Annotated in this window: 94 protein-coding genes and 1 pseudogene (1 of these 95 cut by a window edge); 43 read left to right on the forward strand and 52 right to left on the reverse strand. The window is 64.1% G+C overall.

What is annotated here, in order from left to right; all coding sequences use genetic code 11:
- From AC0L3J_RS08540 to AC0L3J_RS08555, 4 genes and pseudogenes are all read left to right on the forward strand, one after another.
- On the forward strand, positions 1 to 414 hold the final stretch of the coding sequence (locus tag AC0L3J_RS08540) for a hypothetical protein (protein WP_473346780.1). The gene continues 879 nt to the left of window position 1, outside the view; the window shows 414 of its 1293 coding nt (coding positions 880–1293); its start codon lies off the left edge, out of view; it ends in the stop codon at positions 412 to 414.
- A 121-nt stretch (positions 415 to 535) separates the two neighbouring features.
- Positions 536 to 1092, forward strand: a pseudogene (locus AC0L3J_RS08545) (P-loop NTPase family protein).
- Positions 1093 to 1143: 51 nt separating this feature from the next.
- On the forward strand, positions 1144 to 2106 hold the full coding sequence (locus tag AC0L3J_RS08550; protein ID WP_456765202.1) for an amidohydrolase family protein: 963 nt from the start codon (positions 1144 to 1146) through the stop codon (positions 2104 to 2106).
- Positions 2107 to 2306: 200 nt separating this feature from the next.
- On the forward strand, positions 2307 to 2933 hold the full coding sequence (locus AC0L3J_RS08555; protein ID WP_456765203.1) for a LysE family translocator: 627 nt from the start codon (positions 2307 to 2309) through the stop codon (positions 2931 to 2933).
- A gap of 9 nt (positions 2934 to 2942) precedes the next feature.
- Here the strand turns inward: AC0L3J_RS08555 and AC0L3J_RS08560 are convergent, their stop codons facing one another.
- The 3 genes from AC0L3J_RS08560 to AC0L3J_RS08570 all read right to left on the reverse strand — a co-directional run bounded on the left by AC0L3J_RS08560 (position 2943) and on the right by AC0L3J_RS08570 (position 8898).
- Complete coding sequence (locus AC0L3J_RS08560; protein WP_456765204.1) at positions 2943 to 6059, reverse strand: efflux RND transporter permease subunit; 3117 nt, start codon at positions 6057 to 6059, stop codon at positions 2943 to 2945.
- Positions 6060 to 6095: 36 nt separating this feature from the next.
- Positions 6096 to 7340 carry an efflux RND transporter periplasmic adaptor subunit gene (locus AC0L3J_RS08565; protein WP_247467430.1) on the reverse strand — a complete coding sequence of 415 codons (1245 nt, stop codon included), beginning with the start codon at positions 7338 to 7340 and terminating at the stop codon, positions 6096 to 6098.
- 145 nt (positions 7341 to 7485) lie between these two features.
- Entirely contained in the window at positions 7486 to 8898 is a 1413-nt protein-coding gene (locus AC0L3J_RS08570) for a CoA transferase (RefSeq protein WP_456765205.1), read from the reverse strand.
- A gap of 54 nt (positions 8899 to 8952) precedes the next feature.
- On the opposite strand from AC0L3J_RS08570, the gene AC0L3J_RS08575 reads away from it, so the two are divergent.
- Positions 8953 to 9240, forward strand: a complete 288-nt coding sequence (locus AC0L3J_RS08575; RefSeq protein WP_007593600.1) for a hypothetical protein — start codon at positions 8953 to 8955, stop codon at positions 9238 to 9240.
- 175 nt (positions 9241 to 9415) lie between these two features.
- Entirely contained in the window at positions 9416 to 10186 is a 771-nt protein-coding gene (locus AC0L3J_RS08580; protein ID WP_456765206.1) for an SDR family NAD(P)-dependent oxidoreductase, read from the forward strand.
- Between the two features lie 114 nt (positions 10187 to 10300).
- Here the strand turns inward: AC0L3J_RS08580 and AC0L3J_RS08585 are convergent, their stop codons facing one another.
- Genes AC0L3J_RS08585 through AC0L3J_RS08595 form a run of 3 tightly spaced genes read right to left on the reverse strand, consistent with a single transcriptional unit; the run spans position 10301 to position 15943 of the window.
- Positions 10301 to 13669, reverse strand: a complete 3369-nt coding sequence (locus AC0L3J_RS08585; RefSeq protein WP_456765207.1) for an error-prone DNA polymerase — start codon at positions 13667 to 13669, stop codon at positions 10301 to 10303.
- Positions 13666 to 15258 carry a Y-family DNA polymerase gene (locus AC0L3J_RS08590; RefSeq protein WP_456765208.1) on the reverse strand — a complete coding sequence of 531 codons (1593 nt, stop codon included), beginning with the start codon at positions 15256 to 15258 and terminating at the stop codon, positions 13666 to 13668. The genes AC0L3J_RS08585 and AC0L3J_RS08590 overlap by 4 nt, the downstream gene beginning before the upstream one ends.
- On the reverse strand, positions 15155 to 15943 hold the full coding sequence (locus AC0L3J_RS08595) for an ImuA family protein (RefSeq protein ID WP_456765209.1): 789 nt from the start codon (positions 15941 to 15943) through the stop codon (positions 15155 to 15157). The genes AC0L3J_RS08590 and AC0L3J_RS08595 overlap by 104 nt, the downstream gene beginning before the upstream one ends.
- A 160-nt stretch (positions 15944 to 16103) precedes the next feature.
- Here AC0L3J_RS08595 and AC0L3J_RS08600 point away from each other — a divergent pair, with 160 nt between their 5' ends.
- The 3 genes from AC0L3J_RS08600 (at position 16104) to AC0L3J_RS08610 (ending at position 20508) form a co-directional block, all read left to right on the forward strand.
- Positions 16104 to 17339, forward strand: a complete 1236-nt coding sequence (locus AC0L3J_RS08600; RefSeq protein WP_456765210.1) for a putative DNA modification/repair radical SAM protein — start codon at positions 16104 to 16106, stop codon at positions 17337 to 17339.
- Entirely contained in the window at positions 17339 to 18781 is a 1443-nt protein-coding gene (locus AC0L3J_RS08605) for a UdgX family uracil-DNA binding protein (RefSeq protein WP_456765211.1), read from the forward strand. Before AC0L3J_RS08600 ends, AC0L3J_RS08605 begins: the two co-directional genes overlap by 1 nt.
- A gap of 98 nt (positions 18782 to 18879) precedes the next feature.
- A complete protein-coding gene (locus AC0L3J_RS08610; RefSeq protein ID WP_456765212.1) occupies positions 18880 to 20508 on the forward strand; it encodes an inorganic phosphate transporter in 1629 nt (542 codons plus the stop codon).
- Between the two features lie 87 nt (positions 20509 to 20595).
- Here AC0L3J_RS08610 and AC0L3J_RS08615 read toward each other — a convergent pair whose 3' ends face one another.
- The gene (locus AC0L3J_RS08615) at positions 20596 to 21768 is read right to left on the reverse strand and encodes a M20 aminoacylase family protein (protein WP_456765213.1); all 1173 of its coding nucleotides are present in this window, start codon (positions 21766 to 21768) and stop codon (positions 20596 to 20598) included.
- Between the two features lie 201 nt (positions 21769 to 21969).
- Here AC0L3J_RS08615 and AC0L3J_RS08620 point away from each other — a divergent pair, with 201 nt between their 5' ends.
- The 7 genes from AC0L3J_RS08620 to AC0L3J_RS08650 all read left to right on the forward strand — a co-directional run bounded on the left by AC0L3J_RS08620 (position 21970) and on the right by AC0L3J_RS08650 (position 27206).
- Positions 21970 to 23589, forward strand: coding sequence for a GMC family oxidoreductase (locus tag AC0L3J_RS08620; protein ID WP_456765214.1), 1620 nt, complete (start codon positions 21970 to 21972; stop codon positions 23587 to 23589).
- A gap of 186 nt (positions 23590 to 23775) precedes the next feature.
- Positions 23776 to 24720, forward strand: coding sequence for a metallophosphoesterase family protein (locus AC0L3J_RS08625; RefSeq protein WP_027569020.1), 945 nt, complete (start codon positions 23776 to 23778; stop codon positions 24718 to 24720).
- A gap of 23 nt (positions 24721 to 24743) precedes the next feature.
- Complete coding sequence (locus AC0L3J_RS08630; protein ID WP_456765215.1) at positions 24744 to 25079, forward strand: cupredoxin domain-containing protein; 336 nt, start codon at positions 24744 to 24746, stop codon at positions 25077 to 25079.
- Positions 25080 to 25236: 157 nt separating this feature from the next.
- Positions 25237 to 25785: a sigma-70 family RNA polymerase sigma factor gene (locus AC0L3J_RS08635; protein ID WP_247288712.1), complete on the forward strand. Its 549-nt coding sequence runs from the start codon at positions 25237 to 25239 to the stop codon at positions 25783 to 25785.
- Complete coding sequence (locus tag AC0L3J_RS08640; RefSeq protein WP_456765216.1) at positions 25782 to 26549, forward strand: anti-sigma factor family protein; 768 nt, start codon at positions 25782 to 25784, stop codon at positions 26547 to 26549. The genes AC0L3J_RS08635 and AC0L3J_RS08640 overlap by 4 nt, the downstream gene beginning before the upstream one ends.
- A 58-nt stretch (positions 26550 to 26607) precedes the next feature.
- Positions 26608 to 26889 (forward strand): type II toxin-antitoxin system RelE/ParE family toxin, encoded by a 282-nt coding sequence (locus AC0L3J_RS08645; RefSeq protein WP_456765217.1) that lies wholly within the window; start codon positions 26608 to 26610, stop codon positions 26887 to 26889.
- An 11-nt stretch (positions 26890 to 26900) separates the two neighbouring features.
- Positions 26901 to 27206 carry a HigA family addiction module antitoxin gene (locus AC0L3J_RS08650; protein ID WP_456765218.1) on the forward strand — a complete coding sequence of 102 codons (306 nt, stop codon included), beginning with the start codon at positions 26901 to 26903 and terminating at the stop codon, positions 27204 to 27206.
- A 9-nt stretch (positions 27207 to 27215) separates the two neighbouring features.
- On the opposite strand, the gene hpnO is transcribed toward AC0L3J_RS08650, so the two are convergent.
- Complete coding sequence (gene hpnO / locus AC0L3J_RS08655) at positions 27216 to 28607, reverse strand: aminobacteriohopanetriol synthase HpnO (protein ID WP_026233264.1); 1392 nt, start codon at positions 28605 to 28607, stop codon at positions 27216 to 27218.
- Positions 28608 to 28748: 141 nt separating this feature from the next.
- Here hpnO and AC0L3J_RS08660 point away from each other — a divergent pair, with 141 nt between their 5' ends.
- Complete coding sequence (locus AC0L3J_RS08660) at positions 28749 to 29381, forward strand: DUF2147 domain-containing protein (RefSeq protein WP_247426047.1); 633 nt, start codon at positions 28749 to 28751, stop codon at positions 29379 to 29381.
- Here AC0L3J_RS08660 and hpnN read toward each other — a convergent pair.
- Entirely contained in the window at positions 29349 to 31937 is a 2589-nt protein-coding gene (gene hpnN, locus AC0L3J_RS08665) for a hopanoid transporter HpnN (RefSeq protein ID WP_456765219.1), read from the reverse strand. The genes AC0L3J_RS08660 and hpnN overlap by 33 nt on opposite strands.
- A gap of 463 nt (positions 31938 to 32400) precedes the next feature.
- Between hpnN and ispH the strand changes: the two genes are divergently transcribed.
- Together ispH and hpnH are read left to right on the forward strand one after the other, a co-directional pair.
- Positions 32401 to 33327, forward strand: a complete 927-nt coding sequence (gene ispH, locus AC0L3J_RS08670; protein WP_027516858.1) for a 4-hydroxy-3-methylbut-2-enyl diphosphate reductase — start codon at positions 32401 to 32403, stop codon at positions 33325 to 33327.
- 35 nt (positions 33328 to 33362) lie between these two features.
- Positions 33363 to 34523 (forward strand): adenosyl-hopene transferase HpnH, encoded by a 1161-nt coding sequence (gene hpnH, locus AC0L3J_RS08675; protein ID WP_027569013.1) that lies wholly within the window; start codon positions 33363 to 33365, stop codon positions 34521 to 34523.
- Between the two features lie 169 nt (positions 34524 to 34692).
- On the opposite strand, the gene AC0L3J_RS08680 is transcribed toward hpnH, so the two are convergent.
- The 6 genes from AC0L3J_RS08680 to AC0L3J_RS08705 form a co-directional block, all read right to left on the reverse strand.
- Positions 34693 to 35442: a phosphorylase gene (locus tag AC0L3J_RS08680; RefSeq protein ID WP_247359916.1), complete on the reverse strand. Its 750-nt coding sequence runs from the start codon at positions 35440 to 35442 to the stop codon at positions 34693 to 34695.
- The gene (gene shc / locus AC0L3J_RS08685) at positions 35439 to 37406 is read right to left on the reverse strand and encodes a squalene--hopene cyclase (RefSeq protein WP_456765220.1); all 1968 of its coding nucleotides are present in this window, start codon (positions 37404 to 37406) and stop codon (positions 35439 to 35441) included. Before shc ends, AC0L3J_RS08680 begins: the two co-directional genes overlap by 4 nt.
- A 76-nt stretch (positions 37407 to 37482) precedes the next feature.
- Entirely contained in the window at positions 37483 to 38736 is a 1254-nt protein-coding gene (hpnE, locus tag AC0L3J_RS08690) for a hydroxysqualene dehydroxylase HpnE (RefSeq protein WP_456765221.1), read from the reverse strand.
- Positions 38736 to 39575 carry a presqualene diphosphate synthase HpnD gene (gene hpnD / locus AC0L3J_RS08695; RefSeq protein WP_456765222.1) on the reverse strand — a complete coding sequence of 280 codons (840 nt, stop codon included), beginning with the start codon at positions 39573 to 39575 and terminating at the stop codon, positions 38736 to 38738. The genes hpnE and hpnD overlap by 1 nt, the downstream gene beginning before the upstream one ends.
- Complete coding sequence (hpnC, locus tag AC0L3J_RS08700) at positions 39565 to 40449, reverse strand: squalene synthase HpnC (RefSeq protein ID WP_456765223.1); 885 nt, start codon at positions 40447 to 40449, stop codon at positions 39565 to 39567. Before hpnC ends, hpnD begins: the two co-directional genes overlap by 11 nt.
- 192 nt (positions 40450 to 40641) lie before the next feature.
- Positions 40642 to 40875: a hypothetical protein gene (locus AC0L3J_RS08705; RefSeq protein ID WP_007593627.1), complete on the reverse strand. Its 234-nt coding sequence runs from the start codon at positions 40873 to 40875 to the stop codon at positions 40642 to 40644.
- A gap of 462 nt (positions 40876 to 41337) precedes the next feature.
- Between AC0L3J_RS08705 and AC0L3J_RS08710 the strand changes: the two genes are divergently transcribed.
- Positions 41338 to 41835, forward strand: a complete 498-nt coding sequence (locus tag AC0L3J_RS08710; RefSeq protein WP_027516853.1) for a hypothetical protein — start codon at positions 41338 to 41340, stop codon at positions 41833 to 41835.
- Positions 41836 to 41957: 122 nt separating this feature from the next.
- On the opposite strand, the gene AC0L3J_RS08715 is transcribed toward AC0L3J_RS08710, so the two are convergent.
- The 4 genes from AC0L3J_RS08715 to AC0L3J_RS08730 all read right to left on the reverse strand — a co-directional run bounded on the left by AC0L3J_RS08715 (position 41958) and on the right by AC0L3J_RS08730 (position 48443).
- Positions 41958 to 44324 carry an efflux RND transporter permease subunit gene (locus tag AC0L3J_RS08715; protein ID WP_456765224.1) on the reverse strand — a complete coding sequence of 789 codons (2367 nt, stop codon included), beginning with the start codon at positions 44322 to 44324 and terminating at the stop codon, positions 41958 to 41960.
- Between the two features lie 206 nt (positions 44325 to 44530).
- The gene (eutC, locus tag AC0L3J_RS08720; RefSeq protein ID WP_456765225.1) at positions 44531 to 45316 is read right to left on the reverse strand and encodes an ethanolamine ammonia-lyase subunit EutC; all 786 of its coding nucleotides are present in this window, start codon (positions 45314 to 45316) and stop codon (positions 44531 to 44533) included.
- Between the two features lie 6 nt (positions 45317 to 45322).
- Positions 45323 to 46909, reverse strand: a complete 1587-nt coding sequence (locus AC0L3J_RS08725) for a B12-binding domain-containing radical SAM protein (protein ID WP_456765226.1) — start codon at positions 46907 to 46909, stop codon at positions 45323 to 45325.
- A gap of 151 nt (positions 46910 to 47060) precedes the next feature.
- A complete protein-coding gene (locus tag AC0L3J_RS08730; RefSeq protein WP_456765227.1) occupies positions 47061 to 48443 on the reverse strand; it encodes an ethanolamine ammonia-lyase subunit EutB in 1383 nt (460 codons plus the stop codon).
- 220 nt (positions 48444 to 48663) lie between these two features.
- On the opposite strand from AC0L3J_RS08730, the gene AC0L3J_RS08735 reads away from it, so the two are divergent.
- Together AC0L3J_RS08735 and AC0L3J_RS08740 are read left to right on the forward strand one after the other, a co-directional pair.
- Positions 48664 to 50403: a methyl-accepting chemotaxis protein gene (locus AC0L3J_RS08735; protein WP_456765228.1), complete on the forward strand. Its 1740-nt coding sequence runs from the start codon at positions 48664 to 48666 to the stop codon at positions 50401 to 50403.
- A gap of 748 nt (positions 50404 to 51151) precedes the next feature.
- Positions 51152 to 53122, forward strand: a complete 1971-nt coding sequence (locus AC0L3J_RS08740; RefSeq protein WP_456765229.1) for an AI-2E family transporter — start codon at positions 51152 to 51154, stop codon at positions 53120 to 53122.
- A gap of 55 nt (positions 53123 to 53177) precedes the next feature.
- Here the strand turns inward: AC0L3J_RS08740 and AC0L3J_RS08745 are convergent, their stop codons facing one another.
- Complete coding sequence (locus AC0L3J_RS08745) at positions 53178 to 53948, reverse strand: cupin domain-containing protein (RefSeq protein WP_456765230.1); 771 nt, start codon at positions 53946 to 53948, stop codon at positions 53178 to 53180.
- A 361-nt stretch (positions 53949 to 54309) separates the two neighbouring features.
- Complete coding sequence (locus tag AC0L3J_RS08750) at positions 54310 to 54801, reverse strand: septal ring lytic transglycosylase RlpA family protein (protein ID WP_456765231.1); 492 nt, start codon at positions 54799 to 54801, stop codon at positions 54310 to 54312.
- A 632-nt stretch (positions 54802 to 55433) separates the two neighbouring features.
- Here AC0L3J_RS08750 and AC0L3J_RS08755 point away from each other — a divergent pair.
- Positions 55434 to 56771 carry an epoxide hydrolase family protein gene (locus AC0L3J_RS08755; protein WP_456765232.1) on the forward strand — a complete coding sequence of 446 codons (1338 nt, stop codon included), beginning with the start codon at positions 55434 to 55436 and terminating at the stop codon, positions 56769 to 56771.
- A gap of 88 nt (positions 56772 to 56859) precedes the next feature.
- On the opposite strand, the gene AC0L3J_RS08760 is transcribed toward AC0L3J_RS08755, so the two are convergent.
- The 14 genes from AC0L3J_RS08760 to hpaR all read right to left on the reverse strand — a co-directional run bounded on the left by AC0L3J_RS08760 (position 56860) and on the right by hpaR (position 76129).
- Positions 56860 to 58074, reverse strand: a complete 1215-nt coding sequence (locus tag AC0L3J_RS08760; RefSeq protein ID WP_456765233.1) for an acyl-CoA dehydrogenase family protein — start codon at positions 58072 to 58074, stop codon at positions 56860 to 56862.
- 160 nt (positions 58075 to 58234) lie between these two features.
- Entirely contained in the window at positions 58235 to 59443 is a 1209-nt protein-coding gene (locus AC0L3J_RS08765) for an ABC transporter substrate-binding protein (RefSeq protein WP_247288685.1), read from the reverse strand.
- A gap of 178 nt (positions 59444 to 59621) precedes the next feature.
- The gene (locus tag AC0L3J_RS08770) at positions 59622 to 61145 is read right to left on the reverse strand and encodes an FAD-dependent oxidoreductase (protein ID WP_456765234.1); all 1524 of its coding nucleotides are present in this window, start codon (positions 61143 to 61145) and stop codon (positions 59622 to 59624) included.
- 27 nt (positions 61146 to 61172) lie between these two features.
- The gene (folE, locus tag AC0L3J_RS08775; RefSeq protein ID WP_018456940.1) at positions 61173 to 61799 is read right to left on the reverse strand and encodes a GTP cyclohydrolase I FolE; all 627 of its coding nucleotides are present in this window, start codon (positions 61797 to 61799) and stop codon (positions 61173 to 61175) included.
- Between the two features lie 136 nt (positions 61800 to 61935).
- The gene (locus AC0L3J_RS08780; protein WP_456765235.1) at positions 61936 to 62826 is read right to left on the reverse strand and encodes an alpha/beta fold hydrolase; all 891 of its coding nucleotides are present in this window, start codon (positions 62824 to 62826) and stop codon (positions 61936 to 61938) included.
- A 12-nt stretch (positions 62827 to 62838) separates the two neighbouring features.
- The gene (locus AC0L3J_RS08785) at positions 62839 to 63666 is read right to left on the reverse strand and encodes a metal-dependent phosphohydrolase (RefSeq protein ID WP_456765236.1); all 828 of its coding nucleotides are present in this window, start codon (positions 63664 to 63666) and stop codon (positions 62839 to 62841) included.
- A gap of 215 nt (positions 63667 to 63881) precedes the next feature.
- Positions 63882 to 64760 carry a transglutaminase family protein gene (locus tag AC0L3J_RS08790; protein ID WP_473346783.1) on the reverse strand — a complete coding sequence of 293 codons (879 nt, stop codon included), beginning with the start codon at positions 64758 to 64760 and terminating at the stop codon, positions 63882 to 63884.
- Positions 64757 to 67294: a circularly permuted type 2 ATP-grasp protein gene (locus AC0L3J_RS08795; RefSeq protein WP_456765237.1), complete on the reverse strand. Its 2538-nt coding sequence runs from the start codon at positions 67292 to 67294 to the stop codon at positions 64757 to 64759. The genes AC0L3J_RS08790 and AC0L3J_RS08795 overlap by 4 nt, the downstream gene beginning before the upstream one ends.
- A 27-nt stretch (positions 67295 to 67321) precedes the next feature.
- Positions 67322 to 70591, reverse strand: coding sequence for a transglutaminase family protein (locus AC0L3J_RS08800; RefSeq protein WP_456765238.1), 3270 nt, complete (start codon positions 70589 to 70591; stop codon positions 67322 to 67324).
- Positions 70592 to 70879: 288 nt separating this feature from the next.
- Entirely contained in the window at positions 70880 to 72184 is a 1305-nt protein-coding gene (locus tag AC0L3J_RS08805; protein ID WP_456765239.1) for a methyl-accepting chemotaxis protein, read from the reverse strand.
- On the reverse strand, positions 72162 to 72683 hold the full coding sequence (locus AC0L3J_RS08810) for a PAS domain-containing protein (RefSeq protein ID WP_456765240.1): 522 nt from the start codon (positions 72681 to 72683) through the stop codon (positions 72162 to 72164). Before AC0L3J_RS08810 ends, AC0L3J_RS08805 begins: the two co-directional genes overlap by 23 nt.
- Before the next feature lie 185 nt (positions 72684 to 72868).
- Entirely contained in the window at positions 72869 to 74392 is a 1524-nt protein-coding gene (locus AC0L3J_RS08815) for a UxaA family hydrolase (RefSeq protein ID WP_456765241.1), read from the reverse strand.
- A 198-nt stretch (positions 74393 to 74590) separates the two neighbouring features.
- Complete coding sequence (locus tag AC0L3J_RS08820; protein ID WP_018456947.1) at positions 74591 to 75367, reverse strand: HpcH/HpaI aldolase family protein; 777 nt, start codon at positions 75365 to 75367, stop codon at positions 74591 to 74593.
- Positions 75368 to 75610: 243 nt separating this feature from the next.
- The gene (hpaR, locus tag AC0L3J_RS08825; protein WP_456765242.1) at positions 75611 to 76129 is read right to left on the reverse strand and encodes a homoprotocatechuate degradation operon regulator HpaR; all 519 of its coding nucleotides are present in this window, start codon (positions 76127 to 76129) and stop codon (positions 75611 to 75613) included.
- Positions 76130 to 76239: 110 nt separating this feature from the next.
- Here hpaR and hpaH point away from each other — a divergent pair, with 110 nt between their 5' ends.
- The 6 genes from hpaH to AC0L3J_RS08855 all read left to right on the forward strand — a co-directional run bounded on the left by hpaH (position 76240) and on the right by AC0L3J_RS08855 (position 82598).
- The gene (hpaH, locus tag AC0L3J_RS08830; RefSeq protein WP_473346786.1) at positions 76240 to 77046 is read left to right on the forward strand and encodes a 2-oxo-hept-4-ene-1,7-dioate hydratase; all 807 of its coding nucleotides are present in this window, start codon (positions 76240 to 76242) and stop codon (positions 77044 to 77046) included.
- 45 nt (positions 77047 to 77091) lie between these two features.
- On the forward strand, positions 77092 to 77490 hold the full coding sequence (locus AC0L3J_RS08835) for a 5-carboxymethyl-2-hydroxymuconate Delta-isomerase (protein WP_456765243.1): 399 nt from the start codon (positions 77092 to 77094) through the stop codon (positions 77488 to 77490).
- A complete protein-coding gene (gene hpaE / locus AC0L3J_RS08840; protein ID WP_456765244.1) occupies positions 77483 to 79021 on the forward strand; it encodes a 5-carboxymethyl-2-hydroxymuconate semialdehyde dehydrogenase in 1539 nt (512 codons plus the stop codon). The genes AC0L3J_RS08835 and hpaE overlap by 8 nt, the downstream gene beginning before the upstream one ends.
- Before the next feature lie 66 nt (positions 79022 to 79087).
- Positions 79088 to 80071 carry a 3,4-dihydroxyphenylacetate 2,3-dioxygenase gene (gene hpaD / locus AC0L3J_RS08845; protein ID WP_027568982.1) on the forward strand — a complete coding sequence of 328 codons (984 nt, stop codon included), beginning with the start codon at positions 79088 to 79090 and terminating at the stop codon, positions 80069 to 80071.
- Positions 80072 to 80074: 3 nt separating this feature from the next.
- The gene (locus tag AC0L3J_RS08850; protein ID WP_456765245.1) at positions 80075 to 80944 is read left to right on the forward strand and encodes a fumarylacetoacetate hydrolase family protein; all 870 of its coding nucleotides are present in this window, start codon (positions 80075 to 80077) and stop codon (positions 80942 to 80944) included.
- A gap of 25 nt (positions 80945 to 80969) precedes the next feature.
- Entirely contained in the window at positions 80970 to 82598 is a 1629-nt protein-coding gene (locus AC0L3J_RS08855; protein WP_456765246.1) for a thiamine pyrophosphate-dependent enzyme, read from the forward strand.
- On the opposite strand, the gene AC0L3J_RS08860 is transcribed toward AC0L3J_RS08855, so the two are convergent.
- The 5 genes from AC0L3J_RS08860 to AC0L3J_RS08880 form a co-directional block, all read right to left on the reverse strand.
- Positions 82576 to 83817 carry an MFS transporter gene (locus AC0L3J_RS08860; RefSeq protein WP_473346789.1) on the reverse strand — a complete coding sequence of 414 codons (1242 nt, stop codon included), beginning with the start codon at positions 83815 to 83817 and terminating at the stop codon, positions 82576 to 82578. The genes AC0L3J_RS08855 and AC0L3J_RS08860 overlap by 23 nt on opposite strands.
- Before the next feature lie 54 nt (positions 83818 to 83871).
- Positions 83872 to 84525 carry a DNA oxidative demethylase AlkB gene (gene alkB, locus AC0L3J_RS08865; protein WP_456769673.1) on the reverse strand — a complete coding sequence of 218 codons (654 nt, stop codon included), beginning with the start codon at positions 84523 to 84525 and terminating at the stop codon, positions 83872 to 83874.
- Positions 84526 to 84534: 9 nt separating this feature from the next.
- Positions 84535 to 85281 (reverse strand): 2OG-Fe(II) oxygenase, encoded by a 747-nt coding sequence (locus AC0L3J_RS08870; protein WP_456765248.1) that lies wholly within the window; start codon positions 85279 to 85281, stop codon positions 84535 to 84537.
- 156 nt (positions 85282 to 85437) lie between these two features.
- Positions 85438 to 86124 carry a DUF2848 domain-containing protein gene (locus AC0L3J_RS08875; RefSeq protein WP_456765249.1) on the reverse strand — a complete coding sequence of 229 codons (687 nt, stop codon included), beginning with the start codon at positions 86122 to 86124 and terminating at the stop codon, positions 85438 to 85440.
- Positions 86117 to 87466 (reverse strand): amidase, encoded by a 1350-nt coding sequence (locus AC0L3J_RS08880; RefSeq protein ID WP_456765250.1) that lies wholly within the window; start codon positions 87464 to 87466, stop codon positions 86117 to 86119. The genes AC0L3J_RS08875 and AC0L3J_RS08880 overlap by 8 nt, the downstream gene beginning before the upstream one ends.
- A gap of 173 nt (positions 87467 to 87639) precedes the next feature.
- On the opposite strand from AC0L3J_RS08880, the gene AC0L3J_RS08885 reads away from it, so the two are divergent.
- From AC0L3J_RS08885 to AC0L3J_RS08900, 4 genes are all read left to right on the forward strand, one after another.
- Positions 87640 to 88053: a Zn-ribbon domain-containing OB-fold protein gene (locus tag AC0L3J_RS08885; RefSeq protein WP_456765251.1), complete on the forward strand. Its 414-nt coding sequence runs from the start codon at positions 87640 to 87642 to the stop codon at positions 88051 to 88053.
- A 4-nt stretch (positions 88054 to 88057) separates the two neighbouring features.
- On the forward strand, positions 88058 to 89197 hold the full coding sequence (locus tag AC0L3J_RS08890) for a thiolase C-terminal domain-containing protein (protein ID WP_456765252.1): 1140 nt from the start codon (positions 88058 to 88060) through the stop codon (positions 89195 to 89197).
- 171 nt (positions 89198 to 89368) lie between these two features.
- Positions 89369 to 90283: an SDR family oxidoreductase gene (locus AC0L3J_RS08895; RefSeq protein WP_247288650.1), complete on the forward strand. Its 915-nt coding sequence runs from the start codon at positions 89369 to 89371 to the stop codon at positions 90281 to 90283.
- A gap of 130 nt (positions 90284 to 90413) precedes the next feature.
- On the forward strand, positions 90414 to 91526 hold the full coding sequence (locus AC0L3J_RS08900; RefSeq protein ID WP_456765253.1) for an SMP-30/gluconolactonase/LRE family protein: 1113 nt from the start codon (positions 90414 to 90416) through the stop codon (positions 91524 to 91526).
- Between the two features lie 130 nt (positions 91527 to 91656).
- Here AC0L3J_RS08900 and ppc read toward each other — a convergent pair whose 3' ends face one another.
- The gene (gene ppc / locus AC0L3J_RS08905; RefSeq protein ID WP_456765254.1) at positions 91657 to 94446 is read right to left on the reverse strand and encodes a phosphoenolpyruvate carboxylase; all 2790 of its coding nucleotides are present in this window, start codon (positions 94444 to 94446) and stop codon (positions 91657 to 91659) included.
- Between the two features lie 928 nt (positions 94447 to 95374).
- Here ppc and AC0L3J_RS08910 point away from each other — a divergent pair.
- On the forward strand, positions 95375 to 95593 hold the full coding sequence (locus tag AC0L3J_RS08910) for a hypothetical protein (protein WP_027516815.1): 219 nt from the start codon (positions 95375 to 95377) through the stop codon (positions 95591 to 95593).
- 243 nt (positions 95594 to 95836) lie between these two features.
- On the opposite strand, the gene AC0L3J_RS08915 is transcribed toward AC0L3J_RS08910, so the two are convergent.
- Positions 95837 to 96715: an SDR family oxidoreductase gene (locus AC0L3J_RS08915; protein ID WP_456765255.1), complete on the reverse strand. Its 879-nt coding sequence runs from the start codon at positions 96713 to 96715 to the stop codon at positions 95837 to 95839.
- 125 nt (positions 96716 to 96840) lie between these two features.
- On the opposite strand from AC0L3J_RS08915, the gene AC0L3J_RS08920 reads away from it, so the two are divergent.
- Positions 96841 to 97464, forward strand: coding sequence for a TetR/AcrR family transcriptional regulator (locus AC0L3J_RS08920; protein WP_456765256.1), 624 nt, complete (start codon positions 96841 to 96843; stop codon positions 97462 to 97464).
- A 440-nt stretch (positions 97465 to 97904) separates the two neighbouring features.
- Here AC0L3J_RS08920 and AC0L3J_RS08925 read toward each other — a convergent pair whose 3' ends face one another.
- Positions 97905 to 98279: a hypothetical protein gene (locus tag AC0L3J_RS08925; RefSeq protein WP_456765257.1), complete on the reverse strand. Its 375-nt coding sequence runs from the start codon at positions 98277 to 98279 to the stop codon at positions 97905 to 97907.
- A gap of 259 nt (positions 98280 to 98538) precedes the next feature.
- Positions 98539 to 98688, reverse strand: coding sequence for a hypothetical protein (locus AC0L3J_RS08930; RefSeq protein WP_456765258.1), 150 nt, complete (start codon positions 98686 to 98688; stop codon positions 98539 to 98541).
- 59 nt (positions 98689 to 98747) lie between these two features.
- On the opposite strand from AC0L3J_RS08930, the gene AC0L3J_RS08935 reads away from it, so the two are divergent.
- Positions 98748 to 98948, forward strand: a complete 201-nt coding sequence (locus tag AC0L3J_RS08935; protein ID WP_456765259.1) for a hypothetical protein — start codon at positions 98748 to 98750, stop codon at positions 98946 to 98948.
- Positions 98949 to 99244: 296 nt separating this feature from the next.
- Here the strand turns inward: AC0L3J_RS08935 and AC0L3J_RS08940 are convergent, their stop codons facing one another.
- The 3 genes from AC0L3J_RS08940 to AC0L3J_RS08950 form a co-directional block, all read right to left on the reverse strand.
- Positions 99245 to 99649 carry a YccF domain-containing protein gene (locus AC0L3J_RS08940; RefSeq protein WP_275170561.1) on the reverse strand — a complete coding sequence of 135 codons (405 nt, stop codon included), beginning with the start codon at positions 99647 to 99649 and terminating at the stop codon, positions 99245 to 99247.
- Positions 99650 to 99820: 171 nt separating this feature from the next.
- Positions 99821 to 101365 carry an acyl-CoA synthetase gene (locus tag AC0L3J_RS08945; protein ID WP_456765260.1) on the reverse strand — a complete coding sequence of 515 codons (1545 nt, stop codon included), beginning with the start codon at positions 101363 to 101365 and terminating at the stop codon, positions 99821 to 99823.
- Between the two features lie 166 nt (positions 101366 to 101531).
- A complete protein-coding gene (locus AC0L3J_RS08950; protein ID WP_456765261.1) occupies positions 101532 to 102341 on the reverse strand; it encodes a crotonase/enoyl-CoA hydratase family protein in 810 nt (269 codons plus the stop codon).
- A 116-nt stretch (positions 102342 to 102457) separates the two neighbouring features.
- Here AC0L3J_RS08950 and AC0L3J_RS08955 point away from each other — a divergent pair, with 116 nt between their 5' ends.
- Both AC0L3J_RS08955 and AC0L3J_RS08960 read left to right on the forward strand, forming a co-directional pair.
- Positions 102458 to 103330, forward strand: a complete 873-nt coding sequence (locus AC0L3J_RS08955) for an SDR family oxidoreductase (RefSeq protein ID WP_456765262.1) — start codon at positions 102458 to 102460, stop codon at positions 103328 to 103330.
- 219 nt (positions 103331 to 103549) lie between these two features.
- Positions 103550 to 105130, forward strand: coding sequence for a fatty acid--CoA ligase (locus tag AC0L3J_RS08960; RefSeq protein WP_456765263.1), 1581 nt, complete (start codon positions 103550 to 103552; stop codon positions 105128 to 105130).
- 194 nt (positions 105131 to 105324) lie between these two features.
- Here the strand turns inward: AC0L3J_RS08960 and AC0L3J_RS08965 are convergent, their stop codons facing one another.
- Positions 105325 to 106599 carry an acyl-CoA dehydrogenase family protein gene (locus AC0L3J_RS08965; RefSeq protein WP_456765264.1) on the reverse strand — a complete coding sequence of 425 codons (1275 nt, stop codon included), beginning with the start codon at positions 106597 to 106599 and terminating at the stop codon, positions 105325 to 105327.
- Between the two features lie 209 nt (positions 106600 to 106808).
- On the opposite strand from AC0L3J_RS08965, the gene AC0L3J_RS08970 reads away from it, so the two are divergent.
- The gene (locus AC0L3J_RS08970) at positions 106809 to 107588 is read left to right on the forward strand and encodes an enoyl-CoA hydratase-related protein (RefSeq protein ID WP_456765265.1); all 780 of its coding nucleotides are present in this window, start codon (positions 106809 to 106811) and stop codon (positions 107586 to 107588) included.
- 112 nt (positions 107589 to 107700) lie between these two features.
- On the opposite strand, the gene AC0L3J_RS08975 is transcribed toward AC0L3J_RS08970, so the two are convergent.
- The 3 genes from AC0L3J_RS08975 to AC0L3J_RS08985 are packed head-to-tail and all read right to left on the reverse strand — an operon-like array spanning position 107701 to position 109852.
- The gene (locus tag AC0L3J_RS08975; protein WP_456765266.1) at positions 107701 to 108078 is read right to left on the reverse strand and encodes a DUF6285 domain-containing protein; all 378 of its coding nucleotides are present in this window, start codon (positions 108076 to 108078) and stop codon (positions 107701 to 107703) included.
- Between the two features lie 2 nt (positions 108079 to 108080).
- Complete coding sequence (locus tag AC0L3J_RS08980) at positions 108081 to 109067, reverse strand: phosphotransferase family protein (protein WP_456765267.1); 987 nt, start codon at positions 109065 to 109067, stop codon at positions 108081 to 108083.
- Positions 109064 to 109852: an enoyl-CoA hydratase/isomerase gene (locus tag AC0L3J_RS08985; protein WP_456765268.1), complete on the reverse strand. Its 789-nt coding sequence runs from the start codon at positions 109850 to 109852 to the stop codon at positions 109064 to 109066. The genes AC0L3J_RS08980 and AC0L3J_RS08985 overlap by 4 nt, the downstream gene beginning before the upstream one ends.
- Before the next feature lie 166 nt (positions 109853 to 110018).
- Between AC0L3J_RS08985 and AC0L3J_RS08990 the strand changes: the two genes are divergently transcribed.
- The 3 genes from AC0L3J_RS08990 (at position 110019) to AC0L3J_RS09000 (ending at position 112816) form a co-directional block, all read left to right on the forward strand.
- Positions 110019 to 110798: an SDR family NAD(P)-dependent oxidoreductase gene (locus tag AC0L3J_RS08990; protein WP_456765269.1), complete on the forward strand. Its 780-nt coding sequence runs from the start codon at positions 110019 to 110021 to the stop codon at positions 110796 to 110798.
- Between the two features lie 108 nt (positions 110799 to 110906).
- Positions 110907 to 111287 carry a VOC family protein gene (locus AC0L3J_RS08995; protein ID WP_456765270.1) on the forward strand — a complete coding sequence of 127 codons (381 nt, stop codon included), beginning with the start codon at positions 110907 to 110909 and terminating at the stop codon, positions 111285 to 111287.
- A 251-nt stretch (positions 111288 to 111538) separates the two neighbouring features.
- Positions 111539 to 112816, forward strand: a complete 1278-nt coding sequence (locus tag AC0L3J_RS09000) for an acyl-CoA dehydrogenase family protein (protein ID WP_456765271.1) — start codon at positions 111539 to 111541, stop codon at positions 112814 to 112816.
- 139 nt (positions 112817 to 112955) lie between these two features.
- Here AC0L3J_RS09000 and yghU read toward each other — a convergent pair whose 3' ends face one another.
- Positions 112956 to 113837, reverse strand: a complete 882-nt coding sequence (gene yghU / locus AC0L3J_RS09005; RefSeq protein WP_456765272.1) for a glutathione-dependent disulfide-bond oxidoreductase — start codon at positions 113835 to 113837, stop codon at positions 112956 to 112958.
- 305 nt (positions 113838 to 114142) lie between these two features.
- Here yghU and AC0L3J_RS09010 point away from each other — a divergent pair, with 305 nt between their 5' ends.
- The gene (locus AC0L3J_RS09010) at positions 114143 to 115276 is read left to right on the forward strand and encodes a nitronate monooxygenase (protein WP_456765273.1); all 1134 of its coding nucleotides are present in this window, start codon (positions 114143 to 114145) and stop codon (positions 115274 to 115276) included.
- Positions 115277 to 115343 lie beyond the last annotated feature (67 nt).

Below are 115343 nucleotides of genomic sequence, written 5' to 3' on the forward strand. Positions count from 1 at the left end.
CACCTCGACGCTCTGGTAACGATCAAGCGTCAGCTCCGGAATTTCATGGCACACGGCGCCTTCGGAAAAGAGGGCGAGGCATTCAGCTTCCATTCGAACGTTGGCGCCGTGCCAGTCGCTCTCCACTACAGGACCACCACCAGGTGCCAGTTCTCATTGACGCCGGAACTGGCGTTCGATGACAAGGACGCGCTCGTCGCGATTGAGAATTTCATAGCTTATCTATGGTCGGGCCAACGCGAGCCAGCCAGACTCTACATTCAAGAATCTAACTTGCCTCTGATCCTTCCGATGGCGAGCGATGGCACTTACGCTGCGGCTATGGCCACTGTTGACGACATGAACACATTCGTTGACCGCCTGATGAGGAAGTTTGATGCCGCCGCAAACATGGATTGGTGGCTAGTCGACTGAACGCTCCTCGCTCCGATTGGCGGTCCGCAGCGACAGCGCTCGCCCAAGTCCGGGTCGTTCTATAGAATCGGAAGTTGCTGACGCTGCGCCAAACCGACTCGGTCAGTCTTAGGATGTGAATATGAAAAGCCGCCGCATCCATCTGATGGGAGCTTCAGGCTCCGGCGTGACGACGCTCGGTCGTGCGCTCGCCGGCCGGCTTGCGCTGCCGCATCACGACAGCGATGATTATTTCTGGCTCCCGACCGCGCCGCCCTACCAGACGACACGCCCTGCCGCCGAACGTTTGCGGCTGATGCGCGAGATGTTCTTGCCGCGGCTCGATTGGGTGCTGAGCGGAACCGTCACCGGTTGGGGCGACGAGCTCGTCCCATTCTTCGATCTCGTCGTCTTTGTGACGACGCCGCGCGAGCTTCGCTTGCAGCGCCTGCATGACCGCGAGGCTACGCATTTCGGAGCGGATGCCGTCGCACAGGGCGGCTGGCGTCATGAGGAGGTGGAGTCGTTCGTCGATTGGGCCTCGCACTACGAAGCCGGCGATCGCGACGGTCGAGTCTCGCAAAAGATGAAGCGTGGCTCGCGAAGCTGCCCTGCCCGGTCGTGCGCGTCGACGGCTCACGCCCGCTTGCGGACCTCGTCGAGCAGCTATGCAGCGAAGCGCAGCGGCTGCCGGGTTGATGTGCTATTGTCGCTAGGCCACTGCCAAATAATAAAATAGGGGGAGAAACCATGCTCAATCGACGCAGCGTTCTGCTTGCCTCTCTTGCCGCCGGAGTATCCATGACCAGCAAAGCCCACGCCCGCGCGGCGCAGCCCGCGACGCCGGTCAATTTCGACGTCCCGGCGCATGCCTGCGACTGTCACACCCACATCCATGGCGATGTCGAAAAATTTCCGTTTTTCGCGGGGCGTGTCTACACGCCGGAGCCGGCTTCGCCGGAAGAAATGGCCGCGTTGCACAAGGCGCTGCATATCGAGCGCGTGGTGATCGTGACGCCGAGCGTCTACGGCACCGACAACTCGTCGACGCTGTTCGGCATGAAAGCGCGTGGCGCGGCCGCGCGCGGGGTGGCCGTGATCGACGACAAAACGACCGAGGCCCAGCTTGACACGATGCATGCAGACGGCTTTCGCGGTGTCCGCCTCAATCTTGCGACCGGCGGCGTCAACGACCCCAATGTCGGCCGGCCGCGTTTCACCGCCGCAGTCGAGCGCATGAAGGCGCGCGGCTGGCACGTGCAACTTTACACCACGCTTCCCATGATCTCGGCGATCAAGGACCTCGTCGAGACGGCGCCAGTCCCCGTTGTATTCGACCATTTCGGCGGCCTCGAGGCCTCGCTTGGGCTGGAGCAGCCGGGATTTTCCGACCTGGTCGCGCTGGTGAAATCCGGCAAGGCCTATGTCAAGATTTCCGGCGCCTACCGCTCCTCGAAGCTCGCGCCCGACTATCAGGACATGGTGCCCTATGCCCGCGCACTGATCGCAGCGAATGCGGACCGCGTCGTCTGGGGTACGGACTGGCCGCACCCGGATTCGAGCCGTGTCGAGGGACGCAAAGCCACCGACATCGCGCCGCTCTACCAGATCGACGACGGCCGCCTGCTCAACCAGCTTCCGGTATGGGCGCCGGATGCGGATGTGCGCAAGAAGATCCTGGTCGACAACCCGGCGCAACTCTACGGGTTCTGAGTCGCGCCAAGCGCAATTCGGTTCAACGACCGCGACACGGTTCCACAGTGAGGCGTGGAACTGTTGTCGCGAAGGCACAAACTCGTTGGACTCACACGAACGTGTTTGTGCTCTCGCTCGTTTCTCACCCTTCTGGTTGAGGCGGCGATTCATTTTCGGGGCTACGCACACGCACAGATTTCATTTGTTCGTGCGGGTGCATGCCTTTATCGCATTATCTTGCCGCGCTTTTTTCCGGCATTGGAATTGGTTTCACCGTCGCCGCCCCTATCGGACCGATGGGCATGCTGTGCATTCAGCGCACATTGGCATCAGGAATGGCCACGGGCCTCGCAACCGGCTTCGGCGCGGCGACCGTGCATCTCACTTACAGCGCCCTCGCGGTTTTGGGCCTGGGCTCGCTTGCACAGCCCTGGGTCGAGGCCAATGCCGCCAGCTTCGGCATCGTCTCGGCGCTCACGCTGCTGTGGTTCGCGATCCGAACCCATCGCGGCTCGGTCGCGCTCCAGACGACCGACGACATCGACAACGTACGTCTGGCGCGCGCCTATCTCAGCGCCATCGCGCTTGGGTTCACCAATCCGCTGACCGTCATCCTGTTTCTGGCTGCGCTGCACGCCTTTTCAATGCAAGCCGCGGCAGCCCCGCTGATCGCCGGCGTCTTCGTCGGTTCCGCGATCTGGTGGACCGTGCTCAGCACGATCGTGGCAACGGCGCGGTCACGGCTGACGCCGCGCATGCTGTCGATGAGCAGTCGGTTGGCCAGCCTGATGCTGCTGGGCCTCGGCACCATGATGCTGGTGCGGATCGCGCAGCGAATGCTGTGATCGGCGGCGTCAGCGTGCGCGGCGGGAGAAGAAGGAGATCAGCACCGGCAGCGTCACCAGGATCACGATCGGGGCGAGCATCATGCCTGTTACCACGACCACCGCGAGCGGCTTCTGCACCTGCGAGCCGATTCCTTCCGACAGCGCGGCCGGCAACAGACCGATGCCGGCGACGACGCAGGTCATCAGCACCGGCCGAAGCTGCAATTCGCCGGTGCGGATCACCGCACTCATGCGGTCCATGCCCTCTTCGATCAGCTGGTTGAATTGCGACAGGATGATGATGCCGTCCATCACGGCGATACCGAACAGCGCGATGAAGCCGATCGCCGCCGAGACACTGAAGGCGGTGCCGGTGATCAAGAGACCGAGCACGCCGCCGAAGATCGCCATCGGGATCACGCTCATGGCGAGCAGCGTGTCGGTCATCGAGCCGAAATTGAACCAGAGCAGGACGCCGATCAGCGCGAGCGAGATCGGCACCACGATCGACAATCGCCGGATCGCATCCTGGAGATTGCCGAATTCGCCGACCCAATCCATGTGCGCGCCGGGCGGCAGCTGCACCTGATCGGCGATCTTCTGCTGCGCCTCGCGAATCGCACTGCCGAGGTCGCGTTCACGCACCGAGAACTTGATCGGCAGATAGCGTTCCTGCTGCTCGCGATAAATGTAGGCCGCACCCGAGACGAGGCTGATGGTGGCGACCTCGCTCAGGGGGATCTGCGTGACGGTGCCGTTCGGTCCGGGCGCGCCGATCCGCAAATTCTGGATCGCTTCGGCGCTCCTGCGGAATTCCGGCGCGAGGCGAACGATGATCGGGAAGTGGCGGTCGCTTCCGGCCTCGTAGATGTCGCCTGCGGTGTCGCCACCGATCGCGACCTTGATGGTGGCGTTGATGTCGCCCGGCGCGAGGCCGTAACGCGCGGCCTTGGCGCGGTTGATGTCGATCTGGATGGTCGGCTGCCCGAGTGAGGTGAACACCGCAAGATCGGTGACGCCCTGCACGGTTGCCAGCACCGACTTGATCTTGTTGGCGGTGTCGGTCAGCGCCTGGAGGTCGCTGCCGAACAGCTTGATCGAGTTCTCGCCCTTCACGCCGGAGACGGCTTCGGAGACGTTGTCCTGGAGATATTGCGAGAAGTTGAACTCGACGCCGGGGAAGCGATCGTCGAGCTGCTTGAGCAGCTGCGCGGTCAGCTCTTCCTTGTCGCGGGTGCCGGGCCATTGGCTCGCGGGCTTGAGCGGCGCGAAGAACTCGGCGTTGAAGAAGCCGGCCGCGTCGGTGCCGTCATCGGGGCGGCCGTGCTGCGACACCACGGATTCAACTTCAGGCCGTGCGCGGATCACCTTGCGCATCTCGTTGACGTAGGAGTTGCCCTCCTGGAGCGAGATGGTCGGCGGCAGCGTGGCGCGGATCCAGAGATTGCCCTCCTCCAGCTTCGGCAGGAATTCGAGGCCAAGCAACCGGCTGAGCGCAACCGTCATCAGCACGAGGCCGAACGCGCCACCGAGCATGACGCCGCGGTTGGCGACCGCCCAATGCAGCACCGGCATGTAGATCCGATGCAGGATCAGCATCACCCTGGTCTCGGTCTCCCTGACATGCGCGGGCAGGATGATCGCGGACAGCGCCGGGGTGACGGTGAAGGTCGCAAGCAGTCCGCCGGCCAGCGCGTAGGCATAGGTGCGCGCCATCGGCCCGAAGATGTTGCCCTCGACGCCGGAGAGCGTGAACAGCGGCAGGAAGGCCGCGATGATGATCGCCGCGGCAAAGAAGATCGAACGTGAGACATCGGCCGCCGCGCTGAGGATGGCGTGGCTTTTCATGCCGAACAGCGTCTCGGACGACATCTGCTCGGATTCCGACATCGGCGTGGTCTGCGTCAGGCGCCGGAAGATCGCCTCCACCATGATGACGGTGGCATCGACGATCAGGCCGAAATCGATCGCGCCGACCGACAGCAGGTTCGCCGATTCCCCGCGCAGCACCAGGATGATCACCGCGAAGAACAGCGCGAACGGAATGGTGGCGCCGACGATCAGCGCACTGCGGAGATCGCCGAGAAAGATCCACTGCAGCAGCACGATCAAGAGAATGCCGACCACCATGTTGTGTAGCACGGTGTGGGTGGTGAGTTCGATCAGGTCGCCGCGGTCGTAGATGCGTTCGATGCGCACGCCGGGCGGCAGGATGCTGGACTCGTTAATGGTTTGAACGAGCTGGTGGACGCGCTTGATGGTTGGCGAGCTCTGCTCGCCACGGCGCATCAGGACGATGCCCTGCACGATGTCGTCGGCCTCGTCGAGGCCGGCAATGCCGAGACGTGGCTTCTGGCCGACGGTGACAGTGGCGACGTCCTTGACCAGCACCGGATTGCCGTTGGTCTGCGAGACCATGGTGTTGGCGAGGTCGTCGATCGAGCGGATCAGGCCGACGCCGCGCACCACGGCCGATTGCTGACCGATATTGACGGTGTTGCCGCCGACATTGACGTTGGAATTGCCGACCGCCTGGAGCAATTGCGGCAGCGTTAGGCCGTTGGCGACCAGCTTGTTGAAGTCGACCTGGAGCTCGTAGGTCTTGCTCTTGCCACCCCAGCCGGTGACGTCGATCACGCCGGGCACGGCACGGAAGCGCCGCTGGAGGATCCAGTCCTGGATCGTCTTGAGGTCGAGCACGCTGTAGTTCGGCGGACCGACGAGACGGTAGCGGAAGATTTCGCCAATCGGGCTGAGCGGCGAGATCTGCGGCTGCACGTTGCCGGGCAGCGGCGCGAGCTGCGCCAGGCGGTTCAAGACCTGCTGCAACGCCTCGTCATAGGTGTAGGCGAAGGAGAACTGCAGTTTGACGTCGGAGAGGCCGTAGAGCGAGATGGTGCGAATGGTCGTCACGTTCTTCAGACCTGCAACCTGGGTCTCGATCGGGATCGTGATGTAGCGCTCGATCTCCTCTGCCGACAGGCCCGGGCTCTGCGTCACGATGTCGACCATCGGCGGGGTCGGATCGGGATAAGCCTCGATGTTGAGCTGGTTGAACGCGATCAGGCCGCCGATGAGCACGGCGACGAACATCCCGACCATCAGGAAGCGCCGGTTGACGGCAAGGGCGACGAGGCGATCCATTCAGGTCTTCAGCTTGTCTTTTTCCCGGCCCGTCGATCAGCTGCCGGACGCCGCGCGATCGATGAACAGGCTGCCTTTGGTGACCACCTGCTCGCCGGGCTTCAGATTGCTGGTGACCTCGACGAGGTTGCCATTGATGAGACCGATCTTGATCTCGCGCAGCTCGACCGACTTGTCCTCGCGTGCGACCCAGAGGCGGACCTTGTCGGCTTCGTAGATCAAGGCCTGCTTCGGTACCGCCGGCGCGGCGCGGTCGCCGGACGAATAGATCGTGACGTTGGCGAACATCTCCGGCTTCAGCAGACCGTCCTTGTTGTCGATGGTGGCGCGGACCAGCAGGCGGCGGGTGTTCGGATCGATCGCGGCGGCGACGTAGTTGACCTTGGCGGTCAAGGGGCGGCCCGGGAGCGCCATCACGTTGACGGTGATGTCCTGCCCGATGCACACGGCAGCCGCATCGCTCTCGCGCACGAAGGCGGTGAGCCAAACCGTGGAGAGGTCGCCGACGACGAAGACCGGATCGCTCGCGCCCGAATTGACGTACTGGCCGGGGCCGATCTTACGCTGCACCACCGTGCCCGCAATCGGCGAATAGATCGTGACTTCCGGATTGATGACGCCCTTGTCCTGGAACGCCTTGATGGTCTCGTCGGTGAAGCCGAGGATACGCAGCTTGTTGCGCGCGGCTTCCAGTGCCGTCGCCGATGAGCGCATGTCGTTCTGCGCCTGAACCTGAGTCGCTTCCGCCTGCTGATAGTCCTTCAGGGGGATGGCATGGCCCTCGTAGAGGTCCTTGGCGCGCTTGAACTGGATGTCGGCAAGATCGATCGCCGACTTCGCCTTGTTCTGCGAGCTCATCGCCGCAATGAAATCGTTCTGGGCCTGCACGGTGTCGGCGGCCTCGATCGTGAACAGCGGTTGACCTTGCTTCAGCACCTCGCCGGGCTTGGCGAGCAGCTTGGTCACGCGGCCCGCATAGGGCGAAAACACCGGCGTCGAACGGTCCTCGTCGACTGCGACCTTGCCCTCGGTGACATACTCGGCGCGGAAGGTCTTGGCCTTGACCGGCTCGATCGTCAGCGTCGCCCATTCCGACGGCGTCGGCGTGAAGTTCTGCGCATTCCTGCGCGACTGGCTGGAGATCTCGGAGTGGTTCTTCTCCTTCGCTCCCGCATGGAGGAAGCCGTAAGCCCCGGCACCGGCAAGAGCTAGTAAAACTACGGATGTAATCACCCGTTGTTTTGTAAGCACCTGCAATCGCTTGGTATTTTCAACTACCATGGGGCCCGGTCATGTCTGCGATGATAGCGGCGGATGCCGGCGTCATCGGTCGCGCTAATAGTGCCGAATTGTGATTTCAAACAACCTAAAAAACGCCGGGCGCCTTTCGGTTTGCGTTAAAAATTTGCGACACGTCAGCTTCACGTCAGCTTGTCACCGGCCACTCTGCCGGATGACTGCCGAGCGGCATCGCCGGACGGCTCCATTGCGCCGGCGTCTTCGACAGCAGCGCTGAATGGCGCACCGCCTTCAACGTGCCGAAGCCAGATGGCATGCTCTCGATGAATGCAGCGTGTACGGCCTCGCCCGTAATATCCGGGGTATTCAGGCCATTTTCGAGCCGTCCGAGATTCCACAGCCAGCGCCCGGTCTGCGCCAACGACACGCGGACGTGCCAGCTGCCGCCTTCGCGGGCCTGGCGGACCTTGGCCATCATCGCGCCGAACGCCATCAGATAGCCGGTGGCGTGGTCGAGCATCTGTGCCGGTAATTCCTTCGGTCCATCGATGCCAGCAGCCTGTCCCTCGGCATGGTTGAAGCCGGTCGTGGTCTGCACCAGCGAATCGAAGCCGCGCCGTTCCGCCCATGGACCGGCATGGCCATAGGCCGACAGCGTCACGTAGACGATGCCGGGATTGATTTTCGCGGCGTCCTCCGGCGTGAAGCCGAGAGCGGCGAGCGCGCGCGGCCGATAGCCTTGCGAGAAGATGTCGGCGTCCTTCAACAGCGCGCGCATCTGCGCTCTGCCCGCCTCGCTCTTCAGCTCGATGAAGGTGGTGAGCTTGCCCCGGCCGGTGTCGATGGTCAGCCACGGAATGGCCGGCAGTTCGGGGCCTGACACGAGCAGCACATCCGCGCCGTGCACGGCGAGCGTGCGGCCGGCAACGGGGCCCGCGATAACGCGAGAGAGATCGAGCACGCGCAGGCCTGCGAGCGGGCGATCGCCTTTTGGCAATCGTTGCGGCCATGGCTTCGGCGGGGCCTCGCCGATCTTCTCGATCGAGACCAGCGGCAATTCGGCGAGCGCGCGGGCCTGCGGCAGCGCCGACCATTCGTCGTAGGAGCGCATCAGGGCAACGACGCCGCCCGCGGCATAGGCCGCAGTCTCGAAATCCTCGCCCTTCCATTGCATCAATGCGGCCTGCACCTTCTCGCGCTCGGGCTCGCAGCCGAGCACCTTGCAGACGGCGTCGCGATGATGCGGGAAATTGGTGTGGCAGCGGACGAAGCGGTTGTCGCCGGTTCTGTAGACGCCGGCGATGGCGTCCCAGGCGGGCGGCGGCGGCTTGTCGTCGACGCGCAAATAGCGCTCGGAGCGGCATTCGGCGACGGCATGGCGCAGCTCGACGCTGACGTCCTGCGCCTCGCCGCTGCGCAATCTCCAGATTTCGGCGGCGGCAAGACCGGCGGCGGCGATCGTCGTCTGGCCGGCAATTGCGACGCGAAACGAGGACGGGATTTGCGGCTCCTCGCCCGTCAGCCGCACGCGCGCGAGCGCGGCGGCATCACCGCCGGCGGAGGTCCAGATGCCACTGAGAATTTCGGTGGGGCTTTGCATGACCCTTCTCTCCCTTTAGTTTGCAATCATCGCATTAGCACACAAGGACAGGCAATGGCCGCCATCGATCCCCTCACCGCAGGCGCCGTGTTCATCGCAACGGCGGCCACCGACGCGGTCTATGTCATGTTCACCTCGGCCGTGATTGCGCGCAAGCGCGTGCCCGCGGCGAACTGGAGCGCGGTCTGGTACATGCTCTCCTCCTATGCAGTGATCAGCTACACCGAAAACGCGTTCTATGTGGCTTTCGCGGCGATCGGCTCCTGGGCCGGCGCCTACGTCTCACTGACATTCCTGCACCGCCCGCCCGGCGGCCCGCCGGTGGGGGCGGCACCGGAGTGAGGGCCGCTGTTTCCACACGGTCATTGCGAGCGAAGCGAAGCAATCCAGAGTCTTTCCGCGGTGGCAGTCTGGATTGCTTCGTCGCAAGAGCTCCTCGCAATGACGATGTGGAGGCTTTTGGGCGTCTCTCGAAACAGCTACACTCGCTGCGACCAACAAAAAGGAAAACCAAACAATGGATCTCGGTCTCAAAGGCAAGAACGCCGTCGTGCTTGGCGGCACGCGCGGCATCGGACGGGCGATTGCGGCGACGCTGGCCGGCGAAGGCAGCAATGTCGCGGTGTGTGCACGCAACGCCGATCAGGTTGCCGCCACCGTTACGGAGTTGAAGGCCAGCGGGATCCGCGCGACCGGCGGCCCGGTCGACGTCACCGACGGCGCGGCACTGAAATCCTGGATCGAGAATGCTGCAAAGGAGCTTGGCGGCATCGACATGCTGTTCTCCAACGCGGGCGCGATGGCACAGGGCCATGATGCCGCATCGTGGGAGCAGAATTTTCGGCTCGACCTGCTCGGCGCCGTCCACGCGTTCGATGCCGCGCGGCCGTTCCTCGAGGCCAGCGGTGCGAGCAGCGGCGACGCCGCCTTCGTCATCATCTCCTCGATTTCAGCGGCGCAAGCGGACACGGCGAGCTCCTACGGCCCGATCAAGGCGGCATTGATCCACATGGCCAAGGGGCTGGCACGGCAGTACGCGAAGAAGAAGATCCGCGTCAACGTGGTCTCGCCTGGCACGGTCTATTTCAAGGGTGGCGTCTGGGAGATGATCGAGCAGAACATGCCTGAGCGCTACAATGATGCGATGAAGCGCAACCCTACCGGCCGCATGGCCACGCCACAGGAGATCGCGAGCGCAGCGGTGTTTCTGGCGAGCCCGGTGTCGGGGTTCACCACGGGCTCCAATCTGGTGGTGGACGGCGCGATCTCGAACCGGGTGAATTTTTAGAATATGCTCGTCATTGCGAGCGCAGCGAAGCAATCCAGTATCTCTCCGCAGCGACAGTCTGGATTGCTTCGCTACGCTCGCAATGACGGTGCGAGAGGGGCGCGTCCCACAACCTCAATGAAAATCCCGCGACGGCGGCAGGATGCGGACGTTGCGGGGGTGGCGAAGTTTTTGCGCGGGCGCATCCGCATGCGCCCGGGGATCGTCGTTGAGCGGTTCGACCACGGTGGCGCCTGCCGGCACCGGACGCTTGCGGCCGAGGGCGTTGTTGGCGAGGCCGACCAGATCGTGCGAACGGTCGATCATCCGCTGGGCGATCAGATGCGTCACCTTTTCGGGGCTGCTCTGGATGTAGCCTTCGACCAGGATGAGGCGCGCGCCCATCACCTCTTTCCGGTACTGCTCCATGATCTTCGGCCACACCACGACATTGGCGATGCCGGTTTCGTCCTCCAGTGTCATGAACACGACGCCGCTGGCGCTGCCCGGCCGCTGCCGTACCAGCACGACGCCAGCACAGCGGACGCGGCGCCGCTCGTTCTCATGATTGATGTCCCTGCAGGCGACGATGCGTTCGCGCGTAAACATCTCGCGCAAAAATTCCATCGGATGCCCCTTCAGCGATAACCGAATGGTCTGATAGTCCGCGACCACCTGTTCGGCCCGCGGCATCACCGGCAACGGCCTGGCGTGCTCGTCCGGCTGCTCGCGTGCGGTGGCCACCTCGAACAGGGGCAGCGGCACATCGTCGGGCAGGCGCCGCACCTGCCACAGCGCCTCGCGGCGGTCGAGTCCGAGCGAACGGAAGGCGTCGGCATCGGCGAGCAGGATCAGCGCGCGCTTGGGCAGGCCGGTGTCGCGTGCGAAGTCTTCCAGCGAGGTGAAGGGCCGGCGATTGCGGGCGGCGACGATGCGGTCGGCCCAGTCGGGCGCTCTCTCCACATACTCATTCCGAGGCGCGCCTCTTTTCAGCCTTTCCTCATCCTCATCGAGCCAATGAAAACCGTCGATCTGGCGGAAGCCCAGGCGCACGGCGCAATATTTGCCACTTCCTTCTTCCAGCGTGTTCTGCGCAAAGCTGTAGGACACATCGATATCGCGCACCTCGACGCCGTTCTTGCGGGCGTCGCTGACGATCTGCGCCGGGGCGTAAAAGCCCATCGGCTGCGAGTTCAGGAGGCCACAGCAGAATGCATCAGGATGATAATGCTTCAGCCATGAGGAGATATAGACAAGCTGCGCGAAGCTTGCGGCATGGCTCTCCGGAAAGCCGTAACTGCCAAAACCCTTGATCTGTTCGAAACAGTTTCTGGCAAAATCAGGCGCATAGCCGCGTGCGATCATGTTGCCGATCATCTTGTCTTCGAACTTGCCGATGGTGCCGACATTGCGGAACGTTGCCATCGCACGGCGCAGGCCGTTGGCCTCCTCGGCCGTGAACTTCGCGGCCTCGATCGCGATCCGCATCGCCTGCTCCTGGAACAAGGGCACGCCGAGCGTCTTGTGCAGCACTCTGTAAAGCTCGTCCTTGTCGCCATGCTCCGGTGACGGCGATGGATAGTTCACTTTTTCCAAGCCGTTCCGCCGCCGCAAATAGGGATGCACCATGTCGCCCTGGATCGGCCCCGGCCGCACGATCGCGACCTCGATCACGAGATCGTAGAAGGTCCGTGGCCTCAGCCGGGGCAACATGTTCATCTGCGCGCGGCTCTCGACCTGGAACACGCCGAGCGACTCCCCGTCGCACAGCATGTCGTAGACTTTGGAATCATCCTGCGGGACGCTCGCCAGCATCCAGCGTTCGCCCTTGTGCTGCTCGATCAGATCAAAGCACTTGCGGATGCAGGTCAGCATGCCCAGCGCGAGCACGTCGACCTTCATCATGCTGAGCGCATCGACATCGTCTTTGTCCCATTCGATGAAGGTGCGATCGTCCATCGCGGCATTGCCGATCGGCACATAGGTGTCGAGCCGGTCCTGCGTGAGCACATAGCCGCCGACATGCTGGGACAGATGACGGGGGAATTCGATCAGCTCGGTCGCGAGCTCGACCGCGAGGTTGATCATGGAATTTTGCGGATCGAGGCCGGCCTGCCTGACCTGCATGTCGTTGAGGCCCTTGCCCCAGCTGCCCCAGACGGTGTCGGCGAGTGCGGCGGTGACGTCCTCGGTCAGGCCCAGCGCCTTGCCGACATCGCGGATGGCGCTGCGCGGGCGATAATGAATGACGGTGGCGATGATCGCGGCGCGATGGCGGCCGTAACGCCGATAGACATATTGCATCACCTCCTCGCGCCGCGAATGCTCGAAATCGACGTCGATGTCGGGCGGCTCCAGCCGTTCCTTGGAGATGAAGCGCTCGAACAGCAGATCGACCTTGGTGGGGTCGACCGAGGTGATGCCGAGCACGTAGCAGACCGCCGAATTCGCCGCCGATCCCCGCCCCTGGCACAAAATGTTCTGGCTGCGCGCGTAATGCACGATGTCGTGCACCGTGAGAAAGTAATGCGCGTATTTCAGCTCGGCGATCAGTGCGAGTTCTTTCTTCAGGGTGGCGCGCAGCTTGTCGTCGATCTTGCCGCCAAAATATTTGTCGACACCGGCCCAGGTCAGATCCTCCAGATGCCCCTGCGCGGTCTTCCCCGGTGGCACCGGCTCATCCGGATACTGGTATTTTAGCTGGTCGAGCGAGAAGGTGATCTTGTCCGCAAAGCGCATGGTCTCCGCGATAGCCTCAGGGAAATCGCGGAACAGCCGCGCCATCTCCCTGGGCGCCTTCAGAAACCGCTCGGCATTGGCTTCCAGCTTCCGGCCGACCGCCTCGATCGTGGTCTTTTCCCGGATGCAGGTCAGCACGTCCTGGAGGGGACGGCGCGCGGGATGGTGATAGAGCACCTCGTTGGTCGCAAGCAGCGGCACTTTTGCTTTTGCGGCGAGATCATCGAGCTGCGCGAGGCGGCGGCGGTCGTCGCCGCGATAGATTAGGCTCGCCGCCAGCCACACGCCCTTGGCACGACTTGCTTTCAGCTTGGCGAGGATGTCCTGCGTCTGCGCCGCATCGAAGCGATGCGGCAGCGTCAGGATCAGGAGCTGGCCTTCGGAAAACGCAAGGAGATCGGCGAAGGTGAGATGGCATTCGCCCTTCGCGATCCGCGTGATGTCGTCGCCGCGCTTGCCCCGGGTAAGAAGCTGGCACAGCCGGCCATAGGCGGCGCGGTCACGCGGATAGACCAGAATATCGGGCGTACCATCGATGAAGACGATGCGGGTGCCGATCAGAAGCTTCGGCTTGTGCAGCACCTCGTCATTGTCGAGCTCCTTGTAGGCGCGCACCACACCGGCGAGCGTGTTGTGATCGGCGATGCCGATCACGGGAATGCCGAGCTTGCTGGCCTGGTGCACATAGGCGCGCGGATCCGAGCCGCCGCGCAGGAAGGAGAAATTCGTGGTGATGCCGATCTCGGCATAAGCGGGCGTGTTCATGCGAAGAGACCGTGCACATACCAACCGGGAAGAGCGGGCTTGCCGTCGCCGTCGAAGCACTCCCCCTCGTAAAGACCGTCGCGAAAGATCCAGAAGCGCAGGCCCTCGGCATCCTCGATGCGGAAATAATCCCGTGTCAGTTGCTTGCCGTCCTGCCGCCACCATTCCATGGCGATGCGCTCGGGGCCCTCCACCCGCACCACCGCATGCTGCGCGCGGCGCCAGGTGAATTGATGCGGCGGCCCGTCGGGCACGGTCGCAAACGGCACATTGATCGGCTCAGGCTTGTCGAACAGCCGCAACGGACGCAGTGGCGGCTCAGTCTCGGTGCGCGCGGGCCATTCGGCCTGCATCGCCACGGCGAGATGATGCTGCGCCGGCGCCGCCAGCACCGCACATTCAGGGATATGGGTATCCTCAGGCAGATGCACGACGACGCGCTTTCCGCCGATGCGTGCGGCGATGCGGTCGATCAGCGCGGCAAGCTCGTCATTGTCGTGGACATGGGCGTCGAGATCGCGCTGCTCCTGCACCACGATTTCGGTGCGGCTTGCCGACAGCCGCACCATGTCGAAGCCGAAGCCGGGATCGAGGGGATCGGCGAGCGCATCGAGGCGCTCGCGGAACAGCCGGTCGATGACTTTGCTTTGCGTCACCGGCCGCCCGGTCTCGACCATGATCGCGCGCACCGCGCCGTCGGTACGGAAGAAGGTAGCCTCTAATCGTCGCGCGCCCTTGCCCTGCTTCTCCATCGACGCGATCAACGTGTCCGCCAGGCGCGACAGCGTCATCGCGATCATGGTGTCGGTAGCGATCGGCTCGGCAAAGCGTTTCTCCACGATGTAATCGGGCAGCGGCTTTCGTGGATTGATCGGTGCATCGCCCTGCCCCAGCGCATGGGCGAGCAACGTGGAGAACCGTGCACCGAACCGCGCCGTGATTTCGCTCGGCGTGCGCGAGGCCACATCGCCGATGGTCTTCAGGCCGGCGCGTCGCAGGCCGGTGCTGATAGCCTCACCCGCGCCAAGCGCGGACACCGGAAACCGGCTGATTGCCGCCGCCTCCCCGCCATCGGCAACGATGGTCCCTGAAGATTGCCGCGTCAGCGTGCGCGCGCAGACCGAGGTGCCGGCGATCGCCGCGCTGACGGCAAAGCCCTGGCGGTCGAGGGCACGGACAAGGGTTTGCAACAGCGCAGCCTCGCCGCCGAACAGATGCGCGCAGCCGGTGATGTCGAGGAACAGCCCGTGCGGCGGATCGAGCGCCACCAGCGGCGTGAAACGATCGCACCAATCGGCGATGTCGCTGATCGTCTTGGCATCGGCCACGGCATCGGCGTCGAACACCTTTAGATCCGGACACATCGCCCGGGCATTGGCCAGAGGCTGGCCGATATACAGACCGAGGCGCTCGGCCGCCTCGTCCAGCGCATGGATCACCAGCGCGTTGCTATCCTTGGCAACGACGATGCTGGGCGCATTATTTTCATGCAGTCCGACGTTGCCGAAGAACCGCTGGATCCGATCGATGGGCAGGCGCGGCAGCCACAGGCTGAGGATACGCCGACGATTCAGAGAACTGGCACTCATCACATTTCCATTCCATGATCCACCGGCCGCACGGGCCATGACGATTGCGCAGGAGCTCGGCATCGAATCGCGGCGCGCCCCAAGCGCTCCACATCGCGCCCGGCGGCGAATGCGCCGCGCGCAGCATCCATCTGGTCTCGGCGGTCGAGGGTAAAGGTTGCGCGGCCATCCGCAGCAACAGGCCGGTGACACCGGAAGATTGCGCAGCCAATGTCAGCTTGCGGCTCGCCACCAGATCGAACTGCCTGGTCTCGCCCCAGAGCTCGAGCACGACGGCGCCCAGCGCGTCGCAGGCGAGTGCATCAGCCGACGTGCGCAGCGCGCTCTCCACGTCGGCGGCGCGCACCATCACCATGCGGCGCGGATCGAGACCGATCTCGGCGAGCCCGCTCATCGACAGCGCACCGGTTTCAATGTCTGAAAAATCCTGCCGCACCCACAGCAGCGGCTTGCGCGCCGTCACCCGCCCCGCAAGTCCGGTGACAAAGCCCGTCGCGGCTGCGCCCTGACGTCCTTCGCAAAACACCTCGTGGATTGCCGCGCGCGCGAGCCCGCCCTTCAGCGCGTTGTCGGCCTCGCTATGGCCAAGCGCGACACGGTCGCGATGATGCACGACCTCCGCCGTCTCGATGCGCTCGATCTGGCCACGCAAGGCTGCAAGCGCGCTTATTCGTGCGCCGCTCATACGCCGCTCCTCAAGGGTGATTGCCGATGGCTCTCAAAAAGAGAACCAGCGGCTAGCTCATTTGTTCATGATATGTTCTAATATAAAGCTAACGACGCCCCGGGAGTCAATCGAATTGGCGGGCCTTGGGATTCATGAGCTGAATCAAAGGGATTCCAATATGGACGTGCAACGCAAGCTGGAAATCCTGGCGGACGCCGCCAAGTACGACGCGTCCTGCGCCTCCAGCGGCACCGAGAGGCGGGATTCCAGCGACGGCAAGGGCATGGGCTCGACCGCGCCCGGCATGGGCATTTGCCATTCCTACGCGCCGGATGGCCGCTGCATCTCGCTGCTCAAAGTGCTGCTGACCAACGCCTGCAATTACGACTGCCTCTATTGCGTCAACCGCGCCTCCTCCAACGTGCCGCGTGCCCGCTTCACCATCGACGAAGTGGTCAAGCTGACGCTCGACTTCTACCGGCGCAATTACATCGAAGGACTGTTTCTCTCCTCCGGCATCATCCGCAACCCCGACTACACCATGGAGCAGGTGGTGAGCGTCGCGCGCAAACTGCGCGAGGAGCATCACTTCCGTGGCTACATCCATCTCAAGACGATCCCGGAGGCCGATGATGCATTGATCTCCGAGGCTGGCAAATATGCCGACCGTCTCTCCATCAACATCGAGATGCCGCAGGAGACGAGCCTGCAGCAATTCGCGCCAGAGAAAGACGTGCGCGCGATCCGCCGCACCATGGGCCGGCTGCGGCTGAAGCTGGACGAGGCCGAGGAAAGCCGCAGCGCGAACACGAAAGCCAAGCCGCAGCGCTTCGCGCCGGCCGGCCAGAGCACGCAGATGATCGTCGGCGCCGACGCGGCCTCCGACCACACCATCCTCCACACCAGCGCCAATCTCTACGGTTCATACAGGCTGAGGCGCGTCTATTATTCCGCGTTCAGCCCGATCCCCGATGCCAGCCGCGCGCTGCCTCTGCGCGCGCCGCCCTTGCTGCGCGAGCACCGACTCTACCAAGCCGACTGGCTGATGCGGTTCTACGGTTTTGATGTCGGCGAGATCGTCGACGACAGTGCGATGCTGCCGCTCGACATCGATCCAAAACTCGCCTGGGCATTACGCCACCGCGACCGCTTCCCGCTCGACGTCAACCGCGCCAGCCGCGAGGAATTGTTGCGCGTGCCGGGCTTCGGCACCAAGGCCGTCGAGCGCATCATCGCGGCGCGCCGCACGACCACGATCCGCGTCGCCGATCTCGCGCGGCTGCATGTGCCCCGCAACAAGGCGCTGCCGTTCATCGTCCTCAGCGATCACCGGCCCCCGCCGCATCGCCTCGACGAGGCACGGCTGATCGAACGGTTCAAGCCGAAAGCAACGCAACTGGGATTTGGCTTCTGATGCAGTACATCACACTCGAGAACGAAACCGATTTCGATGGCTGGCGCAAAGCCGCACGTATCCTCGTGCTTCACCAAATGAAACCGGCCGATGTCACTTGGGCCGTGCAGGGCGGCGAAGCGGAGCTGTTCGCGACGCCCTCGCCGTCTCCGCTGCCGGCGGCTGGCGATAGCACCTTCAATGTGCCTGCAAAATTCGTCGAGCTCGCCAAGGCCGCGATCCTGCATCGCGATCCCGAGCGTTTCGCGATCCTCTATCGCCTGCTGTTTCGGCTGAAGGACAATCACGACCTCATCGAGGTCGCGACCGATCTCGATGTCGCGCAAGTCACGGCCATGGCAAAGGCGGTCTACCGCGACGAGCACAAGATGCACGCCTTCGTGCGCTTCCGCGAGATCGGCAGGGAACGCGAAGCACACTACGTCGCCTGGTTCGAGCCGGAGCATCACATCGTCGAGCTCGCCGCGCCGTTCTTCGCCAAGCGCTTTGCCGACATGCCCTGGTCGATCCTGACGCCAGATTTGTGCGCGCATTGGGATGGCCACGCTCTCTCGTTCACATCAGGCGTCAGCAAGAGCGAGGCGCCGAGCGAAGACCGGCTGGAGGAAACCTGGCGGCGTTACTACGCCAGCATCTTCAATCCGGCCCGCCTGAAGGTGAAGGCGATGCAGGCCGAGATGCCGAAGAAATATTGGAGGAACCTGCCCGAGGCTTCGATCATTAAGCCTCTGATCGAGGACGCCGAGCGCATGACCGGCGCCATGATCGCCAATGCCGCAACCGATCCGCACAAGCCTCAAAGGCGGCCGGAGGCTCCGATGAAACGCAAGCTTGCTGCCGACGATCTCGAAGCGCTCCGCGAGGAGGCCGCTCACTGCCGCGCCTGCCATCTCTACAAGGACGCGACCCAGACCGTGTTCGGCGAGGGCCCGAAGTCCGCCAATATCATGCTGGTCGGCGAACAGCCCGGCGACAAGGAAGACCTCGCGGGCCATCCCTTCGTCGGTCCGGCCGGCCAGATGCTCGACCGGGCGCTGCAAGAGGCCGGCGTCGACCGCAAGAAGGTCTATGTCACCAACGCGGTGAAACACTTCAAATTCGTGCCGCGCGGCAAGATCCGCCTGCATCAGAAGCCGAATACGCCGGAGATAAAGGCCTGCCGGCAGTGGTATGAGCGGGAGGTCTCCGTCATCCAGCCCGATCTCATCGTCGCGATGGGCGCGACCGCCGCACAGAGCGTGTTCGGCAAGATCACCCCGATCGGAAAGAACCGCGGCCGGCTGATCGACCTGCCCGACGGCCGCAAGGCGCTGGTGACGGTGCACCCGTCCTATCTGCTGCGGTTGCCCGATCCGGAAGCCAAGGTGCTGGAATATCAGCGCTTTGTCGAAGATTTGAAGATCGCCGCCGGCTTGCAGAAGAAAGCGGCGCGCGCCGCCTGAATACGGGCGGGAAAACCCCTTTCAGGCGCCGTCTGTCATCCAGCCTTCAAATCCATCGGGGACAATAGCCCTTACAGAAAGTTAAGGGGCGTCCAGACATGACCGATGTTGCATTCGACCGCGCGGTAGCAGATCCCGCGCCGATCCAGCCGGCCTCGCGGCCAAATCTCGACAAGGGCTTCAATCCGCTGACGATGATCTTATTCTTCGGCATCCTCGCCGCGGGCCTGCTCTATGTGGCCTACAGCATCTATTCCGATGTCGATGCGACCGGTACCAGGGTCACGAGCTACCTACCCTATATCCTCCTTATCGTTGCGCTCCTGATTGCGCTCGGCTTCGAATTCGTAAACGGTTTCCACGACACCGCCAACGCGGTTGCGACGGTGATCTACACCCACTCGCTGCCGGCCGAAGTCGCGGTGATGTGGTCGGGCTTCTTCAACTTCCTCGGCGTGCTGCTCTCGTCCGGCGCCGTGGCCTTCGGCATCGTCTCACTGCTGCCGGTCGAGTTGATCCTGCAGGTCGGCTCTAGCGCCGGCTTCGCGATGGTGTTCGCGCTGCTGATCGCCGCGATCCTTTGGAACCTCGGCACCTGGTATTTCGGCCTGCCGGCCTCCTCCTCGCACACGCTGATCGGCTCGATCATCGGCGTCGGCGTCGCGAACGCGCTGATGCGCGGCCGCGACGGTACCTCGGGCGTGGACTGGGGCAAGGCCACGGAGATCGGATATGCGCTCCTGCTGTCCCCGCTGGTCGGCTTCGTCTGCGCCGCCGGCCTGCTGTTGCTGCTCAAGGTGATGATCAAGAACCCGGCGCTCTATGCCGCTCCTGAGGGTAACAAAGCCCCGCCGATCTGGATTCGCGGCCTGCTGATCCTGACCTGCACCGGCGTCAGCTTCGCCCACGGTTCGAACGACGGCCAGAAGGGCATGGGCCTGATCATGCTGATCCTGATCGGCACTGTGCCCACGGCCTATGCGCTCAACCGCGCATTGCCGGAGTCGCAGGTCGCCCAGTTCGCGAAGATTTCGGAAGCCGCCTCCAAGGTGGTTGCGGCCAAGGGCGCCGGCCATGCGATCATCGGCGATCCCCGTCCTGCGGTGACGCAGTACGTCACCTCGCATCACATCAGCGAAGGCACTTATCCTTCGCTGTCAGTGCTGGTGAAGGATGTCGGCGAGCAGGTCGCGAAATACGGTTCGCTGAACAAGGTGCCGGCGGAAGTCGTCGGCAACACCCGCAACGACATGTACCTGACCTCGGAAGCGATCCGCTTCCTGATGAAGGACAAGGAAAACGACCTTAGCAAGGAAGAGGTCGCGACCTTGAACGCCTACAAGGGCGGCCTCGACAGCGCGACCAAGTTCATCCCGACCTGGGTGAAGGTCGCGGTCGCCATCGCGCTCGGTCTCGGCACCATGATCGGCTGGAAGCGCATCGTCGTCACCGTCGGTGAGAAGATCGGCAAGACCCATCTCACCTACGCGCAGGGTGCCTCCGCCGAGCTCGTCGCCGCCGCCACGATCGGCGCCGCCGACGTATTCGGCCTGCCGGTCTCGACCACCCACGTGCTGTCTTCCGGCGTCGCCGGCACCATGGCCGCGAACGGTTCGGGTCTCCAGGTCGCCACCATCAGGAACATGGTGATGGCCTGGGTGCTGACCTTGCCCGTCGCCATCCTGTTGTCGGGCACGCTGTACGTGATCTTCTCGCGGATCTTCTGAAGCCGATCACGTCACTCGAAGATAAAGGGCCCGTGCGGTGCGCGGGCCCTTTTCGTTTGTGCTTTCGGCTTGATGTTGCGCTTGGCCTTACGATGCCGCGAGCGATTGCTCGACCAGCTTGACCCAGTACGACGTGCCGTAAACGATCGCCTCGTCATCGAAATTGTAGGCGGGGTGATGCAGGCCGGCGCTGTCGCCGTTGCCGCAGAAGATGAAGGCGCCGGGGCGCGCCTCCAGCATATAGGCGAAATCCTCGCCGCCCATCAGCGGCGACATCTCGAGGACGTTGGTCTCGCCCGCAACTTGCCCCGCGATGCGACGCGCGATCTCGGTCTCCGCGGCGTGATTGTTCACCACCGGATAATTCCGCTGGTAGCGCAAGTCGATCTTGGCGCCGGTGATCTGCGCCACGCCCGCCACAACCTCGTGCACGCGCTTCTCGACCAGCTTGCGCACCTCCGGCGACAGCGTGCGGATGGTGCCCCTCAGTGTCGCGGTTTGTGGAATCACGTTACGGGCATTGCCCGCGTGGAACTCGCAGATCGAGATCACGGCCGATTCCAGCGGATCGATGCTGCGCGCGACGATCGACTGCAGCGCCGTGATCACCTGCGCGCCGACCAGAACGGAATCGACGCATTTGTGCGGCCGCGCGGCATGGCCGCCGAGACCCTCGATCATGATATCGACTTCGTCAGTCGCCGCCATGATCGGACCCGGCCGGATCGCGAACGAGCCGACCGGGATGCCAGGACCGTTGTGCATGCCGTAGACCTGCTCGATGCCGAAGCGCTCCATCATTCCGTCCTTGACCATGGCCAAGCCGCCGGCGCCGCCCTCCTCGGCCGGCTGGAAGATCACCACGGCATCGCCGGCGAAGTTGCGGGTCTCGGCGAGATAACGCGCAGCACCGAGCAGCATCGCGGTGTGGCCGTCATGGCCGCAGGCGTGCATCTTGCCGGGAGTCTTCGAAGCGTAAGGCAGGTTGGTCTGTTCCTCGACCGGCAGCGCATCCATGTCGGCACGCAGGCCGATGGCCTTGAGGCCCTCGCCGGCCGGCTTGCTGCCCTTGATCACGCCGACCACGCCGGTCTGGCCGATCCCCGTCACGACCTGATCGCAACCGAATTCGCGCAGGCGGTCCGCGACGAATGCTGCGGTGCGGTGGACGTCATAGAGCAGCTCCGGATGCTGGTGGATGTCCCGGCGCCAGGCCTGAATATCGGGTTGAAGGTCGGCGACGCGGTTCACGATGGGCATGGAGGGTCTCAAGCTTTGTTGAAAATGCAGGCCTGTCTACCATGCAAGCACCAGTCCACCCAACTGGCGGGGATCGGGGTGTAGCCCTGACTCACAGGCATGGCCGGACTTGTCCCGGCCATCCACGTCTGACTATTAGAACGGAAAGCGCGTGGATGCCCCGGACAAGCCCGGGCATGACGCCTGTTGGGTGGAAGCAGCATGCCAAGGCGGCTCGAAGGTGAGTTTGACTACATTGTCGTTGGGGCCGGCACGGCGGGCTGCATCCTCGCCAACCGGCTGTCCGCCAATTCCAGCAATCGCGTCCTCGTCCTCGAAGCCGGCGGCGACGACAACTGGATCTGGTTCCACATTCCCGTCGGCTATCTCTTCGCCATCGGCAATCCGCGCTCGGACTGGATGTTCAGGACCGAGGCCGAGCCCGGGCTGAACGGCCGCTCGCTCGCCTATCCCCGTGGCAAGGTGATCGGCGGCTCCTCGGCGATCAACGCCATGATCTCGATGCGTGGACAGGCCGCCGATTACGATCACTGGCGCCAGCTCGGCATGACCGGCTGGGGTTATGACGACGTGCTGCCGCTGTTCAAACGGCTCGAGGATCATTTCCTCGGCGCGAGCGAGCATCACGGCGCCGGCGGCGGCTGGCGCATCGAGGCGCCGCGGCTGTCCTGGGAGGTCCTCGATGCCGTGGGCGATGCAGCCGAGGAGATGGGCATCAAGCGCATCCCGGATTTCAATACCGGCGACAACGAAGGCACCAGCTATTTTCACGTCAATCAGAAGCGCGGCCGGCGCTGGTCGTCGGCGCGCGGCTTCCTCAAGCCAGCGCTGAACCGCCCGAACCTGCGGCTCGAAAAGCATGTGTTGGTCGATCGTCTGATCATCGAACAGGGCCGCGCCGTCGGCGTGCGCTTCATCCAGAATGGCGAGATCATCGAGGCGCGTGCCAAACGCGAGGTGGTCCTCTCGGCGGGCGCGATCGGCTCGGTGCAGGTGCTGCATCGATCCGGCATCGGACCTGCCGACTGGCTGTCACCGCTCGGCATCGACATCGTGATGGATAAGCCGGGCGTCGGCCGCAATCTGCAGGACCATCTCCAGCAACGCGCGATCTACAAGGTCGAGGGCGTGCGCACCCTGAACGAGACCTATTACAATCTGGTTCGACGCGGCCTGATGGGCCTCGACTACGCCTTCCGCCGCCGCGGGCCGCTGACGATGGCGCCGTCGCAGCTCGGCATCTTCACCCGCTCCGATGCGACGCGCGCACGCGCCAACATCCAGTTCCACGTGCAGCCGCTGTCGCTCGACAAGTTCGGCGATCCCCTGCACCGCTTCCCCGCGATCACGGTGAGCGCCTGCAATCTCCAGCCGACCTCGCGCGGCACCGTAAGTCTGCGTTCGGCGGCCCCAGACGAGAAGCCGATCATCGCGCCGAATTACCTTTCAACGGATGACGACCGTCAGGTCGGCGCCGATGCCATTCGCACCACCCGCCGCCTGATGCAGCAGAAGGCGCTGGCAAAATATCGCCCGAGCGAATATCTGCCCGGCCCCGGCGTCGGCGACGACGATGCCTCGCTCGCGAAGGCCGCCGGCGACATCGGCACCACCATCTTCCATCCCGTCGGCACCGCGAAGATGGGCGCGGCAAGCGATCCGATGGCGGTCGTCGACGAACGCCTGCGCTTCTACGGCCTCGGCGGCCTTCGCATTGTCGATGCCTCGATCATGCCGACCATCACGTCGGGCAACACCAACACGCCGACCGCGATGATCGCCGAGAAGGGCGCGGCGATGATTTTGGAGGATGCGAAGTGAATGCGTAACCTCGATCGGGCGTAGCGAAATCTGGGAGAGGACGCTCGATTTGTCCCGCATTCCGGTACGCTCCATATGGCTACGCGTCCAACCACCTCACGAAAACGTCATCGCGTCCGGGAATAACACCCCCGCTCCCCCAATCACCTCCCCGAAGCCCAATTCCGGGCGAAGAGGAGCTGCGCGATGAGCGGACACGATCACGGCGAGGACGGCTTAAGCCGCCGCAAGGTGTTGGAATGCATGACCTGGGCCGGCACCGGGGTGCTCTGGACCATCACCGGTGGCGTGCCGCGCTCGCTCGGCATCATCGATTCCGCGCAGGCTGCGACCGCGGCCGCGCCCGGAATGACCTTCCTCCAGATCAGCGACAGCCATGTCGGCTTCGACAAGCCGGCCAATCCCAACGCACTCGGCACGCTGGAGGAAGCCATCAACAAGATCAACGCGATGCCGGTCAAGCCGTCCTTCATGATCCACACTGGCGACATCACGCATCTCTCCAAGGCCGCCGAGTTCGACAATGCCGATCGCATCATCTCGCAGAGCAAGCTCGACGTGCATTACGTGCCCGGCGAGCATGACTTCCTCGACGAGGACGTGAAGTTCTACCGCGAGCGCTACGGCCGCGGTACCAAGGGCGCAGGCTGGTATTCGTTCGACGCCGGCGGCGTGCACTTCATCGGCCTCGTCAATGTCGTCGACCTCAAGGCCGGAGGCCTCGGCAATCTCGGTGCCGAGCAGCTGGCCTGGCTCGAGGACGATCTGCGCGGCAAGTCGAAATCGACGCCGATCGTGCTGTTCGCCCACATCCCGCTCTGGACCGTCTACCCCGAATGGGGCTGGGGCACCGAGGACGGCGCCCGCGCGCTGGAACAGGTGAAAGGCTTCGGTTCGGTCACCGTGCTCAACGGCCACATTCACCAAGTGATGCAGAAGGTCGAAGGCAACGTCACCTTCCACACCGCCCGCTCCACCGCCTTTCCGCAGCCGGCGCCGGGAGCTGCCCCCTCGCCCGGACCGATGAAGGTCGAGGACGCAAAGCTCCGCGCGATGCTCGGCGTTGCCAGCATCAACTTCAAGCAGAACGAGCAGCGGCTCGCGATCATCGACACGCCGCTCCAGGGTTGATGCAGGGCTAACGGAAGCTGACAATGAAGACTCTCAATCGCCGCGACTTCGGTGTCGCCTTCGGTCTCGCTTGGGCCGCGGCCATGCTGCTACCCGCCACAACCGCCCGTGCCGACGACATGGAGGTGCATATCGACAATTTCGTCTTCCAGCCGGCCGAGCTCAAGATCAAGGTCGGCACCACCGTGACCTGGACCAACCGGGACGACATCCCCCACACCGTCGTGTCGGCCGGCAAATTCAGGTCCAAGACGCTGGACACTGACGACAAGTTCTCGTTCACCTTCACCAATGCGGGCGACTACAAGTATTTTTGTTCTCTGCACCCGCACATGACGGGGATGATCAAGGTTGAGTAACATCTCGAACCAAGGCATCAACGTCTTGCCCGGCCGGTGGTCCCACGCCGGCCGGGCTCGTGTGCCTTCGGTCACACACAGAGACAAGACGAACAGGGACGAAACGAACAACGACGAAACGAAGCAACGAGCAGAACAAGAGGCAAAGCGAGGAGCGATGCCCGCCAACGACGATTTGCAGAAGGCGCAACGCTTCCGCGAGGCGGCGCTGCCCTATCTCGACGACGTCTACACGCTCGCGCGCTATCTGTTGCGTGACGCCTCCGATGCCGAGGACGCGGTGCAGGAGTGCTATCTGCGCGCGCTGAAGCATTTCGACAGCTATCGCGGGCCGGCGATGAAGCCTTGGCTTTTCGCGATCCTGCGTAACGTCTGCAATGCCGAATATGCGCGGCGCGCGCACAGACACAGCGCGATCGACGACACGCCCGGCGCTGCCGAGCAGACGCCGATCTGGCAAGAGACCGAGGCAAGCCCGGAAACCGAAGTGCTGCGCAGCCGCGATGCGGGCGCGATCCGCAAGCTGATCGACGCTCTCGCCGAGCCGTTCAAGGAAACATTCGTGCTGCGGGAAATCAACAACCTGTCCTATCGTGAAATCGCCGAGGCCGTCGGCGCGCCCGTCGGCACCGTGATGTCCCGCCTCGCCCGCGCCCGCGCCATGCTGCGCGCGGCCTGGACGGCGGATGAGGAGCAAGCAAGATGACCTGCGACGAAGCAAGGATCCTGCTTCACGCGCTGCTCGACAACGAGCTCGATGCCGGCCATGCGCGCGAGGTCGAAGCCCATATCGCCAGCTGCCCGGCCTGCGCTGCGGAGCTTTCGGCCCAACGCGACATGCAGCGCGTGCTCGCGGACGCCGATTTGCGCTACACCGCACCGGCGAGCCTGCGTGCGCGTATCGAGGCTTCGCTGCCGCAGCCGCAGCGTCAACAGCCGAGCCGCCGCTCCGTGCTGCGCGGCTTTGCGATGGGCTCGGCAGTCTCCGCGCTCGCCGCCTCCGGCGTCGTCGCATTGGTGCTGCGCCAGGACGACCAGCAGCGCATCCTGTCGGAGGTCGTCTCCGCGCATCTGCGCTCGCTCCAGGCCGGCCACCTCATCGACGTGGTCTCGACCGACCAGCACACGGTGAAGCCGTGGTTCAACGGCAAGCTCGACGTCGCCCCTCCCGTGATCGACCTCACCGCACAAGGCTTTACGCTGGTCGGCGGCAGGCTCGATTATATCGACGCACGTGCCATCGGCGCGGTCGTCTACAAACGCCGGCAGCACGTGGTCAATCTGTTCGTGTCGCAGACGTCGAACGCGGAATACCGCGCGCCCAAGACCGAAACCATGCAGGGCTTCAACTGCCGGCGCTGGGGCAATCGCGGCCTGAACTTCTGGGCCGTCAGCGATCTCGGCGCCGACGAGCTCGCCGAATTCGTCGACAAGTTCGAGGCGGCGATGAAAGCGAATGTGGAGGGATAGCTGCCTCGTTGATGCGCGGGACCTTGAACCGTGTATCAGATAGTGATACATTGTCTGAGTGATCAAGACCTTCAGGGATAAGACGACTGAGGCAGTCTTTGACGGCGAAAGCCCTAAAGGCTTTCCGGCTGATCTGGTGAAGGTTGCGCGTCGGAAATTGCGCTATGTGCACGCAGCCAGCGAACTCAGCGACTTAAGGGCGCCGCCCGGCAACCGTCTTGAGGCCCTCGCGGGCGATCGCAAGGGACAGCACTCGATCAGGATCAACGATCAGTTCCGAGTGTGCTTCGTCTGGACAGCGAAGGGCGCCGCCGAGGTCGAGATTGTGGATTATCACTAGGAGACGCGAGGATGGCCAAAAAACTAAAGCCCATGCATCCTGGTGAGGTTCTTCGGGAGGAATTTCTGGCTCCGCTAGACATATCGGCAGGTGCGCTCGCCAAGACATGCGGCCTTCCCCGCACGCGAATCGAGCGAATCGCGAGCGAACAGACTGGGGTCACCGCCGACACAGCACTTCGACTCGCCAAAGCCCTCGGTACGACGGCCGAGCTTTGGCTCAATCTTCAGAATGACTACGATATTCAGATTGCCAAACGCGATCTCGGCAAGGCTCTCGACCGCATCGAGACTGTGAACAAGCCCAAGGCGGCCTGAGCGATCAGGTCACGCCGACCGCCGCACCGCGTTGTCCACCAGCGTCTTGCCGAGCGACCAGATCGCGCCGGGAACCTTGTGGCTGCCGGCGATGACGTCGTCGAAGGCGCGCTCGATCCAGCCGCAATCTTCCTCGGTGATGGTGAGCGGCGGCAGAAGCTTGATGGTGTGGCTGCCGTGGCCGGCGACCTGCGTGAGGATCTTGTGGTCCTTGAACAGCGGCACGGTGATGAGCTGGCAGAATAGGCCCTTGTTGGCTGCCTCTAGCACGTTCCAGGACGCTCGCAGCCGCAGCGATTTCGGCGGGCCGAACTCGACGCCGATCATCAGGCCCTTGCCGCGGACTTCCTTCAACAGCTCGTAGCCGGGCACCATGCGCGTGAGCGCGAGGCGCAGCTCGGCACCGCGCTTGGCGGCGGACTCGATCAGCTTCTCGGACTCCATGATGTCGAGCGTGGCGATGCCCGCAGCCATCGCCAGGTCGTTCTTGGAGAAAGTCGAGCCGTGCACGACTGCACGGTCCATCTGGTTGAATATCTTGTCGAAGATGCTCTTGCGCGTCAGCACCGCGCCGACCGGCACGTGGCCGCCGGACAGCGACTTCGACAGCAGCACCATGTCGGGCTCGACATTCCAGTGCTCGACCGCGAGGAAGCGGCCGGTGCGGCCCATGCCGGTCTGGATCTCGTCGGCGACGAACAGCGTGCCGTATTTCTTGCAGAGCGCAGCCGCACCCGGCAGGAACTCGTCGGTGGGCATGTTGACGCCCTTGCCCTGGATCGGCTCGACGACGAAGGCCGCCACCTCGCGCGAGGCCAGCGCCTTTTCGAGCGCGGCGAGATCGTTGAACGGGATCGAGGTGCAGCCCGGCAGCAGCGGCTCGAAGCCGGTGCGGAAGTTCGAATCACCCGTGAGCGACAGCGCGCCATAGGTCAGGCCGTGATAGCCGTGGGCGCAATAGACGATCCCCGGACGGCCGGTGGCGCCGCGGGCGAACTTGATCGCGGCTTCGACGCATTCGGCGCCGGAATTGGCGAAGAACGCCTTGTCGAGATAGGGAACGTACTTCAAAAGCCGCTCGGCAAGCACGCCGGCAAGCACCGAGACGTCGAACTGGACGAGGTTGGGCAGGTCGGCATCGAGCACGCTCTTGAGCGCCTCGCGCATGACCGGATGATTGCGCCCGATCGCAAACACGCCAAAACCGGACAAGAGGTCGAGATAGCGCGCCCCGTCGCGGTCGTAAAGGTACTGTCCCTGCCCCTTCTGGAAGCCGACATCGTAGCCGATGGTCTTCAGGACCCGAACGAATTGCTCGTTCAGATGCCGATTATGCAGGGCGCTGCGCTGGGCCTGGCGGTCCGCGAACAGCTGAGACATGTCTGGATTTGGGCTGTGCATCCGCTACATACTTCGGTTGAGGGCCGTCTCGTCAACTGAAAACGGAACGTCGCTGAAAACGGTCTGTGCGGCCTTTTGCCCTTTTTCGGACCATCTTCGCAAGCAGAGCTTTAGACCATGTTGCACTGCCAAGGAACTATCATGCGTTTAGCCCTTTACACCGGACTAATACTGGCTGGCGGTTACACCTGCCTGAACCCGGCGCTCGCGGCCGATCCGACCGGCGACTGGCGGGTTGCCGACGGCGTCGCCAACATTCGTGTCGCCCAATGCAATGGCAGCATGTGGGGCGCGGTTTCCTGGGAAAAACAGCCTGGCGGCCGCGACGAGAACAATCCGGACGCGTCGAAAAAGACCCGCCCCACGCTGGGCATGGCGACCTTGATCGACATGAAGAAGAAGCCCGGCGCCGATCAGTGGGAAGGTCAGGTCTACAACGCCAAGGACGGCCAGCTCTACAGCGCGACCATCACGCCGGTTGGCACCGACCAGCTCGAGATCAAGGGCTGCGTGATGGGGTTCCTGTGCGGTGGCGAGACCTGGACCCGGGTCAGCCCCCCGATTCCCTTGAGCCCCGCCAACGCCATGGCCAAGGGCGCGCCGAAGCCCACCGGCGCGGCGCCGAAAGCCCCGGCAACGACGGGCGCTACAGCGGCGCAGGCTGCGCCCGCAGCCCCGAAGGCCACCGGCACTGCCAAACCCGGTCAGAAGGGCGCCGCCGATCAGGTCGGCGACATCTGCCTACTCCCTGAGATTGCGGGGTTTGCCCATTAGGGCGGGCTGAAACAGCAGCACGGCGGCAAGCGTCGTCACCAGCGACAGCGCGAGCAGCTTGCCCATGCTGGATGTGCCGGGATGGCTCGACAGCCAAAGGCTGCCGAAGGCGGTCGCCGTTGTCAGCGCGCTGAAAAAGATCGCGCGCGTCAGGCTGGTCTGGAGCAGGTTTGTCCTGCCCGAGCGCCAGGCCACGACATAGTAGATCTTGAAGGCCACGCCGACGCCGAGCAGCAGCGGGAACGCGACGATATTGGCGAAGTTGAGCGGCAAGCCGATCAGCACGCAGATCTCGAGCGTCACCGCGCCGGCCACCAGCAGCGGCACCAGCGTCATCAGCACGTCGACGAACCGGCGCAGCGTCACCCACAGCAACAGGCCGATCACCAGCAGCGCATAGATTCCGGCATGGATGAACGCCTTCACCACGGTGTCGCCGGATTTCAGGATCGAGACCGGACCGCCGATCGCGGTCGGCTCGGCAACGAGCACCGCCGCCGCAAATTTGCGCAGCGTGTCGTTGTCGTTGGGATCGCCCTTCGGCAGCGCCTCGACCCGGATGATGCCGTCCTTGCTCTTCCAGGCGCTGACGAGATCTGCCGGCAATGACTTCAGGGTGACCGGCTCGGCCTGCATCGCGTTCCGGAGCTGGTCGAACACGATCTTCATCGGCGCGACGAACACGTCCTGCGCCTTGTTCCGCGTGGCCTCGTCGCCATTGGCGAGCTTTTCCAGCGCGTCCGCGAGCCGACGCGAGGCGACCGCTCCCGGGCCCTTCGCATCGCCCGCGGTCCGGCGCAGATTGTCGACCGAGGATTTCAGCGCATCGACGTTTTCCTTGTCCGATGGCGCGGCGTCGATCTGGTCGGGATTGAGCGCGGGGTTCAGCACCTTGGCGCCCTGCGCGAGCAGCTTCAGCTTCGGCGGCTGGTCTTCAGGAACGAAGCTGTTGAGCGACATCACGCGCAACACCTCCGGCACCTTCTCCAGCTTTGCCTCCACCTGTCTTGCCTGCTCTTCCGACGTGGTCATCACGTTGATGGCATTGGCGCCGGTGTTGGGATCCTTGCGCAAATCGAGGAAGGTCGCGATCGACTCTGCCTTCGGGTTGCGCAGGTTCATCGGGTTGAAGTCGAACTTCATGAAATAGAGCAGCGGCAGGCCGGCGACCGCCAGAAACATCGTGCCACCGACGACCAGCACGCGGTGCTTCTCCAGGAAGTGATCGAGCGGCGCCAGGAAGGCATAGCCGACCGGCTCTTTCTCACCGGGCGGGTTCAACAGCTTCAGCATCGCCGGGAGTACCGTGATGCTGGTGAGGAACGCGACCAGCATGCCGACGCCGGCGATCTGGCCGAGTTCGGCGATCCCCTTGTAGTCGGTGGGGATGAAGCAGAGGAAACCGGCCGCGGTCGCCATTGCCGCCAGCGACAACGGAATTGCCGAGCGCTTGGCAGCCAGGATCAGCGCCCCCGAGAGATCGTTGTGCTTATACCGCTCGGAGCGATAGCGGACGCTGTACTGGATGCCGAAATCGACGCCGAGGCCGACGAACAGCACGGCGAACGCGATCGACAGCAAATTGAGCGAGCCCACCATCATCAGGCCGGCGGCGGTGGTCAGCGCAAGACCGACGAAGAGATTGACGAACACCGCGAAGATGATCTTCGCCGAATGCAGCGCCAGCCACAGGATGAGCAGCACGACGAGGACCGTGCCGATGCCGTTGACGACGGCGCCTTCCTGGACGGTTGCATATTCCTCGTTGGCGATCGGGACCGGTCCGGTCAGCCGGACCCGCGCCTGGTATTTGGTGGCAAAATCCAGATCGGCTGCGGCCTTGCGGATCGCATCGGTGGCGCCCTTGCCGGGCTCCAGCGCGTTGTAGTCGAGGATCGGCTTGAACTCGATGAAGGCGCGCTTGTCCGAATCCGTCAGCGGCTCGTCACTGACGAGCTGGCGCCAGGAGAACGTCGCATTTCCCTTGTTGAGCACGGTCTCGACCGTTTGCGCGATCTGGTTGAAGGGCCGTTCGGTGTTGTCGAGCTTGACCTGCCCGCGCTTGACGCCGGCAAGTCCGGTTTCCAGCGCGCCGGTCAGGCCGCGGATCGAGGGATCGCCCGCCATGATCTCGATCAGGGGTGCTGCGGATTCGAACTGGCCGGTGACCTTGGCGACTTCCTCTGTCGGCAGGAACAACAGGCCGTTCTTTTCGAAGAACTCGCCGGTGCCGAGCTGCTGCATCGACTGGAAGTCGGTCTTGTTGTCCTTCAGCTTGGCATAGAGCGCGTCCGACGCCGCGGTCGCCATCTCCGGCGTCTTGGCTTCCACCACCGCCGTAATCGTCGCATCGCGGTCGAAGGCGCGATCGAACTGCTGGTCGCGTTGGCGCCAGTCCAGATTTTGGGCAATCAGCGAATTGATGTCGGTGTTGATGGCGAAATGCTGGGACGTGTAATAGCCCGCCCCCACCGCCAGCAGGAGCCCGAGAACGACGACGAGGGAGGCAAACCGGGTGCAGGCCCTGACGATGGCAACGACGACGCTTTGCAGCACTACTTTTCTTTCTGCGGTTAACAGCTTGCCGGAAACGCCCGCTGTTTAACGGAGTTCCCGGCCGAAACCTATTGCTGTTTTGAGTGGTTATCGCCGTCAGAAGGTTCGAGGTAAACGGCGGAAGACCATGGCAAAATCATGCGGGGCCGTCGGTATAGCCGGGGAGTTGAGGCGGGAAAGTGACGAAGCGTGCGCACAAATGTCGCCACCTTGCTGCCACGGGCGCCCTCTACTATAATACCGCGAAGCTGATCGGGCAGGGAACCAAAGTTCATTCCACCTTTCCTTACTGCCGATTTTTTTGACACAAAGTACTGCGCCTCCATGCACCGGGGCCCCGGCAGGGGTGGGCGGCTACCGCGTGCGCGAAACCGATGGTGCGGATATTGCAACTCATTGGTTCGTATCGGGGTGTCCCCTGAACTTGAGACCGGATTGGTGCAACTTGCGTGATGGGCGTCCAATGGAAGTTTATCTGGCGCAACCGCGCGGCTTTTGCGCGGGGGTGGTGCGTGCGATCGAGATCGTGGAACGGGCGCTGGAGAAGTACGGCCCGCCCGTCTACGTGCGCCATGAGATCGTGCACAACAAGTACGTCGTCGAGAGCCTGAAAAACAAAGGCGCGATCTTCGTCGAGGAACTGTCGGAGGTGCCGCCCAAGGCCGTGACAGTCTTCAGCGCTCATGGCGTCGCCCGCAGCGTCGAGGAAGAAGCGGCCGCGCGCGATCTTCCGGTGCTCAATGCCACCTGCCCCTTGGTCACGAAGGTTCACAATCAGGGGAAGCGCTACATCGCCAGGGGCCGCACGCTGATCCTGATCGGCCATGCCGGCCACCCCGAGGTCGAGGGTACGATGGGCCAGGTTCCCGCCCCCGTACTGCTGGTCCAAAGCGTTGAAGAGGTTAAGGCCCTTGAGCTGCCGGCGGATACGCCAGTGGCCTATATCACCCAGACCACCCTGTCTGTTGATGACACAAAGGACATCATTTCGGCCCTGCAGGCCCGCTTTACAGATATTCAAGGCCCGGATATCCGGGATATCTGCTATGCGACACAGAACCGCCAATCTGCGGTAAGGGACTTGAGCAAGCTGGTCGACGTGATCTTGGTGGTGGGCGCTGCCAATAGCTCGAATTCGAACCGGCTCCGCGAAATCGGCACTGAGGCCGGTGTCGCGAGTTATCTGATTGCCGACGGCAGCGCGCTCAATCCGGAGTGGTTGAAAGATGCCAGGATCGTCGGCGTCACGGCCGGCGCTTCGGCGCCCGAGGTACTCGTGGATGACGTGATCGAAGCGATGCGGCGGATCGGACCGGTCAAGGTCTCGGTGCTTCCGGGCCGCGAGGAAAACATCGAATTCCGGCTTCCGGCCCAACTGGCTGCGAGCTGACCCACCCGAATTTCAAGCCCAGAAAGAAACTTGTAATGGCTATCCCCTTCTTCAAGGAAATGCGTATCGGCGGCTATTTGATCAAGCAGAAGCTGCTTGGCCGCAAGCGCTATCCGCTCGTGCTGATGCTGGAGCCGCTGTTCCGCTGCAACCTCGCCTGCGTCGGCTGCGGCAAGATCGACTATCCGGATGCGATCCTCAACCGCCGCATGACCGCACAGGAGTGCTGGGACGCGGCCGACGAGTGCGGCGCGCCGATGGTCGCCATTCCCGGCGGCGAGCCGCTGATCCACAAGGAGATCGGCGAGATCGTGCGCGGCCTCGTCGCGCGCAAGAAGTTCGTCTCGCTCTGCACCAACGCGCTGCTGCTCGAGAAGAAGCTCGATCTGTTCGAGCCCTCGCCCTACCTGTTCTTCTCCGTGCATCTCGACGGCCTGAAGGAGCACCACGACAAGGCCGTGTCGCAGAAGGGCGTGTTCGACCGCGCCGTCTCCGCGATCAAGGCGGCCAAGGCCCGCGGCTTCACCGTCAACGTCAACGCCACCATCTTCGACGGCCACCCGGCCGAGGAGATCGCCAAGTTCCTCGACCTCACCGTCGAGCTCGGTGTCGGCGTCTCGATGTCGCCGGGCTATGCCTATGAGCGTGCGCCGGACCAGGAGCACTTCCTCAACCGCACCAAGACCAAGAAGCTGTTCCGCGACGTCTTTGCGATGGGCAAGGGCAAGAAGTGGAATTTCATGCATTCCGGCCTGTTCCTCGACTTCCTCGCCGGCAACCAGGAATACGAGTGCACGCCGTGGGGCATGCCCGCGCGCAACATCTTCGGCTGGCAGAAGCCCTGCTACCTGCTCGGTGAAGGCTACGCCAAAACCTTCAAGGAGCTGATGGACACCACCGACTGGGAAACCTACGGCACCGGCAAGTACGAGAAGTGCGCCGACTGCATGGCCCATTGCGGCTACGAGCCGACGGCGGCAACCGCAGCCATCAACAACCCGCTGAAGGCGATGTGGGTGTCGCTGCGCGGCGTCAGGACCACGGGTCCGATGGCCCCCGAGATCGACATGAGCAAGCAGCGTCCGGCGCAGTACATCTTCTCGGCGGAAGTGCAGAAGCGCCTGTCGGAGATCCGCAAGGACGAGGCAGCCGCCGCACAGGAGAAGGCCGCACGGAAGGCGTCGACCGCCGCGTAAGCGCGAGGTGCCCTGTAGCCCGGATGGAGCGCAAGCGAAATCCGGGACAGTCCCTCCGCGTTGAAGGCCCGATTGCGCCCCCGCTCCATCCGAGTGACGCAGATCAAACAAAAGGCCCGATCGCCAATGGCGACCGGGCCTTTTGTTTTTAATGATCGATAGAACCCGCTCAGGCCGCCTCTGAAACCAGCGCCTCGCTCTCCACGAGCTCGGTGCCGATCAGGAAGTCGCGGCAGCCGCGAAGTGAGCGCAGCGCGCGGTTGAAATCGAGGCCGGTCGAGACCAGCCCATGCAGCGCGGTCGGGTTGCGCGCGATGCCGCGCAGCACGGCCAGCACGTCGATCTGGCCGTTCGGCTTGATGGCGGCGCGGGCGAGCGCCGGCAGCGCGCGATGGGCGGGATCGCTGATGACGCGGACCGCGGCGAACGGCAAGCCGGCCTCGGCGGCATAGGCGGCCGCGATGTGGCTTTCCATGTCGACGGCGGCAGCTCCGGTTTCCGAGTGCAGCGCCGCCTTGCAGGAGCGCCCCGTGACCACTTCCTCGGCACCGGCGAGGCTGCCGCGCACCACGCGGCGGCGCCCGGACGTCAGGCGGTCGATCAGGTCGTCGCCGAGCGACAGCCCTGCGGCCCAGCGGGTATCGCCCGCGAGCACCTCGGTCGCCAGCACCACGTCGCCGGAGCGCAGCGTCGGGTCGAGCCCGCCGGCCACGCCAAAGGAGATCACACCGCGAATCGTCTCGGGATCCAGCACCGTCAACAGCGCCCGCAACTGGGTCGGGCTGCTCGACGAACAGATGACCGCCATGCCAGGGCCGGCCGCGATGCGGGCCTCCTGAACCAGTCCAGTCACGATCAATATCGGCCTCGGATCAACGGTTTGACCCGCGGTAAGATAGTCCCCCGTCCCCAAAGTCACATTCCGACCCCTACCACCCTGCTGTTGGTGTTCCGCAAGTTCCGATACCGCGCCAACGCCCACAGCGGGAAGAACTTCGGATAACCATGGTACCGTAGATAGAATACACGGGGAAAGCCTGTGGCGGTGTACCGCTGTTCATCCCACAGTCCTTTTTCGTTCTGTGTTGCAATCAGGTACTCCACCCCGCGGGCGACGGCCGGGTGATCAACCTCGCCAGCAGCCATCAGGGCAAGCAAGGCCCATGCCGTTTGTGAGGCGGTCGAGGGGGCGGCCTCCCAGCCCCGGTAGTCCAGCCGGTAGCTGACGGCATCCTCGCCCCAGCCGCCATCCTGGTTCTGGATCGAGGCCAGCCAGCCGGCAGCCTTGCGCATCATGGGGTCGTCATGGCGGACGCCGGCCATGTTGAGGGCGCACAGCACCGACCAGGTTCCATAGATGAAGTTCATGCCCCAGCGGCCGTACCACGACCCTTCCGGGTGCTGGGTCTTGCGGAGGTAGGCGATCCCGTCCGCGACATGCTTGCTGGTCTCCGCGGTCTCGCCGAGCTGGGCCAGCATCGAGATGCAGCGCGCGGTGACGTCCTCGGTCGGCGGGTCGAGCAGCGCGCCATGGTCCGAGAACGGGATGTTGTTCAGGTAATATTCGAGGTTGTTGACGTCGAAGGCAGCCCAGCCGCCGTCGTCGCTCTGCATGCCCTCGATCCACTCCCGGGCACGGTCGATCGCGGCGTCATAGCCGGCCGCACCGTGCTCCCGGCGCATCCGGTCCATCGACATCACGACCACCGCGGTGTCGTCGAGATCGGGATAATGGGCATTGTTGTACTGGAAGGCCCAGCCACCCGGGCGCACGTCGGGCCGCTTCACCGCCCAGTCGCCCTTCACCTCGAGCTCCTGCTTCGGGATCAGCCAGTCGAGACCCTGCTTGGCCGCCGGCACCGCCTTGTCACCGCCGGCTTCGAGCAGCGCGTGCGCGGTCAGCGTCGTGTCCCACACCGGCGAGACGCAGGGCTGGCAATAGGCTTCGTCGTCCTTGATCACGAGCAGCTTGTCGATGCCCCGGCGCGTGATCGCGCGCGGCGGATAACTCTCGTCCTTGCCGAGCGCGTCGTACATCATGACGATGTTGGCCATCGGCGGATAGATCGCGCCCATGCCGTCCTCGCCGTTCAGCCGCTCCTCGGTGAAGGCGAGCGCGGCGTCGATGGCGCGCTTGCGCAGGCTCTTGGGAAACATCGGCTCGACCACGCGCAAAATGCCGTCGAGCGCGCGGAACAGCACGAACCAGGCCATGCTCTGGTGCGGCGCCTTGGCGGTCATGCCGATCGAGCGCGGATCCTGCAGGAACAGCTCGTCGATGCCTACGCCCTTGGGATTCCTCGCCCGTGGCTTCAGCGCGGCGATGACCATCAGCGGCACCATGGTGGTGCGCGCCCAGTAGGAGATCTTGTTGATGTGGAACGGCGACCAGAACGGCAGCAGCACGATCTCGATCGGCAGCACCGGTACCGCGCGCCAGGTCACGACGCCAAACATCGCAAGCATGAAGCGCGTGAAGACGTTGCTGTGAATGGCGCCGCCGCGGGAATGGATCGCCTCGCGCGCACGCACCATGTGCGGCGCATCGATGGAATCCCCGATCATCTTCAGCGCGAAATACGCTTTCACGCTCGCGCTCATGTCGAACTCGCCGTCATGCACCAGCGGCCAGCCGCCATGGGCACCCTGCACGCGGCGAAGATAATTGGCGATCTTGGCTTCGAGCACGGCATCGACCGGCTCGGCGAGATAGTGGCGCAGCAGGACGTATTCGGCCGGAATCGTGCAATCGGCCTCGAGCTCGAACACCCAATGGCCGTCGGGTTGCTGGAAGCCGAGGACGCCTTCGGTGGCCGACGCAATGCTCGATTCCAAGTTCCTGAATTCTTGGGCTTCGCGGCTGGTCGCGTTCACGGAATCCATCTCGCTCGATTGCTCCGATAGTCGATTGAATGGGCCGAAATTGACCGGGACAAATGCCCGTCAGGGCCGCCTGTCACTATCCCTTGGCGGCCAGAACCAGATCGGCGGCGCGATCACCGGATCGGACCGATCCCTCGATGGTTGCAGGCAATCCCGTAGCAGTCCAATCGCCTGCAAGAAACAGGTTTTTCAGCGCAGTGACCGGCCCCGGACGCAGGGCATTCTGCGCCGGCGTCGCCGCAAATGTGGCGCGGCGCTCGCGCACGATCTGCCAGGGGGGCAGCTCGCCGGACACACCGCCCGCCTTGCAGACGTCGTTCCAGATCACCTGCGCGAGTTCCTCGCGCGGCATGTCGACCAGGCGGTCGCCGTTGCTGATGGTGACGGACAGCCGGTTCGGGAACGCAAACAGCCATTCCACAACGCCGCCGATCACACCGAGGATCGGAGCCGATCCCGCCGGCGGCTCGACGCGGAAATGCGCATTCACGATGGCGCGGAATTCGGTCGGCGTCTTCAAGCCCGGCAGCAGGTTGGAGGCAGCGCGCGGCGGCACCGCCATCACGACGACGTCGCCCGCGCCGATCTGGATCACATCCTCGCCGCCGAAATTCAGCGCGCCGACCTTGCCGTCATGGGTCGCAAACGAGCGCAGCTCATGGCCGAGCTGAACGGTGTGCCCGCGCTCCTGCAGGAACGTCACGGCAGGCTCGATCAGCACCGCGCTAAGCCCGTCGCGCGCGATCAGGGGACGGCAGGCCTGGCCGCCAGCGAGCAGCGTCTCGCGCACGATCGCGCCGGCAAGCCCCGCCGAGCCTTCGGGTGGATCGACGTTGAGCGCCGCGAGCAGCAGCGGCTGCACCAGGCGCTGATAGAGGACGCCCTCGCAGGGAATGGACTTGCCGACCAGCGTCTCTTCCGAGGCCCAGATCAGCGGCGCCAGCTTCAGGTAATCGGTCAGCCCGGTGTCGGGGACGCGGCGGCTCTCGTCGAGCACCCAGGTCGGCAGCCGGCCATCGCCGAGATCGATCTGCCAGCGCTGCCCGGTCGTGATATCGACGAAGGGAAACTGCGCGCGCGCCGGACCGACGAGGCCCGCCTCGGTGCCGATCGAGCGCGCATAGGCGCGCGCATGGCTGTTGCCGGACAGCAGCAAATGGTTGCCGTTGTCGATGGTGAGATTGGTGGCGCCGTCGAAATAGGAACGGCAGCGGCCGCCGGCCTGCTGCGTCGCCTCGTGCACGGCGACCTTGAAGCCGGCATTGGCAAGCCGCACGGCGGCGGAAAGGCCGGAGATTCCAGCACCGATGATGTGAGCTGTTTTTTGCATCAGATGAGAGCGTGACGGAGCAGGATGGCGATGCGTGTGACCTTCGACACACGCACCGGTTCGCGCGGCGCGTTGAACCCGCGCGCGATCAGGAGATCCAGAATGGCATGATAGTATTTCGACATCATCCGCGGCGCACGCACCGCGCGGCGGCGGTTGCGGTTCATGATCTCGTCCGACTTCTCGAAATACACCTTTGCGCGCTGCGCCAGCGGCAGGCAGACCTTCGGCAGCGCGCGCTCGACGATCACGCGGTCCGGATCGTTGGAGGTGATGCCGGCATGCAGCAGCGCTTCGCGCGGCAGATAGAGCCGGCCGAGGCCCGCGTCCTCGTCGATGTCGCGCAGAATGTTGGTGAGCTGGAGCGCGCGGCCGAGATGATGCGCGAGCTCGATGCCGTCTTCTTCCGGCAGGCCGAAGACCCGGACCGACAGCCGCCCCACGGCGCTCGCGACGCGATCGCAGTAGAGATCCAGCGTCGCCATGTCGGGCGCGCGGATGTCCTGCGGCACGTCCATCTCCATGCCGTCGACGATCGCGAGGAAATCCTCGCGCTTGAGGCCGAAGGTCTTCACCGAGGCGACGTAGTCCTTCAGCCGCGGCGGCGGATTGCCCTGGTAGAGCGCATCGATGTCGTTGCGCCACGCCTGAAGCGCGGCGAGCCGCTCGTTGCGCGGACCATCGGAATCGGCGATGTCGTCGACCTGGCGGCAGAAGCTGTAGATCTGGAACATCGCTTCGCGCTGGTCGTGCGGCAGGATGCGCATCGCGGCGTAGAACGAACTGCCGGATGCGGTCGAGCCATAATTGGCGCTGGGCGAGGTCGCCTCAAGCGTCATGTGCAGTCCCCGGTCTGGAAATGGCCTTGCGTCCGACCGCGCGGCGGCCGACTTCGCCGATCATGCCGGCGAGGCTGAAGGTGAGAAGCTCGAGCTTGTTCAGGTGCACGCGCTCGCGCAGGGGATCGCGCACCTTCAACAGGCGCACGATGCGGTCGGCATAGGCCTGGATCACCGAGACCTCGACGCCGAGGCGGAAATCCCGGATTTCCGCAGCTAGCGACCTGCCCTCGTTGAGCAGCGCTTCGTTGCGCACGGCGAGAGCCTGAAGGCAGGCCAGCATCGCCGGGGGCGACTGCGCCAATCCGAGCTGCTCGACCGAGGCGCCACTGGCGGCCAACGCATCGCGCGGCAGATAGACCCGGTTGAGCTCGCGGAAATCCTTGCCGCAATCCTGAAGGTGGTTGTTGATCTGCAGCGCTGCGCAGAGCGCATCCGACGCGGCCCAGGTCGAGGTGCTCTCACCATGGACGTCGAGCATGAAGCGGCCGACCGGCATCGCCGAGTAGCGGCAATAATGGATGACCTCGTCCCAATTCTCGTAGCGCAACTTGGTCACGTCCATACGGAACGCGATGAGCACGTCGAGCGCGTGGCGCGGCGCCATGCCACGTTCGGCCAGTGCGTGCCGCAATCTGACGGCCTCGGCCTGGGTATCGCCCGTGCCGAGCAATTCCGCCTCGAGCAGGTCGAGATAAGCGAGCTTCTCGTCTGGCGGCAGCGTGGCGTGGTCGGCGATGTCGTCGGCGGTGCGGACGAAATTGTAATACGCCAGGATCAGCGCGCGATGACGCGGATGAATGATCCAGGACGCGACGGGAAAATTCTCGTCGCGCTCACCCTTGCCGGATCGCAATTCGCTCGCAGAGGTCATCGAGGGCTGGTCTACAATCGTTTGGACAGGAAGGGCTTTTTCGCTCGCTAGCCCGTGCCGGCGGTGCCGCCGCGGCCCCCATATAGGGGAATACGGCCGCAAAACCAATCCTGTCTCTCGATGGCTGCCCTTTGCGAATCAGGTCCGAAAAGGCGGCCCCAGGGGCCGCCTTTTGTGGGCCAGTGGCCGAGCTTACTGGTTGTGGTTCTTCAGGACCTGGTCGCAGGCCTGCGAGATCTTGGCCCGGTTCTCCTTGAGGCAGGCCAGGATGGTGAAATCGCCCTGGTCGATGACCGGACGGCAGAGCTTCTGCACATCGCGCGAGCAGGCCTTCTGCTCGGCGTCGGTGCCGCGCCCTTGCTGGGCGAACGCTGCGGTCGAGAGTGAGGCCGACAGCAAGGTGAGAGCGACGAGAAGCTTACGCATTGTATTCCTTCATTCTGACGGCAGAATCGCACCAATCCCGGGCAGCACTGGGCGACGACCGGAACGGATTGCTCTGATGGCAAGTCGCCGCGGGAGTAGCGGCCTCGGAGAAGGCACAAGCACTGGCAAATGCGGCCAAATTGGCGCCACGTCCACCAAATCAGGTCTTCCCTGCGCCTTCTCTGACAAATGTAAGAGACTGATACTACGTCATAATCCAGGTGCGCCGCGTTTTGCTGCGCACCTGTTGCAGAGCTGCATCTCTCCATCCCGCCTTGGCCGCCAGAAACATGCCGAAACGCAGAGAATCCGCAGGCCAACCATGGCAAGCGCGCTTCGCGATGCCGACATGTGGGCGGCCGGCCATTGAACCTGACACAGGCTCGGAACACTAAACCTTCGATGTGGCGAGACGTTCTTAGTGATAAGCGGACGTCGTTCCAAAAACGGGATATTTTGAAGATGAAATTCTTTGGGCGATCTGAACTGGCAATCAAGGCGGCCGGCATCGGCGCTGTGCTGCTCTTCTCGGTTTCGACAAGTCAGGCTCAGTCGTCCGGACCGTTTGCAGGTTTCGAGGGCGCGTGGACCGGCACGGGTACGGTGTCGCTGTCCGACGGCTCCACCGAGCGCATCCGCTGCAAGGCTGACTACAAGGTTGCCGGCACCGGTCTCAGCCTCAAGCAGGCGCTGCACTGCGCGTCCGACAGCTACAAGTTCGACCTCACCAGCGACGTGACCAGCCAGGGCGAGCGGATCTCCGGCAATTGGAGCGAGACCAACCGCAACATTTTCGGCAATCTCCAGGGCACCGCCGGTGGCGGCCAGATCGAGGTGTTCGTCGAGGCCAACGGCTTTGCCGCCAATCTGTCGCTGCGCACCAACGGCACGAAGCAGACGGTGCAGATCTCATCCAAGGGCGAGATTCGCGGCGTCAACATCACGATGACAAAGGGCTGACAGCTCTTACCGCTTCGAAAGCAGCAAGCCCCGGTTCTCGCGAACCGGGGCTTTGTTGTTTTTCGGAGACGCAGCGCAGTCGCCCGGACCGTGCAGACTTCATGCCTGATGAATGAAGCCGCTCAGATCGCCGGCTTGTCGGTGCCCTGAAGCTTGGCGTGCAGATTGATCAGCCACATTGCCGTCGGCCGCAGGATGAAGAGGTCGGCGACGAGCGCCATCACCATCGAGAAGGCGCTGAGCCAGCCGAACAGCCGCAGCGACGGCAGGTCGGAGAACACCGTGACGACGAGACCGCAGGCGAGCACCAGCGTGGTCAGGATCAATGCCGGGCCGACCAGCACGGTCGCGCGCTCCACCGCGAGCGCCGAGCCGACGCCCGGCTTGCTCTCGAGCCTGAGGCGGTTGAGGAAGTGGATGGTGGCGCTTAAGCCCAGGCCAAACGAAACGGTCAGAGCCACGACACTGGCGAATTGCAGTCCCTCGCCCATCGCCCACAGCACCGTTCCCGACATCACGACGGGGAAGATGCCCGGCAGGATGCAGGCGAACATCACCACCCAGGAGCGGAAGGCCAGGCCGATGAAGATCGCGACCAGCGCGAATTCGACGGTGAGCCCGCGGTTGAGCTTCTCGATCATGCCGGCCGAGTTGCGCGCGGCAATCGCGGCAAGACCCGTGACCGCTACTTCATAACCGGGATGCTTCTTGCGGACGGCGTCGAGCTCGGTATCGAGCTTGTCGACGATCGGCAGGAGCTGGCTGGAATCCTTGTCCGGCACGCGACCTGCGACCACGACGGCGTCCTGCTCGGCATCGATGAACCGGCGCACCAGATGCTCCGGAATGACGCTGACATATTCCTTCAGGGTGGCCACGTCGGCGCTGCCGGCCTTGTCCGCGAGCCAGCGGCGCAGGGTCTCGACCGACCAGACATTGCCGACACCGGCTGCCTTCTCCACCGTCGCGTGCACGTCGGCGATGGTCTGCAGCGTCTCCGGCGAATAGAGCGATTCACCCTTGGGGAACTGGATCAGAACGTTGACCGGGTTGGCGCCGGTGAGCTTGGCGTCGAGCCGGTCGCTAGCGGCGACCGCCTGGCGCTTGTCCGGCACCTGGTCGGCGAGCCGGTAGCGCGGCTCCAGATTGGCGTAGATGACGCCGAGGCCCGCCACGAACACCACCGCGATCAGGCTGAACAGGCCGGGACGGCCCACCATGCGCACCGCGATCCAGTAACAGAAATTACGCAGCGCCTGCACGCCGGCATCCGCGCTCTGGAACTTGGTCGCAAAGACCTTCTCGTTGCGCACCAACAGCACGCCGAACACCGGCACCAGCGACAACACCGCGACCAGCGCGATGATGGTGGCCGCGAGACCCGCCTCGCCGAACTTGCGGATCAGATCGGAGTCGGAGAACTGGAGCGCGATGAAGGAAATGCCGGCGGTGCCGTGCGTCAGCACGCAGGCCGGTCCCACCACCAGCACCGCGTTTTTGAATGCCGTGAACTTGTCCTGGCCCGCGATCAGCCGGTCGCGCGCGGCGAAGGTGAGCTGCATCGAGTCCGAGAAGCTGATGACCATGATAAGCGGCGTCATCACGTTCAGGAACATGTTGAGATTGAAATTGGCCCAGCCGAGCGCACCGAGCGCCAGCAGGATCGCGATCATCGGCGGGAACGCCGCCGCCACCATGAACGAGATCTTGCGGAAGAAGATGATGGCGATGACACAGCCGGCGAGAATGCCGAGGATGTTGTAGGTGAGCCCGTCGCGCTCGACCGCGTTGCGGATCTCGAGCTGCATCACCGGCACGCCGGAAAGCTGCACGTTGAGCCCGGTGTCGCCGAGGTCTTCCTTCATCAGCGCGCGGATGTCGGCGACGGTCTTGGTCAGCTTGTTGGAGGCGACCACCTCCGGATCGAGCGACAGCACGATCAGCGCCAGCGTGCCGTCCTCGGACAACAGCTTGCCGCGGATGATCTCGTTGGCTTTGACGCCCTCGATGAACTTGTCATAGGCCGCGCCCTCGGGCAGCTCGGGCGGGAACAGCGCGGCGGGAAGCTTGCCCGGCGCCGGCGCCTGACGCGCGGAGAACAGCGAGACCAGTCCGCGCGTCCCCTCGACCAGCTGCATGTCGGTGACGAAGTCGCGCAGCTTCTCGAGGTTGTTCCGCGCCAGCAGGGTCTTGCCCTCGACCACGACGAGGACGTCGAATTCCTCAGCTGGGAACTTCTTGGTCACCGCTTCGTACTGGCGGAATTCCGGCGTGTTGGACCGGAACAGCTGCGACAGCGAATCGTCGATCTTGATCCGGTGGATGCCGAACACGGCGCCGACGATCAGGACGACCAGGACGATGCAGGAGACGATGGGCGCCCGGACGGCGAACAGCCCGATGCGCTCCAGCCCGAAGGCGATCGAGGACGCAGGTCCCTGCTCGACCTTGTCGACATGAACCTCACTCTCGCTGTGCTTTTCGAGCATGCCTTGTCCAGTTCCTAAATCAGCTCGGGTCTGTGAGCTTGTCGCGCCCCGCGAACGGCTTGAAAATGCCATACCAATGGGAGGCTTGCCCTTTGAAAATGCGCAGAAAATCGCCGCGAGGGGTTTAGCAGGTCAATCACCCTTCTCGCAAGCAGGCGGAGTGTGGCCGAATCGATCAAGATGTGGCGATTTTGCCTTAATGCCCTTCATTCGGGCAAAGCCGTGCCAATTCGACGCGGCGCGCGGTCCGCGCTCTCGTCCTTCAGCGCCACACCGGTCGCTTCCCGCGCGAGCCCCTCGCGGACCAGCCAGGCGATCTTGAAGGCAGCCTCGTCATAGCTCAACCCGGTCTTGTGGATGTTCGACACGCAGTTGCGCTCGGCATCGGTGCGATCAGGCTTCGGGGCGAAAGTCAGATAGGCGCCGAGACTGTCGGGCGCCGACAGTCCCGGCCGCTCGCCGATCAGCATCACGACCATGCGCGCGCCGAGAATGGCGCCGATCTCGTCACCCAGCGCGACGCGCGCGCCTGAGGCGACGACGACATGGCCGATCGCGACACCATCGTCGGCTGCGAGCAACGGCAGCAGGCGCATCACCAGCGCGACCGCATGGGCGTGGACCGCCGCCGCCGACAGCCCATCGCCAATCACGACCGCGAGTTGGCACGGCTCCGAGGCGCTCCGCGTCAGGGCCTCGACTGATCCGGCATCGAGCCGTCTGCCCAGATCGGGCCGCCGCAGATAGTCTCTGCGGTCGACCGCCCGGCTGTTCGCCGCGGTGACGACGAGGCCAAGCGCGCGGAGATCCGCGACCAGCCGCGGTGCATCGAACACGGCATGCACGGCATCACGGGCGCGGGCATGGTCCAGCGTGAAATCGAGCAGTGCCCGCGTCGGCAGGCTCGCGCCGCTGCGCCCGAGCGCGACGCGCGCGGGCGTGAGCGACCGCAGATCGAGGGTCGGACGACGCGGGATAGCCGGATCAGACATGTTGTGTCATTCGGCGGGGACGGAGGCCTCGCGTAGCCGGATCGAATAGTTCGAGGCGTTCTGCTGGCCGGTCGAGGCCGCCCGCGCAAAGGTGATGAGATGGTGCGCGATCAGGGTGCAGCCGATCAGGCCTTCGAGATCGCGGTGCTTGATGCGGCCCAGCGCGAACTTCCAGAACACGCGCTTGTAGTCGCCGAGCACGCCGACCTTCCAGAATATGTTTCGCAGCATGACGAGGCCGCGCCTGATGTTGGGCCAGGTCTTCATCTCGTCCGGTTTCGGCATCTTCAAGCGGTGCACGTAAACGTGGTCGCATTGATACTGGAAGCGCGCGTAGACCTTCTCGGGCTCGTAGGCGACGGCCATGGCGTGCTTCCAGGACGCGACGACGTCGTCGTAGGGCAACAGGAAATTGACGTTGGAATCGCGGCCGTCGTCCTCGACCAGGCGTCCCTCGCGCTCCAGACGGTCCCACAGCGGCGTCTTCGGCAGCGCCTGAAGCAGGTTGATCGTGAGCAGCGGAATTCGGGAATCCTCGACGAAGGCGAGCAGCGCCTCCGACGTGTTCGGCTTGTCGGTATCGAGCCCCATGATGATGCCGGACACGACCTCCATGCCGTAGGAGTTGATGGTTTGCACGCCCTCGAGGATCGGGACCATCATGTTGTGGTCCTTGTGCATCGCCTTCAGCGCATCGGGGTCGGGTGTCTCGATGCCGCAGAAGATGGTGACGAAATAGGCCTCGCGCATCTTCTCGAGGATTTCCGGCCGCTTCGCGATGTTGAGCGTCGCCTCGCAGGCGAGCCGCACCATGTAGCCGGTCCTCTTCTGCCATTCGATCAGATGCGGCAGGAGGTCCAGCGCCGCCTTGCGGTTGCCGATGAAATTGTCGTCGACGAAATACACCGTGTCGGTCATGCCGCATTCGCGCAGGCGGTCGAGCTCGGCGATGATCTGCTCCGGCGACTTGAGGCGCGGATTGCGGCCGTAAAGGCCGGGGATGTCGCAGAACTCGCACTGATAGGGACAGCCGCTGGAATACTGGATGCTGCCGAGGAAGTATTTCTTCACGTCGGCGAGCTCATAGGCCGGGATCGGAAACTCCGTCATCGGCACGCGGTCCTTGGTGGTCAGCACCACCTGCGCTTCCGGACGCGAGGTATCGCGCGACAAGATCTCGAGCAGCTGATTGGTGGCGTCGCCGAGCTCGCCGACATGGAGATAGTCGAAGGAGGGATAGTAATCCGGGCAGGCGCTGACGGAGGGACCGCCGAGCGCGACCGGCAGGTCGAATTCATGGGCACGGCGGCAGATGTCGTTCATCTGCTGGCGCTGGATGTGCATGCCGCTGACGAAGACCGCCTCCGCCCATTCGAACTCTTCCCTTGTCGTACGGCGAAGGTTCTCGTCGACGAATTTGACCTGCCACTCCTCGGGCAGATAGGCCGCGAGCAGCAAAAGTCCCTGCGGCGGCATGAAGGCGCGGACGCCATCGGTCAGGGGGTAGGAATGCTCGAACGTCCCGAACGACGATGTGTATCGCGGAAACACGCAGAGAATCCGCCGGGACGTCCCGTTACTTTCAGCTCGCATCAAAGCTCCCCCGCCACGCTCGACTTAGCCGCGGAAATTGCCAGACAGACACATAGCGTAATGCTGCCGCCGGAATTTCTCAATATTGTGGCATGAGCCTAATTCCCTAGGGCATCAATGGTTTCCTCGGGCCGCCGGGTGCTCCGCCGCGTCACGCGATCAGCCGTGACGCAAAATCGGGCAGCAGGCCTGCATCGCCGGCAAGACGGAAGTCAGCGCCCGCAATGCCGGACCGCACCAGCCAATCGTCGAACTCCGGCGCGCGGCGCAATCCAAAGACGTCGCGGACATAGAGCGCGTCGTGAAAAGACGTGGACTGATAGTTCAGCATGACGTCATCGGCGCCGGGAACGCCCATGATGAAGGTGACGCCGGCGGCGGCGAGCAGCGTCAGCAGATTGTCCATGTCGTCCTGGTCCGCCTCGGCGTGGTTGGTGTAGCAGATGTCGATCCCGAGCGGCAGGCCGAGCAGCTTGCCGCAAAAGTGATCCTCCAGCCCGGCCCGGATGATTTCCTTGCCGTCGTAGAGATATTCCGGGCCGATGAAGCCGACCACGCTGTTGACCAGGAGGGGCGCAAAGGCGCGGGCGACCGCATAGGCGCGCGCCTCGCAGGTCTGCTGGTCGACGCCGTGATGGGCATTGGCCGACAGCGCCGAGCCCTGCCCGGTCTCGAAATACATCACGTTCTGCCCGACCGTGCCGCGCTTCTGCGACAATCCAGCCTCCTGCGCCTCCTTGAGAAGCGCGAGGTCGATGCCAAAACTGCGGTTGGCAGCCTCAGTGCCGGCGACCGACTGGAACACGAGGTCGACCGGCACGCCCTGCCCGATCAGCGACAGGGTGGTGGTGACATGGGTCAGCACGCAGCCCTGGGTCGGGATCTTCAGCCGCGCGATGACCTCGTCGAGCAGCCGCAGCAATTGGCCGATCACGGCCGGGTCGTCGCTCGCCGGGTTGATGCCGATGCAGGCATCGCCGGCGCCGAGCAGGATGCCGTCCAGGACGGAGGCGGTGATGCCCCTGGCGTCGTCGAAGGGATGATTGGGCTGGAGCCGGGTGCTCATCCGGCCCTTCAGGCCGATGGTGTTGCGGAAAGCGGTGGTGACCTCGCATTTCCGCGCCGCCAGGATCAGATCCTGGTTGCGCATCAGTTTCGAGACCGCGGCGGCCATCTCCGGGGTGATGCCGCCCGCCAGCTTGCGCAGGATTTCGGGCGTCGCGGCGTCCGACAGCAGCCAGTCGCGGAAGGCGCCGACCGTCAGCGAGGCCACCGGCACGAAGGCCTTGGCGTCGTGGCTGTCGATGACGAGGCGGGTGACCTCGTCGGTCTCATAGGGGATGACGGCTTCCTGCAAAAACTGCCCGAGCGGGACGTCGGCCAGCGCCATCCGCGCCGCGATCATCTGTTCGGCACTGGCGGCGGCGATCCCGGCCAGCCGGTCGCCGGAGCGCGGCGGCGTCGCCTTGGCGAGCAGGTCGCGCAAATCCGGGAACGTGTAGGTCGTTGCGTCGATGGTGTGGCGGTAGACCAAAGGTCTCTCCGGGGTTCGTCGGCCAGAGGCCGACTCCAGGGCGATCCCAAGACTATACCTTCAGATCAAGACGCTGAAATATCTACCTTTCCTTCGGCCGAGGGCAAAGCGGGCCAAACCCGGCGTTAACGCTGCGTCCATCTTCATTCTGCATAGTTTTGCAATAGTTTGCACGACCGCGCTCTCCGGCCGCTCCCGGCCATTCGGGCCCCTGAAAACCATGACAACCGATCAATCTGGGAATGCCGCCGGCCTTGCCGGCCGCTTCACGCTTGCCAACAAGCTCTACGCGATCTTCGCGCTGTTCGCGCTGCTCACGGCGGCGATCGCGATGCTGTCCGACTACAACAGCCGCCGCGGTGCCGAGCTGACCACCGCGATCGAGACCGCGAACGCCGCCGCGCTGAACGTCGAGCGGGTCAACTCGCTGGTCTATGCGGTCGTGATGGAATCGCGCGGCGTCTACATGTCGACCGAGCCCGCCGTGGTAAAGAAATACGGCGAGGGCCTGCTCAAGTTCAACGCCCAGATCCTCGACGTCGTGAAGCGCTGGGAGACCATCGTCAAGGCTGACGATGCCGAGCAGTTCGCCACCTTCAAGAAGCGCATCGAGCAGTTCGTCGAGTTTCGCAAGGAGCTGGTGCGCCGCGGCGTCGAGATCAATGCGGCCGCGGGCCGCGAATGGGGCGACAACGACGCCAACCGCGCCGTGCGCTCGGCGCTGAACAAGGATCTCGAGGCGCTGTCCAAGGTCTATGCCGAGCGCGCGAGGCAAATCGCGCACGAGACCGAGACCAATCGCACACTGTCCTTCGTCCTGACCTGCCTCGCCGGCGTGGCGCTCGCCCTCGTCGTGATCGGCATCGTCATCATCGCCCGCTCGATCGCACGCCCCCTCTCCGCCATCACCGCGACCATCAAGCAGGTCGCTGACGGCGCCGAGAACGTCGTGGTGCCCCACTCTGACCGCGCCGACGAGATCGGCGCACTTGCACGCGCGATCCAGATCTTCCAGGACGCGATGGAGCGTAACCGCAATCTCGCCTCGCAGGTCTCGCAGGACTCCGCCGCGCGCGAGGAGCGCGCCCGCCACATCGAGCAATCCGTCGACGCGTTTCGCGAGGCGATCGGCGCGATCATGCGCGGCCTCAGCGACAACGCCTCCGTGATGCGCGAGACGGCGCAGACCATCACCCGCGTCACCGCGGACGCGAGCAGCCGCGCCGGCACGGCGGCGAACGCCACCGAACAGGCCTCGCACAACGTCACGGCGGTGGCAGGCGCGGCCGAGGAGCTGTCGGCGTCGGTGGTGGAGATCGGCCGGCAGGTGCGGCAATCCGCCAGCGCGGTCGAGCAGACCGGCCAGCGCACCGAGAAATCGATCGCCGAGATCGAGAGCCTGGCCGCAGCCACGCAACGCATCGACGGCGTGCTCAGCCTGATCCAGGCGATCGCCGAGCAGACCAATCTGCTCGCGCTCAATGCCACCATCGAGGCCGCGCGCGCAGGCGATGCCGGCCGCGGCTTTGCCGTCGTCGCGCATGAAGTGAAGGCACTCGCGGGCCAGACCGCAAAGGCGACCGCCGACATCAGCGAGAACGTCTCGATGATCCAGTCCTCGACCCGCAACGCGGTCGACGCCGTCCGCGAGATCGGCGGCGCGGTGCGCGAGATCAACGACGTCACCTCGGCGATCGCCGGCGCCATCGGCCAGCAGGACGCCGCCACGCGCGAGATCTCGTCTAACGCGCAATCGGCGGCCCAAGGCAACGAGACCCTCGTCGCCAACATCAGCTCGCTCCGCGATGCCATCGGCGAGACCGATACTGCGGCTTCCTCGGTGCTGACGGCTGCGAGCAGCGTGACCGAGACGGCGGAGACGCTGTCGCGCGAGGTGGAGAAGTTCTTCCAGAACCTGCGCTCAGGCGCGGCGGACGGCCGCGTCGCCAAGGCGGGGTAGCAGCACGTCCATCGCCAGCGGCGCCGGCGTTGGGGTCGCTCCATCAAAAAGCGCGAAAACAACCCCATGCACAGTAGCCGGGGATAGCGATATCAATGGCTTGGCTACGCCGAAAGCTATTCGTATTTTACGAAATGATATTTGACTCGTCGGGCAAAACACTGGCATGATGTCAATGTTGGAGCTTTCGCGCTGCGCCGGCAGATCGTGAGAAGCCGAAGGCTGGCTGAGGCCGCCTCCCTGTGAACCAGAGCCGCGGAGCAGTCCGCGGCTTTTTGCTATCGCCACCATCTAGCTTTAGCGGAAGCGATGCAGGAGACAGTGATCCTTGGAAGCGGCCCGAATGCTCAGGCTTTTCGGCGGGAAGCAGGCCGGAAAGATCGCACGCCGAGTCGCTATCGCGAGCTGAAGCGGGGCGCCATACCGCGCTCTTGGAGCAGCGCGCGGAACTAAACCCGGCGTGACATGTTCATTCCCAACGTGGCTTGGCGCTCCCGATTCAATGCCGCCGTTAGCGCACCATCGTTAGCTCCAGATGCTCATGGCAACAATGCGTACCCGTCGGGATCGTAGCCCTAGCCGATCGGGCTTGGTCAGTTGTGACCGGCTCGCAAACCGGCCTGAAGCTCATGCACCGACTTCGACAGCTCGCTTCATGTCAGGACTGGACGACCTTCCCAAAGATGTGCCGTCCGAACTCACCGGACCCTCAACAAACTCGCCGCTTTTCCCGGCCTAGCGAGGAGCTGTGATCAGGCAGCCATTCAAAGCACGAACACCGGAAGAACTGATTTCGCTATTGAGCGCCGTGGCGATGGCTATTCTCGCCGCGATCATTGTCATGGTGCTCTATTACGGTCGCGAGATCATCATTCCAATAGCGCTGGCCGTCTTGCTCAGCTTCGTGCTGGCGCCCCTGGTTCGACTGGTTCAGCGTCTGCGCATTCCACGCAGTTTGGCTGTGGTGAGCGTGGTCGTGATCGCCTTCGCGTTCATATTTGCGATGGGCAGCCTGCTCGCTACCCAACTCGCGCAGCTGGCCGGCGATTTGCCGCGATATCAGTCCACAATAAGCGAGAAGATCCAATCCTTCCGTGAGACGACCGCCGGTCGAGGCACGCTCGAGCGGGCTTCCAGCATGTTGAAGGACCTCAGCAAAGAACTCGACAAGCCCAAGGAGGCCGCGAATTCGTTGGGGACCATAGCAGCTCCGAAAGCGGCCCCGCCGAAGCCCGTTCCTGTGGAAGTGCTCCAGCCCGATCCGGGCGCGCTGGAGAGCTTGCAAACACTGATTTCACCATTGCTTCATCCGCTCGCAACGACCGGGATCATCGTCATATTCGTGATCTTCATTTTGCTTCAGCGCGAGGATCTTCGTAATCGCCTGATCAGGCTGGCCGGTTCGGATGACCTGCAGCGCACCACGGCTGCCCTTGATGACGCGGCGAGCCGTCTCAGCCGGCTTTTCCTTATCCAGCTTCTCGTGAACGGGGGCTTCGGCATCATCATCGGAATGGGTCTTTGGCTGATCGGCGTTCCAAGCGCGATCCTGTGGGGTATTCTGGCAGCAGTGCTGCGCTTCGTGCCTTACATTGGGGCGGTCATCGCCGCCGCCTTCCCTCTCGCTCTTGCGGTTGCGGTCGATCCAACCTGGACGATGCTGCTTTGGACGATCGCGCTGTTCGTGGTGGTAGAACCAATCGTCGGCCATGTGCTGGAGCCGATGGTCTATGGACACAGCACGGGACTATCGCCGGTGGCCGTTGTGGCTTCCGCGACGTTCTGGACGGCGCTCTGGGGTCCAATCGGCCTCGTTCTGGCGACACCCCTTACCGTGTGTCTGGTCGTCCTGGGCCGCCATGTCGAGCGCCTGGAGTTCCTCGACGTCATGTTTGGAGACCGACCAGCGCTCTCTCCGCCTGAGATATTCTATCAGCGGATGCTCGCCGGCGATCCGACAGAAGCTTCGGCAAAAGCAGAGGAGTTCTTGAAGGAGCGATCTCTTAGCTCCTATTACGACGAAGTAGCCCTGCGAGGACTGCAACTGGCTCAAGCAGATGCCGAGCGCGGCGCTCTGGCTCCCGACCGGCTGACCAAAATCAGGGATGCGGTCCAGGAATTTGCCAATAACATTTCGGAGCAGGATGAGCGTCCGTCGCTGAAGGTCAACCCGACCACAGATGTCGAAGCTACATCTGCCATAGAGGGCGTGGCTGAGGACGCGCCTTATGAGAGTCTGCGGGTGCTGCGCAAGGAGGACTTGCCTTCTGAATGGCAAGGCGATCATCCCGTGCTCTGCTTGGCTGGACGAAATCCGATCGACGAAGCGGCTGCGATCATGCTGGCGCAACTGACGGATGCGCATGGCTTGTCGGCGCGAGTTGAAGCAGCGGGAGCATTATCGACGGCGAATATCTTCCGGCTGGAGACCGCCGGGGTCGCCATTGCCTGTCTTGTCTATATGGACGCAAGTAGTCCTGCTCATATGCGTTACTCGGTGCGACGGCTTCGCCGTAAATTGCCGAAGGCTACAATCATTCTGGGTTGCTGGATGAAGGACATCGACCCAGCGGCGCTGGAAAGCCTGCGGGAAGGTGCCAAGGCGGATCTGGCTGCTGCAACTCTGGGCGGAGCGCTCAGACTCTGCATAGAGGCGACAGGTGTGGACTCCCTTGGCACTGGAGCCGAAGGCCCGGCTTCGAAGATCACGGCCGCTTAGCAGTTTGTACGCTAGACGTGGCTGCTTTCAGCCCAAGAGGCCGCGTCTCCACGTCTCAGGCGCGCTTCCCGCCGATCGAGACAAACGCCATGAGACAGGGTTCGGGCAATGGGTTGCGCCAGCGATGGCGCGTTCCGTTTTGCACGATGCAATCACCCTGACGCAAATGGACCTTCTGTCCGTCGTCCAATTCCAGCGTCATCTCGCCGCGAACCACGACTCCGTAGTCTATGGTATCCGATGTGTGCATCCCTGGGGCGCCGCGCTCAAAATGGTCTCCCATGCCGGGGATCTTGTCCGACATTTCTCTAAGCCCACTCTCGAAAGTAACTCCGGGCGGCGGCTTCCAACCTTCCGGGCGCTTCGGCGGATACGAGATCAATCGAAAGATGGTCCCCTCAGGGCCTGGAAAGGCCTTCGTTCCTGCCGACATCGGATCCGGCTCCAGTCCGCTCAGTCCTGGCACTCCCTCAGTCATGTACAGCTCATAGAAAGTCAGTCCTGGATTGGCATCGATTTCCACCAGCTTTGGAGTCACCTCAAAAGACTTCAACACCGACTTGCCGGCTGCATCGCGGCCGGTCAATGCACGTCTTGGAGGTGGCAAATCACTGGAGTCTTTTGCTTCGGCGGGGTTTGACATCTCCCCCAACGCGCTACCGGCGGCGAAGACGGATAGCGCCTGCAGCAGGTGTCGCCGACCCCTGCCTTCGAACTGTTCGGAAGAAGGCTCCGCCTTGTCCGAAGGAGACTTTGCATTGTCCAGAGATTTGTTCTTGTGCTTTTGCCACAAGCGCCAAGGGAAGTGCCAAGGGAAGCTGCTCATCTGCGTTCTCCATGGTTACGTGCAATCGCACACCGCTCCAGCGGCACGACCTCGCAATGACAACGATATTGGCGAACATGCGTGGACGTAGAACGCAGATAGAAACCGTCGGAAAAAGCAAGTTGATGAAGACCGCTGGAGCAACGGCTGCCCGCCCCACCTGCCTTTCCGTCTTTCAATCTAGACGCGCAGATTTCAACCCGCTATTCGGCTTTGGTCGAGCATGGAGGTGTGTCGGTTTTCCCAAAACATCCGACCACCGTCGCACCGGCGAGCAACGCCTTGCCGACAGCATGGAGAGCCATCGAGGCCTTCTCAACTTCTGGAAGGGCCGTGCTGCGCGACCTCCCAGTGCGACGGTTCAGCCAACCGGTCCAGGGGTCCAATCGCCGCCGGCAAGCGGCCGGACTTTGACGTCAGGAATGACCCCACGCTCAAGGCTCGGATCGAAATGGCGCATGGTCCGCTCATTGAAGTCGATGATGCGGCCAGGCCTTAGCGGTCCCACATCATTTATCCTGACGATGACCTTCTTGCCGACGGCTTCGACGAGGGCGTATTTCGGCTTCGCGCCAAATTGGACCCCACCGAATTTCTTACGCAAGCTCGTCTTGATGGCAGCCGACCAGACCGAGGGATCATAGCGCTCGCCGGAAGCCGTCTTCGGGCCGCCCTCCTCTTTGCCCGGCTTGAACGGATTGTACATGGATGCCGCGCCAACGATCGCTTCCCCGGAAGCGGCATCGTCGACAGCGTTTGAGTGAACCCCACCAGCTTCACATCGGGCAATAGAAACCGAAACAGCAAGCGCAATCACGGCGCCGCAAATTGCGGCGCTCGAGCGGAACACCATTATATCTCCTGTGATTTTCGATCGTTTGGTTCCGATGCCGCAATTCGTTTTGCGGATCGAGCCAACCCCTGGCTCCGGAACCGTTTGTAGGAACCCCAACAGTTCCAGCACGTGTTTTACTTGTCGCCGTCTAAGACAGACATTGCGTCAACAGCATGACGACGAGAGCGACAGTGAAATAAGTGCGACGACATGATTCTCACAGCGCCACTAATCAAGACAATCCGTGCGCTCGCCTGCCTGACCGCCGTTTGATTCTCATCGGCGTTGTTTTTGCAGAAGCGATCGTCGCAGCGACGGAGGCCGCCACCTAGCGTGAGAAGCTTGCTTGCGCGACGTCGCAGTGGGAGTTTGCGATGTCCTCGCGCAGCAAGGCCCGCTGCCGAACGCGTTCATGGACAACGAACTGACGCACAGATCCGATCAGCTTGTCCACTCCGTCCTTGTCGGCGGACATGGGACAGAAATGCTGAACTTGTCTTCCTTCACTTGCCCGGCATCAGTCGCAACTGCTCACAGCATCTAACAAGCCTTAACGAGCCATTGGCCAGCTTCCGAGCCATGTTGCAGAGCCAGACGAAGGACTGCCCTGCTCCGCAGGCTCCGATCGCCTGAAGCCAGGAAGGTGTCCCATGCCGATGCCATACAATTCCGAGAACACCATCGACAGAAGCCGGCGCGCGCTTTTGAGCACCGCAGCGATTGGAATTGCAGCGGTGATTTCCACGAGCGTGTTTCCGCTGCGTGGAGCGGCGGCCGCGGGCGAAAGCACAATTCGCCCCTTCCACATTGCCGTGCCGGAGGAGGACCTTGTCGAGCTTCGGCGGCGCGTGTTGGCGACGCGATGGCCTGATCGCGAGACTGTTTCCGATCAGTCCCAAGGTATCCCGCTGGCGAAGCTCCAGCCCCTCGTCAACTATTGGGGGACGGCCTACGACTGGCGCAAGATCGAAGCGAGGATGAATCGACTTCCGCAGTTCATCACCAACATCGACGGCATCGATATTCACTTCATTCATGTCCGCTCCAAACATCCCAATGCCCTGCCTGTCGTCATAACCCATGGCTGGCCGGGATCGGTTTTCGAGCAGCTCAAGCTGATCGATCCACTCACCGATCCAACGGCCCATGCGGGGCGGCCTGAAGACGCGTTCGACGTCGTGATTCCCTCGATGCCCGGCTATGGCTTCTCCGGCAAACCGGTCGATACCGGTTGGGGTCCTGACCGCACGGCGCGCATCTGGGCAGAACTGATGAAGCGCCTGGGCTACACCCACTATGTCGCCCAGGGCGGCGACTGGGGCTCGCCGGTCTCGAGTGCAATGGCACGGCTGGCGCCGGCAGGTTTGCTCGGCATCCATATCAATTTGCCGGCGATCGTGCCGCCCGATATCGCCGCGATCCTCGCGGCCGGCGGGCCCGCCCCAGCAGACCTTTCCGCTAGCGAACGCGCAGCGTTCGATGCATTCAGTGCGGCGGGCAAGATGGGCAACCGGTCCTACGCGCTGATGATGGGAACGAGGCCGCAAACGATCGGCTACGGCTTGACGGATTCTCCCGCGGGCCTGGCGGCCTGGATGCTCGGACATCCCGGCTTCACGCATTGGAAATTCGACGACACCGACTCCGAAAAGTCCCGCGACGAGGTGCTGGACGACATCACGCTGTACTGGTTGACGAACAGCGCCACCTCCTCGGCGCGCCTTTACTGGGAATATAGCGGGCGCAGTCCCGCCCTTGCAGGTCCGGAGAAGACCGCGGAGATCTCGCTGCCGGTGGCCATCACGGTATTCCCGGGCGAGAGCTATCAAGCCCCGGAGACGTGGGCCCGTCGGGCCTATCGCAACCTGACCTACTTCCACGAGGTCGACAAAGGCGGTCATTTTGCTGCCTGGGAGCAGCCGGCGCTTTTCTCCGCCGAGCTGCGCGCCGCATTCAGGCCGCTTCGGCTCGCACATTTGGTCCAGTGACGGTGGTCAAGGACGCCGCCGGCAAGGGGTTCATGCCGCCTTGCTTGGCGCGGGAAAGAAGAAATAGGGCGGTTAGTGATGGCGTTGCTCAGCCCATCACCCCGCCGCGCTTGATCAGTTCCTTCCCCACCGCGGCCAGATGCACCTGGTCCGGCCCGTCGCCGATGCGGATGAAGCGGGCGTAGACATAGGCGCGCGCGAGGAAAGTATCCTGCGAGACGCCGGCGGCCCCGTGGATCTGGATGGCGCGGTCGATGACGCGGGCCGCCATGCTGGGCACCACGATCTTGGCGGCCGCGATCAGGTCGCGCGCGGCCTTGTTGCCTTCGCGGTCCATCCTGTCGGCGGCCTGCAGCGTGAGCAAGCGCGCCTGCGCGATCTCGCAGAACGAGTGCGCGATGTCCTCGCGCACCGAGCCCTGCTCGGCAAGCGGCTTGCCGAAGGCTGTGCGGGAGACCGCACGCTGGCACATCAATTCGAGCGCGCGCTGGGCGCAGCCGATCAGCCGCATGCAATGATGGATGCGGCCGGGACCAAGCCTGCCTTGCGCGATCTCGAAGCCGCGGCCCTCTCCCAGCAGGATGTTCTCGGCGGGCACGCGAACGTTCTCGTAGACAATCTCGGGATGGCCGACCGGCGCGTCGTCGTAGCCGTAAGTGAGCATGTCGCGGACGATGCGCACGCCGGGCGTCGCCTTCGGCACCAGGACCATGGATTGCTGGCGGTGGCGGTCGGGATCGTCGGGCGCCGTCTTGCCCATCACGATCAGGATCTCGCAATCCTCGTTCATCGCGCCGGAGGTGAACCATTTGCGGCCGTTGATGACGTAGTCGCCGCCGTCGCGTCTGATCTCGCATTGAATGTTGGTGGCATCGCTGGAGGCGACCTGCGGCTCCGTCATCGAGAAGCCGGAGCGGATGCGCCCCTCCAAAAGCGGCTTCAGCCAGCGCTCCTGCTGTGCCGGCGTGCCGTAATTGGCCAGCACCTCCATGTTGCCGACATCGGGCGCCGAGCAATTGAACACCTCCGGCGCCCAGAGGATGCGGCCCATGATCTCCTTCACCGGTGCATATTCGAGATTGCTGAGGCCCGGGCCGTGCTCGCCGGAGAGGAACAGGTTCCAGAGCCCCTGCTCGCGCGCGAGCCGCTTCAGGTCCTGAAGGACCTGCGGCGTCCTGTAGCGTGTCGCTTCCGGCTTGACCTGCTCGTAATAGAGCTCCTCGACCGGCTCGACATGCGTCCGCATGAAGCGACGGACCCGCTCCTGCAGCTCCAGCGAACGTTCGGAGTGGTGAAAGTCCATGGCGGTCTCCTCTGTTCACAACACCTGATGTCGTCATGCCCGGGCTTGTCCCGGGCATCCACGTTCTTTCGTGCCATGGGAAAGACGTGGATGGCCGGGACAAGCCCGGCCATGACGATGTGGAGACATCGGTGTCTCCAAAGCGGGCGCTCGCTTGCCCTCACGTGCCGCGCAGCAGCTCGCTCGCGACGATCCAGTCGTTACCGTTGAACTGGAGCATATAGCCGTCCTTGATCGGGCGGAAATCCTGCGGCGTGGTGTTGAGCGTGATGCCGGGCATCAGCAGCGACAGCGGCACGTTCTTCAAATTGGCCGCCTGCGCCATGATGTTCTCGCGCGTCAGATTGTCCTTGCACTGCTTCAGCAAGACCACCAGTGCCTCGGCGACGGTGTAGCCGTAGAGACCCGCGACGTTGTTGACGTCGGCATTGGGCAGGCGCTTCTTCATGAAGTCGATATAGGCCGTCATCGCCGGATCGTCCTTCGGCGCCTCGACGAACGGCTTGAGCGAGCCGAGCGAGAGCACGCCCTTGCCGGCATCGAGGCCGGCCGGCACCATCACGGTGGCCTTGTTGGCGCAGCCCGAGGCGAGGAAGCGCGTCGCCTGCCAGCCGACCTCATGCGCTTTCCGGATCGCCTGGGCGCAGGCGCGCGGCGTCACCGAATAGATCATGAAGACGTCGGCCTTGGTGTTGGCGAGCGTCAGCACCTGGGAATCGACGGTGGGGTCGGCGACCTCGAAGCTCGACGCCATCGCGATCGCCTTGTCGGCGTCGGCACCAAGCGCCTCCTTGACGCCGCGCAGATATTCCTTGCCGGCGTCGTCGTTCTGATAGAGCACCGCGAAGCGCGCATTCGGGTTCTTGGCGCGGGCATAGGCGACGTCGATGGCGGCCTCGCTGGTGTAGTTCGGCGCCCACGGCAGCGCCATCGACCAGGGCATGTTGGCGGGGTCGTTCCACTTCGAGGCCGAGCTGATCAGAAACAGCTGCGGCACCTTGTTGCTGTTGAGATATTTCGCGATCGCCGAGCTCGGCGCGGTGCCCATGGTCGCGAAGATGAAGGCGACGCCGTCGCCCTCGACCAACCGCCGCGCCGCTTCCATGGTCTTCGGCGGCGAAAAGGCGTCGTCGAGCGACAGGAGATTGAGCTTGCGGCCGTTGATCCCGCCCTTCTCGTTGACCTCGTCGAAATAGGCCGAGATCACCCTGCCGGTGATGCCGAGCGGCGAAGCGGGGCCGCTATAGGGCATGGTGTTGCCGATCTTGATCTCGGTGTCGCTGACGCCGGGACCGTAGGATTTTTGCGCGGAGACAGGCGTGGACAGGCAGGCAGCCAAGGCTGCAGCCAGGACCAAAGCGGCTTTCATGGTTTCTCCCCGGTGATAATCGCCGCGCGACTCGGAAGCCGCGACGTGCTGCTTTTTGCCAGCACGTCAGATCAGCGGAGTTCCACAAGGCGGTCTTGCGTCGAGTTGCTGATCAGCCGGTGCACAGTGGCCGTCGCGGGCAGCACCATTGACGCCAATCAAGTTCGGATGCGGCGCCTCAGCCGCGCGTCCGCTCCATCTCCAGCTCGGCCTTGAGATTGTCGAGATCCCGATAAATTGAAGCAATCGCAAGGATGCGGCCGCCCTTGCGATACTTCAGCAGGCAGTCCTTGCCGGAAATGCTGCCGTCGATCGCGATATCGTCAAAACTCTCGGCGTGGCCGACATAGTTGATCGGCACGTCATAGTGCTGCGACCAGAAGAACGGCACGGCCTCGAAACGCTCGCGCTTGCCGAGCATGTTGCGCGCCGCGGTCTGGCCCTGCCGCTCCGCCACCACCCAGTGCTCGACGCGGATGGTTTGCCGCGAATGCGGATCCGGCCAGCGCGCGATGTCGCCGGCCGCGAAGATGCCGGCTATGCTGGTCTCCAGATACTCGCTCACGCTGACGCCCCGGTCGGCCGCAAGCCCCGCCTGCTCGGCGAGCGCGAGGCGCGGTTTGACGCCGATGCCGACCACGACCAGTTCGGCTTCGATCACGCCGCCGCTCTTCAACGTGGCGCGCGTGCCGTCCAACTTTTCCACGGTGTTATCGAGATGGAAGTTGACGCCATTCTCCTCATGCAGGGCGCGCACGAAGTCGCCCATCTCGGGACCGAGCACCTTCTGCATCGGCCGTTCGTCCGGTGCGACCACGTGCACCTCGATCTTGCGTGCCCGCAAGGAGGCCGCAACTTCCAGGCCGATGAAGCTGGCGCCGATCACCAGTGCACGTTCGGCGCTGCCGGCCGCCTTGATGATGGCGCGGCTGTCGGCGACGGAGCGCAGCGTGTGGACATGAGGCTGGTCGGCACCCGGAATCTGCAATCTGACCGGCTCGGCGCCGGTCGCGAGCAACAGCCGGTCGAACGGCAGCCTGTCGCCATTGCCCAGCGTCACGCTGCGCGTCTTCGCCTCGATCGCGGCGACATTCGTGTTGAGCCTGAGGTCGATGCCGGCGCCCTGATAATAGTCCTCGCCCCGCAGCGGCAGCCAATCCTCCGGCGCGTTGCCCGCGAGGTAGTCCTTGGAGAGATTGGGCCGGTCCACCGGCATCGCGCTGTCATTGCTGAGCATGGTGATGGCGCCGGCAAAGCCCTCGCGACGGAGCGTCTGCGCCGCCGCGAAACCCGCCGCGCCGCCGCCGATGATGACGAATTTTTCCGGCGTTGGCGCTGTCCGGTGAGACACCGAAGGCTTCGGCACCTCGTGCTTGCGCTGGACGACGATCTTGTCCCGATCGCGCGAGACCTCCCACACTGCCAGCGCATTCAGCGCCGGCGGACGGGTCGCCTCGCCTGACCGCAAGGAGAAGCAGGCGTGATGCCAGGGACAGCGGATGGTGTCGCCCACCACCAGTCCTTCGACGAGCGGACCGTGATAGTGGCTGCAGGCGGGCTCGATCGCGAAGATCTCGCTGCCGGCCTGCACCAGCAGGACGTCTTCCTCGCCGACATGGCCGAGCAATTTGCCGTCCTTGAATTCGGCGAGCGTCACGCCTCGGCTCAAGTCGGGTCCGCTTGGCTTCTTGTCTTCGGTCATGGCGTTGCCTCCTTGAGCCGTCGCGGATCAATCGTCCGAATTGGCCAGCCCCAGCAGCTCCTGGCGCGTCAACGCATTGTCGCGGAACACGCCGAGCATGCGGCTGGTGACGAGATCGGTCCCGGGCTTGTGCGCGCCGCGCGTGGTCATGCAGTGATGCGTCGCCTTGATGATGACCCCGACACCTTCGGGCCTCAGCACATCGTTGATCGTGTTGGCGATCTGCGCGGTCATCTTCTCCTGGATCTGAAGCCGCTTGGCGTAGATGTCGACGAGACGCGCGAGCTTGGAGATGCCGACGACGCGCCCTTGCGGGATATAAGCCACCCAGGCGCGGCCGACGATCGGTGCCATGTGGTGCTCGCAATGGCTTTCGAAGCGAACACCGCGCAGGACGATCATCTCGTCATAGCCTTCGATCTCCTCAAAGGTCTTTTGCAGGATTTCGGTCGGATCCTGCGCATAGCCGGAGAAATACTCCTCGAAGGCGCGCGCGACCCGGTCCGGCGTGTCGCGCAGACCGTCGCGCGCGGGATCGTCGCCGGCCCAGCGGATCATGGTGCGGATCGCCTGCTCGACCTCCGCCCTCTCAGGCCGCTCGCTCGGCGCCTGCGCGACCGCGACACGTTCCAGCCTGCGCGTTTGCGTCTTCATCGAGAACCTCCCCTGCAACGAACCGCAGACAGAAGGCGGCCCACAGCTTGGACGGCTGCGATTGGAAAAGGTTCCCGGGATCAGGAAAAATTGGAAGCTGCGAGAGCGGCAAGACAGCGGGACGAGAAATCCGGCTCTATGCGGCCGCTTTCCGCACGTCGAGCACGGCTTGCGCCCATTCGGCCGGCCGCTCCTGCGGCAAATTGTGGCCGGCCCCTGCAAAGACGCGCCGCTCGAAAAAGCCCTCGAACTTGCCTGCATGGTGCGCGGTGCCGGAATTGACGCCGTCGCTGTCGCCGTCGATCGCGATGGTCGGCACCCGAACCGGCGGCTGGGCGGCGAGCTTCGCCTCGATCGCGGCATAGGCGGGATCGCCCGCGACCAGCGCGTAACGATGTCGGTAGGAGTGGATCACGACATCGACGAAATCGGGATTGTCGAACGACATGGCGCTGGTCTCGAACGTCGCGTCGTCGAAGGCCCATGTCGGCGACCACATCGACCAGAGCTGGCGCGCAAAACCGCGCCGGTTGCGCTCCAGAGCGCGGCGGCCGCGTTCGTTGTGGAAGAGATATTGATACCAGAGCGCCGCCTCCTCGGTTGGCGAAGCCGGCTCCATCGAACGCGCGATATTCTGGATGTTGTAGGAATTACCCGAGACGAGACCGATCACCCGCTCCGGATGCAGCACCGAGACCACGCAGGCCGCGCGCCCGCCCCAGTCGTAACCGCCGACCACCGCGCGCGAGATTCCAAGCGCATCCATGAAGGCCAGGAGATCGGCGCCAAGCGCCGCCTGCTCGCCGGAGCGCAACGTCGCAGCGGAGCGAAACCGCGTCGGCCCGTAGCCGCGCAGCCAGGGCACCAGCACGCGCGCGCCCGCTTGCGCCATGATCGGCGCAGTCTCGGCATAGGCGTTCACGTCGTAGGGAAAGCCGTGGCCCATGATGCAGGGCCAGCCGTCCGGCGCGCCGTATTCGCGATAGGCGATATCGAGGATATCGGTGGCGACAGTTTTTTGTTGCATTACGAGGCGAAGCTATTTTTGCGGCCCGGACAACGTGATCTCACGCTCGGCGCGGAACACGTTGCTGTAGAGGTTGGCGATCCACTGCCGACCGATCTCGGTCTTGTTGAGATAGCCGATCTCGGTCTGGATGTGCGGTGCGACGCTGTTCCAGTAGAACTGCGGATAGCGGTTCACGATGTCGGCCGGCGAATCGTAGCCGAGCTGGCGGTTCATGCCGACTTCTTCGAACTCGTAATAGAGCGCGTTAGCCTTGCGCAGATAGTTGGGATCGCCGAGTTGCCCGATGAAGTCGGCGGCGCGCAGGATCGAGGCGTCGTCGTCGTATTCCTGCCCTTCGCGGGCCGGGAAGCGGGTGCCCTCGATGGCGCGGGCGACGCGCTCACTGTCCACGCCCCGGATCTGCGGCAGCCGCCGCCGCACAAACAGTTTCGAGCGATCGACGTGATACATCATCAGGCTGGCATCCGAAGCGCCACGCGGCAGCGCCACCTTGGTGCCGGAATCATCGATGATGAAACCGTCTTCATCATCCTCCGGAAACAGACCGCGGACATAGCCGATGTCGTGCGCAAGGCATGCGATCAGGACGTTGATGTAGTCCTCAGCCGCAAGATGCGTGTGGAGATTACGTCCCATCAGGATCGCCTGAGCGGCCAGCGTCACCAACATCGTATGCTCGATGTTGTGATAGAGTGCGTCGCTGTTGCCGATGCATTCCATCGCCGTGCGGGCCGAGCCTTCCAGCACTCTGGCGTAGGACTCGTCGTACCGACGACGCATGAACGAGCCCAGCAACTTCTCCAGGGTCTCCGCCGCCAGTTTCGGTAACGTGATCATGGATGCAGCCCCGCTTGTCGGTGGTGTTCCACGCCAACTCCCGACGTCTCATTCATGTCCTCGACGCAAAGGCCAGCTTAGCCCATCTTGGGCCGACTGGCCAAACCCGGGAACGAAAATACGGAAATATGTTGCGGTTGTGCCCCGCGGTATCGCGGTTGCGGTGCCGGCCCGACACACCCGGGCTGGCGTCGCCGGGACGGCAAAAATGGCAATCATTCCACCAGCAGCACGTCGACGGCGACGTCGAGCTTCTGCTTCGGCGAGCCGACAATGATGCCGTCGACCGGCGAAACGTCGGAAAAGTCGCGGCCGACCGCGAGCACGATATGGTCGCCGGCGACCATAAGATCGTTGGTCGGATCGAAATCGACCCAGCCAAGCTCCTCCCCGCACCACAGCGACACCCAGGCATGGGTGGCATCGGCGCCCTGCAGGCGCGGCTGGCCCGCCGGCGGAATGGTGCGCAAATATCCGCTGACATAGGCCGCGGGTAGGCCCAGCCCGCGCAAGCCCGCAATCATCACATGGGCAAAATCCTGACAGACGCCATGTCGCTTGACGAAGACCTCGTTGAGCGGCGTCGAGATTACCGTCGCCTTCGGGTCGTAGCGAAATTCGGTGCCGATGCGATGCATCAGATCGACCGCCCCGGCGAGGATCCCCGCGCCGGCCGCGAAGCTTTCCGCGGCATAGGCGCTGACGGGTCCCAGCACCGGCACCAGCGGGCTCGCAAAGACATAGCCGACCGGCGAGGACGGCCCGAGGCTCGTCGCCTCGAAGGCGATGTCGCGAATGCTCTCCCAGCCCGGACTGGCAGCGGCGCGCGCCGGCGGCTGGCGCGACACCTTCACGCGCGAGCGGGAATCGATGCGCAGAGTGCGATGCGCGGCCTCGATCACCACGCTCTCGGTCAGGGTGCCGAAGAAATCGCGCCGGACGCTACGCTCCGCGGGGCGCGGACGAATCTCGACCTTGTGCGAGATCAGCTCCTGGCCATGGCCGCTCCTCGGCTCCAGCCGCAGCGTGCAGCGGGCGAAGCTGACCGGGCTCTCGTATTCGTAGGTGGTGACGTGACGGATATCGTAGATCACGCCAGCCCCGTCAACTTTTCCGGCCGGCTGGCATTGGGGCCGTGCGGGAAGTAGTGCTGCCCGACCGCCTCGGCGAGGCTGAGCAGATCCTGCTCCAGGGCGAACAGCGTCTTGACCTCGATCCTCTCGGCCTCCGCGGTCGCGAGCATCGCCTGCAGCGCGACCGCAAGCCGCTGCGGCTTCTCGATGAGGCCGTGCTCCTTCAGGCTCGGCAGCGCGGCGATATGCTCGTTCAGCGCCGTCACCTGGAACGCCACCGAACGCGGATTGTAGCTGTCGAGCACGGCGAGGTCGCGCACCGGCGCCAGGATCGGCGCCAGCAGATAACGCGAGCGGTAGGTGATCTGGCAATCCACCAGCGTCAGCAGAATATCGAGATCCTCGTCGCCGGCCTCGTCATAGGCAAACTGCCGGGCAAAACGCGTGGTGTTGATGGCGCGCTCGGTGCGGCGGCCGATATCGAGGAAGCGCCAGCCGGCGGCGCGGTTCATGTTCTCATGCGCAAGGCCGGCAAAGCTCGCGAGCTCCTGCAAGGTCAGCTCGGCAGCGCTCAGCACGCTGTCGTCGTCCTCGACCTCGACGGCTAGCCGCTCGACCATTTCGGTGATGACTTGCCAAGCATCGGGCGACAGCCGCTCGCGCAAGGAGGTCGCCGTGCGCTGGGCCGCGCGGACCAGCGACAGTGCCGAGCCGAAACGCTCCGGGCTCTGCAGCGCTTCGGCGACGATGCGGCCGGGCGCCGCCCGCGAGGTCTGCGAGATCGCGCCCCAGGTCACCAGCAGGCGCTGGATACGCTCGGCCGATTGCAGCGAGGCGGCGGTGCCCTTGTTGGGCCCGCTCGGCGAGCCCAGCGCCCGCACCAGCCGCAGCGTCGCCTCGGCGCGTTCGAGATAGCGGCCGAGCCAGAACAGATTGTCGGCGGCGCGACTCGGCAGCACGCCAGCGATACGGCGGATGCGCACCTTGTCGACCGCCGGCAGCAGCGTCGCGGTCGAGACCTGCTTGTCCGAGACCACCCAGACATCGGCGGAGCGCGCGCCGTCGCCCATCGACACCGCGCGCGCATCCGGCTGCTCGGCGATCCGGCAGAAGCCGCCGGGCATGATGGCCCAGCCGTCGGGCGTCGCGGCTGCGAACACGCGCAGCACGAAGGGACGGGGCGTGATCTGCCCCTGCTCCCATACCGGCATGGTCGAGAGCCGCACCACCTCCTGGCCGACATAGTCCATGCCGCGCGCAGCGATCGCGTCGCTCAGGCGCCGGCGGCCGGCGGCATCGAGCTCGCTCGCCAGCACCGGACCGTTGCTGTCGAAACCGGGGACGCCGCGCCGATAGGCGCCTTCGATCGCAACCTCGTCGAGCCGCGACAACACCTCGTCGCGCGCCGAACGCTGGCCGCACCACCAGGTCGCGATGTGCGGCATCTTCAGCTCTTCACCGAGCAGGCGGCGGCTGAGCGCCGGCAGGAAGCCGAGCATCGCGCGCGCCTCCAGCACGCCCGAGCCCGGCATGTTGGCGACGACGACGCCGTCCTTGCGCAGCACGTCGATCAGGCCGGGGACGCCGAGCCGCGAGGAGGCATCGAGCTCGAGCGGGTCGAGCGAATTGGAATCGACGCGGCGCAGCAGCACGTCGAGGCGCTTGAGGCCCGCAACCGTGCGGATGTGGATATGGTTGTCGCTGACGGCGAGATCGTCACCCTCGACCAGCAGGAAGCCGAGATAGCGCGCCAGCGTCGCGTGCTCGAAATAGGTCTCGCTGAAACTGCCCGGCGTGAGCACGCCGATTCGCGGCTCGTCGCGGTCGGCGCGCGCGCGAAGACTGTCGCGAAACGCCTCGAAGAACGGCGCGACGCGCGGCACGTTCATCGATTTGTAGAGATCGGAGAAGGCGCGCGAGAGCACCAGGCGGTTCTCCAGCGCATAGCCCGCACCCGACGGCGCCTGCGTGCGGTCGCCGAGCACCCACCAGCGGCCGTCAGGCCCCCGGCCGACATCGGCGGCATAGAGCGAGAGATAGCGCCCGCCCGGCGGCGGCACGCCGCAGACCGGACGGAGATATTCTGGGCTGCCGGCAATCGCGGCCGCAGGCAACGCGCCTTCGGCGACGAGGCGGCCCTCGCCATAGATGTCGCGCAGCACGAGTTCGAGCAGCTCGGCGCGCTGGGTGATGCCGTCGGACAGCTGCTTCCAGTCAGCCTCGTCGATCAGCAGCGGCAGATGGCTGATCGACCAGGGCCGGTCGGCGCTCTCGCCGGGCGCGCGATAGGTGACGCCGGCCTCGCGGAGATGACGGTCGGCCATGCCGAACCGCCGCTCGACCTCGTCGGGCGCGAGCGCGCCGAAGGCATCGAAGAAGCGGCTCCAGACCGCGCGGGGCTTGCCGTCCGGGCCGAGAAACTCGTCGGGGATGCCGGGCAGGCGCCTGTAGTCGCGGACCCATTGCGCGAAACGGCGCTGGCCTTCGCGCTGACCTTGGCGTTGACCTTGCGCCTTACCTGCCTTGTCGTCCTCTTCGGCTGCGCCCTCGGCCATGCGCCTCTCCCTGCCCCCGCATCATACTCATTGCAGGAGCGGGGACCGCAAGTCGAGGGTCAGCGGAAACTCATTTGTGCGTTCCTCAGGCGGCGGCTGCATCGGGCCCGGCGTATGGCCGTGGTCCTGGAAGCGCGCCAGCCGCCGCGCCTCGGCCTCGTAGGTGTTGACGGGCTTGGTGTCGTAGCTGCGGCCGCCGGGATGGGCGACGTGATAGACGCAGCCGCCGAGCGAGCGGCCGTTCCAGGTGTCGATCAGGTCGAATGTCAGGGGCGCGTGAACGGGAATGGTCGGATGCAGGCCGGAGGCCGGCTGCCAGGCCTTGAAGCGGACGCCGGCCACGGCTTCGCCGGAGCGGCCGGTGGCGGTCATCGGCAGACGGCGGCCGTTGCAGGTGACGATATGGCGGCCCTCGACGAAGCCTTCCGCCTTGACCTGGAGCCGCTCGACCGATGAGTCGACATAGCGCACGGTGCCGCCGGCCGAGCCCTCCTCGCCGAGCACGTGCCAGGGCTCCAGCGCCTGACGCAGCTCCAGCGTCACGCCGCCATGATGGATGCGGCCGAAGGCGGGGAAGCGGAATTCGAGCTGGGCCAGATACCATTCAGGCTCGAACGGATAGCCGGACTGCTTCAACTCGGTCAGCACTTCGAGGAAATCCTCCCAGATGAAGTGCGGCAGCATGAAGCGATCATGCAGCGCGGTGCCCCAGCGCACGAACTTGCCTTGTTGCGGCTCGCGCCAGAATTTCGCGATCAGCGCGCGGATCAGCAGCTGCTGCGCCAGCGACATGCGTGGATCGGGCGGCATTTCGAGCGCGCGGAATTCGACCAGGCCGAGCCGGCCGGTCGTGCCATCAGGTGAATAGAGCTTGTCGATGCAGATCTCGGCACGATGGGTGTTGCCGGTGATGTCGACAAGGAGATGCCGGAACAAGCGATCCACCAGCCACAGCGGCGCCTGAACGCCCGGCGGCGGCACGTGCGTGAGCGCGACCTCGAGCTCGTAAATGCTGTCGTGGCGGGCTTCGTCGATGCGCGGTGCCTGGCTGGTCGGGCCGATGAACAGGCCGGAGAAGAAATAGGACAGCGCGGGATGCCGCTGCCAGTGCAGCACCAGGCTCTTCAACAGATCAGGCCGGCGCAAGAACGGCGAGTCCTGCGGGCTAGAGCCGCCGACCACGACATGATTGCCGCCGCCGGTGCCGGTGTGGCGGCCGTCGACCAGGAAGCGGTTGGCGCCGAGGCGTGTCTTGCCGGCATCCTCATAGAGCCCGACGGTGATGTCGACCGCCTCGCGCCAGTTCTTTGCCGGCTGGACGTTGACCTCGATCACGCCGGGATCGGGCGTCACCTTGATGACGTCGACACGCGGATCGAACGGCGGCGGATAACCCTCGACATGGACCTGGAGCTGCATCTCCTCGGCCGTGGCTTCGAGCGCCGCGATCATCTCGAGATAATCCTCGATCTGCTCGACCGGCGGCATGAAGGCACAGAGCACGCCGTCGCGAACCTCGACCGACATCGCGGTGCGGACCGGGACAGAGGTGTTGAGCTCTTCGGGCTCGAGCCGCTCCGGCGAGTCCGGACGCGCCGGAAGGCTGAACACCGGCAGCTTGCCGCGGGCCTCCATCGGATCCCGCTCGACGATGTAGGGATATTGATCGGGCGCGACATAGCCCAGCGAGTCCAGCGGCAGGCGCAAGCCGAGCGGCGAATCCCCCGGCATCAGGAACAGATGACTGCGCCGGAGCTGCCAGCGCTCGCTGCGCCAGCGCGGCGCCGCATTCCAGCGCTGCACCGGCAGCACGAAGCCGCGAGGGTTGTTGAGACCCTGCTCGAACACCCGCGCCATCCGCGCGCGGGCCTCCGGATCGGACAATTTGGAATCGGACGGATCGACGTTGACGGGAAGCTCCGATTCCTTCTGCAGCCAGTACGCGGTGTCCTCATAGGCCGGCATGATGTAGCCAGGATCGAGCCCGAGCCGCAGCGCCGTGCCCTCCACGAACGCCTGGACGTCCTTGGCCTGCGCCGGCCGCGGATTTTCGATGCTGGCGATGAGGTCGGCATTCTTCCAGATCGGCACGCCGTCCTTGCGCCAGTACAGGCCAAAGGCCCAGCGCGGCAGGCTTTCGCCCGGATACCATTTGCCCTGACCGAAGTGCAGCAGGCCCCCGGGTCCGAAACGCGCGCGCAGGCGGCGGATCAGATCGTCGGCGAGCCCGCGCTTGGTCGGACCGACGGCGTCCGTGTTCCACTCGGCGCCTTCGAGATCATCGACGGAGACGAAGGTCGGCTCGCCGCCCATGGTCAGGCGCACGTCCTGCGCCGCAAGATCGCCGTCGACCTGCTCGCCGAGATCGTTGAGCCGTATCCAGGATTCATCCGAGAACGGTTTTGTGATGCGCGGCGCCTCGCGAATGCGCTTGACGCTCATGTCGAAGGCGAATTCGACCTCGGCAAAACCGGCGCCGCCGGAGATCGGTGCGGCCGAGCGGTAGTGCGGCGTCGCGGCGACCGGGATGTGGCCCTCGCCCGCAAGCATGCCCGAGGTCGCGTCGAAGCCTATCCAGCCCGCGCCCGGCAGATAGACTTCGGCCCAGGCGTGCAAATCGGTGAAATCGTTCTCGACCTCCGGCGGCCCCTCGATCGGATCGATGTCGGGACGGACCTGGATCAGATAGCCGGAGACGAAACGGGCGGCGAGACCGAGGTGCCGGAAGGTCTGGATCAGGAGCCAGGCAGAGTCGCGGCACGAGCCGGCCGCGGAGGAGAGCGTCTCCTCCGGCGTCTGCACGCCCGCTTCCATGCGGATGACGTAGCCGATCCTTTTCTGCAGCTCCCTGTTGAGATCGACCAGGAAGTTGACGGTGTTCGGGGCTTCGTGCGGGATCGTGTCGAGATATTTCGCGAACAGCCGATCGGGCTTGACGGTCTCGAGATAAGGCGCGAGCTCCGTCTTGAGATCTTGCGTATATTCGAACGGAAAGCTGTCGGCATAGGGCTCGACGAAGAAGTCGAACGGATTGACCGTGGTCATCTGCGCCGTGAAATCGACCTCGATCTTGAGCTCGGTCGTCTTCTCCGGGAAGACGTAACGGGCGATCCAATTGCCCAGCGGATCCTGCTGCCAGTTCACGAAATGATTGGCCGGCGTGACCTTGAGCGAATAGCTCAGGATCGGCGTGCGGGTATGCGGCGCCGGCCGCAGACGGATGGTCTGCGGGCCGAGATCGATCGGGCGGTCGTATTTGTAGTGCGTGACGTGGTGTAATGCGACGTAGATCGACACGGGGTGCGGTACTCCAGCAGCTTTTTTGAGCAGAACACCGCTGGTGACCTCGATCAAGCACTAACAACGGGCAAAGGGTGCCTACGCAAGGTGCGGGCGGTCGCTTTCTTCCTTCTCCCCTTGCGGGAGAAGGTGGCGCGAAGCGCCGGATGAGGGGTATGTCTCCGCGAATTCCGGCGTGAGAGGTGCGCGCGGAGAGAGACCCCTCACCCGTCTCGCCGCAAACGCGGCGAGCCACCCTCTCCCACAAGGGGAGAGGGGAAGAATGCGCGTCCTCTCCGCGATGTCCTACGCCGCTGACGTCAGCCGCTGCAAAAACTGCGTCACCTCGCGCCGGAGCGTCTCGACCTCGCCATGGACGCGTTCGGAGGCGCTGTTGACGCGGCTTGCCACGCGGCCGGTGTCGGCGGCGGCTTCGCTGATGCCGGTGACGTTGGCGGACATTTGCGAGGTGCCGGCCGAGGCTTCCTGGACGTTGCGGGCGATCTCCCGGGTGGCGAGCCCCTGCTGCTCGATCGAGGTCGGGATCGAGGCGGTGATGGCGTTGATCTCAGTGATGGTCTGCGCGATCGCCTCGACGGCGGCGACCGAATTGGTGGTCGATTGCTGCATCTCGCCGACCTTGGCGCTGATCTCCTCGGTCGCCTTCGCGGTCTGGTTGGCGAGGCTCTTGACCTCGGATGCGACCACGGCGAAGCCGCGGCCGGCCTCGCCTGCCCGCGCGGCCTCGATGGTGGCGTTGAGCGCCAAGAGATTGGTCTGCGAGGCGATCGCGCTGATCAGCTTGACGACATCGCCGATCCGCATCGCCGCGTCCGCGAGTGTGCGGATCTCGCTGCCGGCACGATTGGCTTCGTTCACCGCCCGCCCCGTGCTCGTGCTCGAGCCCGCCACCTGGCGGCTGATCTCGGCGATCGATGATGCGAGCTGCTCCGCGGCGCTCGCGACGGTGGCGACGTTGCGCGAGGCCTGGTCGGACGCACTGAGCACGCCGGAGGTCTGCCGGCTGGTCTTCTCGGCCGCCGCCGCCATCTGGCCGGCGTCGGATTCAAGATCGGTCGCCGCGCCCATCAGAGTGCCCGCGACCTGGTCGAGATGCGTGCCGAACTGGTTTGCGAGGTCCGCGATCTCGACCACGCGACGGCCGAGGCTGTCGGTGCCGGAATTGATGACGGTGGCTGAACGGCGGAACGAGCCGGGTAATCCGCGCGCGAGGATCTTGCGGAAATATTTGCCGCGGCTCGCATAGTCCATCGACGCCGAAGCTTCCCGCAAATAGGCATCGGTGATGTCGAGCATGTCGTTGACCGACTTCTGAATGGCGCCGATCCGTCCGGCCTGGCGGATGCTGAGGATGCGCGCCTCGAGATCGCCACGTGCCGCCTTGCAGCACACGTCTGCCGCCTCGTCGACGGCCACCGCCGTGCGGTGCTGGCACCAGATGGCATAGGCGAGCAGCACGACCGTCGCGCCAAGCAACGCCGCACCGGAAATTCCAGTCGCCCCAGTCAGCGAGAGCACGAACGCAACGAGGGCAAGAACGGATGCGAGCGCGGTCGCTCCCTGCGCCTTAGAGAGAGAGCACAAATTCATCGTAGCCGACACCCTGTTGCTTGAGCAGCCCGACCATCGCCTCGAAGCCCGCATGCATGCCGTCCTTGGCATTGGCATGCCGCGCCTCTTCCGCGCACAGCGCCTTGTAGATCGGCTTGATACGCTCGATCTGCGCGGGATCGGGCTTGCGACGGTTGGAGTGATAGCCGACGATATTGCCACGCTCGTCGAATGTCGGCGTGACGTGGGCGAACACCCAGTAGTGGCTGCCGTCCTTCGCGAGGTTGACGACGTAGGCGAAGATCTCCTGCCTGGACTGAAGCGTGTCCCACAGCAGCTTGAAGACGGAGCGTGGCATCTCGGGGTGGCGGATCAGGCTGTGGGGCGCGCCCATCAGCTCGTTCCAGGAGTACTTCGCCATGCGGATGAAGACATCGTTGGCGTAGGTGATGCGGCCCTTGAGATCGGTCTTCGACACGATCAGCTCCTCCTCTCCGAGGAGATTTTCCACGCCGGTCGGCCGTATCGCACGCGTCATCGTCGACGAATCCTCACGAAGGGCGAACGCCCCACATGAGTGGAGCTCGCATCCCTCCTGGGATTACGGCAGAAGATGTTAATCAGGTGTGACCGCGGGAACCCCCGTGTTCACTTGACGGCTCCGTATCATTACTTAGGAGCGTCGCTTGCCGTGCAGGGTTACCGCCGACGCGCAACGAGGAATTACATCGTCGCGCCCAGCACCCAGGGCGCGAACTCGGCGCCGCCGAAATCAAAACTCTCGCTCTTGGTCGGCTGTCCGGACGCGGTCTTGAGGATAAGATCGAAAATGCGCTGGCCGCACTGCTGGACGCTCTCCTCGCCTTCGAGGATGGTGCCGCAATTGACGTCCATGTCCTCTTCCATGCGCTTGTACATCGGCGTGTTGGTGGCGAGCTTGATCGAGGGCGCCGGCTTGCAGCCGAACACGCTGCCGCGGCCCGTGGTGAAGCAGACCAGATTGGCGCCGCCGGCGACCTGCCCGGTCGCGGCGACGGGATCGTAGCCAGGCGTGTCCATGAACACGAAACCCTTCTTGGTGATGGGTTCGGCGTAGCGCAGCACCTCGACGAGGTTGGTAGTGCCGGCCTTCGCCATCGCGCCGAGCGACTTCTCCAAAATGGTGGTGAGACCGCCGGCCTTGTTGCCCGGGCTCGGATTGGCGTTCATCTCGGCGCCTTCGCGCGTCGTGTATTCGTCCCACCAGCGCATGAGATCGACCAGCTTCTCGCCGACTTCGCGGCTGACGGCGCGGCGCGTGAGCAGATGCTCGGCGCCATAGGTCTCCGGCGTCTCCGACAGGATCACGGTGCCGCCGTGACGCACGATGAGATCGCTGGCCGCACCCAGCGCCGGATTGGCGGACACGCCGGAATAGCCATCCGAGCCGCCGCATTGCAGCGCCACGGTCAATTCGCTGACCGGAACGGACTCGCGCTTGACCTTGTTGGACTCCGCGAGTGCCTCGCGCACGAAGGCGATGCCGGCTTCCACCGTCTTGCGGGTGCCGCCGACCTCCTGGATGTCCATCGCACGCAGACGTCCTGCGAGCTTCTGCTCTTCCATCAGGCCGCCGATCTGGTTCACTTCGCAGCCGAGGCCGAGCACGATGACGTGGGAGAAGTTCACGTGCCGCGCATAGCCACCGAGCGTGCGGCGGAGCAGCGCCAGGGGCTCGTTCTGCGTCATGCCGCAGCCGGTCTTGTGGGTCAGCGCGACCACGCCGTCGACATTGGGGAAGTCGGCCAGCGGATTGTCGCCGGTGAACGGATTCTTCTTGAAGACGTCGGCGACGAGGCTTGCGACATGCGCGCTGCAATTCACCGAGGTCAGGATGCCGATGTAGTTGCGCGTGGCGACGCGGCCGTCCGGGCGGCGGATGCCTTCGAAGCTTGCCGGCAGATCGAAATTCGGCGTCGGTTTGACGTCGGCGCAATAGGCATAGTCCTTGGCGAAATCGCCCATGCCGCAATTCCGCACGTGCACGTGCTGGCCCGGCGCGATCGGCACCGTCGCAAAGCCGATGATCTGGCCGTAGCGGATCACCGGCTCGCCCAATGCGATCGGCTTGACCGCGACCTTGTGGCCGGAAGGAATGCGCTCGACCGTCGTCACGCCGTCGGCCACCAATGTTCCCGGCGGCAGGCTTGCGCGCGCGATCAGCACGCCATCATCGGGATGCAGGCGAATGACGGGGCTGATGGTCATGGGAGGTCTCCTTGGTCTTCTTTCTTCACCTCTCCCCGTTCTTACGGGGAGAGGTCGGATCTCGCCCGGCGATGCATCGTCCGGGGCGATCCGGGTGAGGGGCAAGCGGCGCGCTCGATCGTTGGATTAGTCGTGTTGAGAGAGCCCCTCACCCTAACCCTCTCCCCGTAAGAACGGGGAGAGGGAAAAGGGAAGAGATCAGGCCTTGCCGCCGGAATCCTTCCGGGTGGCGTTGACCTGCATCTTGGCGTAGGTCGTCATCAGGCCGACCTCGTTCGAGAGCGTCACCAGCTTGAAGCCCATGTTGATGGCGCGCGCGGCACCTTCGGCGCCGCTGCAATGGATGCCCGGGTTGAGGCCGCGCTTGCCGCACTCCTTGATGATCTTCTCGTAGATCGCCAGGATCTCCGGCTCGGTGCGATCGAGCTTCGGCTCGAGGCCGTAGGAGAAGCCGAGGTCGGACGGGCCGATATAGACGCCGTCGATGCCTTCGACGTCGAAGATCGCTTCCATGTTCTCGACCGCGGTTTTGGTCTCCATCATCGGCAGCAGGACGATGTCGTCGTTGGCCGTCTTCTGGTAGGAGCCCGCGGTGCCGTACATGCCGGCGCGGATCGGGCCGTTGGAGCGGACGCCCTTCGGCGGGTACTTGGCATAGGAGACGAGGTTCCTGGCTTCCTGCGGGGTGTTGACCATCGGGCAGATCACGCCATAGGCGCCGCCATCGAGCACCTTGCCGATGATGCCGGGCTCGTTCCAGGGCACGCGGACCATCGGCGTGATCGGATGCTTGTCCATCGCCTGGAAGCACTGCACCATCGACAGATAATCCTGCACGCCGTGCTGCATGTCGACGGTGACGCTGTCGAAGCCGCATTGCGCGATCATCTCGGCCGAGAAGCCGGAGGGAATCGCGAGCCACGCGTTGACCACGGCCTTGCCCGATTTCCAGATTTCCTTGACCTTGTTCGCCACGTTGCCTTCCTTCTTTGTTGTTTGGACCTTCGTCACCATGACGAGCGCCGCGACAGCACGATGCCGTTATTAGCGCGAACCCGACTGCCGCGCTACGCTCGCGATGACGCAAGGTTTCACTTGGCAAAGACGGCGCTATCCGTTCCGCGCGCCGATTTTCGAGCTATCGGCTCGGGCGGCACTTTGAGCGAAAAAGCACGTCAATGTCCATTGCTGTCGCTACGCGCTCGCGCATATCTGCTTTCACTCCTCGGCACTTGCTTCCTCGCCCGCGCCAAGCCCTGCGAGACTTTGTTCGAGCTCGCCGAGCATCTCCTGCAACTCGACGAGCTTGCGTGCGCCAAAGCGTCGCGTGATCTCCGCATAGATCGCTTCGGAGGACGGCGCCACGGAGGCCATCAGCTTCACGCCCTTTTCCGAGATCGAGACCATGCTGCGGCGCTGGTCCGCCTTCGCGGTCTTGCGCTCGATCAAATTGCGCGCCTCCAGATCGCGCAGGATCCGCGACAGGCTTGGTCCGAGCAGGAATGCGGTGCGCGCCAGTTCCGTGACCTCGACCGTGTCGATCGCCGCGAGCGCGCGCAGAATGCGCCATTGCTGCTCGGTCAGGCCATGCTCGCGGAGCGAGGGACGGAATTGCCGCATCACCGCTTCGCGCGCCCGCAGCAGCGACATCGGTAGCGAGCGCGAGAAGTCGCGCATCGGCACCTGCCACACGGCGGGCTCGCTTCCGTTCGCAGGATCAGCCGGTCTCTTCACCATGACGCCCCTTCATGCCGCAAAACGTTTGCAGTGCAGCAAGCCAATTTGCGATTGACGCATTCACTTAACATGTTAAGTATCTTCCCGCACCACGATTTGTAAGATCACAAATGGCGCTTTCCAACGACGATATCCGAGCTTGCGCGAACCGTCTGCACCAGGCGGAAAAGACCCGTACACAGATCCGGCAGCTCTCGCAGGACTTTCCCGACATCAGCATCGCTGACGCCTACGCGATTCAGAAGGCCTGGGTCGACGTCAAGATTGCCGAGGGGCGCATCGTCAGGGGACACAAGATCGGCCTGACCTCGAAGGCGATGCAGAGCGCGCTTGGCATCAACGAGCCGGATTCCGGCGTGTTGCTGGACGACATGTTCTTTGCCGATGGTGGCCTCGTCCCGACCGAGCGCTTCATTGCGACGCGCGTGGAAGCCGAGCTCGCCTTCGTCATGAGCAAGCGCCTCGCGGGCCCCGACTGCACGCTATTCGACGTGCTCAACGCCACCGACTTCGTGGTGCCGGCGCTGGAGATTCTGGACACGCGGATCGAGCGCGTCGATCCTCGGACCAAGGCGACGCGAAAGATCTTCGACACCATTGCCGATAACGCGGCGAACGCCGGCATCGTGCTCGGCGGACGGCCGATCCGCCCGCTGGAGGCTGATTTGCGCTGGATCGGCGCGCTGTGTTTCAAGAACGGCCAGCTCGAAGAGACCGGACTTGCCGCCGGCGTGCTCAACCATCCCGCCACGGCCGTTGCCTGGCTCGCCAACAAGATCGCGCCGCTTGGGCTAGCGCTCGAGCCCGGACAAATCGTGCTCGCCGGCTCCTTCATCCGTCCGATCGAGACCCGCAAGGGCGACACAATTCAAGCCGATTATGGCGCCTACGGCTCGGTCAGCTGCTACTTCGCTTAGACGAACAAGAACACGCTACAAGACTACAGAGGGAGTGAAACCGCGATGCCGCATTTCACGATCGAATATTCGGCCAATCTCGACGAGCGCCTCGACATCGGCGCGGCGTGTGAGGTGGTGCGCAAGGCGGCGGTCGAGACCGGCATCTTCCCGCTCGGCGGCATCCGCGTTCGCGCCGTCAGATGCGAGCATTATGCGATTGCGGACGCGCGGCAGGACTACGGCTTTCTCGACATGGTGCTGCGCATCGGCGAAGGCCGCGATCTGCCAACCCGCAAGAAAGCCGGCGAACACGTGTTCCAGGCGCTCTCCCGCCATCTCGATCCCGTCTTCGCAAGCTCGAAATTCGCCCTCTCGTTCGACATGCAGATCAACGACAAGGACACGAGCTGGAAGCGCAACAACATTCACGAAGCCCTGAAAGCGGAGGCCGCCCATGGATAAGCCCACGCCGAAAGCCGATGTGTTCCAGGCCAATCGCGACCGCATCGCACCGCTGCTGAAGACGCTGCGGGCCGACGGTATCGGCCACATGATCGACGGCAAGATCGTGCCGTCGATCTCAGGCGAGACCTTCGAGACCAAGTCGCCGGTCGACGGCGCCACGCTCGCAAGCGTCGCCCGCGGCAGCGCCGAGGATGTCGATCGCGCCGCCACCGCTGCTTCGCTGGCCTTCAAATCCTGGCGCGACATGGGCCCAGCGATGCGGAAGAAGCTGCTGCATCGCGTCGCCGACGCCATCGAGGACAATGCCGAGGACATCGCGGTGCTCGAATGCATCGACACCGGCCAGGCCTATCGCTTCATGGCCAAGGCCGCGATTCGCGCCGCAGAGAATTTCCGCTTCTTTGCCGACAGATGCGGAGAGGCGCGCGACGGCCAGAACACGCCGAGCGACGAGCATTGGAACGTCTCGACGCGCGTGCCGATCGGCCCGGTCGGCGTGATCACGCCGTGGAATACGCCGTTCATGCTTTCGACCTGGAAGATCGCCCCTGCCCTCGCCGCCGGCTGCACCGTCGTGCACAAGCCGGCGGAATGGTCGCCGGTCACGGCGGCCATTCTTGCAAAGCTCGTCAAGGAAGCAGGCGTGCCCGACGGCGTGCTCAATACCGTCCACGGCTTTGGCGAAGAGGCCGGCAAGGCGCTGACCGAGCATCCCGCCATCAAGGCGATCGGCTTCGTCGGCGAAAGTTCGACGGGCTCCGCGATCATGGTTCAGGGCGCGCCCACCTTGAAGCGCGTGCATTTCGAGCTCGGCGGCAAGAACCCGGTGATCGTGTTCGACGACGCCGATCTCGACCGCGCGCTCGATGCCGTCGTGTTCATGATCTACTCGCTCAACGGCGAGCGCTGCACGTCGTCGAGCCGCCTGCTGATCCAGGCCGGCATCGCCGAGAAATTCATCGAGAAACTCACGGCGCGCGTAAAAGCCCTGAAGGTCGGCCATCCCCTCGATCCCGCCACCGAGATCGGGCCGCTGATCCACGAGCGTCATCTGGCGAAGGTGTGCTCCTATTTCGACGTCGCCCGCCAGGACGGCGCGACGATCGCGGTCGGCGGCAAGGCCTATGACGGCCCGGGCGGCGGACATTACGTCGAGCCGACCCTGGTGACCGGCGCACACGGCAAGATGCGCGTGGCGCAGGAAGAGGTGTTCGGCCCCTTCCTGACCGTGTTGCCCTTCAAGGACGAAGCAGACGCGATCGAGATCGCCAACGACATCCGCTATGGCCTGACCGGTTATGTCTGGACCAACGATGTCGGCCGCGCGCTGCGTGTCGCGGATGCGCTGGAGGCCGGCATGATCTGGCTGAACTCGGAAAACGTCCGCCATCTGCCGACGCCGTTCGGCGGCATGAAGGCATCAGGCATCGGCCGCGACGGCGGCGATTACTCGTTCGACTTCTACATGGAAACCAAGCACGTCTCGCTGGCGCGGGGCACGCACAAGATTCAGAAGCTGGGAATCTAACGCTCGCGGTTCCTCGACGCGCGAAGCGCCAAAGGGGAATGACCGAGTCTAGAGAGGGGAACCGCAATGCCCGTACCGCAACATATCTTCGAGCCGCCGTTCAACATCATCCGCTCCAGCCACGCCGTGCTGGACGTCACCGACCTGAAGCTCAGCCGCGAGTTCTATGAAAGCGTTGTCGGCCTGCATGTCGAGGACGCCGACGACAAGGTCGTCTATTTGCGCGCCGCCGAGGAGCATCAGCATCACTCGCTGGTGTTGCGCAAGGCGGCGGCGCCTGCCTGCAACCGCCTCGGCTTCAAGGTCGGCAATGACGGGGATCTGGACAAGGCTGCAAAGTTTCTGTCCGAGAACGGCCTGGGCTACGCCTTCGTCGATCAGCCCTTCCAGGGCCGCACGCTGCAGTTCACCGATCCCTTCGGCTTCCAGATCGAGCTATATGCGTCGATGGACCGGCGGCCGCACCTGCTGCGCCGCTACGATCTCTACAGGGGCTGCCATCCGCAGCGGCTCGACCATTTCAACGTGTTCGCCGCCGAAGTGCAGGACACCGTTGAATTCTATGCCCGGCTCGGCTTTCGCCTCACCGAATACGCCGAGGAGGACGGACCGAACGGGCGCATCGCCGCTGCCTGGATGCATCGCAAGGGCAATGTCCACGATTTTGCCATCACCAACGGCAAGGGCCCGCGGCTGCACCACTTCGCGTACTGGACGCCGACGGCGATGAACATCATCCACCTCTGCGACGTCATGGCCTCGCAGGGTTTCGTCAAGAACATCGAGCGCGGTCCCGGCCGCCACGGCATCTCGAATGCGTTCTTCCTCTACGTCCGTGACCCCGACGGACACCGGCTCGAGCTCTACACCAGCGACTATTTCACCGGCGATCACGACCACGAGCCGCTGCGCTGGTCGCTGCGCGATCCGCGCCGCCAGACATTGTGGGGCGCGCCTGCCCCGCGCTCCTGGTTCGAGCAGGGCTCGCCGTTCGCTGGCCAAGCCGTGCGTGAGCCGAACTTCGTGGCCGACGTGCTGGTGGCGGATTAAGCAATGACCCTCCCTCGCCTCGCCACCTACTCCGTCAGGGGCGCCATCAGCTACGGCGCCGTCGTTGACGGCGGCATTGTCGATCTCTCCGCGCGCCACGATAAAGACTATCCGACGCTGCGCGAGGTGATCGCCGCAGGAAAGCTCGCGAGCCTCGCCGAGGAGGCCGCCGGCCGCACGCCCGATCACGCGCTCGGTGACATCATCTGGCTGCCGCCGGTGCCGGCGCCGGAAAAGATCATCTGCATCGGCGTCAACTACCCCGACCGCAATGCCGAGTACAAGGACGGCCAGGACGCGCCGAAATATCCGAGCATGTTCATGCGGAGCCCACGCTCCTTCGTCGGCCACGACACGCCGCTGGTGCGCCCACGCGCCTCAGCGCAGCTCGACTATGAGGGCGAGATCGTGCTGGTGATCGGCAAGGCCGGCCGGCACATTGCGGAAAGTTCTGCGCTCGAGCACATCGCCGCGCTCACGCTCTGCAATGAAGGCTCGGTGCGCGACTGGCTGCGCCATGCAAAGTTCAACGTCACGCAGGGCAAGAACTTCGATTCCAGCGGCAGCCTCGGCCCGTGGCTGGTGCCCTACACGCAGGAATCGCAGGTCGCCGACATCCGCCTCACCACGTACGTCAATGGCGAGCTGCGGCAGGACGACCGCACCAGCCGATTGATGTTTCCGTTCCGCTATCTCATCAGCTATATCTCGACCTTCGCGACGCTCGTTCCCGGCGATATCATCGTCACGGGCACGCCAACCGGCGCCGGTGCGCGGTTCGACCCGCCGCGTTATCTGAAGCCCGGCGATGTTATCGAAGTCGCGGCCGAGGGCATCGGATCTTTACGCAACGGCGTCGTCGACGAAGCCTGAACAATAATCGAAATGGAATAATGCCATGACCACCCTCACCGGCGGCGAAGCGATCGTAAGCGGCCTCGTCGCCCATGGCGTCGACACCGTGTTCGGCCTGCCCGGCGCGCAGGTCTACGGCCTGTTCGACGCGTTCCACCAGGCCCAACTCAAAGTGATCGGCGCGCGACACGAGCAGGCCTGCGGCTACATGGCGTTCGGCTACGCGCGTTCCAGCGGCAGGCCCGGCGTGTTCAGCGTGGTGCCCGGCCCCGGCGTGCTCAACGCCAGCGCCGCACTGCTCACCGCCTTCGGCTGCAACGAGCCGGTGCTGTGCGTCACCGGCCAGGTGCCGACGCAGTTTTTGGGCAAGGGCCGCGGCCATCTGCACGAGATGCCGGACCAGCTCGCGACCTTGCGCACCTATGTGAAATGGGCGGACCGGATCGAATATCCCGGCAACGCGCCGACCACCGTCGCGCGCGCCTTCCAGGAGATGACATCCGGACGGCGTGGCCCCGCCTCGGTCGAGATGCCCTGGGACGTCTTCACCCAGCGCGCGGATACGGCCGCCGCAAAGGTGCTGGAGCCCTTGCCCGCGCCGCAGCCCGACCCTGATATGATCAAGCAGGCGGCCGCGCTGATCAGGAACAGCAAGGCGCCGATGATCTTCGTCGGCAGCGGCGCAATCGAGGCGCGCGAGGAGATTCTCGAACTGGCCGAGATGATCGACGCGCCCGTCGTCGCCTTCCGCAGCGGCCGCGGCATCGTCTCCAATGCACATGAGCTTGGACTGACCATGGCGGCAGCTTACAAGCTGTGGCCGACAACCGATTTGATGATCGCAATCGGCACGCGCGCCGAGCTGCCGGCGTCGGGCTTCCGCTGGCCGTATCAGCCGAAGGGGCTGAAATCCATTCGTGTCGATATCGATCCGGCCGAGATGCGCCGGCTCGCTTCCGATGTCGCTATCGTCGCCGACGCCAAAGCCGGCACGGCCGATCTCGTCGCAGCCGTGAAGAAGGCCGGCTATGCCAGGACCAGCGGCCGGCGGGGAGAGATCCGCGAGGCGACTGCGGCGGCGCAAGCCGAGATCCAGCGCATCCAGCCGCAGATGGCGTATCTCAATATCCTGCGCGAGGTGCTGCCGGCGAACGCGATCGTGACAGATGAATTGTCTCAGTTCGGTTTCGCCTCCTGGTACGGTTTTCCGATCTACGAGCCGCGCACCTTCATCACATCAGGCTATCAGGGCACGCTCGGCTCGGGCTTCCCGACCGCGCTCGGCGCCAAGGTCGCCAATCCCGACAAGCCGGTGGTGGCGATCACCGGCGACGGCGGCTTCATGTTCGGCGTGCAGGAGCTCGCCACCGCCGTGCAGTTCAACATCGGCGTGGTGACGCTGGTGTTCAACAACAACGCCTACGGCAATGTCCGCCGCGACCAGCGCGAGCGCTTCGACGGCCGCGTGGTGGCGTCCGATCTGGTCAATCCGGATTTCGTCAAACTCGCGGAGTCCTTTGGTGTCGCGGCAGCGCGCGTCACCGCGCCGGACCAGTTCAAGGCGGCGATGGAGAAGGCGCTGGCGCATGGCGGGCCGTATCTGATCTCGGTGGAAGTGACGCGCGACTCGGAAGTCAGCCCGTGGGCGTTCATTCACCCGCCGAAGCCTTGAGGTGAACGCCGCCCTGTAGCCGCGCTGCCGCGATAACCAGCAAGCCCGCGCCTGCGACCGCCCAGCAGGCGACCGGGGCCCAGTGCAGCAGCGGCGCGTAGTCAGGCATTTTCTGCAAGCCGCCGGCGACCGCCGCCATCCGCGCGAAGGTTCCGAGTGCGAGCGCCGAGAAAACGAGGCCGGTCACCTTTCCCTCCGCGCCGGTCGAGCCGATGGCCAACGCAGCCGAGATCGCGCTCATCAGCATGCAGCCCCACGCCGCTCCGGCGAGAAACTGCGCGATGATCAGCGTGTTGAGGCTGCCGGCGAATTCGGCCGCAGCAATCGCGACCGCACCAAGCAGTCCGGCCGCGCCCATCACGATCACGCCGCCACGGTGCTTGACGACGAGGCTTGCCGGAAACATCGCAATGTTGAAACCGATCCAGAACACCGGCATCAGCCATTGCAGCTCATCCGGCTTGGCAAAGCGCAGATAGAACGGCGCGCTGTTCAGAGCGAAGTGCAGCTGATAGCCGAGCGCCAGCGCGACCATCGCGACGATGAAAATAATGGACGTCATGCCGAGCGGCTTTGCCGCCTCGGCCGGCAGGGGCGACGACGTGTCCCGCACAACATCGTGTTCGATCCGAGACAGTCCCAGCGCCGTGAGCAGCAGCACGACGCTGGAGAGCACGAACGGCAGCCGCGCATCGTGCTCGCGCATCACCACACCGAGATAGGGCGAGACTGCGCCGGCGACGCCATAGCCGAGCATCGCGAGCGCGGCGAGGAACGGCACCTGCGGCCGGGCGCGGTATTTGCCGAGCAGGGTCAGCGGCGGCGCGCGCAGTGCGGACGAGGTGATCGACCAGACCACGATCAGGGCAATGAACCACCCCTGCGCGGCCACGCCGCGCCCTGCGACGAACGGCAGCGCGACGAACGCGCCGCAGGAGATCGCGGCCAGGAGCCCGACGAACAGGCCAAGCCTGCCGAGATGGGGAGCGATCTTGTCGGCGGCGATCCCCATCTCGGTGTCGGCGATGGTGAAGATCGCCTGGTCCAGCATCAGGATGAGGATGACGGCTGATGGCGCGATGCCGACCTCAGCCGCGAGCTTTGGCAGATAGATGACGTAGGTGGTCCAGCCAAGCGTGAACGCCAGTTGCAGCACGGCCAGATACAAGCCGGTACGGTTGGCCGCGCCAGTGCCGGCCGAGAGCTGTGTGGTCGCCATATCGCCGTCTCCCCCGCCGGAAGCTTAGACGAGCGGCGGCTGCGAGGAAACGCGTCAGCGGACCTTTCGGAACGTCAAATTGATCCGCTTCCGCCCCAGCAACGCATGCTCGCCGTCGGCGAGCGGCGCGACGCCGTGATAGGCGAGCCGTGACGGCCCGCCCCAGACCACGACATCGCCATGGATCAGCCGGAAGCGGCGCGGCTTGTCGTTGCGTGCCAGGCCGCCGAACAGGAAGGTCGCAGGCAGCCCGAGCGAGACCGAGACGATTGGCGCGGAATAATCCAGCTCGTCCTTGTCCTGATGCAATGACAGCCGCGTGCCGGGCTCGTAGCGGTTGACGAGGCAGGCATCGGGCGCAAAGCCTGTAAAGCCGCCCTGCTCCGCGGCGCGCAACGCCAGATCGCGGAGCACCGGCGGCATCGCCGGCCACGGCGCCCCGGTTCGCGGGTCGATGGGATCATAGCGATAGCCGGTATGATCGGTGATCCAGCCGCGCTCGCCGCAATTGGTCATGGCGACCGACATCAGATGCCCGCCGGGCGTTGTCATGCGGCGGAACGGCGATTGCGCCACGATGGCGCGTACGGCTTCGATCAGTTCGCTCTCGATCGGCTTGACGAAGCCGCGCAACAGCACAGCGCCGTCGGCGATCTGCTCGCGCGACGGCTGGGCTTCGGCGACATTGTCGAACAAATCCGCCATCAGCGGCAGCGTTTATTTCGCATCGTGGAAGATCACACCCAGGGTGTGGCGCTGGCCAGAGCGAATCCGGCTGACGCCATGGCGGAGATTAACGCGGTAGGTGCCGCGTGTCCCCTGGACCGGGCGATGATGCACGGCAAAAGCAACCGCGTCGCCTTGCGCGAGCGGAACCACTTCGGCGCGGGACTGCATGCGCGGGCGCTGCTCGGTCAGCACGAACTCGCCACCGGTGAAATCGCGGCCGGGCTCGGACAAGAGGATCGCGACTTGGAGCGGGAACACGTGCTCGCCATAGAGATCCTGATGCAGGCAGTTGAAATCGCCCGCCTCGTATTGCAGCAGCAGCGGCGTCGGCCGCGCCTGCCCGGCCTGGTGGCAGCGCTGCAGAAACGCCGCGTGTTCGGCGGGATAGCGGATGTCGATCCCCATCGCCTCGTTCCAGCGATTGGCGATGCCCTGGAGATGCGCGTAGAGCGCCGGGCGCAATTGCGCGATCAGGTCGGGCAGCGGGTAGGAGAAATATTTGTACTCGCCGCGGCCAAAGCCGTGGCGGCCCATGACGATGCGGCTGCGGAAGTTGGCGTCGCCGGGATAGAGCGCAGCGACGGCGCGGCATTGGTCCGGCGTGAGCAGGCCCTTCAGGAGCGCGCAGCCGTGGGTGTCGAGTTCGGCGGTGATCTGGGGCCAGTCCAGGGTATCGACATGGGCGGCGAGGTCGGCTGTCGGGGATTGAGGCGATTTGCGTGCTGTTGCTGTCATGGTTCTGACCTTCGCAGGACCGCCCCGTCCTCTACCACCCGATTCCCGTCTCTCCCCCCGTCATTGCGAGCGAAGCGAAGCAATCCAGATTCCGTCCGCGGAACCAGTTTGGATTGCTTCGTCGCAAGGGGTCCTCGCAATGACGGCGGAGAGACTTCAGCCCCTCACCGGCAGCGTCACCACGTCGTAGCCGTGCTTGATCGTGCGCTTCAGCACGGGGTCTTCCAACTCGAAATCGAAACGGTCGGCGGGGCGGATACCGCCTTTCGCCGCAAACGTGCCGCCGAACATGGCGCAGCCGTCGGGAAATTTCCCTCCCTCGAAGCCACGCGCGATCAAGTCAGCGACCGGCAGCATCGCGTCGAGCGTGCCCTCCTGGTAGAGCACGCGCTCGCCCTTGATGGTGGCCCAGGAGCGCAGGATCATCCTGTCCCAATGGCCGATGACGTCCTCGAGTTCCCACAGTGTAGATGCGATCGGCTTGTCGCACATCTGCTTTGACACCGTGACGCTGTAGGCCTCGACCTTGCGGTCGGTGTGGTCGGAGCCGCAACCGACGAAAATACGGCCCTGCCAGCCGATCAGCACGAATTCGACCTCGCCGCTGGAATCGCCGCCAGTGCACTCGATGCTGTCTTCCATTGTCAGGCGCCGCGCCGAGGCACGGTAGTAGATCGGCGTCGAGGCCGGCGGGGCGATACCCATCTCCTGCAGCTCGGCAATGTGCTTGTCGCGCGCGACCGGATCGCGGCCGGTCCAGCCGGCGATGACCATCTGGTCGATCGCCAGCGTCAGCGGCGTGGTGGTGTCCTGGGCGTCGACGGTGAAAGTCAGGTCAAACACGAATTACAGCCTCCATGCCGGCAGCAAGCTCGAAGATACGGCGGTCCGATCCGCCCGCGCCCGCCAGCATCAGGCCGACCGGAATCTCGCCCTCGCGATGCGCAGGCAGCGAGATGGCGCAGCCGTCGATCATGTTGATCAGGGTGCAATTGCGGAGCGCCCGCAGGTTTTCCCTGGTAAATGCCTTGTCGTCGGCAAGGTCCGAAATTTTCGGCGGCGTGTTGGCGGTGGTCGGCAGCACCAGCGCGTCATAGGGCGCGACGCGCGCATTGACGCGGGCGATCAGCGAGCGGCGCTCGTGGAGGAGATCGATGTAGTCCGCCGCGCTCTGCGCCTCGCCACGCATGATGCGCACGAAGACTCTGGGATCGTAGACGTCGCCCTTGGACGTGAGGAGATAGCGATGCCAGGCATAGCTTTCGGAAGCCGCAAAGCCGCCCTTGGCGTTCATCGGCCCGATGTCGTGGAATTCGGCCATCTCGATGCGCTCGATGATCGCACCGTGATCGGCAAGGCTCTTGAGCGCCCGCTCGAATGTCGCGGCCACGGCCGCGTCGAGATCGTCCAGCGCAATCGTGGTCGGCACCGCCAACCGCATGCCCTTGACCGGGCGCGGCTTCAGCGGAGCGATCGGCTCGTTCGCGAGCACGGAATCGAGAATGGCACAGCAACTGACCGATCGTGCCAGCGGCCCGATGCTGTCGAGCGAGAACGACAGCGGCACGGCACCGTCGAGCGGCACGCGCCGCTGCGTCGGCTTGTAGCCGACGATGCCGTTATAGGCCGCCGGAATCCGGCAGGAGCCGCCGGTGTCGGTGCCGAGCGCGCCATGCGCCATGCCGTCGAGCACGGACACTGCGGCGCCCGAGGACGACCCGCCGGGCACGTGGCCCTCGGCCCGGTTCCAGACGCCCTTTGGCGTGCCGTAATGCGGATTGATGCCGATGCCGGAATAGGCGAACTCGGTCATGTTGGTGCGCCCGATCACGACGAAGCCGGCCTTGCGCAGCCGCGCCACCGTGGGGGCATCCTGTTCGGCCGGCGAGGAATCGTCGAGCGCGCGGGAGCCGGCGCGCGTCACCTGGCCCTTGATGTCGAAGAGATCCTTGATCGAGACCGGGATACCGGCGTAGCGCGACGGTGCCGCCTTCACCTTGCGCAAACCGTCCATCGCATCCGCCGCCACGAGCGCGGCATCCTTGTCGACGTGGATGAAGGCGCGCTGCCCCTCGCCGGCCGGATCGGCGATTTTGGCGATGCAAGCCTCGACCAGCTTGCGGGAGCTGGTGCGGCCGCTTTCGAGGTCTTCGGCGAGCTTCGTCAGTGTCGAAAAATCAGGCATGTCTGTCTCACGGAATATTTGCGCGCAATGTATAGCGCTGCCTCACTTCGACACAAGCATTGTGCGCATGATGGCATGCATGCGCATTGCTGGACCGTTGACGCGCCATGGTCGATTGTCGCATCAAGATCGCAAGAGCCGGGCTAAGCTTGGCCTTGGGAGGACCTGCCGAGATGGCCGAACCGCAGCGCGCGCGACCGAAACCGACGCCCGAGACCCAGCATTTCTGGGACGGCACCAGAGCGGGCGAGTTGCGCCTGCAGCGCTGCGACGCCTGCGCGCATGTCTATTTCCCGCCTCGCCCGTTCTGCCCGTCCTGCGCCTCGCGCAAGGTCAGCATCTTCAAAGCGAGCGGCAAGGGCTTTCTCTACAGCTACGTGATCAACCACCGTCCCGCCGCGCCCGGCTTCACGCCGCCTTACGCCATCGCGGTGGTCGAGCTCGACGAGGGGCCGCGGATGATGAGCAACATCATCGACTGCCCGCAGACGCCGGAGGCGCTCGAGCTCGACATGAAGCTCGAGGTCGCCTTCGAGGCCCTCGACGACAAGATCACCCTTCCCGTATTCCGTCCGGCGAAGGGGTAAGCCCATGCGCAGCAACCAAGTTGCCGTCGTCGGCGCGGCCGAGACCACCGAGCTCGGTGTCATCCCCAACGCCTCGCAGCTCCAGCTTCACGCGGACGCGGCGCTCAATGCCATTGCCGATGCCGGACTGAAGCTGTCGGACATCGACGGCTTCGCCACCGCGGTCGAAACGCCGCAACAGGTTTGCCACTATCTCGGCATCAAGCCGACCTGGGTGGACGGCACATCGGTCGGCGGCTGCTCGTTCATGCTGCACGTCCGCCATGCCGCCGCGGCGATCGAGGCCGGCCTGTGCAAGACCGTGCTGATCACCCATGCCGAGAGCGGCAAGTCGATGATCGGCAAGGCGCCGCGCTCGATTCCCGCCGACAGCCTGCAAGGCCAGTTCGAGGCGCCGTTCGGCGTCTACGGACCGCCTAGCATGTTCCCGATCCCCGTGCTGCGCTTCATGAAGACCTACGGCATCACCCACGAGCAGCTCGCCGCGGTCGCGGTGGTGCAGCGGGAATGGGCGGCGAAGAATCCGCGCGCGATGATGAAGGACCCGATCACGGTCGCCGACGTCCTCAACTCGCGCATGATCGCCTATCCGTTCCGCCTGCTGCAATGCTGCCTCGTCACCGACGGGGGCGGCGCGCTGATCCTGACCTCGGCCGACCGTGCCAAGGATTTCCCGCGCAAGCCGGTCTACATCATGGGCACCGGCGAGAGCGTGGAGACGCCGATGGTCAGCCAGATGGAGACTTTTAATTCCTCGCGCGCGTTCAAGACCGCCGGTCCTCTCGCCTTCAAGGAAGCCGGCATCGCGCACAAGGACGTCGACCATCTCATGATCTACGACGCGTTTGCGCATCTGCCGCTGTTCGGCCTCGGCGATCTCGGCTTCATGCCGCATGAGGAGACCGGCAAGTTCATCGCGGACGGCAACACGCGGCCTGGCGGCAAGCTGCCGCTCAACACCAATGGCGGCGGCTTGAGCTACATGCATTCGGGCATGTACGGCATGTACGCGCTCCAGGAGAGTGTCCGGCAGATGCGCGGCATTGCGCCGGCGCAGGTGGCGAATGCGAAGATTTCGGTGTGCCACGGCGTCGGCGGCATGTTCGCCGCGTCGGGCACGATCGTGTTTACGAACGAGAGGTAATGAGCTGCTCGCCTCTCCCTCTCCCCGTTCTTACGGGGAGAGGGTTGGGGTGAGGGGCTGCTTCCACACACTCTGACTCGCGGAGAGTCCCCCCCTCACCCGGATCGCATCTTCGATGCGATCCGACCTCTCCCCGCAAGCGGGGCGAGGTAAGACAACAGGAGAATCCACATGAGCAAATCACTGCAAGACAAGGTCATCATCGTCACCGGCGCAGGCCGCGGCATCGGGCGGGAGATCGCGCTGCTCTGCGCTGGCGAGGGTGCCAAGGTCGTCGTCAACGATCCCGGCGTCGCCGCTGACGGCGCCGGCACCAGCGCCGCGCCCGCCGAGGAGGTGGTCGAGGAGATCAAGAAGCGCGGCGGCACCGCCGTCGCCAATTTCGAGTCGGTGGCCGAAGCCATCCCGGCGAGCAAGATCGTGAAGACCGCGACCGATCATTTCGGCCGGCTCGACGGCGTGGTCAACAATGCCGGCATCCTGCGCGACATGATCTTCCACAAGATGAGCGTGGAAGCGTTCGAGGCCGTCATCAAGGTGCATTTGATGGGCTCGTTCTACGTCAGCCACGCCGCAGCGCGAATCTTCCGCGAGCAGGAGTCCGGATCGTTCGTGCACTTCACCTCGACCTCCGGCCTGATCGGCAACTTTGGCCAAGCCAATTACGCCGCCGCCAAGCTCGGCATCGTCGGCCTGTCGAAGTCGATTGCGCTCGACATGGGTCGCTTCAACGTCCGTTCCAACTGCGTCTCGCCGTTCGCCTGGACCCGCATGATCGGCACCATCCCGACCGAGACCGAAGCCGAGAAGGCGCGGGTCGAGAAGATCAAGCAGATGGGACCGGAGAAGATCGCGCCGGTCTGCGCCTATCTGCTCTCCGATGCCGCCAAGGACGTCTCCGGGCAGATCTTCGGCGCACGCATGAACGAGCTGTTCCTGTTCAGCCAGAACCGTCCGCTGCGCTCGGTGCATCGGAGCGAAGGTTGGACGCCGCAATCGATCGCGGAACACGGCATGCCGGCGCTGAAGGGCTCGTTCTACAAGCTCGACCGCTCCGCCGACATCTTCCCGTGGGATCCCGTGTAAGGATCCCGCCTGGCCGCATTTCCGGCATTTCTGCCCTGCGATCTCCGGCTATCTGAGTCCGGAGATCGCTCCGCTTTACGCCCGATTGCTGGCGGATCATTTCCTCCCAACACAACTTTGGGAGGAAACCATGACAAGAATATTGACCAACTCCGACGACACGACTGCAAGCAGCGGCCTCGCCCGCCGCACTCTGCTCAAGGGCGCCGCGACCGTCGCCGCATCCGCCCTGCTCGCCTCACGTGCGGACGCCCGCGACTTCGGCGCCAACGCCGAGCCGCAGCGCTATCCCGACCCTGACATCATCGCCATCGATCCCAAGCGCTTCAAGGCCAAGGTCGGCAACACCGCAATCAAGCGGCTCTATACCGGCTGCCTGTGGGCGGAAGGGCCGGCGTGGAATGCGCAAGGGCAATATCTGGTCTGGAGCGACATCCCGGCCAACCGGCAGCTGCGCTACCTCGACGACGACGGCCACATCTCCGAGCAGTTCCACAAGCCGTCGAACGAGGCCAATGGCAATTCGTTCGATACCGAGGGGCGCCAGCTCAGCGCCGAGCGCACCCGGCTCGTCCGCTACGAGCACGACGGTTCGGTGACGACGCTGGCCGAGCAGGCCGGCGGCAAGCCGCTCAACGGTCCGAACGACATGGTGGTGCATCCCAACGACAAGGCGATCTGGTTCACCGATCCCGGCTACGGCGCGATCAGTATCTACGAGGGCAAGCTTGCCAATACCGGTTCGCTGCAGCCGCATCAGAAGGAAGCGGTTTATCGCATTGATCCGCAGAGCGGCCAGGTCGCGAAGGTGGCCGACGAGCCGTTCAAGCCGAACGGCATCGCTTTCAGTCACGACTACAAGAAGCTCTATGTCTGCGACACCGGCATCACGCATTATCCCGAAGCCAAGAACGTGGTGTGGTCGTACGACATCGATGGGGCGAAGCTTTCGAACCCGAAGAAGCTGATCGACATGACGCTCGACGGCAAGTCAGGCTTCCCCGACGGCCTGCGCGTCGACACTGAGGGCAACATCTGGGTCGGCGCCGGCTGGGTCGGACCCGGCTATGACGGCGTGCAGGTGTTCGCGCCAAACGACGGCGCGCGCATCGGGCAGATCCTTCTTCCCGAGACCTGCGCCAATGTCTGCTTCGGGGGCAAGAAGCGCAACCGCCTGTTCATGACCGCGAGCCAGTCGCTCTATGCGGTGTATGTGGAGACGCAAGGCGCGCATTTCTGTTGAGGGGACACCGCCCTCTCCACGCGTCATGGCCGGGCTTGTCCCGGCCATCCACGACTTGACGCGGAGCACTGAGAACGTGGATGCCCGGGACAAGCCCGGGCATGACGGCTGAGGATGTGGCCGCCGTGAACTACCCCGTATTCCTCAGCCCCGCCGAAATCCCGTTGATCGTGAGCTGAATCCCGCGCAGCACCTGCTCGTCCGGGTTCTGCGCGCGGTGCTCCTTCAGCAGCTCGACCTGCACGTGGTTGAGAGGGTCGAGATAGGGGAAGCGGTGACGCACCGAGCGCTCCAGCAGCGGGTTGCCCTGAAGCAGCCGGTCCTGGCCCATGATGTCCAGCAGCGTCTCGATGCAGGAATGCCATTCGCGGCGGATGCGGCCGAAGATCTTTTCGCGGAGCGCCTCGTCGGGCACGAGCTCGGCATAGCGCGAGGCGATCGCGATCGAGCTTTTCGCCAGCACCATGTCCATGTTCGACAACAGCATGCGGAAGAACGGCCATTCCTTGTAGAGCTCCTTGAGGAACGGCATGCCCTTGTCGGGATGCTCCGCGATCCATTGCTCGACCGCGCTGCCGAATCCGTACCAGCCGGGCAGCATCAGGCGACATTGCGCCCAGGAGAATACCCAGGGGATCGCCCGCAGGTCCTCGATCGCGCGAGTCTTCTTGCGCGAGGCCGGGCGGCTGCCGATGTTGAGCGTCGCGATCTCGTTGATGACGGTGGACGCCCAGAAATAATCGACGAAGCCGTCGGTCTCGTAGACGAGGCCGCGGTAGGCCTTGAAGGCGAGACTTGAAAGCTCGTCCATCGCGGTCAGATATTCGCGGCGCGGCGCGCTCTGGCGCGGATGCAGCAGGCTCGCCTCCAGCGTCGCGGCGGCAAGGATCTCCAGATTGTTGCGGCCGACTTCGGCGTTGGAATATTTCGACGAGATGATCTCGCCCTGCTCGGTGATGCGGATCTGGCCGTTCACCGCGCCGCCGGGCTGGGCGATGATGGCATCGTAGCTCGGGCCGCCGCCGCGGCCGACCGAACCGCCGCGGCCATGGAACAGACGCAGGCGCACGCCGTGGCGCTCGAACACGTCGACGAGGCCGATCTCGGCCTTGTAGAGCTCCCAGCCCGAGGTGACGAAGCCGCCATCCTTGTTCGAATCGGAATAGCCCAGCATGACCTCCTGCACGCTGCCGCGGCTGTCGACCAGCCGGCGGTAATCATGCAGCGACAGCATGCGGTCCATGATGGTGGAGGACGCCTGCAGATCCTCGATGGTCTCGAACAGCGGCACGATATTGATGGCGCTGCGCCCGGAGGGATGGACGAGGCCGACCTCTTTCAAGAGCACCGCGACCTCGAGCATGTCGGACATGCTCTTGCACATCGAGATGATGCATTGGGGGATGGCATCCGAGCCGAACTTCGCATGCGCCTCCGCGGCCGCATGGAAGACATTGAGCTCGCCCATGGTCTCGTCGCTGTACTTGACGAACGGCGACACCAGCGAACGCGTCGAGCGCAGCTCGTTGGTGAGCAGCGAGATGCGCGCGTCCTCGCCGAGCGCGAGATAGGACATGCCGGGATTGGCGGCGTCCATCAGCTCGGCGATGGTGCGCTCGTGCACCGCAGAGTTCTGGCGGATGTCCAGCCGCGCCAGATGGAAGCCGAAGCAGTCCACCGCACGCCGCAGCAGCCGCAGCCGGCCGCGGGCGATGACGCCGGCGTTGTTGGAGATCAGCGAGCGGTGCAGCACGTCGAGATCGGCCTTGAGCTCCCCGACGCTGTCATACGGCGCGCCCTTGCCGACCGGTCGGCGCGTGATCTCGACCTGAAGCATTTCGGCCGTTGCAGTCAGGCGCGCATAGATGCCGGAGACCGCAAGACGATAGGGCTCGCCGCTCCGGTGCGGCGAGGTATCGGGCGAGCGCTCCGCCAGCGTGCGCAGCTCCTCGGAGACGTCGGCGAGATGCGCCGCGATCGAGAGCTCGGAGCCGAGCACGTGCAGCTCATTGAGATAGAACTGCATCACCCGGCTCGACTGCAGCCGCAGCGTGCCGCGCATCACGTCGGCGGTGACGAAGGGATTGCCGTCGCGGTCGCCGCCGATCCAGCTGCCCATGCGCAGGAACGAGGCGAGCTCGCCAGCCGCCGGCTCGCCGCCCTCCTCCAGCCGGTCCTCCAGCGTATTGACCAGCCGCGGCACCTCGCGCAGAAACGTGTAATCGTAGAACGACAAGCCGTTGGCGACCTCGTCGAGCACGGTGAGCTTGGTCCGGCGCAGCAGATTGGTCTGCCACAGCGTCAATACCTCGCGGCGGAGCTGCTCGTCGCTTGCGGCGGCCTCCTCCGCCGTCAACGCGACGCGCTCGCGACGATCGAGCAGGCTAGCTACCTCCATCTCGCGGTCCATCGTGCTCTTGCGGCGGACCTCGGTCGGATGCGCGGTCAGCACCGGGCTGACCAGCGCGCTCTTGAAGAAGTTGCGCAGGGCATCGGCGCCGATGCCCGCAGCCCTGGCATGGGCAAGCGTCTCGGCCAGCACGCCGGAGCCGCCGCCTTTGTTGGCGCGCATCTGACGGATGTTGTTCTGATCCTCGGCGATGTTGGCGAGGTGGGAGAAATAGCTGAAGGCGCGGACGATCCGCACCGTCTCCGAGGTCGACATGCTGTCGAGGATCTGCTCGAGCTCGCGGCGGGCGAGCCGGTCCTCGTCGCGGTGGAATCGGATCGAGGTCTGCCGGATGCGCTCGACCAGATCGAACAATTCAGGCCCCTCCTGGTCGCGCACGGTGTCGCCGAGGATGCGCCCGAGCAGGCGGATATCGTCCCGCAGCCGCGCATCTGCCTCCAGCGCCAGGACATCCTCGGGGCGGTTGGGGCGTTGGTCGGCGCTGTCGGACGATATGGTCTGGAGGGACATTGGCTCGCTCCCCTTGTCGAGCTCACTTGACTGCCCGGCTCAGCCGAGTGTGCAAGTTTTTTGCCGCAGCGCAAGATGAAGTTGGGGGCGGCGCGGCAACATCACCGATCATGGGCGGGAATGCGCCTTGCTGACGGGCGCAGACATACATTCGCGGTCTCGCGGCGCGAGCGCCCGAGTTTTGCTGTCCGTTTCGCCCTCATCGCAAAGAAAGGGCGCAGGGAAGGCCGGGCGCCGGCTGGCACCCAGGGTCCGCACGCGAAAAACGCACGCGGGGGTGACCACAGGTGATGCCGGAACATCCGGCCTTCCCTGCGCAATGGTTTTACGGCTTATGGCGCGCTCTCCCCGGGGAGCGATGCACTATTGCCCCCGTCGCCTTGCGGATGATCGATGCGCGCACCCGGTCGGGCCGCACATCACCGCAAGCCTTGACGCACAGACCCCCGGGCGTCAGGACCACACGCTTTTGCCGTCCGCGGACGTCCCTCCCCGGAGCTCCGGAAGCTTGCGCGTGCTCGCCACCGAAGCCGAAAAGAACCGCTGTGACCGCGCCGGGTCGTTCGCGCGGGTCGCGATGGCTCACGGGCATAGCCCGCCCTGCCACCTCGTCACGCGCCGGCGCTGCCGCGTCCATCGCGTCCCGGCTCACGTATCGTGACGATCGCGAAACGCCCTTTTTAGCGGGCCGGGATGCTTTGCGGTTTACCCGAAGAGATGAATTCGGTCAATCAGAATATTAGACGGTCTTGTGCTTGACCTGCATGTGGCGTGTTTTGCCCGTCAGGCAGCGCGAGGGATGGTGGACGCGGTGCCTGAGCGTGTGTCGGCTCTGGTACTGTGAAGCTGCAATCTCCCACTCTGCCATTTCCAAGCGGCCCGTCCCCCACGGATTTGCTTGAATCGCGCATTTTGATAAGCACTCAGCATGGGAACGCTGACAGTCGAGAACCGAACTGTGAAATATCGATGGGCGAGCGATGTCGACTTTGACGGCATTCGTATGGAAATCCTTTCGGACGACGGGGGTGTGCTCTTTGATGTTAGCGTGCCCGATGACGGTCCAATCACCATCAACACGTTCGGCAAGGAAGTTGCAGCATCTCTGATCGATACAGCAATCCAAGTCGCGCGTCGTTCAAGGTAGAACGTTCTCGCATGCGCTCTACCCGTCCTACGAGCTGAGCAAGCGCCTCGTCCTTCGAGACGACCGCTTCGCGGTCTCCTCAGGATGAGGCTGAGCCACGTCGGGTTTCGTTGAAATTGCAGCGCGTAGGGTGGGTTGAGCCGTTGCGAAACCCATCATGCCCCGTCATCGGCGGACGGATTGATGAGTTTCGCTCACGCTCTATCCTTCCTACGAACTGACAGTGTGCTTATCGCCTTCCCGTCAAATCATGCTCGCCATGCCGAGCGCGCGGAGGAGATCGTTCTGGATCGGGGCGACGGCCTCGTTCAGGCGCTCGACACCGAAATCCATGCCTTCGGGCATCACGACCGTCCGCAGAGGCCGCCGTTCCGTGGCCTCGACCAGCTGCACGATTGCATTCGCGACGCGCTGGGGCTGTGGCGGATTCTGCGGATCGTTTCCATCGTTGGAGTGCTGCTTGATCTGACCTGGGATCGCCGCAACACCGCCATAGGTTTTCAGCACGGCCTGGTCGGATGGTTCAGGGCTGGATGGAAGAAGGTTGCTCGGGAACGGGCCTGGCTCGACGATGACCGAATCCACGCCGAAACTCGAAAGCTCGTAGCGGTAGGCTTCCGCGAGGGCTTCGAGCGCGAACTTGCTGGCGGAATAGACACCGAAGAATGGGAAGACCACCCGACCCATGAGCGACGTGACGTGGATGAGGACGCCGCTGCCGGCGGCCCGCATGTGCGGCAGAACGGCACGATCGGTGCGAACGGCGCCGAAGAAGTTCACGGCGAACTGCGCTTCGATATCCTTGACGGTATAAGCTTCCGTGACGCCGACGGGCATCATTCCCGCGTTGTTGACCAGGGCATCGACCCTGCCGTGCTGCCGGATGACAGCCGCGATCGCGGTGTTGACGGATTGTTCGTCGGCAACGTCCATCTCGAGGACCTGGAGCGCACCCCCTTCGGCCTTCGCCGCTTCGACAAGCTCGTCGCGAGCACGGCTATTTCTCCCTGCGACTTCGCGCATGGCAGCGATCACCGTGTGACCCCGCTTTGCGAGTTCCAAGGCGGTGAGTTTTCCAAAACCACTGCTCGCACCCGTCACGACCACAACTTTTCCGCTCATCTCACGATCTTTCTCTGAAATCCAATGGACGACGGAAGCTATAGACAGACCTGTATGTCTTTGCAATCTCTAAATTGACAGAATAGTCTGTCCAGTGACGCAAACGGCTGGGTTAAGGACCATCGATGGGCACGGTGCTTGATTTCGTGGACGTGGATATTCAACCGCTCGATGCGCTCGCCCCGCGCGAGCGCATTTTGAAGACGGCGTCAGACCTGTTTTACCGGTTCAGCATCAACTCTGTCGGAATCGACCGGATCATCGCCGAAAGCGGCGTGGCCAAGATGACGTTCTACAAGCACTTTCCCTCGAAGGCCGACCTCATCGCCACCTACCTGCGCTACAAGAGCGCCGTCTGGTTTCAGATGCTTTCGACCTCCACCGAGCGAGCCGGTCTCACGCCAGTGGAACGCGTTCTCGCTGTTTTCGACGCACTCGAACAACCGCTCCTTTCGCCTTCGTTCCGCGGCTGTCCGTTCGCGAAAGGCATGGCCGAATTCGGCCCGGAGGCAAACTCGCCGGGCGTAGAGGGGACCATCGCAGCGTATTTTACAAAGTTGCACGACTTCGTTGCGTCACTCATTGAGCCGTTGTCATTGAGCAAACCCGAAAGGGCCGTGATCCAGATCCTGTCGCTGTTTGAAGGCTCGCTCGTGATCGCACAGTCAACGCGTGATCCCGCCATCGTCCAGGCTAATCGCGAGGCAGCCAGAGTGTTGCTGGAAAAAGGGATCGTCTCGTCGTCTTAATCTGGAGCCTTTGCGAAACCCATCATGCTTCGGCATCGGCAAACGGACTGATAGGTTTCGCTTCGCCTACCCATCCAGCGGGCTATGGACTGTTTCTCTGCCCAAGAAAATTGCCCCATTCCTCCCTGAGGACTGCGCGAAAGATTCCGGGTGGTAGCGCTTCCTCGGCGACCTTTCCTTTCGAGGAGGCGTTGGGGTCAAGGAAAATCCCAAACAGCGGCAGACACGCCCTCATCGCGTAGCTTGCGGCGTCCTCAAGTGTCCGAACCCCCGCCGCTTGCGCATCATGTGCATGGCTACGCACACAAGTGCGGAAGCCGGAAACCGATGGCGGCTCTTCACTGTGCGCCTGCGCGGATAACAGCGGCGACAACGTCAGAAGCAAGATCAAAATAGCTGCTCTCAATGGACTGGCTCCCCAGGCGTTCAAGCAAAACTCATCAGAGAGTTTTTCGCGCTTCGTCGCAGACCAATTGATGCACCTTCGATAGCAAGGCTTGAGCGCGCTTCAGGTCCATATTGGTCATTACCTCGGAGACCTTGGCGGCACAGTCAAAGTGAAGCTCGAACAGATTGCTCTTGTTGAAAATTTCGCCGTCCATGATGTATGCGGTGACGTAATGGGCGGCCTTCTTGCTCAAATCAACTGCGAATTGAGTGCCGTCGTCGGCGCTCATCACCTGCCAATCCGGCTTTACGAGTTTGCCCCGCCAGTTGACATAACCGTCACGCCAGAGAAGCGGCGACGTTTCCGGTATGATGTGATCCGATGACTGGGCCCATATATCAGACGGCAACACCGCTAGAACGAACATGAGGACAATCGTTCGATATTCATTGAGCCCACCGACCCTCGCAACCTTACATGCAGCAACTCACGTGTTCCGCCGCTGAGTTGAAGGATGTATTGTGGCCGTTTCGGGTCATGAGCCGGCGCAACGGCCAGGACGGGTAGAGCCCTTGCGAAAGCATCCCGCATCGGCATCGACGGACGGTGATGGGTTTCGCTGACACTCTACCCATCCTGCGAGCTTAGTTGGTGATCAAGCTCCCGGATGTGATTCGCGGTCCGAATTAAACGTGATCACCAACTCCGATCTCGGGACAAAACTGACGCTTACCAGTGGTGATGGTGCCGCCAGCCATAATGATGGCCTCGGCCTCTGCCCCAACCGTAATGATGACCACGGCCGCCGCGATGACCCCACCCGTGGCCACCGCCATGTCCGTGGCCGCCCTTGACCTCGATGGTGTCAGTCTGAGACGCGCCCAGTGCGTCCGGCTTGGCAACGGGCATCGCCGAAGCAGAAGGTGAAGGTATCGAAGCAACGGCTCCCGCCACAACGCCGACCAAGCAAAGCCACTTCATGCAATCGCCTCCCGATAAGAATGAAACCAAGGGCCAGTCAGCCGCGGCACATTACGGCCGCGTTCGCTCCCGTTCTTCAACAATGAAGCCGGGAAAAAGTTGCAATGAAATTTAACGCATTGCGGAGGGCGGGATACTGATGCCACGTTGAAAGCAGCACGGGCAGGATAGCTTGACCCTTGCGAAACTCAGCATGCTTCCGGCTTGATGGGTTTCGCTGGCGCTCTACCCATTCTACGAGCTGAGCAAGCGCCTCGTCCTTCGAGACGACCGCTTCGCGGTCTCCTCAGGATGAGGCTGAGCTGCGTCGGGATTCGTTGCAGGTGCAGCCACCTGCTCCGCCCTCATCCTGAGGGCCCGCCAGCGGCGGGCGTCTCGAAGGATGTGCCGCAGGGACGCTTACAAGCTCCCCTAAGCCGGTACGATCACCTTGCCGATCGGCCAGAGCGCGATGCCTGCGAGCTTCAGATGGGCCCAGGCGAAGGGGATGCCGATGATGGTGATCGCGAGGGCCAGGGCGGTGAGCAGATGGCCGAGCGCCAGCCACCAGCCGGCCAGCACGAACCAGATGATGTTGCCGATCACCCCGAGCGGGCCGGTGCCGATATCCTCGACACCGGTGACCTCATAGCGGTTGACCGCCCGCGAGCCGAACGGCATCAGCGTGTAGACTGCGATGTTGAACGCCGCCCGCGCCCAGGGCAGGCCGATGATCGTGATCGCCATGATGACCGCGGCGACCAGCCAGCCGAGCGCCATCCAGGCGCCGCCGATGAGGATCCAGAGCAGGTTGAGCAGGATGGAAACGGGAGCCATGGGATGATCCGCGAGACGATGATCCCGTCTATATAGCACGATGAGCGAGGTTGCGGTCCATGAAGCCGCTCACGTATTCGCGGGCTCGTGTAGCCCGGATGAGCGAAGCGACATCCGGATCTTATTATCCCGGGTATCGCTTCGCTCACCCGGGCTACGCACTACGTACCGTCAGATCTTCCGCCCCGCCTGCTCCCAATAGGGATCGCGCAGGCGGCGCTTGAAGATCTTGCCGGAATCTTCGCGCGGCAGCCCGGCGCGGATCTCGATGTGCTTTGGGACTTTGTAGTCGGCGAGCGACGCCTTCAGCCGCGCGCGGATATCACCGGCGTCGAGCGCGATTCCCGGCTGCGGCTCGACCACGGCCATCAAGGCTTCGCCGAACTCGGCATCGGGGATGCCGAACACCGCGCAATCATGCACGCCGGGGACGGCATGCAGCACCGATTCGATCTCGGCCGGATAGATGTTGACGCCGCCCGAGATCACCATGTCGCGCTTGCGGTCGCAGATGAAGACGTAGCCCTCTTCGTCGATATAGCCGACGTCGCCCGAGGTGATGAAGCCGTCGCGATCGATCTCGGCGCGCTTCTCCGGCTTGTTGTGGTAGGTGAAGTCGGCCATCCCTGCCATGCGCGAATAGATCTCGCCGATCTCGCCCACGCCCAGCACGCGTCCGTCATCGCCGATGAAGCGTAGCTCGGCGCCGGGCGATATCTTGCCGACGGTGCCGGGCTTCCTCAGCGCGTCCTCGGAGGTCGCGAAGGTGACGGCGCTGGATTCGGTCGAGCCGTAGAATTCGTAGATCACCGGCCCCCACCATTCGATCATGGCGCGCTTGACGTCCGCCGGACAAGGCGCTGCGGCGTGAATGATGTGGCGCAGCGAGGAGACGTCGTATTGCTTGCGCACGTTCTCCGGCAGCTTCATCAGGCGGATGAACATGGTCGGCACCATGAAGATGGTGTCGATCTCAAAGCGCTCGATCAGCTGGAGAAATTCCTCGGGCTCGAAGCGGGGCATCAGCACCAGTGCGCCGCCAAGCTTGCCGGCGCGGATGCCGAACGAGTTCGGCGCGGAGTGATAGAGTGGACCCGGCAGGATCGTGCGGGCGCCGGGCTTCAGCCCGTAGATCATCGCGCGCATGCGCTCGCCGGCGGCCGCCTGTTCCGGCGTCGGTGCATTGCGCCGTACGCCCTTGGGATGGCCTGTCGTCCCCGAGGTGTAGATCATGTTCATGGGCTGCGGCACGATCGGGCCGTCATAGGGCTGGAATCGCGCAAGCCAGGATTCGAAATCGATCGCAAAGTCCGGCGTCTTCAGATGATCGGGATCGATCTTGTAGCTGGACAGGATCTCCGGAGGCGTCGGCACGCTGAGCACGGTGACGCCTTTCGGGATCGCATCGCGCAAGGCATGCAGCATGTCGGCATGGCCGATCAGCACGGAGGTGCCGGTATCGTTCAGGATGTAATTGATCTCCTCCGGCTTGAAGTGCCAGTTGATCGGCACGCCATAGGCGCCCAGCCGCATCGCGGCGTAAGCGGCTTCGACGAAGGCGATGTCGTTGCGCATCAGCATGCAGACGCAATCGCCCTGCCTGACGCCGATCTGGCTGAGACCGCTCGCGATGCGGTCGGCACGATCAGCAACCTCGGCATGGGAGCGGCTGCGCCCGCCGGAGACGATGCCGAGGAAATTTGACGTTTCGCTCATTTGTTTTTCTTTGTTGTTTAGCGACGATGTCCGTTAGTCGTCATCACCGGGCTTGTCCCGGTGATCCACGTTCTTGCTTGCCGCTTCGTACCAAGAACGTGGATGGCCGGGACATCTAGCGCGAAGACGCGCTTCGCGCTTTTGCCCGGCCATGACGGAGAGTTTGTCAGTCCGCAAACTTCGGCGCGCGCTTCTCCAGATTGGCACGCACCGCCTCGGTCTGGTTCGCGCTGCCGATCAACTTCTGCTGCTCGACGGACTCGGCGAGTAGCGCGGGGCCCGGATCGACCGAGAGATTGTTGAGCATGCGTTTCGCGGCGCGGATCGCATCGGGGCTTTTTCCCGCGATCTCGCGCGCGACGTCGAGGGCGCTCCCGCGCGGGTCGTCGCAGATGCGCGTAGCGAGACCGTAAGCCATCGCCTCCTGCGCGGAGAAGATGCGGCCGGTGTAGGTGAGATCGCGCAAGACGTCGTCGCGCACGAGCGAGGCCAGGATCGGCGTGCCCGCCATGTCGGGCACCAGACCCCATTTGATTTCCATCACCGACATCCGCGCATCCGGGGTGAGGAAGCGCATGTCGGCACCGAGCGCGAGCTGGAAGCCGCCGCCGAAGGCGACGCCCTGGATCGCGGCGATCACCGGCACGGGAAGCTGTCGCCAGCCCCACACTGCCTGTTGCGCAAAATTCGCTTGGCCGTGCGTGCGCTTGGTGAGATCGCGATTTTCGCCACCCGGAATTCCGTTGCCGCCCTTCTCTTTCATGGCGGCAAAACGCCCCATGTCGAGACCGGCGCAGAAGGCGCGGCCCTCACCGGACAGGACGACGGCGCGCACACCTTTTTCCTTCGAAAGCCGATCGGTTGCGGCGACAAGGGCCTCGAACATGGCCTGATCCAGCGCATTCATCTTGTCCGCGCGCACTAGGCGCACGTCGGCGACGCCTTCCGAGATCGAGATCGAGACGCGCTCTTCCATGGATGAATTCTCCCCTGGTTCCCTGCTGTTCTTGTTCGGTGCCGCTTTACAGGACGACGGCAGCCGGATTTAGTCAATTGATCAATTAACCGACAATCGCGACCGGGGAAACAGCCATGTTCAAGGAAAATCTTCTGGCGGGACGACGCATCCTCGTGACCGGCGGCGGCACCGGGCTCGGCAAGTCGATGGCGGCGCGCTTCCTGCAGCTCGGCGCAGAGGTGCACATCTGCGGCCGGCGCAAGATCGTCTGCGACGAAACCGCGACCGAGCTGATGGCCGAGTATGGCGGCCGCGTCACCAGCCACGGCGTCGATATCCGCAACGCGCTCGCGGTCGAGGAGATGATCGAGACCATCTTTCGCGACGGCCCCCTCACCGACCTCATCAACAACGCCGCCGGGAATTTCATCTCGCGCAGCGAGGAGCTGTCGCCGCGCGGCTTCGACGCCGTCGCCAACATCGTCATGCACGGCACGTTCTACGTGACGCAGGCGGTCGGCAAGCGCTGGATCGCGTTGAAGCAGCCCGGCAACGTCGTCTCGATCACCACGACCTGGGTGCGCAACGGCTCGCCTTACGTGGTGCCGTCGGCGATGAGCAAGTCGGCGATCCATGCCATGACGATGTCGCTTGCGACCGAATGGGGCCGCTACGGCATCCGGCTGAACACGATCGCGCCGGGTGAGATCCCGACCGAGGGCATGAGCAAGCGTATCAAGCCGGGTGATGAGGCCGGCGCGCGCACCAAGGCGATGAACCCGATGGGCCGCGTCGGCACCATGGAGGAATTGCAGAACGTCGCGGTGTTCCTGATTTCCGGCGGTTGCGACTGGATCAGCGGCGAGACCATCGCCATGGACGGCGCGCAGGCGCTCGCCATGGGCGGCAATTTCTACCAGCTCCGCGACTGGAGCGACGACGACTGGAAAACCGCGCGCGAGAGCATCATGGCGCAGAATGAAAAGGATCGGGCGAAGCGGGGGTGACGTAGTCGTCCTGGCGAAAGCCAGGACCCATTACCACCGAATGTTTTTTGGCGAAGATTGGTCATGACCAGTCTTCGCCAAATTGCGTTTTGTGGCTATGGATCCCGGCCTTCGCCGGGACGACAATGTTGAGAGAGCGAACGACCCTCTCCCGTCTTGTCATCGCCCGCGGATGACGCCACACTCCGCACCATAAAAACAAGACGTCACGGGAGAGACATGTCCACCACACAGCCATTGGCTGACCTCGCCGACATGGTGCGCGAGCGCGCCAAGAGCCGCGGCAATGCGATCGCCTTCGAGTTCGAAGGTCGTGTCACCAGCTTCGCCGAATTCGACATCAAGACCAATCGCGTCGCCAATGCGCTGATCGCGATGGGTGTGAACAAGGGCGAGCGCATCGCCTATCTCGGCAAGAACAGCGACATCTATTTCGAGCTGCTGATGGGCGCGATGAAGGCCGGCATGGTGATGGCGCCGGTGAACTGGCGGCTCGCGGGCCCCGAGGTCGCCTTCATCGTGAGCGATTGCAAGGCGCCGGTGCTGTTCGTGGGACCTGAGTTCATCACCCAGGTCCGCCAGATCAAGGACCAGTTGCCGGGCGTGCGTAGCGTCATCACCACCGAAGGCGGCGCACCGGAATGGCAGGACTTTGCGGCGTGGCGCGATGCACAGAGTGGCGACGATCCCAAGGTGCCGATCGCGACCCGGGACATCGCGATCCAGCTCTATACGTCGGGTACGACAGGCAAGCCGAAGGGCGCGATGCTGTCGCATGCGAACTTCCTCAACCTCGTGCAAACCGGCAATGCCGAGGACAAACCCGAGTGGAACCGGTGGTCGACCGACGACGTGTCGCTGGTCGCGATGCCGATCTTCCACATCGGCGGCTCCGGCTGGGGCGTGATGGGACTCTACCACGGCGCCCGCGGCGTGATCGCGCGCGAGTTCGATCCGACCAAGGTGCTGGACTTCTTCGAGCTATCAGGCATCACAAAGCTGTTCATGGTGCCCGCCGCGATGCAGTTCGTCGTGCGGCAGCCGCGCGCGAGGACTGTCGATTTCTCCCGATTGAAATACATGCTGTACGGCGCCTCCCCCATTCCGGCCGCGCTGCTGAAGGAATGCATCGAGATCTTTAAATGCGGTTTTGTGCAGATGTACGGCATGACGGAGACCACCGGCACCATCGTCGCATTGCCGCCGGAAGATCATGTCGAGGGGCTGGAGCGGATGCGCTCGGCCGGCAGGGCGCTGCCGGGCATCGAGATCGCGATCCTCGATGTCGACGGCAAGCCGCTGCCGCCGCGCGAGGTCGGCGAGATCGCCACGCGCTCGGGCTCCAACATGGCCGGCTACTGGAACCTGCCGGAAGCGACCGCCGCGACGCTGCGCGAAGACGGCTGGCTGCGCACGGGTGATGCCGGCTACATGGACGAAGACGGCTATCTCTACATCCACGACCGCATCAAGGACATGATCATCTCTGGCGGCGAGAACATCTACCCGGCCGAGGTCGAGAGCGCGCTGTGCGATCATCCCGACGTCGCGGAAGCTGCCGTGATCGGCATCCCCGACGACAAATGGGGCGAGGCGGTGAAGGCCGTCGTGGTGATGAAGCCCGGCAAGCAGGCGACCGCCACCGACATCATCAACTTCACCCGCGAGCGTATCGCCGGCTTCAAGACGCCGAAGAGCGTGGAGTTTTTGCCGGCGCTGCCGAGGAATCCGTCAGGCAAGATTCTGCGGCGGCAATTGAGGGAGCCGTATTGGGCAGGGAAGGATAGAAGGGTGAATTAGCTAGCCTCGTCGTCCTGGACAAGCGTAGCGCAGCGAAGCGCCGATCCAGGACCCATTACCCCAAGGAGTGGTTTGGCGAAGACTCGTGTTGCCAGCCTGCCTCGACCACTTCTCCCTGGGGTAATGGGTCCTGGCTTTCGCCAGGACGACGTGGAGAGATAGCCCGACGTGGAGAGATAGTTCGCAACAATCCCTCAATGCTTCCCCGGCCCCATATAGCCGAACAAAAATCCCGCCACTTTGCGGATCTGGATCTCCTCGCTGCCCTCGGTGATGCGGTAGCGGCGGTGGTGGCGGTAGATGTGCTCGAACGGCTTGTGGCGTGAATAGCCCATGCCGCCGTGAACCTGCATGGCGCGGTCGGCGGATTCGCAACAGAGGCGGTTTGCCCAGTAATTGCACATCGAGACGCGGTCGGAGAGCGTGCGCTCGATCTGCTCCTCGGTGAGCTTGTCCATCTCCCAGGCGGTCTTGCGGATCAGCAGCCGCAGCATCTCGGCCTGGGTCGCAAGCTCGACCAGCGGGAACTGGATCGCCTGGTTCTCGGCCAGCGCCTTGCCGAACGGTTTTCGCTCGCGCGCATACTTTACGCTCTCGTTGATGCAGTAGACCGCTGCCCCCAACGAACTCGCCGCCTGCCGAATGCGGTTCTGATGGACAAAACATTGCGCCAGCGACAGGCCGCGGCCGACCTCGCCGAACAGCGCATCCTCGGGAACGAACACGTCCGTGAAGCTGACGCGGGGATGATCGGTCGGCATGTTGAAGGTCCACATGTACTCTTCGATCTTAACGCCATGGCTCTTGGCCGGCACCAGGAAGCAGGTGATGCCGCGCGCGTCGCCGTCATTGCCTGACGTCCGCGCGAACAGAGCGCAATGCGTGGCAACGTGCATGCCGGTCGTCCACATCTTCTCGCCGTTGATGATCCAGCCCTTGACGTTGTCGCGGGTCGCCGGCACCGCGCGCGTTTCCATATGGGTCGCATCCGAGCCGTGCTGCGGCTCGGTCAAGCCGAAGGTGATGCGATACTTGCCCTTGATCGAGCCGTCGATCATCGCCTTCTGATCCTCGCGGCCGTAGCGATCGAGCATGGTCGCGACGGGGAAGTTGCCGACGATGGAATGCTCGTTCTGGAGATCGTTGTGAAGGCCGAGCCCCTTGGCGGCAAAGTGCTCGCGGATCACCGCCATCCAGAGGTTGGAGCCATTCTTGCCGCCATATTGCTTCGGCACCGCAAAGCGCAAATGACCGGCGGCGTCCGCGAGATCCTTGGCCTTGCGCAGCAACGCTTCCCATTCGTGGCGCGGCAGCCCGTCATTCTCGAAATCGGTGCGCGCCCATTCGCGACGATGATCGAAGAAGCGGATATTATCATCGGCCTCTTCCAGCGGCTTGATCTCGCGTTCGATGAAACGGTCGAGCTCCGCGAGATAGGCGACGAGATCGGCAGGCAATGAGAAATCCACGGCTCTCTCCCGGGTGTTTTTTCGTTTTGCGTTAAGGCGCTGGGCGCAGCTTTGCTTCGCACGATTAAGGTGAGAAGAGCGCGCGCAAGTCAAGCAATGGGAGGCGTGCCGAATGCGCAGGGCGCATTGCGCAATTCGATGGTGCTCTAGCGCGGAGGCGCGGTAGTATTCCGGCGATATTCCTTCACGAGAAACTGCGGGAGCGCGCGATGGAGCTGAAATTTTCCAAGGTGGAACGTAAGGGGGCGATCACGATCGTCACGCTGTCGCGGCCCGAGGTCTACAACGCGCTGCACACCGACGCGCATTTCGAGCTGCAAAAGGTATTTGACGATTTCTCCGCCGATCCCGAGCAGTGGATCGCGATCGTCACGGGTAGCGGCGACAAGGCGTTCTGCGCCGGCAACGATCTGAAGTGGCAGGCGGCCGGCGGCAAGCGCGGCTGGGACAAGGGCGGCTTTGCCGGCCTCACCGCGCGCTTCGACTGCGACAAGCCGATCATCGCCGCGGTCAACGGCGTCGCCATGGGCGGCGGTTTCGAGATCGCGCTCGCCTGCGACCTCATCATTGCCTCGGAGAACGCGACCTTCGCCCTGCCCGAGCCGCGCGTGGGGCTGGCCGCACTCGCCGGAGGCCTGCACCGGCTGCCGCGCCAGATCGGGCTGAAGCGCGCCATGGGCATGATCCTCACCGCGCGCCATGTCAGCGCCAAGGAGGGTCTCGAACTCGGCTTCGTCAACGAGGTGGTGCCGCAGGGCGAGGCGCTCGCGGCCGCGCTGCGCTGGGCCGAGATGATCACCAAGAATTCGCCGATGTCGATCCGCGCCTCGAAGCAGGCGATCCAGAAGGGCCTCGGCGTCTCGCTGGAGCAGGCGATCGAGGAGCAGCGCGACTATCCGGCGGTGAAGGCGATGGTGGCCTCGCAGGACTACATCGAGGGCCCGAAGGCGTTTTCCGAGAAGCGGCCGCCGAAATGGATGGGGAAGTAGGACCTCCTCTCTCCTCGTCATTGCGAGCGCAGCGAAGCAATCCAGACTGTCTCCGCGGAACGACTCTGGATTGCTTCGCTGCGCTCGCAATGACGGAGGATGGGACTGCGCCCTACCCGTCTCTTGAAAGCTCGCGCTTGTACGACGCGTAATTCGGCTGATCCACCGCAAGCTTGTCCATCGTCGTCTGCCACAGATGCTCGGCAAGGCCCGGCGTCGCGAGATCGACCTCGCCCGTGGCGATGCGCTCGGCGAGTGCGCGGTTCAGGTCCGTGACCGACCCGTCCAGGCCGAGCAGAGCACGCAGCCGCTCCACCTCCGCAGCTTCGCTCCCCTCCTCCCGCGTCAACTGCCGTGTGACGAGATCGAGGATGTTGATGGCGACGCGCAGCTTGAAGGCCTGGTGGCCGGAGATCAGCGGCGTGATGTCGTTGCGGAGGAAATCGGCGACTGACTTGGTCAGCTCGATCGGGGTCGGCTCGTCCTGCATGGTCAACTCCCCCGCGGCGCCAGCAGCCGCAACAGATCGATCTCGGTCTCCGAAGCGCGACGGCCGATCATGGCGCGTTCCATCGAATGGTCCGGACTTTCGCGAAAGCGCTGCATCATGCCGCCGCACATGATGCCCCAGCGCAGCGTGCCCATCACTTCCCAGAATTTGACACGCGATGAATCGACCTTGCGCCCAGCCGCCTCATAGCCGGCGAACAGCTCCTCACGCGAGCCAAAGCCGCCGACCGGCTTGTCGATCTCGCCAAAGCGCCAGGAGTTCACGCAGACCCAGCCGAGATCCTCCATGGGATCGCCGAGATGGGCGAGCTCCCAGTCCAGCACCGCGCGCACGCCGTCGGCACCGATGATGAGATTGCCGTTGCGGAAATCGCCATGCACCAGCGTGGTCTCGGCCGACGGGCCCGGATCGTGGTCGCGCAGCCACCGCAGCGCCAGCTCGAACACAGGCTTGGGCCAGTCCAGGCTGCGATAGTCGCGTTCGAACTCAGAGATCTCCTCTGTCGCGGACCGGCTGCGCAGCTCGGGCAATTTGTCGCCTGGCAGCCTGTGCAGCTTCGCGAGCACGCCGCCGATCTGCCGTGCGAGAAGCGGCCGCGCTGCCGCGAACTCGTCGTCGCGCAGGATCTTGCGCGCAATGGTTTCGCCCTCGACGCGCTGCATGATGAAGCCGGTGCCGAGATCGTCGTCCGGCGTCAGCACATGCATCACGCGCGGCGACGGCACGCCGGCCTCGAATGCGAGCTGCATCAGTTGCGCTTCGGCGGCAAGACCCGCCGCGCGCGTCGGCGCCGCGCCATAACCTTTCGGCGAGCGGCGCAAGATGGCACCGATCGGCCCATCGGGATGCATGATGTCGAAGCGCCAGGTCTCCTGGCTGGCGCCGCCGGACAGCTTGGCCGCGCCGGTCACGCCGGTCGCCCCCTCGCACCAGCGCGCAACGCTGCGGGAAAGCTCAGCCTCGATCATTTGCCCTTGAACTGCGCAGGGCGCTTCTCCAGGAACGCGCCGACGCCTTCGCGGAAATCATCCGTGTCGCCAGCACGGAGCTGGCACTGGAATTCGAGATTGAGCTGATCCTCGAAGGAATTCTCCGGGCTGTCCCAATAGAGCTTGCGAATCAGCGACAGCGCGACCGTCGGGCCGCTGGCGAGGTCGCGCGCAAGCTTCATCGCCTCCTCCATCAGCACGCCGTCATCATAGACGCGGTTGACGAGGCCCCATTCCAGCGCCTTCTCGGCGGGAAGTCGCTCGCCCATCAGCGACAATTCGATCGAGCGCGCCTTGCCGATCAGCCGCGGCAAGAGCCAGGTCGAGCCGCAATCCGGCACGAGGCCGATACGGCGGAAGGCTTGCAGGAAATAGGACGAGCGCGCGCATAAAATCATGTCGCCGAGCAACGCGAAGCTCATGCCGGCGCCGGCCGCCGGACCGTTGACCGCAGTCACGATCGGGCAATGCAGATTGCGGATGCGGCGCAGGAAGGGATGAAAGCCGGTCTCGAGCGTCAGGCCGGCCTTGGTCTTCTTCGACTGGTTGTTGCGGCCCTGCAGATTGGCGCCGGTGCAGAACGCCCGCCCCGCGCCCGTCAGCACGACGCAGCGCACCTCGTCCTTCTTCTCCTCGATCGCGTCGAGCGCTTCCGCGAGACCGCCCAGCATGTCCACGGAGACCGCGTTCATCACCTCCTGATGGTCGAGCTTGAGGATCGCGACCGAACCATCGAGATCGAGCGTGACGTGTTTGAACCGCATGGTTTCCTCGTGAGTTGCGGCCTGTGTCAGTTTCGCAGACCGGAATTGCTTTTGCCGGGGCGCATATTTGATTTTTGGCGCGGTCTTGTCCATGGTGATCGGAGCATAGCAAGCAATCTTGCGCGCAGCGGCTGATGCGCGCCAAGCAAAAACAAGGAAACGCGCCATGAACCTTTTCGACCTTTCAGGCCGGGTCGCCGTGATCACCGGCGGCAATGGCGGCATCGGGCTCGGCATCGCACACGCGCTCGCCGGCCAGGGCTGCAATGTCTCGATCTGGGGTCGCAATCCTGACAAGAACAAGGCCGCTGCCGCGAGCCTGGCGGGGTTATCAGGCAAGGTCGACGCGCGGGTCTGCGACGTCACCGACCCGGCCTCGGTCAATGCCGCGATGAAGGCCACGCTCGACACATTCGGCCGGGTCGACGGCTGCTTCGCCAATGCCGGTATCGGCGGCGGCGGCCGTCGCTCCTTCATCGAGCGCACCGAGGACGAATGGCGCACGATGTTTGCGACCAATCTCGACGGCGTGTTCCACGCGTTCCAGGCGGCCGCAAAACACATGACCCAGCGCGCCGAGGCGGGCGATCCCTTCGGCCGGCTGGTGGCGACCTCGAGCCTCGCCTCGATCTTCGGCACCGCGCGCAACGAGCACTATGCCGCGACCAAGGCCGCAATCAACGCGCTGGTCCGCGCGCTCGGCGTCGAGCTGGCGCGCCACGGCGTCACCGCGAATGCGATCCTGCCCGGCTGGATCAAGAGCGACATGACCTCGGGCCTGATGGCCAACGAGAAGTTCGTGGCCAACGTGATGCCGCGCATTCCGGTGCGGCGTTTCGGAGAGGCCAGCGATTTCGGCGGCATCGCGGTATATCTGATGAGCAAGGCGTCGTCGTACCACACCGCGGATACGTTCGTGATCGACGGCGGCTATACGGCGTTTTGAGTCTCGTAGCCCGGATGGAGCGCAGCGCAATTCGGGATTTTCAAAAGTAAGCAAGACTCGGATTACGCTTCGCTCCATCCGGGCTACAAACTCTGAGGGGAATGGGCAATGTTCTCGCACATCATGATCGGCACCAACGACCTCGACAAGGCCAAGGCCTTCTATGACAATTTGCTGTCCACGCTCGAAGTGCGGCCGGCGCGCGTCGATGGCCACCGCATCTTCTACATCACCAAGACCGGCGTGTTCTCGGTGACGAAGCCGATCAACGGCGAAGCGGCGACGCCTGCGAATGGCGGCACCATCGGCTTTGCCGCCAACTCGCCCGAGCAGGTCAATGCATGGCATACGGCCGGCATCGCCGCTGGCGGCGTTCCCTGCGAAGATCCTCCCGGCATCCGCCAGGGCCCCGGCGTCAACCTCTATATTGCCTATTTGCGCGACCTCGACGGCAACAAGATCTGCGCGATGCATCGGATGGCGAACTAGCCACACACGCACGGTCGTAGCCCGGATGGAGCGCAGCGTAATCCGGGGTTGCGCAACGCTCGCTCTGTCCCGGATTGCGCTGCGCTCCATCCGGGCTACGGCTCCTCAACAGCCCATTCAAACAACATTTCAAACGCCCTCGCGATATTCCATCGCATGGCATGGCTCGGATTGGAAAATGCGCGCTCGCACTTTGGCGACGCTGCGACTATTCTCCGGCTCCAACGAGCTCAGCGACCCCGGGAGGAACAATGACAAAACACACCTATATTCCCCGCACCACCAACTACACCCTCAATCCCGGCGACGAGCTTAACGACCTCAGGATGTCGGACCAGGTGCGGCCGCTCTACGATCACGTCAGGAAGTTCATCCGCGACACCGTCGAGCCGATGTCGATCGAGTTCGCCAAGGCCGGCGAGGGCAAGGAAGACCGCTGGAGCTTCACGCCGAAGCAACTCGAGGTGCTGGAGAAGGCCAAGAACAAGGCCAAGCAGGAAGGCCTCTGGAACTTCTTCCTGCCCGACGACGAGACCGGCCAGGGCCTGAAGAATCTCGACTATGCCTATATCGCATCCGAGCTCGGCAAGAGCCCGCTGGCCTCGGAGAGCATGAACTGCTCGGCGCCTGATACCGGCAACATGGAGGTGCTGGAGCGCGTCGGCACCAAGGAGCAGAAGGAGAAGTGGCTGAAGCCGCTGATGAACGGCGAGATCCGCTCCGCCTATGTCATGACCGAGCCGAACGTCGCCTCCTCCGATGCCAAGAACATCTCGACCACCGCCAAGCTCGTCGGCGACGAATGGGTCATCAACGGCGAGAAGTACTACATCTCCGGTGTCGGCGATCCCCGCTGCAAGATCCTCATCGTGATGGTGAAGACCAATCCGGATGCGGCGCCGAGCAAGCAGCAGTCGCAGATCCTGGTGCCGCGCGACACGCCCGGTGTCGAGGTGCTCGGCCCCATGTACGTGTTCGGCCAGGACCACGCGCCGCGCGGCCACATGCACATGCGCTTCAACAACGTCCGCGTACCCAAGGAGAACATTCTGCTTGGCGAAGGCCGCGGCTTCGAGATCTCGCAGCTCCGGCTCGGCCCGGGCCGCATTCATCACTGCATGCGCACCGTCGGCAAGGCCGAGAAGGCGCTCGATTTGATGGTGCAGCGTGGCCTCACCCGCGAAGCCTTCGGCAAGAAGATCGCCCATCTCGGCGGCAACATGCAGATCATCGCGCAGGCGCGCTGCGAGATCGAGGCGATGCGGCTGATGGTGCTGAAGGCCGCCAAGGCCATGGACGTGCTCGGCAACAAGGAGGCCCGCGTCTGGGTCTCCATGGTCAAGGCCATGGTGCCGGAGCGCGCCTGCAAGATCATCGACCAGTCGATCCAGATGCACGGCGCCACCGGCATCTCGCACTGGACCCCGCTCGCCGAAATGTACCAGGACGTCCGCCATCTGCGCTTTGCGGATGGTCCGGACGAGGTGCACTGGATGGTGGTGGGACGACACGAGCTGAGCATGGGGTGATCTTCTTCCCCTTCTCCCCGCTTGCGGGGAGAAGGTTGGGATGAGGGGGAGTCTCCGCGAGGATGCTGTCAGTCGGACTCGCGGAGAGTCCCCCTCACCGGGAATTTGCTTGCGCAAATTCCGGGGAGAGGCGAAGGGACTACGACGCGGCGGCCTCGCCGACCTTGTCCTGCGTCCTGGTGTCGAAATCGCCGGCATCATGCCGCTCGTGGAGCTGGCTGGCGGGATCGCCGGAGACACGGTTGACCATGCGGCCGCGCTTGACGGCAGGGCGCTTGGCGATCTGGTCGGTCCAGCGCTGCACGTGCTTGTAGTCCTGCACCGAGAGGAATTCGCCGGCGCCATAGACCAGCCCCTTGGCGAGCGCGCCGTACCAGGGCCACACCGCCATGTCGGCGATGGTGTATTCGCTGCCCGCGAGATATTCGTTGTCGGCGAGCCGGCGGTCGAGCACGTCGAGCTGGCGCTTGGTCTCCATCGCGAAACGGTCGATGGCGTATTCGATCTTGGTCGGCGCGTAGGCGTAGAAGTGGCCGAAGCCACCGCCGAGATAAGGCGCGCTGCCCATCTGCCAGAACAGCCACGACATCGCTTCAGTGCGGCTCCTGATGTCCTTCGGCAGGAAGGCGCCGAACTTTTCCGCGAGGTAGAACAGGATCGAGCCGGACTCGAACACCCGGATCGGCTCCGGGCCGGAGCGGTCCATCAGCGCCGGGATCTTGGAATTCGGATTGATGTCGACAAAGCCGCTGCCGAACTGATCGCCGTTGCCGATCTTGATGAGCCAGGCGTCGTATTCCGCGCCCTTGTGGCCGAGCGCCAGAAGCTCCTCCAGCATGACCGTGACCTTCACCCCGTTCGGCGTCGCCAGCGAATAGAGCTGGAAGGGATGCTTGCCGACCGGCAGCTCCTTGTCATGGGTGGGACCGGCAATGGGACGGTTGATGCTGGCGAACTGTCCGCCGTTCTCCTTGTTCCAGGTCCAGACCTTGGGCGGCACGTAGGCGGGGGTGTCGGTCATGTGAAGGGCTCCGGCGAAAAAGATGCGCTTGCATTAATTAGCCCACGGACGGCCGATGGCAAGCCCTGCCGGCCCTGCGTCCGGCGCGGGCCTCGCGACCGCGTCATGCATTCGACATCGCCGCGGACGACCTGCACCAGAGCCCGCATCTGTCGAGCCAGGCGTACGGCTTCGCGCAACACGGCGTGTGCACGCAAGATGCGACGCCAAATCCGGATTGGCATGGCGCGAGACGATGGTCTAGCGTCGATGAGCCTTCGCTCAAGATTGCAATGACAGCAACGCGAGGCCGCCGGGAGAGAACGATGAAATCGCCGATCTGCGACATGCTGGGCATCGATTTCCCGCTGCTCGCCTTCAGCCATTGCCGCGATGTCGTCGCCGCCGTCAGCCGCGCCGGCGGCTTTGGCGTGTTGGGTGCGACCGTGCACACGCCGGATACGCTGGAGCGCGAGCTGAAATGGATCGACGAGCACGTCGACGGCAAGCCTTACGGCATCGACGTTCTGATCCCCGAAAACATCTCGACTGCGGGCGAGAAGAACGTCACCTGGAAGAGCCTTGAAGCACGCGTGCCACAGGAGCACCGCAACTACACGCGCGATCTCCTGAAGAAATACGACATCGAACTCACGACCACCGAGGTCGCTGACAACCAGCCGCAGCCGTTCGATGGCAGGACCGCGCTGGAGCTGCTGGAGGTCTCGTTCAAGCACCCGATCCGCCTGATCGCCAATGCTCTCGGCGTGCCGCCGAAGGCGATGATCGAGATGGGCAGAAAGCACGGCGTGCCGGTCGCGGCGCTGGTCGGCGCCAAGGAGCACGCGCTGCGGCAGGTCGCGGCCGGTGTCGATATCCTCGTGGTCCAGGGCACCGAAGCCGGCGGCCATTGCGGCGAGGTCTCGACCATGGTGCTGGTGCCGGAGGTGATCAAGGCGATCAAGAAGATCCGCGACGTGCCGGTGCTGGCGGCCGGCGGCATCATGACGGGACGGCAGATGGCGGCCTGCATGGCGATGGGTGCCGCGGGCGCCTGGACCGGCTCGGTGTGGCTTGCCACCGTCGAGGCCGAGACCACGGAGATCTTTCGCGAGAAGATGATCGCGGCGTCGTCGCGCGATGCGGTGCGCTCGAAGGGCCGCACCGGAAAGCCGGCGCGGCAACTTCGCTCGGTCTGGACCGACGCCTGGGACCGCGCAGCCGAGAGCCCCGGCGCATTGCCGATGCCGTTGCAAAGCATCGTCAGCCGTGACGCCTTCAACGCGATCGACCGCGCCGCTGCGGGCGGCAACGCGAAAGCGCGCGATCTCGTGAGTTACTTCGTCGGCCAGGGCGTCGGGCTGATCGACAGCGTGAAGTCGGCCGGCGCGGTGGTGCAGGAGTTCAAGGAAGAGTTTGCCGAAGCCGTCGAGCACATGAATGCGCTGGTGGCGGAGTGATTGCCACACACCGTCATTGCGAGCGCAGCGAAGCAATCCAGACTGCTGCCCACGGAAAGATTCTGGA

This window comes from Bradyrhizobium sp. Kon37, assembly GCF_055807535.1.

Bases quoted from the DNA above. Each gene is read 5' to 3' on its own strand.
- AC0L3J_RS08550 (WP_456765202.1), top strand. From the start codon at position 1,144: ATGCTCAATCGACGCAGCGTTCTGCTTGCCTCTCTTGCCGCCGGAGTA.
- AC0L3J_RS08555 (WP_456765203.1), top strand. From the start codon at position 2,307: ATGCCTTTATCGCATTATCTTGCCGCGCTTTTTTCCGGCATTGGAATT.
- AC0L3J_RS08560 (WP_456765204.1), bottom strand. From the start codon at position 6,059: ATGGATCGCCTCGTCGCCCTTGCCGTCAACCGGCGCTTCCTGATGGTC.
- AC0L3J_RS08565 (WP_247467430.1), bottom strand. From the start codon at position 7,340: ATGGTAGTTGAAAATACCAAGCGATTGCAGGTGCTTACAAAACAACGG.
- AC0L3J_RS08570 (WP_456765205.1), bottom strand. From the start codon at position 8,898: ATGCAAAGCCCCACCGAAATTCTCAGTGGCATCTGGACCTCCGCCGGC.
- AC0L3J_RS08575 (WP_007593600.1), top strand. From the start codon at position 8,953: ATGGCCGCCATCGATCCCCTCACCGCAGGCGCCGTGTTCATCGCAACG.
- AC0L3J_RS08580 (WP_456765206.1), top strand. From the start codon at position 9,416: ATGGATCTCGGTCTCAAAGGCAAGAACGCCGTCGTGCTTGGCGGCACG.
- AC0L3J_RS08585 (WP_456765207.1), bottom strand. From the start codon at position 13,669: ATGAACACGCCCGCTTATGCCGAGATCGGCATCACCACGAATTTCTCC.
- AC0L3J_RS08590 (WP_456765208.1), bottom strand. From the start codon at position 15,258: ATGAGTGCCAGTTCTCTGAATCGTCGGCGTATCCTCAGCCTGTGGCTG.
- AC0L3J_RS08595 (WP_456765209.1), bottom strand. From the start codon at position 15,943: ATGAGCGGCGCACGAATAAGCGCGCTTGCAGCCTTGCGTGGCCAGATC.
- AC0L3J_RS08600 (WP_456765210.1), top strand. From the start codon at position 16,104: ATGGACGTGCAACGCAAGCTGGAAATCCTGGCGGACGCCGCCAAGTAC.
- AC0L3J_RS08605 (WP_456765211.1), top strand. From the start codon at position 17,339: ATGCAGTACATCACACTCGAGAACGAAACCGATTTCGATGGCTGGCGC.
- AC0L3J_RS08610 (WP_456765212.1), top strand. From the start codon at position 18,880: ATGACCGATGTTGCATTCGACCGCGCGGTAGCAGATCCCGCGCCGATC.
- AC0L3J_RS08615 (WP_456765213.1), bottom strand. From the start codon at position 21,768: ATGCCCATCGTGAACCGCGTCGCCGACCTTCAACCCGATATTCAGGCC.
- AC0L3J_RS08620 (WP_456765214.1), top strand. From the start codon at position 21,970: ATGCCAAGGCGGCTCGAAGGTGAGTTTGACTACATTGTCGTTGGGGCC.
- AC0L3J_RS08625 (WP_027569020.1), top strand. From the start codon at position 23,776: ATGAGCGGACACGATCACGGCGAGGACGGCTTAAGCCGCCGCAAGGTG.
- AC0L3J_RS08630 (WP_456765215.1), top strand. From the start codon at position 24,744: ATGAAGACTCTCAATCGCCGCGACTTCGGTGTCGCCTTCGGTCTCGCT.
- AC0L3J_RS08635 (WP_247288712.1), top strand. From the start codon at position 25,237: ATGCCCGCCAACGACGATTTGCAGAAGGCGCAACGCTTCCGCGAGGCG.
- AC0L3J_RS08640 (WP_456765216.1), top strand. From the start codon at position 25,782: ATGACCTGCGACGAAGCAAGGATCCTGCTTCACGCGCTGCTCGACAAC.
- AC0L3J_RS08650 (WP_456765218.1), top strand. From the start codon at position 26,901: ATGGCCAAAAAACTAAAGCCCATGCATCCTGGTGAGGTTCTTCGGGAG.
- hpnO (WP_026233264.1), bottom strand. From the start codon at position 28,607: ATGCACAGCCCAAATCCAGACATGTCTCAGCTGTTCGCGGACCGCCAG.
- AC0L3J_RS08660 (WP_247426047.1), top strand. From the start codon at position 28,749: ATGCGTTTAGCCCTTTACACCGGACTAATACTGGCTGGCGGTTACACC.
- ispH (WP_027516858.1), top strand. From the start codon at position 32,401: ATGGAAGTTTATCTGGCGCAACCGCGCGGCTTTTGCGCGGGGGTGGTG.
- hpnH (WP_027569013.1), top strand. From the start codon at position 33,363: ATGGCTATCCCCTTCTTCAAGGAAATGCGTATCGGCGGCTATTTGATC.
- shc (WP_456765220.1), bottom strand. From the start codon at position 37,406: ATGGATTCCGTGAACGCGACCAGCCGCGAAGCCCAAGAATTCAGGAAC.
- hpnE (WP_456765221.1), bottom strand. From the start codon at position 38,736: ATGCAAAAAACAGCTCACATCATCGGTGCTGGAATCTCCGGCCTTTCC.
- hpnD (WP_456765222.1), bottom strand. From the start codon at position 39,575: ATGACGCTTGAGGCGACCTCGCCCAGCGCCAATTATGGCTCGACCGCA.
- hpnC (WP_456765223.1), bottom strand. From the start codon at position 40,449: ATGACCTCTGCGAGCGAATTGCGATCCGGCAAGGGTGAGCGCGACGAG.
- AC0L3J_RS08705 (WP_007593627.1), bottom strand. From the start codon at position 40,875: ATGCGTAAGCTTCTCGTCGCTCTCACCTTGCTGTCGGCCTCACTCTCG.
- AC0L3J_RS08710 (WP_027516853.1), top strand. From the start codon at position 41,338: ATGAAATTCTTTGGGCGATCTGAACTGGCAATCAAGGCGGCCGGCATC.
- AC0L3J_RS08715 (WP_456765224.1), bottom strand. From the start codon at position 44,324: ATGCTCGAAAAGCACAGCGAGAGTGAGGTTCATGTCGACAAGGTCGAG.
- eutC (WP_456765225.1), bottom strand. From the start codon at position 45,316: ATGTCTGATCCGGCTATCCCGCGTCGTCCGACCCTCGATCTGCGGTCG.
- AC0L3J_RS08725 (WP_456765226.1), bottom strand. From the start codon at position 46,909: ATGCGAGCTGAAAGTAACGGGACGTCCCGGCGGATTCTCTGCGTGTTT.
- AC0L3J_RS08735 (WP_456765228.1), top strand. From the start codon at position 48,664: ATGACAACCGATCAATCTGGGAATGCCGCCGGCCTTGCCGGCCGCTTC.
- AC0L3J_RS08745 (WP_456765230.1), bottom strand. From the start codon at position 53,948: ATGAGCAGCTTCCCTTGGCACTTCCCTTGGCGCTTGTGGCAAAAGCAC.
- AC0L3J_RS08750 (WP_456765231.1), bottom strand. From the start codon at position 54,801: ATGGTGTTCCGCTCGAGCGCCGCAATTTGCGGCGCCGTGATTGCGCTT.
- AC0L3J_RS08755 (WP_456765232.1), top strand. From the start codon at position 55,434: ATGCCGATGCCATACAATTCCGAGAACACCATCGACAGAAGCCGGCGC.
- AC0L3J_RS08760 (WP_456765233.1), bottom strand. From the start codon at position 58,074: ATGGACTTTCACCACTCCGAACGTTCGCTGGAGCTGCAGGAGCGGGTC.
- AC0L3J_RS08765 (WP_247288685.1), bottom strand. From the start codon at position 59,443: ATGAAAGCCGCTTTGGTCCTGGCTGCAGCCTTGGCTGCCTGCCTGTCC.
- AC0L3J_RS08770 (WP_456765234.1), bottom strand. From the start codon at position 61,145: ATGACCGAAGACAAGAAGCCAAGCGGACCCGACTTGAGCCGAGGCGTG.
- folE (WP_018456940.1), bottom strand. From the start codon at position 61,799: ATGAAGACGCAAACGCGCAGGCTGGAACGTGTCGCGGTCGCGCAGGCG.
- AC0L3J_RS08780 (WP_456765235.1), bottom strand. From the start codon at position 62,826: ATGCAACAAAAAACTGTCGCCACCGATATCCTCGATATCGCCTATCGC.
- AC0L3J_RS08785 (WP_456765236.1), bottom strand. From the start codon at position 63,666: ATGATCACGTTACCGAAACTGGCGGCGGAGACCCTGGAGAAGTTGCTG.
- AC0L3J_RS08795 (WP_456765237.1), bottom strand. From the start codon at position 67,294: ATGGCCGAGGGCGCAGCCGAAGAGGACGACAAGGCAGGTAAGGCGCAA.
- AC0L3J_RS08805 (WP_456765239.1), bottom strand. From the start codon at position 72,184: ATGAATTTGTGCTCTCTCTCTAAGGCGCAGGGAGCGACCGCGCTCGCA.
- AC0L3J_RS08810 (WP_456765240.1), bottom strand. From the start codon at position 72,683: ATGACGCGTGCGATACGGCCGACCGGCGTGGAAAATCTCCTCGGAGAG.
- AC0L3J_RS08815 (WP_456765241.1), bottom strand. From the start codon at position 74,392: ATGACCATCAGCCCCGTCATTCGCCTGCATCCCGATGATGGCGTGCTG.
- hpaR (WP_456765242.1), bottom strand. From the start codon at position 76,129: ATGGTGAAGAGACCGGCTGATCCTGCGAACGGAAGCGAGCCCGCCGTG.
- hpaH (WP_473346786.1), top strand. From the start codon at position 76,240: ATGGCGCTTTCCAACGACGATATCCGAGCTTGCGCGAACCGTCTGCAC.
- AC0L3J_RS08835 (WP_456765243.1), top strand. From the start codon at position 77,092: ATGCCGCATTTCACGATCGAATATTCGGCCAATCTCGACGAGCGCCTC.
- hpaE (WP_456765244.1), top strand. From the start codon at position 77,483: ATGGATAAGCCCACGCCGAAAGCCGATGTGTTCCAGGCCAATCGCGAC.
- hpaD (WP_027568982.1), top strand. From the start codon at position 79,088: ATGCCCGTACCGCAACATATCTTCGAGCCGCCGTTCAACATCATCCGC.
- AC0L3J_RS08850 (WP_456765245.1), top strand. From the start codon at position 80,075: ATGACCCTCCCTCGCCTCGCCACCTACTCCGTCAGGGGCGCCATCAGC.
- AC0L3J_RS08855 (WP_456765246.1), top strand. From the start codon at position 80,970: ATGACCACCCTCACCGGCGGCGAAGCGATCGTAAGCGGCCTCGTCGCC.
- AC0L3J_RS08860 (WP_473346789.1), bottom strand. From the start codon at position 83,817: ATGGCGACCACACAGCTCTCGGCCGGCACTGGCGCGGCCAACCGTACC.
- AC0L3J_RS08870 (WP_456765248.1), bottom strand. From the start codon at position 85,281: ATGACAGCAACAGCACGCAAATCGCCTCAATCCCCGACAGCCGACCTC.
- AC0L3J_RS08880 (WP_456765250.1), bottom strand. From the start codon at position 87,466: ATGCCTGATTTTTCGACACTGACGAAGCTCGCCGAAGACCTCGAAAGC.
- AC0L3J_RS08885 (WP_456765251.1), top strand. From the start codon at position 87,640: ATGGCCGAACCGCAGCGCGCGCGACCGAAACCGACGCCCGAGACCCAG.
- AC0L3J_RS08890 (WP_456765252.1), top strand. From the start codon at position 88,058: ATGCGCAGCAACCAAGTTGCCGTCGTCGGCGCGGCCGAGACCACCGAG.
- AC0L3J_RS08895 (WP_247288650.1), top strand. From the start codon at position 89,369: ATGAGCAAATCACTGCAAGACAAGGTCATCATCGTCACCGGCGCAGGC.
- AC0L3J_RS08900 (WP_456765253.1), top strand. From the start codon at position 90,414: ATGACAAGAATATTGACCAACTCCGACGACACGACTGCAAGCAGCGGC.
- ppc (WP_456765254.1), bottom strand. From the start codon at position 94,446: ATGTCCCTCCAGACCATATCGTCCGACAGCGCCGACCAACGCCCCAAC.
- AC0L3J_RS08910 (WP_027516815.1), top strand. From the start codon at position 95,375: ATGGGAACGCTGACAGTCGAGAACCGAACTGTGAAATATCGATGGGCG.
- AC0L3J_RS08915 (WP_456765255.1), bottom strand. From the start codon at position 96,715: ATGAGCGGAAAAGTTGTGGTCGTGACGGGTGCGAGCAGTGGTTTTGGA.
- AC0L3J_RS08920 (WP_456765256.1), top strand. From the start codon at position 96,841: ATGGGCACGGTGCTTGATTTCGTGGACGTGGATATTCAACCGCTCGAT.
- AC0L3J_RS08925 (WP_456765257.1), bottom strand. From the start codon at position 98,279: ATGTTCGTTCTAGCGGTGTTGCCGTCTGATATATGGGCCCAGTCATCG.
- AC0L3J_RS08930 (WP_456765258.1), bottom strand. From the start codon at position 98,688: ATGGCGGTGGCCACGGGTGGGGTCATCGCGGCGGCCGTGGTCATCATT.
- AC0L3J_RS08940 (WP_275170561.1), bottom strand. From the start codon at position 99,649: ATGGCTCCCGTTTCCATCCTGCTCAACCTGCTCTGGATCCTCATCGGC.
- AC0L3J_RS08945 (WP_456765260.1), bottom strand. From the start codon at position 101,365: ATGAGCGAAACGTCAAATTTCCTCGGCATCGTCTCCGGCGGGCGCAGC.
- AC0L3J_RS08950 (WP_456765261.1), bottom strand. From the start codon at position 102,341: ATGGAAGAGCGCGTCTCGATCTCGATCTCGGAAGGCGTCGCCGACGTG.
- AC0L3J_RS08955 (WP_456765262.1), top strand. From the start codon at position 102,458: ATGTTCAAGGAAAATCTTCTGGCGGGACGACGCATCCTCGTGACCGGC.
- AC0L3J_RS08960 (WP_456765263.1), top strand. From the start codon at position 103,550: ATGTCCACCACACAGCCATTGGCTGACCTCGCCGACATGGTGCGCGAG.
- AC0L3J_RS08970 (WP_456765265.1), top strand. From the start codon at position 106,809: ATGGAGCTGAAATTTTCCAAGGTGGAACGTAAGGGGGCGATCACGATC.
- AC0L3J_RS08975 (WP_456765266.1), bottom strand. From the start codon at position 108,078: ATGCAGGACGAGCCGACCCCGATCGAGCTGACCAAGTCAGTCGCCGAT.
- AC0L3J_RS08980 (WP_456765267.1), bottom strand. From the start codon at position 109,067: ATGATCGAGGCTGAGCTTTCCCGCAGCGTTGCGCGCTGGTGCGAGGGG.
- AC0L3J_RS08985 (WP_456765268.1), bottom strand. From the start codon at position 109,852: ATGCGGTTCAAACACGTCACGCTCGATCTCGATGGTTCGGTCGCGATC.
- AC0L3J_RS08990 (WP_456765269.1), top strand. From the start codon at position 110,019: ATGAACCTTTTCGACCTTTCAGGCCGGGTCGCCGTGATCACCGGCGGC.
- AC0L3J_RS08995 (WP_456765270.1), top strand. From the start codon at position 110,907: ATGTTCTCGCACATCATGATCGGCACCAACGACCTCGACAAGGCCAAG.
- AC0L3J_RS09000 (WP_456765271.1), top strand. From the start codon at position 111,539: ATGACAAAACACACCTATATTCCCCGCACCACCAACTACACCCTCAAT.
- yghU (WP_456765272.1), bottom strand. From the start codon at position 113,837: ATGACCGACACCCCCGCCTACGTGCCGCCCAAGGTCTGGACCTGGAAC.
- AC0L3J_RS09010 (WP_456765273.1), top strand. From the start codon at position 114,143: ATGAAATCGCCGATCTGCGACATGCTGGGCATCGATTTCCCGCTGCTC.